The sequence below is a fragment of the Clostridium sp. CM041 genome (assembly GCF_055081035.1).
The window spans coordinates 1,384,112-1,499,454 of sequence record NZ_CM143648.1; the positions used below are offsets into that span (position 1 = coordinate 1,384,112).

Below are 115,343 nucleotides of genomic sequence, written 5' to 3' on the forward strand. Positions count from 1 at the left end.
TGATTTTCAATTTCTTCTAATATTTCATCAATTTTATTCTCTAATTCAGAATCGTCAATTACCAATGAAATTGAATCTATCCCTGATGGGATATGCTCAAAAGATACATTATTACTTTCTAGAATTGAAAGAATCCTGCGACGATATCCTATATCTTTGTTCATAAGTGTCTTTTCCATTGCTATTACTGTAAAATCTTTTTTTCCTGCTATCCCTGTAATGTTTCCAACTTTAATTTCTGATTTATTACTTAAAATAAAGGTTCCATTATCTGCTGGCTTATTAGTATTTTTTATGTTTATTGCGATTCCATGATTTTTAACTGGAAAAACTGCTTCTTCATGAAAAACATTTGCACCCATATATGAAAGTTCCCTAAGTTCTTTATATGTTACCTCTTCAATAAGTTTGGGATTATTAACAATACTAGGGTCCGCCATTAAGAGACCTGACACATCTGTCCAGTTTTCATATAGCTTCGCACCTACACCTCTAGCAATTATTGCCCCGGTAATGTCTGACCCACCTCTTGAAAAGGTTCTTATTTCACCGTCTTTGGAAGAACCATAAAATCCTGGAATTACCGCTTTTTCTACTTTTGATAACCTAGTCTTTACGGCGTCGTAGGTTGCCTTTTCATCCAATCGTCCACTTTTCTTTAAAAAAATAATCTCAGCAGCATCAATAAATTCGTACCCCAAATATTCAGCTAATATTAAAGCATTAAAATACTCTCCCCTACTTGCTATAAATTCTTCTGAAGCTCCATTAATTATTTTTTCTTTAAGTTCTCTTAAATTTTTTGACATATCAATAGAAATCTTTAATTCACTACATAAAACAGTATATCTTTCTTCAATTAATTTAAATAATTCATCAAATGGTAATGATTTTTTTACATGCTCATGGCACAAATATAAAAGATCTGTAATCTTATAATCACCTTTATTTCTTTTCCCAGGAGCTGATGGCACAACATAACGCCGCCTAACATCCGACAAGACAATATCTTTTACTTTTTGAAATTGTTTACTATCGCATACTGAACTCCCACCAAACTTTGCAACTATAACCTCCATAATTTTTACCCCCTAAATGTCTTAACTTTAAAAAACCTATGAATTCCAACTTACAGAAGGCACGTATATATTACCTCTTATAAAAAAATTCATTAACCCATCTCCTGCAGAGCTGAAATGTACTTATATTCCTTTCAGAAAATGTCGCCCTGTTTCCTGTACTATGAATTAATGGTAATTTAGTGTTGAATTAATTATACTCGTTTTTTACAAAATGTCACCTGATTTTCGACATATTTATGCCACATAATCTATTTTTTTTAAATAATAAAAGCTGTGAAGTTATAACTTCACAGCTTTTATTATTATTTTGATTATAAAACTACATACAATTACTGGATATGGAATTCTTCAAATCCATTCCTCCTTGGGTTAGTACTCTTTATTTCTAATATATTTAAGACTTATACTTGGATTGCTAGTTTTTGTTGATCTAATCTCAAAATATTTTAAAGAGGCTACAAAAGGTGTAAGCTTTGCATAGCCATAGTTTCTAGTGTCAAAATCAGGATACCTCTTATTAAGGGTGCTACCTAGTTCTCCTAAAAATGCCCAACCATCTTCATCTGAAATCTCAGTTATAATAGTCTTTATAGCCTCTACTAGTTTACCGGGACTTATCATCCCACCTTTTGATTCTTCTTGTATCTGTGCTCCTTTAATAGTCGCTATTTCAGTATGTCTTGGCGCCATTGAAGCTAATACTTCAAGATATTTAAATTTCTCACAAGCTGAAATGAAAGGTTTTGGAGTTTTCTTTTCTCCCATACCAATAACATACATACCGGCTTCGCGAAGTCGAGCTGCTAGTTTAGTAAAATCACTATCACTCGATACAATGCAAAATCCATCAACATTGCTTGAATAGAGTATATCCATAGCATCTATTATTAGGGCTGCATCAGTAGAATTTTTACCTGTGGTATAACTATATTGTTGTATTGGACTAATAGAATAATTAAGCAATACATTCTTCCATGAAGCAAGTTGAGGCTTGGTCCAATCTCCATAAATTCTTTTATATGTAGGTGTTCCATGATTTGAAATTTCGTCAATTATATACCTTATATATTTATCAGACACATTGTCAGCATCAATCAAAACTGCAATTTTCATATCCTTTTCCATCTTTATCTCCTTTACACCTTAATGTCTTTTAATTATTTTATAATAACTCTATTAACTCATTACTTTAAAATAACATACTAATTATAACATTCTACAAAATTCCAAATATTCCTTCTATATTTTAATAATTAACTATTATCTGGTTTTAAACTTGGCTACTCGTTTCATCTGTTCGCTTTCTTATAATTTTTATTAAAAATAGTTTAATTATGCCGGTAATAGGTACAGATAAAAGCAAAAATAAAGAATTGATTGTACTAGTAATATTGCTAAAAACCTCTTTGAAATTTAATACTACATTATAGCTTATAAAAATCAGGGTTGCGGTGAGGGCGACATATAGTACATACTTAAGATACATTTGTCTAATCTGTTTTTCATGATTATATCCCCTTAGTAATTAATTATCTTTGCATTTGTCATATTTATTGATACAAATAAAAAAACCCGTAGAACAATAAACTGCCCCACAGGTGTATAATTTTAATCCTATTGCCATTTAGGCCCAACTTCACGAACTTTTTTACAAGTTCATCACCTGATCAGTTTGTACTGTTATTTATATACAATACAGAGATTCCCTTAAATTTATCATACAAGGCTATTATATGTCAATATTTTTATTTTTTGTACATGGCTTATATTAAAACCTTTGATATACCTGAATATCCACTTAAACACATCATTGGAGGGTAGTACATTTGAAAATCAAGTATGTCCCCTAATTTAATTTCACTATCACACTCTTCAATATCTACAATTAAGTGATCTGAGCTACTTCCTATAATTTTAACACCTTGTTTTTGCGGGATCAGCTTGTCGTGTAACCCAAAATCCTGTTTTCCCACTGCAAGTAACGCCTTTTTTCTTATTCCTTTATCCTCATAGGTTGGTTTATTTCCAAAAGCATCAATAAACACTTTCCCAACAGGATGTGTAGGCTTATCTTTTATTTCCACAACCTGCGCTTTTAGCACAAAAGTATCCTTATGCATATGTCTCATATCATATCCCCAGTACTCATCTAAATCTTGTGCTAATAGTACTCCCTCGCCTATTCTTAAATTATTTACTCTTCTAGGCATTTTCCCATCTATTACTAAAGGCAGTGAACTTGTAGCTCCCCCTGAAATCATTTCTAGTTTCCTGTTTATTTTACCCTCAATTATTTCAGCAATATTACAAAGTCTTCCTAAATTATCTTCTGTAGGCATTATTGCTCCATAACAACCTAAATTTGTTCCTACTCCATATAACTCTATATTTTCAAGATCATTTTCCACATATTCCGCTAAATCTATGAATTCGTTTTCATAGAAGACGCCTTCCCTTAAATCTCCAAGATCAAGCATTAAAATCACCTTATGTTTTTTACCTTGTAATTCACATTCTTTTTCAATCATATTCAATGTTTCAATTTCAGAATTTAGACTAAAATCAGCATATTGTACCAATTCTTTTATTTCACTAAACATTGGAATTCTAATCATCATAAAAGGTTTCTCTATTCCATATTCCTTTAGTTTAATTATTTGGTCCATTCTTGAACTTGCTATATATGTACATCCTGCATGTGAAAATTGTTCTACGACCTCTGGTATTGCATTAAACCCCTTAACTACTCCAGCAATGCTTATCCCCTGAGATTTACATAAATCTACCATGTAATCAATATTTTCGCGTACATTTTTTAAGTTTATTTCTAATATAGGATATTTAATACTTGGATAAGTTTTTTGTTTCATGCCAATTCCCCCTAAAATATTTTATATTTGGAATATGTTTACTAGGTTTTAAATAAGTTTTTTAATGATCTTATTTATTTTAACTGTAACTAGTATAAACCATAATAGGAATAATTTAAATAAGCCAGTCAAAATGAATATACATCATCTCAACTGGGCAATTATTTTAAAAATGGATTAACTCATCACAAGCATACGCAAATCCATTCTCATCGTTTGATTTTGTTATAAAACTAGCATACTTTTTCAACTCCTCATGAGCATTTTCTACTGCTACACCAAATCCAGAGTTCTTTATCATATCCAAATCATTTAGGTTATCCCCTATTGCCATTACATTGGATATATCTATGTCCTTTAATTTACAAAGTTTTACTAGAGCATTGCCCTTCGAAACGCCTGTTTTAACAATTTCCAAAAAATAATCATGGCTTTTAAAAAAATTAAATTTTATAGAGTCGATTTCTGCTAACTTACTATGTATATCATCTACTATGCATTTTTCTCCAATTATCATTAGCTTTGCATATTTTTTATTTATTGCTCTACTAAAATCGCTTATCTCACTTACACCATATCCATTTACTTCACATTCGATATCTGTATAAGTAGTTTTTTTATTACAAATCAAACAATTACCCTCATGGACTGCAAATGAGACATCATAATCTTTATAAGCATTATAAACTTCATTAATAATTTCCTCATCTACATACCCGAAATCGTAGGTTTCCCTAGATTTAGTATCGAAAATACTTACTCCATTCATGCTTATAATATAATCCACTTCATCTATCAATTGATATTTTCCTAGAAATTTACACAGAGAGCTTCTTGACCTTCCAGTAGCAACAGCAAACTTAATATTATTTCTTTTAAGTTTTTTAATAAAGGACAGGTTCTTTCCTGATATTTTGCTATCATTATCTAATAATGTTTTATCCATATCTGTAATTACTAATGAAATATTTTTACTCTTCATCATTTTCATTATCCCCCTTGATGTATAAATTAGCTTTAGCAAACTCTAATGGTGAAGCTTTTATATATTTTTTAAATACAGTAGAATAGTGTTTATAATCAGTAAAACCTACCATAGAAGATATCTCATAAACCCTATACTCCCCCCTCATAAGTAATTCAATTGACTTTTGTACTCTATATCTATTTAAAAAGTCATGAAATGTTTGATTTGTCTGTTCCTTTAAATTTCTACTGAGGTAGCTTGAGCTTACTGCTAACTTTTCTGCAATATCCTCAATACTAATCTTTTTTGCGTAATTGTCTTTTACATAGTTAATTACTGATTCAGTATATTGAGATTTTTTTTTATCAGATTTTAAATAGTACTCCAAATTTAGAACATCAATATTTTTGTAACCCTTAATACTATTTTTAAATTCATTATATATTTTTTTCTCATCAATTTTATTCTTAACCTTTCCGATTATCTCTTTAAATTTATCTTCATCAATTGGTTTTAGTACATAATCAAAGACTTTCAGATCTATAGCTCTTTTTGCATATGGAAATTCTCCGTAGCTAGTTAAGATAATCTTTTCAAAATCATAAATTTCACTAGCTTTCTCCAACATATCCACGCCGTTCATTATTGGCATTTTAATATCTGTAATGACTAAATCGGGCTTGATTTCTATAATCGTTTTTAGTCCTTCTTCGCCGTTCGCAGCTTCCCCTGAAATAATACAATCCATACTCAGCCAGTCGATAGTGTTGATTAATCCTTTTCTTATAAAATTTTCATCTTCTACAATAAGCACTTTAATCATAATCTACTCCTCACTTTTATGTACTGGAAGGTTAATAACTATTTTAGTACCTTCATATAGTTTACTATATATATTTATACCGTATTCCATACCATACATAAGATTGATTCTCTTTTGAACATTATAAAGTCCTATATGGTTTGTATCGTTTTTACTTTTGTTAATGAGTTTTAATATCCCAGATAATTTTTCATAACTCATTCCTTCTCCGTTATCCACAATTGATATTACTAAATTATCATTTTCAACCCTACAGTCTATATTTATTTTTAAATATTGTTTTGTTTCAAATCCATATTTTATACTATTTTCAATAATAGGTTGTATTATAAGTTTTGGTATCAAGCATTCTCCTACTTCTTTATTTAAATTAAAAATGTAATCAAAATTATCATCAAATCTAAATTTTTGTATTATTAGATAATCCTCTATGTATTTAACGTCATCATTAAGCTTTACCTTATTAAAATTTTTATTTATGCTGTATCTTAACAAGTTCGCCATTGAAACAATGATCTTTGAGGCACTCTTCTCATCTGTTTTTATCATGTATTTAAGCATTTCAAGTGTATTAAATAAGAAGTGAGGGTTAAATTGTGCTTCTAGCTGCTTAAGCTCTGATAATGCATTTCTTCTTGCCTCTTCTTTGTTTCTTTCTACAAGCTCGTTTATTCTTATTATCATTTTATTGCAATACTGACCTATAACTTCAAACTCATCATTAGAGTTTATACTGACAACAGTGTTCAAATTGCCCTCTTGAACACTGTTAATAGCAGACAATAATTTATCAATTGACTTTGTCTTACTTATAGATATTTTCTTAGCAATGAATAACATAGAAAACACTAAAATTAAAAACACTAAGATTAAAAATATTTCACCTATTAAATAGATGTTTTTTATAAAGCCCACATATGTAATTGTATGAATATAAACATTACCTTCTATTATAGAATTATTAAATACATAGTTATTCTCTTTATCCAAAAATGGCTTCAATTTACCTATACCATCTAGAAGTGCATTATTAGTTGAAACTATATTATTGTTATATCTATCAGTTATTACAGCATGATGATTGCTACTACTGTAAACTATTTTGTTCATCTCATTTTCTAAAATATCGAAAACAATAAACCCTGCAACGTGGTTATTGTCGTCAGTAATAGCTTCTCCTATAGAGTATACAGTTCTTGTATTCACATCGAGTTGAGCCCTATTAAGCATCATAACAGATTTATTAGGATTGTCTTTCATTTTCTTAAAAACTCCACCCATAAATAAATCATCACTTTTAGCGTATTGAGGGTCCCCTTTAGCATTTGTTATTATAGACTCTCCTTTTTCATTGAAAACATAAAAAACACTTCTTATATTATGATTATTAACGGTATTATAAAGCCTTTCATATACCATTGCTTCGTCATGTTGATTATAAAAAGCCTTTTTTATTTCATCCCATTTTACTAAATGCTCTACTTCCACCTTGTAACTTACAAACTCATTACTTATAATATTTGATATACTATTGTTATATTTTTTATTACTTCTCTCGACGGATTTACTGCTATACAAAAATAATAAATTATAAAAAATAAAGGACAAAATTATAATAGGAGTCAGTGCATATAATATAAAAGTTTTTCTTATTTCTTCCTTGAAAAATTTTCTTTTTATATTTTTCATACGCAAATCCTCCTATTAGGTTTTTATAAACTTATTTCTTTCTTACCTGTGAATTTAAAGAAAACTATTAGTGATATGATAGTTGTAGCCGTTAATATAGATGATAAAGCAGCTGCTGTACCATAACTTGCCCTTATAACGTCTGTGTATATTGCAACTGATAATGTTCTTGTAGTTCCTGTATATAGAATAATTGAAGAACTTAATTCATTTATTACTGTTATCCAGCTTAATATTGCTCCTGCAAATACCCCTGGTATCATCATAATTGCAGTAACCTTAAAGAATGTTTTCATTTCAGAATAACCTAAACTAATTGATGCTTCTTCAAGACTTGGACTAAGTTGCAATAGTATTGCTGCACTGGATCTAATGGTATAAGGTAGTTTTCTTATAACAAATGCAATTATCATTATAATGAAAGTACCACTTAGCACCATTGGTTTCTTGTTGAATGCTAATAATAATGTAATACCTAAAACAGATCCTGGAATAATATATGGGAACATAGTTAATGTATCTAGGAAGGAGGTTAAGGCACTTTTTCTTCGTACAGATACGTAAGATATAAGCATTCCCAATAATATTATTATTATTATAGCTATTATACCATATACATAGGTATTCAGAATTGAATTACCCAGTTTTGAAAGCACTATTTTATAGCTATTTAGTGAAAACCCTTTAACAAACATTGAGCCACTTGTTTTTAAGAACGAGGTATATATTACCGTTACCTGAGGAATTGCAGCTAGTGCTACAACAATATAAACATATAAATGTGCTAAAAGGTTCTTGTATCCCTTAACCTTTTTAGCAGATATAGGCTTTAATGAGTTCATAACATATGACTTTCTATTAACTACATATTTTTGTCCTAAAAAAATAACCGCTGTTATAATTACCATTATTGTACTTAGTGCAGCGGCAAAATTTGCTTGACCGCCTACCTCAGATACAAACTCTGAGTAAATTAAAACTGGCATAACTCTAAACCCTTCACCTATAAGCATTGGAGTTCCAAAATCAGCAAGACAATTCATGAATACCAATAATGACGCTGCCATTATTGTAGGAAGCATCAGTGGTAATATAATAGTAAATACTTTTTTAACTCCACTACAGCCTAAACTTTCTGCTGCTTCACTTAGTGAAACGTCTATTTTCTTTAGTGCTCCTGAAACATACAAATATATAAACGGAAATAATTTCAAGGTAAACACTAGTAAAATCCCTTTAAACCCATAAATACTAGGAAGATGTATTCCTAAGGTCTTCAAGAAGAAATTTGTAATAACTCCGTTTCTTCCAAGTAGTAATATCCATGAATATGCTCCTATAAAAGGTGGAGATAATACAGATATTATAATAAGTACCTCTACGATTGATTTAAATTTAATTTTTACTGTGGTCATAATATAAGCTAAGGGAGCACCAATTAAAATAGCTAGTAATGTTACTATAATACTTACAGTAAAACTATTTATAAGTGTTCCATAATAATACTTTTTAGTGAAAAACTTAGCGAAATTATCTAGAGTGTATTTCCCGGTCTCCACATCTTGAAAGCTAGTTAAAAACAATGAACCTAGTGGATAAATTAGAAATACTGAGAATATTAAAAATGAAATAAGAATTATTATTGTCCAAAAATCAAATTTTATCTTTTTAATTTTTTTATTCTTCATATTTTTCCACTCCAGTAATAAGACTTATATCCCCCTCTTTGTTAAAAACATTGATTTTTTTATTGTATACTTGTAGATATAGCTCTTGTCCAATTTCATGAAAAGTATCATTAGTACTAGTATCTTTTGTTAGTTCAATTATTTCCCCATTATCAAGTTTTACTTCATAATTTATATATTTCCCGAGGAATGTATTAAAGTGAACTACACCTCTAATCCCATAATTGTTATTGCTTATTATAAATTCCTCTGGCCTTACGGATATTTTAATTTCTTTTCCGTTTTCCGCTCCGCTATTCAAATTATTCATAGACACTTTATATCCATTCTCAAATACAACGTATTGCTTTTCCTCTTCTACTAATATTTTTCCATTAAATATATTAGAGTGACCAATAAATGTAGCAACAAAGACATTTGAAGGTCTTAAATAAATTCTTTGTGGTGTATCTATTTGCTGAATAACACCTTTGTTCATAATTGCAATTCTATCTGATATAGCAAGTGCTTCTTCTTGATCATGAGTTACATATACTGTGGTTATTCCTACTTTCTTTTGTATTTCTCTTATAGCACTTCTCATTTCTATTCTAAGTTTTGCATCTAAATTTGAAAGAGGCTCATCCATAAGTAATACTGTTGGATGAATTACAATAGCCCTTGCAAGTGCAACGCGTTGCTGCTGTCCTCCTGAAAGTTTGTCTGGTGATCTATCCTTATACTCATATATCTTTACAACTTTTAAAATTTCCTCAAGTTTTTTATTTGATTCTTCTTTGCTAAATTTTCTTAGCTTTAACCCATATTCAACATTTTGTGATACTGTCATATGAGGGAATATAGCATAATTCTGAAACACCATACCTATATTTCTTTTATGTGCGGGAATATCATTAATTACCTTTGAGTTAAACTTAATCTCTCCTTCTTCAATTGTATTAAATCCTGCTACCATTCTTAAAAGAGTTGTTTTACCACAACCTGAAGGTCCTAGCAATGTGAAAAATTCACCCTCCTTAATTTTAAGTGAAAGCTTTGGAATTACTGTATTATCACCATATCTTTTTACTATATTTGTGAATTCAATGGATGTACTCATATTTTAATTTCCTTTCTAATACAAATTTTTTTATAAAAAAACCCTAGGGCTTTTTAATAATATAATATTTAAAAGTCCTAGGGGCCCATCTTTTTTAGTTGCTTGTAAATATATCTTTATATTTATCTAAAATCATCTGTTTGTTTTCTTTAAGCCATGCTTCGTCATCCTTTATTACCTTAATTTTATCTAATGGTTTAAGCCCTTCAGCCGCTGGAGCATCTTTTCTAACTGAACGTCTATTTAATTTATTAGCTACTAAAGTCTGTCCTTCCTTACTAGTTACATAATCAATGAATTTCTTAGCATTTCCCATGTTTTTAGCACCTTTTATAATAACGACACCATCTGCTTTAGCAATAGTACCCTCTTTAGGGTAAACTATTTCAACTGGCGCTCCATCTTTTACATACTTTGCAGCAGCTTCTTCAAATGTTAATCCTACAGTATATTCTCCATCACCTACACCTTTATAAACGGCTGAAGAACCACTTAATAGTTTACCATCTAAATTTTTTGTTAATGCTTTTTCATAATCCCAACCCTTTTCTGGATCTCCATTTCCCATAGCATATAAATGATTTATTACCTGTTCAAAAGCTGAAGAAGATTTCGATGGATCTGCATTAGCTATTTTTCCTTTTAACTCAGGATTTAATAGATCTTGGAAGCCTTCTACCTTTATCTTTCCTATAAGGTTTTTATTGATCATAATTACACTTGGTATAGCAGTAAATCTTGTTATTTGACCATCTTTATTTTTATAATCATCATAAACATCTTTTTCATTTATAGATTGATATTTTTCAAATAAATCCTTCTTTGGTTCTAGAGTAGACAATGAGCCTCCCCATAGAATATCTCCTAATGGGTTTTCTCCTTCTGCTTCAACTCTCTTTAAGAGTTCTCCTGTTCCTGCTGCTACAACCTCAACCTTAATTCCTGTCCGGTTTTCAAATTCATTAACTACTGGGTCGATAAATTCTATTGGATGTGGTGAATAAACAGTTAATTTATCCGATGCTTTTGGGGCTGTTGTCTCATTTTTTGATCCACATGCGCTTAAAGATAACATCATAAAAGATGCCAATAAAATTGATACTGCTTTTTTCATTAATTAACCCCCCATTTCTTCATGTAAACGTTTTGTTATTGATTAAATGTTATCATAACATCTACTTGTCAACAATACCTAAAAACAGGAATAATATACTTAAAAATGAACACGTAATTTTATATATTCATTTCAATATAATATATAAAATGATTTTATTTGACTAAATTAGAAATATAATATAGACTTAATTAGAAATATAATATAGACTTAATATGCAAGACGAATCTTGCATCTTTATTTAGAAGAATAATTTTTTATAGTAAAAATTTATTTTTAAAATTTAATAACTATTAAAATTAAACCACGAAGGTTTCGACTCTTTTCTTTTTTGAAGAAGGAGCTGAATTTTCGTGGTTCTTATGTTATTTATGTTATTTAGGAAAGGATCGAATGTTATGAATAATGTGATTTACATAGAAAAAAAAATAGTACAGTTCATCTTTGTTATATTTCTGCTGTCTATCATTGTCTTTTATATGGCAAGGTTATCACCTGGAGATCCTTTAATGTCTTATTATGGCGAAGGCGTTGAGAGGATGAATACTACACAAAAACTGGATGCAATGAAAAAGCTCGGATTAAACGACCCTATATATAGGCAATATATTAGCTGGTTAGCAAATGCGGCTCATGGTGAATATGGTATATCTTACAAATATAAACAAAGCGTTACGACAGTAATTAAAGATGTTTATATAAATACAATTATACTAGGGGGGCTTGCTTATATATTAACCTTTTTATTTGCTCTACTTTTAGGAATTTTTTGCACCTTACATGAGGACAAGCTCATAGATAAAGTTATTTGCAAAATAGGTGTTATAACCACTTGTATTCCATCGTTTTGGGTATCTCTTATACTGATTTTAATTTTTAGTATTAATTTAGAGATATTACCTTCAAGTGGTGCCTATGGGCTGGGGCAATCCAGCAACATTGGAAGTCGAGTAGAGCATCTTCTACTTCCTTTAATTGTTCTGATATTGAGTCACCTTTGGTATTACACATACATGATTAGAAATAAATTAGTAGAAGAAACCAGACAAGATTATGTGTTATTATGCAAAGTTAAGGGTTTAAGTAAAAAGAAAATTGTATATAAACATTGTTTAAAAAATATTATGCCATCTTGTATTAGTATTATGTCAATATCCGTTTCTCATATTTTAGGAGGAACTTATGTGGTAGAAAAAGTTTTTTCTTATCCTGGACTTGGCTCTTTATCCTTTGAGAGCGCTAAATATCATGATTATAATATGCTGATGGTACTTTGCTTAATAACAGGGATATTGGTGGTTTTCGTAAATATGTTAGCACAAGTAATTAATGATAAAATAGATCCAAGAATGAAACATGATCGGGGTGAGAATTGTTGGAAAGACAATATAGGGACTTTATAATAGTTGGAGAAAATTATATTCCAGAAACGATAAAAGTAGCTAAAAGAAAAAGCTTTAAAAAACACATAAACGAAAGACCTTATATCTCAATAGGAATGTTACTTACAATCATCCTTGGATGTATTTTTTACGGGATAATAACGAAAGTTGATCCTTCTTATATGGACCTAGGTAATATTAATGTAGCTCCTAACAGCAACTTTTATTTCGGCACAGATTCTTTAGGAAGAAATATTTTTACTATGATTTGGTATGGTGGTAGAATCTCTTTGTTTATCGGGGTATTAGCTACGATCATATCAACTACAATCGCAATTGTAGTTGGAAGCCTCAGTGGTGTTGCATCTGAATTAGTAGATGATATTATGATGCGTTTTACTGAAATCGCACTTAGTATACCATCGATTTTGGCCATGATTTTCATTCAAGCAATGATAGGACAAGCAAATCCAGTATCCCTCTCCATTGTAATTGGGCTTACTAGTTGGATGAACATTTCTAAGATTGTACGAAGTGAAGTAAGGCAAATTAGAAATAGTGGTTATATTTTAGCAGCGAAATGTGCTGGAGGTAAATTCTTTTATATTTTAAAAAAGCATCTGCTACCAAATTTCATTTCATCAATAATGTTTATGGTGGTTATTAATATTGGAAGTGCCATTGCAATAGAATCAACTTTGAGTTTTTTAGGGATTGGACTTCCACTTGAAATTATTTCATGGGGTAGTATGCTCTCCCTTTCGGAAAAAGCATTGTTATCAAATTATTGGTGGATTATCTTGATTCCGGGTATATTTTTAGTGGTTACATTGGTTTGCATAACGAATATAGGCAACTATGTAAGGAAGAAAAACAATAAAGAATTTAGTAATTTATAAAGATATAAAGCAATAAATATTAAGGAGAAAAATTATGCAATTAAAAAAACAGATAATTTTAGGAGTGGCGCTGATTATGAGCATGGTTTTATTGGTAGGCTGTGGCGGTGATAGTAGTACTGATAAGAAAACAGCGTCGAATGAAAAGGTTTTAGTTTATGGAAGTGGGGATTATTCAAGTATTAATCCCGCATTATATGAACATGGAGAAATTAATTCCCTGATTTTTAGTGGACTTACGACTCATGACAAAAACAATAAGATTGTTCCAGGCCTTGCAAAAAGTTGGGAATATGATAAAGCTACAAAAACATACACTTTTACATTAAGAAATGATGTTAAATGGCATGACAATGAACCTTTTTCGGCAGAGGATGTGAAATTTACTTTAGATACAATTATGGATCCTAAAAATGCTTCAGAAATAGCCTCCAACTATGAAGATATTACCAATATTAAAGTGGTAGACAAGACTACGGTAAAAATAACTTTAAAGGCACCAAATATTGCGATGCTGGATTATTTGACAATTGGTATTTTACCTAAGCACCTCTTAGAAGGAAAAGATATTGCAACAGATAAATTTAATCAATTTCCAATCGGAACTGGTCCATTTAAAATGGAGAGCTGGGATAAAGGACAAAGTATTACTCTTGTAAAAAATAAAGATTTCTATGTAAACGAACCACAAATTGATAAAGTGGTCTTTAAAATTATAGAGGATACAAAGGCAAGAGCCCTGCAATTAAAATCCGGAGAATTGGATTTAGCGCAGGTTACACCGCATGATGCGGGTCAATTTCAAAGTAATAAGGATCTTGTTGTTTATGATATGAAAACATCAGACTACAGAGGACTTATGTATAATTTTAATAGTCCCTTATTTAAGTTAAATCCAGAACTGCCCAATGCCTTAAGTTACGCTATTGATCGGTTAGCTATTTTGGACAGTGTTCTATTAGGACAGGGTAAAGTAGCATATTCACCACTTCAGGCCGGAGAATATAACAACCCTGATATGGAAAAATTTAATTATAATCCTAAAAAAGCGAAGCAAGAACTTGAAAAAGCAGGCTGGAAGCTCGGCAAGGACAAAATATATGAAAAGAACAATAAGAAAATATCATTTACTGTCAACTGCAATGAAGGAGACCAGGTTAGAGTTGATATGGCGAACGTTTGCGCTCAACAGTTTAAAGCAATTGGGGTTGATATGAAGGTTGCGCTGCAGCCAAAAATCGATTGGGAGAATCAAGACGCATTCCTGATTGGCTGGGGAAGTCCATTTGACCCGGACGATCACACTTATAAAGTGTTTGTAACAGGTAAAGGTAGTAATTTTAACAGCTATTCAAATGCCAAAGTTGATGAGTTATTACAGAAAGCAAGAGAAACTGATGTCGAAGCTGAAAGATTAAGAAATTACAAAGAATTCCAAATTGAATTAGCTAAAGATATGCCATATACATTTATCACATATATCGATGCCTTATATGTTGCAAAACCCAATATAAAAGGGATTACCCCGGAAACAGTATTAGGCCACCATGGCGTCGGAATATTCCGGAATATTACAGACTGGACAATTCAGTAGAAAATTAAAAATAAAGAGAAACTACAAGGGCCCATAATGTTGTTTTGTGGTTTTTAATGAATAGGAGCGAATATGGACAATTTGTTAGAAGTAAATAATTTAGTCGTAAGCTTTTTAACTAAAGCGGGTGAAGTGAAGGTGGTTAGAGATGTTTCTTTTTCTCTGAAAAAAGGAGAAGTTTTAGCGATACTTGGAGAATCAGGATCTGGAAAATCAGTATTATGTAAAAGCATTTTACGCATACTTCCCGAAAATGGCTGTATAAAAAGTGGAGAAGTTATTCTTAATGGAGAGAACATAACAAATTTATCGGAAAAATCTATGAATAAGGTGAGAGGCAAGGACATATCTATGGTATTTCAAGATTCTACGACTTCTTTAAATCCCACTATGTCTATTGGCAAACAGATCATGGAAGCGGTACTCATTCATCAAAAAATTAGCAAAAGGGAAGCTAAAAGGAAAAGCATAGAATTGATGGAACTTGTTGGGATAGATCATGCAGAAAAAAGATTTAATCAGTATCCGTATCATTTCTCTGGGGGAATGATACAACGAAGTGTTATTGCAATAGCACTGGCCTGTAGCCCTGAAGTATTAATTGCTGATGAACCAACCACTGCTTTAGATGTAACTATCCAAGCACAAATATTAGATCTTATTCAAGAGTTACAAGTAAAAACTGGTATATCAATCATATTTATCACGCATGATTTAGGCGTTGTTGCAAATATTGCCCAAAGAATTGCAATTATGTATGCAGGTAAATTTGTTGAGATTGGCACAGCTAAAGATATTTTTTATGATCCAAGGCATCCCTATACTTGGGGATTAATGTCCTCTTTACCTAAAATTGATTCTGATGAGGAATTTTTGAATTTCATACCAGGAATGCCACCTAATTTACTGAACCTGCCAAAGGGTGATGCTTTTGCGGTGAGAAACAAATATGCTTTGAAGATGGATTATCTAGCTGAATCACCAATGTTTAAAATCAGTGATACACATAGTGCTGCAACTTGGCTTTTACACAAAGATGCGCCAAAAATAAATCCCCCATTAAATTTGAGAAATGTGAAGTGATATGAAATGAAAACCGAAAAAATATTGGAAGTGAGAAATTTAAAGCAATATTTCAAATTAGATAGAAATACTTTAATTAAAGCAGTTGATGATATATCTTTTGGAATTTATAAAGGAGAAATATTTGGCTTGGTGGGTGAATCCGGTTCCGGTAAATCAACTACTGGCAGAAGCATTATTAATATCCATAAGCCAACAGAGGGAGAAATCTATTATAGGGGAAATCTTATATCAGATCCTAAAATTTACAGAGCTCAAAAGAGACTTATAAATAGAAATATGCAAATTATATTTCAAGATTCAACATCATCTCTAAATTCACGGATGACTATAAAAGAAATTATTGAGGAACCTCTTATAATACAAAAAGTGTATAAGGAGAAAGAAGAACGCATGGATAAAGTTTATAAGCTTATGAACTTGGTAGGCCTTGATAAAATCTATAAAGACTATTATCCATTTGAATGCTCAGGCGGACAGAGACAACGTGTAGGAATTGCACGAGCGCTTAGTCTTGATCCGAAATTCATCATTGCTGATGAACCAATTGCATCTTTAGATGTTTCAATTCAAGCTCAAATTATCAATTTATTTAAAAAGCTTCAAAGAGAAAATGGTATGACGTGTTTATTTATTTCACATGACTTATCAATGGTAAGGTATGTCTGCAACCGAGTAGGGGTTATGTATCATGGAAAAATTGTTGAACTCGCTGAAACTTGCGAATTATATCGCAATCCAATTCATCCTTATACTAAGGCACTGTTTTCATCAATGCTTGTCCCTGATCCAGCTTGTGCAGAAAATAGAGCCCGTATCAAGTATAATCCGATTGTAGATGTTCATTTAGAAGAAAAAGGTCAGTTGGTAGAAGTATCAGAAGGTCACTTTGTATATTGTTGCATTTAATTTTATCCAGTGATATTCTTAATTGATAAACTTGTTATCGAATTTGTATATCTATTTTAGATATTATTTTTTTGGAGGTCATTTTAAATGAATGAATTATTATTTCAAGCAAGTAATCTTATTTACAAATCCAATTTAACTTATAATGACGTAAAAGTTCAAAAGGGAATGATTAATTTTATCGTTGGGGAAAGTGGATGTGGCAAAAGCACTTTTTTAAAACTGTTAAACCAATCTATAACTCCACTATCTGGTGAATTATTATATAAAGGTACACCAATTGGTGCATATGACCCTATTGCTCTAAGACGTGAAGTAAGCCTAGTTTCTCAGGATGTTTTCCTATTTGATGAAAGCATAATAGACAATTTTAAAACCTTTTATTCACTAAGACAAAAAACTATGCCTAGCTTAGAATATATTACCTACATTACCGATCTTTGCTGCGTAAATGTTCCACTTGACCAAAATACATCTACCCTTTCTGGTGGAGAACGTCAAAGGGTTTATATATCAATTTTTTTATCATTATGTCCTGAGATTATATTACTCGACGAGCCAACTTCAGCATTAGATGAAAAAAACAGTCATGAAATGATGATAAATATAATAAATTTCTGCAAGGCAAAAAACATTGAAATTGTAATTGTAAGCCACAATAAAACTATTGTTGATAAGTTTTGTGAAAATAAAGTTGAAATAGTTAAGGAGGCATAAATATGAAAGGAGCAGTACAGCTAAGTATTTTCCAATTTTCACTTATTTATTTACTTCTAATTATAGTGCTCATAATTATGAAAAAATCAAAGGTTAATCAAACAAAACTTCTTATAGTTGCAAGTTTAAGAATGACAGTTCAACTTGTAATTGTGGGTTATATACTTCAATATGTCTTTAGTAATCCAAAGCCTATATTTACTATAATTTTTTTAGTAATTATGATAGTATTTTCTATTGATAGAGTAATTAAAAGTAAAAAAGACTTAAATCAAAATTTCAAAATTGCAATAGGAGCTTCTTTAACATTTTCGGGACTTTTTATTCTAGTCTTTTTTGTAACTGTAGTTGTTGGTAAATCCATATTCAACCCTCAATACACTATACCTTTAGCTGGTATGATTATTGGTAACTCTATGACGGGAGTAAACATTGCAATAAAAACCTTTATGGATGATATAAGCAAAGAAAAAAATAAAATTAATACTTTACTCAATTTAGGAGTGGAGCCTAGAGATATTTTAAAGCCTTTTGCTAATAATGCTTTAGAAACCGCCTTAATTCCTACAATGAATTCCATGCTAGGAATGGGAATAATTTTTTTACCGGGAATGATGACAGGACAGATGTTGTCAGGTACACTACCTACCACAGCGATTATGTACCAAATAGCCATTATGATTGCAGTTTGTACTTCTGTTTGTATAACAGTTTTTTTATCCCTAAACTTAGGTTATAAGTCTTTATACAATAATAGGAAACAGTTCTTATAGAATGACATTTCAGAAGATGATTATATAATAAAAGCTGTGAAATTAATTTCACAGCTTTTATTATATAATTTTTGAAGAATCACCGCTCTGTTTGAATCTATCATCAACTGTGTAATTTTGTATCGTATTTTCGCAGGATGGAGCAGATTTGCCAAACAAATTCTTTTATTCGATACAATTCACTCTCGCGGCTGACAGTCCTCCACTCCGTACAGTAATCCATCAGCCAATATTCTAGCTTACTAGCCAATTCATAAGGAGTATCCAGTGGCTGTACATCCTGAGCATACTCACGCTTTTTAATTATCAGCGTCAACTCCTGCATAAGTGCTACACCACGAGCAGCAAGATAATACTCTAGCATTTCTTCTTGGCGTTCTGCATATGAACCACTATCATTTTGTTTAAGGAAATTTATGATTTCGCTGCATTTGGTAACTGCACCCTTAAGTTGATTCTCTGAAACCAACATCATTTCATTTTTAGCTTTTTCATATAGCGAGGTTCCACGATCATTGTATGTCTGATTGTACACCTTATAATCCCTGAAAAATGCCATATCGTTAAAAGTAATTATATCTTGACGAGAAAGTTCACGTAACAGCCCTACCAGCTTTTTCCCGCGATCTTCATATTCAACCAGTGAAATAGCCTTGTCTATGGTGCTAAAATCCCTGTCGTCCTCAACGTTCCAACCCTGTGCTGCGCCATAAATCATGCAGGGAATGGCAAGCGCCGGCATATTAATATGTCCACAATCTCCCCAGTCTGTATTCAAAAATCCCACCGCATGATACTGATTACCTAACTTTGCCATCTCTCTTATATTAGTAAAACTCATGTCATATGCATTCACCAACCTACTGTAACCTGATACACTAGGACATACATATTGCTTCAAACCGATATCTGCAAAAATTTTAACAACTTCTTCCTTAGCACCATAATTGTAATACCAGTTAAGGCAAGTAACTTGCGAATTAAGTTTACCCATCTGTTCGTGATGATTCTGCAGAATATCACCCCAAATCATTACCTTTTTTCCCTTACTTTGAAGATATTCCACTAACCTATTCACATAAGAAAGATACATCTCTCCGTAAACCATTCCCTTTGCCATAGGAGCACTCTTCCCCTTACCCAAATCAAATGTTTCATCGCAACAAATGTTTATTTTATCACTGCGAAACAATGGCATGTATTGGTCAAGAATTCCTGTGATAAGAGCAAAACTATCGGGGTCAGACACATTAATGATATGGTATCTCATACGGTTATACCAAGTAAATGCCTCACCCTGACCGGTATTCATTTCTCTGTATTTACCAAAGCTCTCTGAACGGAGTAAATCATACAAATGTCCAAATGATGCTATGCAAGGTACCAGTTCAATGCCTCTTTTATTGCAGTAAGAATCTAGTTCCAAAATTTCTTCCGGAGTAAAAGGATCAGTCTGCGACCAAATTTCCTCAAATCCATCTAGTCGTAAACAGTTTTCCATATACAGTTGAAGTTGATTGATTTTATACAATGACAACCGATCAACCAGCACTTTCAGACTGTTCATAGTAGGCACCCTTCCGCGGCTAACATCAAGCATATATCCTCTGTTTGAATAAGATGGTTCATCTTCAATATCTGTGCATCCAATTTCCGCACGTGATATCTTACATAGCTGAATTAGCGTAGCTACTCCATACAGGAATCCGCGGCTTGAACAGGCGGTAATTGTAATTTTATTTGATCTCACACTCAGCATATAAGCTTCTTTTCTTGTATCTATATTGTCATATTGAAAGCAAATGCAGTTTTCATAAAGATCCCCTGCACTCCGTAACACTTTTTTAATAGGAAGCGTAATTGCGATAACCTTTTTAATTTCCTGCTGTAACATCTTCGCCGTTTCCAAATCGTTATCATCCAATGCCACATCTAACACAATGGCAGTATTGTGACCTATCAAAAATATTCCTTCGCGTTCTATGACTTTACGTGGCAATGGGATCAAATACATGCCGATTCCCCCTTCTTATATTATAATCTTTTGTATTCAAATTATTAAAATATAAAAAAAAATATATATATACTATTATATACATATATAACTTTAATGTGATAATTGCGAACATGTATTATATTTGTGAACCTCTCCCCTAAATCAAAGATTATAGAGGGATTTTGTGTCTATTTACCATTTGATACAGTATAGTTTAATGCATCAGATACTGTAGCACCTGCATCATTAACAAGTTCTGCCTTATACACATAGGTTCCTCCTGCTTTTCCTTTAAATAATACGGAATCCGTTTGGGCATTTGAACCATTTACTACTAATGGTTTCGTTGAAATTAGTACTCCATTCTCATATAGCCTCCAAGAAGTACCATTTTCTCCCCACCACATGTTCATAATTATTTTATAATCTGAACTACTATCCCAGTTATCTTGAGTTAAGCTTGGTTTAGCTGGCAATTTGCCCACTACTTTTGGAACGGTTACTGATACTTTATTTGATATAAGTGATGATGTTCCATCGGTTACTACTACTGTATAACCATAAGTACCTGGTGCCTTATCTGTACTATCATATACTATTGTTTGTATTGTAGCTTGTCCTGCTACTAATTTACCCGTTGTTAACTGCTTCGTACCTTCCATTACAGCATATGAAGTTGCGGTATTATTAGTTGGAACTATTGCTGTTAGTTTATATGCTCCATCGCTTACCGCTCCAGCTGTTAAAGTTGCTGCTTGTAGTTTATTTACTACTTCCGGCAGCACTATTACAGTTACTTGATTTGATGTAATTGTTTTTGTTCCATCAGAAAGTTCTATTGTGTAATCATACGTTCCGGGTTTTTTATTAGCAACTTGCTGAGTTAATGTTACTTCTGAAGTTTGAGGCGTTATTTTACCACTTGTAATTACTCCTATATTATCTATAAATTTATAAGAACTAGCAGTATTATATCCTGGTACTTCAGCCATCAATGTAAAGCTACCATTAGCTACTGCACTTGATGAAATAATTGCTTCCTTTAATGAATAAACTGGGTTAACTATTTCGTCAAAATATGCACGATAATTAGTTGAAAACTCATAATTACTTTTAGCATCCCAATTGACTGACCAAGACATTAAACCTCGAAATCCTGGATAGCCCTTTGCGTTTGAAATTTTATATTTACCCCCAAAAGGAATTCCTTTCATTATATAATCTAATGCCTTTTTCATTTCTGTAGGATTTATGTATCCACCGCTCGGAGCTGCTAATGAGCATGCTGGCAATCCTATCATCACTTGTTCTTCTCTTAATGCTGGAAATACATTACTAGAATTCCCGCCTATTGGAAATCCGTGAAGTAACATATCTGCCATAGCTACTTCATAGTCAGCTGTACCTTGATTATAATTTAAACCATCCATTCCAGCTCCACTACCAGCATTGTAATGTTGCACATGAATATAAGTTAATTTATCTTTTACACCATAAATAATTGGCAAGTAAGCACCCCATATGTTTCCATAAGAACTATAACCACCTTGAACGTATGCAGTTTCAGGCGCCATACTTAATATAAAATTAGGACCATAATAATCTGAAATAGTTCTTAATCCCGTAATAAGATTTACAATTTGTGGTGTGCTTGGATTTTTAAAGTCAGTATCTCCAGCATTCATCGAAATGTCTGACTCTAGATCAACATCAACTCCATCAAAACCATATTTATCTATTACGGCCTCCACAGAATTAATAAATTTTTGTTTTGCAGTAGCATCTGGTACTAGCACTACGCCATTTTGTCCACCTATTGAAAGTACAACTTTCTTTCCCTTGCTTTGCAAATATGCGATGTCAGACTTAAACTCCGCCTCTGTGCCATAGCAAGGCGAAAACTCAACTACAGCCCGATCTATATTTGTTTCACCAAAAGATATATTTAAAACATCCCATTTAGTTGAAACATCTCTAAGTTTAACAATCCCTGTTCCATTATCAAAGTTATGCCAATACCCTACAAGTAGTTTTGAACCAGAGATTGGTTTTACTACAGGCACTATTACTGACTTAATTTCTTTAATCGTTTTAGCCTCTACATTTGACGTTATCCCTATAGCTATGACCACCATTAGTGCCGCTATAGTTATACATGAAATAATTTTAGTTCCTTTCATTAATAACCCTCCTAACATATTTTGTAATTAGTTGTCTTAGTGGGATTCAAGTGGACCCGATTATTAATAGAAAAGAGACTGCCTTTTTTATTGTTTTTAAGACAGTCCCATTAATAATCATACTGTTTTTGTTGTCATAAATCCGCTACTGTACTTTATGATATAGCTGCTAATCTTAAGTAATATCCTAGATTGACTACTTACTATTTTACAGTATAGTTGAATTCATCAGATACTGTAGCACCTGCATCATTAACAAGCTCTGCCTTATACACATAGGTTCCTCTTGCTTTCCCTTTAAATGATACGGAATCTGTTTGGGCGTTTAAGACACTTGCTACTAATGGTTTCGTTGAAATTAGTACTCCATTCTCATATAGCCTCCAAGAAGTACCATTCTCTCCCCACCACATGTTCATAATTATTTTATACTCAGCACTACCATCCCAGTTATCTTGAGTTAAGCTTGGTTTAGCTGGCAATTTGCCAACTACTTTTGGAACGGTTACTGATACTTTATTTGATATAAGTGATGATGTTCCATTGGTTACTACTACTGTATAATCATAAGTACCTGGTACCTTATCTGTACTATCATATACTATTGTTTGTGTTGTAGTTTGTCCTGCTACTAATTTACCCGTTGTTAACTGCTTCGTACCTTCCATTACAGCATATGAAGTTGCGGTATTATTAGCTGGGACTATTGCTGTTAGTTTATATGCCCCATCGCTTACTGCTCCCGCTGTTAAAGTTGCTCCTTGTAGTTTATTTACTACTGGTGGTAGCACTATTACAGTTACTTGATTTGATGTAATGCTTTTGGTTCCGTCGGAAAGTTCTACTGTGTAATCATACGTTCCTGGTCCCTTACCTGTACTATCATATACTATTGTTTGTGTTGTAGTTTGTCCTGCTACTAATGTACCATTTGTTATAGTCTTCGCACCTTCCATTATTGTATATGAAGTTGCTGTATTGTTAGTTGGGACTATTGCTGTTAGTTTATATGCTCCATTGCTTACCGCTCCTGATGTTAAAGTTGCTGCTTGTAGTTTATTTACTACAGGGGTACTCATTTTATTCCATGCTATGGTTGTCATTGGAGATCCTTTTGATAAATCATCATCAGAAGCATCCCAAATAAATACTCCACCATAGCCATTGGCATTTACATAATCACATCTATCATTTAATGTCTTTTCATCTTCATAAGTTAGAAATTCACCCTTTGATGCATTATATAAATATACTGCATTTGCTTTCGTATCATAGTATTTATTCCAACCTGGGGTAGTTTCTAGTTGCTTTAATATAAACCATGGCTCTTGTCCACCTGGTGAGGATGGATTATCCAAAGATCCCACAGAAGCTCCAGTTGCACTTTGATATAACCCATCTCCATTTGGTCCTGGTTTAACACCTTTCCAACCTCTTGAATATAATGGTGATCCCATATTAAGCTTTGATGGAGAAATTTTATAAATATCTCTATAAGCCTTCATTGCATAATCTGAATTATATTTATTCTTCAAATCTGTTGGGGTTGTACCTGATGGATCCTCAGGGTTAACATATAATGCTGCCTGATGATTCGTAGTTAGTTCCCATGCACCATGAATGTCATAAGTCATAACATTCATGTAATCAAGATATTGTTCATATTTAGATGGTTCTACTAATGCCATCTTATCATAGCCTGCTCCAGCTGCTACAGTTAACATTTTACCTGATAATCCATTTGCATTGTATGCATCCCTTATATCTTTCAATAGTAATGTATAGTTGACTTTATCCTCTGGCCCACCTGGACATCCTTTATCGTATTGATCATTTGGTTCTGCCTTTCTATCTACACCTGGATATTCCCAATCTATATCGATACCATCTATAAATGGATACTGCTTTAAAAATTCAACAACACTATCTGTAAATACTTTTCTAGTTTCTGACGTCATAGCCATTGCATGAAAATTTTCTCCTCGTGTCCAACCACCAACAGAAATAAGTATCTTCTTATCTGGATATATGCCTTTATAATACTTATACTCTCCTAAACATCCTTTTAGTGGAGAATCCCACCCTCCTGAATGCTCCATCGTCTTCTCATAGTCCGCATAAGTATCTATTGAAGTGATTTTAAAATCTTTATTTATTGAGAAAAATGAATGATTAATTACATTAACTTTTGTCCATGGTATATCCTTCGGTTCCATTGATTGATGAGCAGAGTTGTACATTGCCCAATTAGGGAAATATGTAACTACATTCTTGTGAGCCATTTCTGTTACCGGCTTAATTTCTTTAATCGTTTCAGCTTTCACATTTGTTGTTATCCCTACAGCTATGACCATCAGTGCTGCCATAGTTATACATGAAATAATTTTAGTTCCTTTCATTAATAATCCCCCTTATATAATTAGATTGCCATACCAAAATAAAATAACCATAAAAGTTAAACTAACTAATTGTGCTAAAAAATTGCAATACTTTTTTCGACATTTTTATCCTTCATATGCTTATTTTGTAAACTTCCATATTCATTTTTACATATTTGGATAGCTTTGTCAATATAATTACTTTAAATCCCTATTCCAGAGTGTTATGTTGAGAATTTAGTTGAAAACTCTTGTAAAATGTAATATACTAGCATGCGAAATATTTTTAAACATATTCATTATATCTTTTTAACAACAAAAACCTGCAGTCTAAAATATAAACTACAGGTTTTGATATTTATTATTTAGTTTCACTTACCCATTCATGATGGAATGTCCCTTCTTTATCAACTCTTTCAAATGTATGGGCACCAAAATAATCTCTTTGTGCCTGAAGTAAATTTGCTGGGAGATTTGCACTTCTATAACTATCATAATACATTAGTGCACTAGAAAATCCTGGAACTGGCACACCTAAATTTACAGCTGTGGATACTACGAATCGCCAATCCTTTTGATAACTACTAATAATATTATTGAAATAAGAATCTAACATTAGATTTTTAATATTAGCATCATTTTCATAGGCAACGTTAATCTTGTTAAGGAACTGAGCGCGAATAATACACCCACCTCTAAATATTTTAGCAATTTCGCCATATTTAAGGTCCCAGTTATATTCTACTGCTGCAGCTTTCATAAGCGCGAATCCCTGTGCATATGAACATATTTTACTTGTATAAAGAGCTCTTCTTACTGATTCTATAAACTCATTTATATCCCCTTCAAATAATTCATCTGGCCCTTTTAGTATATCACTTGCCAACACTCGTTCATCTTTTACTTTCGAAACGCAACGTGCAAAAACAGCCTCTGTTATTGTAGGTATTGGCAGTGCTAGATCTAGAGCACTTTGACTAGTCCATTTCCCGGTTCCCTTTTGACCTGCTTTATCTAGAATAATATCAACCATGTGCTTTCCGGACTCATTATCCTTTTGTGCAAATATTTCACTAGTTATCTCCATTAAATAACTATTGAGCTCACCTTTATTCCACTGCGCAAACACATCATGAATTTTATCATTAGAAAGTCCAAGAACTCCTTTTAAAAGCGCATAAGCTTCACAAATAAGCTGCATATCTGCATACTCTATGCCATTATGAACCATCTTTACATAATGGCCTGCCCCATTTGCTCCAATGTAAGTACAACACGATTCTCCATCTACTTTTGCAGATATAGCTGTTAAAATTGGTTCTACTATTTTATAAGCATCAATCTGACCTCCTGGCATAATTGCTGGGCCTTTTAAAGCCCCTTTTTCTCCTCCTGAAACTCCTGCCCCTATAAATTTAAAACCCAAATCTTCAAGTTTCTTACTTCTACGTATTGTATCCATAAAAAATGAATTGCCGCCATCAATTATTATGTCACCCTTTGATATATATGGTATTAATTCTTCTATTGCTTCATCCACAGGCTTTCCTGCTTTAATCATAATTAATATTTTTCTCGGAATTTCAATAGAGTTCACAAACTCTTCTATAGAGTATGTTCCAACAATATTTTTTTCTTTCACCTCTATTAATAACTTATCTGTGGCAATTTTACTTCGATCATAAACCGAAACAGATATTCCCCTGCTTTCAACGTTTATTGCTAAATTTTTACCCATAACACCAACGCCTATAACTCCAAATTGTTGTTTATTCATAAGATAAATTCCCCCTTAAAAAAAGTTTCTCTCGTTGAATAATATATAGTTTATATTATACTATATATTATTCAATTGCATAAGCAAAAACGCTATTGTACATTTTGAGGCATAATGCGTTTATTTATACTAGTCATGACTACCCTTAAACGTCACAATCTATCGCAACAAGCTTATACTCCCTAATTTATCCCCTCAATTCATTCATGATTTTAAATACTTCTTCATCTATAACTTGCTTAAAATCCTTATAATATGAACCTACTGCATAAAATTCATCTGGTATATATAGGCATATTACCTCATCTACAAGTTCTTTGAATTCTTCAATAACTTCCATAGGACCTACAGGAATAGCTAGAATGATTTTTTTAGCTCCTTGCTTTTTAACAGATTTTATTACAGCCAGGATAGTAAATCCCGTAGCAATCCCATCATCAATAATTATAACTGTTTTATCTTTAACCTCAGGAAATGTATCCTTTCCACGGTACTCTTTCATCCTTCTTTTAATTTCTTTTGTTTGCTCTAAAACTTCCTTCTCGATATACTCTTGTGATATACCAATCATTTTCACGTAATGATTATTTATAAAATAACTACCATCCACAGACACTGCACCTATTGCAAACTCCTTGTTATGTGGTGCCCCTATTTTTCTTGGAATAATCAAATCCCATTTAAACCCAAATCTTTTTACTGTATCATAAGCTATTTCGAGTCCACCTCTTGGCACCGCAAGTACAATTACATCTTCATCTTTAAATTTTTCAAGACTATCAGTTAGCTTTTCCCCTGCATCTTTTCTGTCTAAAAACATCATTCTAATGCACCACACCTTTTAACTTAATTTTTATTTATAAGTCTCTACCGTTTTTTTTAGGTTTTCCTATATATACTTCCAAACATTGAGATAAATTATCCCTGCTGCAGATCAAGCTTTTTTAAATTGAAGATAACTCAAAATATAATTTAACGCAAAGAAAAAAAGCCCGTGGAAAATCACAAATTATTTCCCGGGCATATTTTTATGTTTTTATAAGCAACATTATTCTGCACTTTTAAGTGATTCTATCATATCTATATTACCAAATTCTCTGTACATAACTAAATTTACAATTATAGAAAATGAAATTGTAAGTAACACTGAATATAGAAAATAAATAGGGTCAATTTTCCTCATAAACATCATTACATTAGTCTCTGAAGTGTTAATTACAAACCCACATAGGAGTATTCCCACAGCTATTCCAGTTAGGCTTCCTATTACCGTTAATATAATATTTTCACGGTATATATATAGTGCAAGTTCACTATCATAAAATCCTAAAAGTTTTATTGTAGACAACTCTCTTTTTCTTTCATTTACATTTATATTTGTAAGGTTATATATTACAACAAAAGCAAGGACTCCTGCGGATACTATTAGAAGGAGTACCACTGAATTTATGCTCTTCGTGGTTTTATTAAAATCAAAATGTGATTTGTTTTTGTAATTTACAGATCCTACATTCTGGGTCCGTGTTAGTACCTTTGTAGTATTATCTTCTGCACTATCTGATGTGGATTTTAAAAGTCCATAAAACCCGTTAAATTTAAGATTTTCCCCAGTTATTTTTTTATAATAATCAGAGCTTATATAAATATAATGTTGCAGATAATGCTCTGTTATGCCTGAGATTCTAGCTTTTACCACTTTATCATTTATGGTTATCTCAAATATGTCTCCATTTTTTTTATTCATAAGTTTCGATAATTTTTCAGTAATAATTACACCATCTTCTTTAAAGCTTAGATCTGTACCTTTCATTGTAAGATTAATATACTTATTAAGTTCTTTCGTATCTTCTGTAACCACTAAATATGCATCTTCTCTACCAGATTTATAAAGATCCACTGTTCCATTTTTTGTATATGAAAATAAAACTGATTTTACGTTATCATCTTTCATTATTTTATTTTGTGTGATATCTTTTTGCTTATCGTCTATGTCTTTCCTAAGTGTTGACTGCATATCATATCTATATATATTTGTAAACTGACTTTCCACAGCACCCATTATTCCTGATTTAAGTCCAAATCCTGTTATCATAAGTCCTGTACACACCGCGATGCCTATTACGGTCATGAAAAACCTTTGTTTATATCTAAATATATTTCTTGCAGTAACTTTACTTGTAAAACTCAACTTTTTCCATATAAAAGTTATTTTTTCGAGTAATATAGTCTTTCCAGCCTTTGGCGGTTTTGGTCTCATCAAAGATGCTGGTGCTTCTCTTAATTCCTCAAGTGTCGCCGCTCCCGCTGCAAGAGTTGTAAATAGTATAGCGATTAATGAAGATTGAAGCGCTAAACTAGGGTTAAAAGGAGTTAAAGAACTTGGAATAGAATAAAGCGAGCTATAAGCATTCATTATAAGTGGAGGAAAAAGTCTAAATCCGAAAGACACACCTACTATGCTACCTGTTATACTAGCTAAAAGTGCATATATTAAATAGTGAGTAGTTATGGCCATTCTTGAATATCCTAAAGCTTTTAAAGTTCCTATTTCAATTCTATTTTCTTGAACCATTCTCGTCATAGTTGTAAGGCTAACTAAAGCTGCCACTAAGAAAAATATAAGTGGGAAGGCCTTGCCTATGTTATCTATTCTTTCACTATCTTGTCTATATGTTTCATATCCCAGATTAGCATCTCTTCCAAGAACATACCATTCTGGTTTTTTAATATCATTATTTTCTGCTATGTTTATTTTACCTTGCGTAGCTTTCAATATTTGCGAATACCTTACTTTACTTCTTATAACTCCAATGTCCTTAAGATCTTGCTTCATATTGTTAGAAGTTTTTTTATAATCTTCACTTAATATAAGACTATCTTTTGATTCTTCACTATCATCTTTTACATATATTTCTGTATAAACATCGCTTTTAAATACATCAGGTAGTATATAAATAAATCCCCGAACAGTTCCATTACCAACTGAACTTAGCTGTCTTTGAGCTGATAAGTATAAAGGTGACAGCGCTGTTCCTACTATTTTAAATCTGCTATTTTTTAGGTCATTATCTATTAAAGCATCTTTTCCTGATTTAAGTTCTATAACATCCCCTATTTTAAGTTTATTTTCTTTTAAAAATCCTTCTTCAACTACAACTTCATTATTAGCTTTTGCTATTCTTCCTGTGACGATCTTAATCTTATTTATGCCACTTTCAGGAGGAATTGAATTAACATTAAGCACCATCGAATGTTTATCTTTTTCAACTACTGCGTCTATTGAAAATGAACCCTCAGCCTTTTTTACACCTTTTAGTTTTTGGACCTCAGCTAAGTCATCCTTTGTAAGTCCAAGTGTAGATATAAGTTTAAAATCCATAAACTCAGTTTGATTAAAATAAAAATCTGCTGATTTTTTCATATCTGGACTAGTAGCTCGAACTCCAGCATAAAAAGCTACTCCCATTGCAATGATTATTACTATAGATAAAAACCTTGAAAGTGTCTTTTTTATATCTCTAAATAAATTTTTAAAAAATGTTTTCTTCACTTCTACCACTCCAAGCTTTCGATAGACATTGGATTATCATTTTTCATTACGCTTTCAACTTTACCACTTTTAACTGTTATTATCTTGTCAGCAATAGGGGTTATAGCGGAATTATGTGTAATGACTATGACAGTCATGCCATGTTTTTTTGAAGTATCAGATAGTAACTTAAGTATCGACTTACCAGTATTATAATCCAGCGCTCCTGTAGGCTCATCACAAAGAAGTAACTTAGGATTTTTTGCAAGGGCCCTCGCTATGGAAACTCTTTGCTGTTCTCCTCCCGAAAGCTGCGACGGGAAATTCCGCATTCTATTTTCAAGGCCTACATTTTTAAGTACTTCTTCAGGATTCATTGGGTTTTTACAAATTTCAACTGCAAGCTCTACATTCTCAATTGCATTTAAATTTTGTACTAAATTATAGAACTGAAATACAAATCCTATTTCGTCACGCCTATATTTTGTGAGCATTTTTTTATTGTATTCACTTATATCATTGCCATCCACAATAATATTTCCAGTAGTAACCTGGTCCATACCTCCCAAAAGGTTAAGTATTGTTGTTTTACCTGCACCACTAGCACCAATAACCACAACAAATTCACCCTTTTCTATAGAAAATGAAACATCATCTACTGCTTTGATGATAACTTCTCCCATGGTATAAGTTTTTTTCACATTTTTTAGTTCTATAAAATTCTTCATTTTTTATCTCCTAACTTATATTTTCACAATCTAACTTGCTCATAATATTTTTATAAAATATATCTATTATATCAATAATAAGTTTTCTTACCTGAGCTCCGTCGTCTTTCTCTCTTAAAATGATAGAAATACTCTCCACAAGGTTATATGATATAAGATAAATAATAAAATTATTTTTAAGTCTTTTCCCCTGGAGTGAAAGCTCATATTTCATTTTCTCTGAAACTATTCTAGTTACGAACTCAACGAAGGTCTTTTTACAATTTTCATATTTCGATCCTTCGCTTTTATTAAGTAATATTGTAATTTCTATGCTATTTTCTTTAAATATCTCCATTATCTCTTCCATTAATTTATAAAAAATAACATCTGCTTCTTCGTTTATTTCTACTTTATTAAACTGATTAATGTAATCCATTAGTCTATCATATACAGGTCCAATTAATTTTTCATACAAATCATCTTTACTATGAAAATATTTATAAAAATTCCCCACTGATGTTTCAGAGTTCTTAGCTATCCCCCTTATTGATGTGCCTTTGTATCCCCTTTGTTTAAATTCCTTTAGAGATTCTTCTACTATATTATTTCTTACCTCTTCCTTCAAATATTGCATTAGAAAACCTCCGTTCTCTTTTATAGTATACTCTATTTTTAAAAAAACTCAACTGTTGTATTATTCAAAGGTGTCGCATCTTTCTTATACAGTGAATCAAAAATTATAAACAAATAACTAAGAAGAAAAAAGGTAACAACAATGAATTTAATCATTGTTGTTACCTTTTTCTCTTGAATTTTTATGGTTATATTTTCATTTAAATACATCCTACACTATCATTCCCCATACACATTGCCTCTCTTCTTTATGTTTTCCAATATAGCTGCAAAACAGTGCTTTCATTTCATTATATTTTTATTAATGATATTAGTAAACTTACAATGTAAGTTATACTTGAAAAAATCAATGATACTATGAGAAATCCTATTAATACAATGTTATATTTCAATATATCTTCAGCCATAACAAATCTCGAAATGCCAAGGGTATTGAGACCTAATATTATTAGGAATATTATAAATAATCCCTTAGAGGCCCCTTTAATATCCGCAGAGCTTAACGATATATGAGATGAAATACATATAGCTAAAAATAAAAACAATATAAAATAGGGATTAGTAAAATTCTTAATTGAAAAGATTATTTTTATTAAATTAACATAAGAAGTCATTATTCCATTCAGAGCTATACCGTTTAATTTAGTTACATTTAAATTATTAATAGATATAGTTATAAATTCATTATATGTCTTAGGAATTATGACGTACATTAAAGCTATTATAGACGCAATTCCTCCGAATATAGGTGCAGTGCCTATGAAAAAATTACCTATCTGTTGATATACACTATTAGGATTATAGGCATGCTTTACATACCCAAGTACACCATTTTCGTCTCTCTTTTGTATTAGTACCACTTTTGTAATTTTGTGCCCAAAGAGAAAACAAAAAATAGCATGAGAAATTTCATGTATGGGAACACCTACAATAGCGGTAATAGCAACTGCCTTCCATCCAAAACTCCTTTGCAAATTTTCTATTGAATGCTCCCTTAAAAAGCCAAGGATGAATCCTACAAGAATTATCATCCCTGTCAAATATAATGTATCTACCGATGTCTTTATTATTAAGTTTACTAAGAAATTCATTTAATCACCCTCACAAATCTTGGCTCAATCTACACCATACAAATCAGCTTCTTTAGTTATATTATATCACTAACTAAACTTTCAATGCTAGATGTTATCACCGCCACTTGTTAGCGATGACACCTAATATTTAGTGATTTCATATAAAAATAATAATAAAAGCACCTACCTAAGTAAGTGCTTTTATTATTATCTTTTAGATTATCTTGCTTTTACCGTTATCTGTCAAAATCCACCTCAATGAAAAGTGACTTTTAATAGCTCTATTAAGTTAAATTTTTTCTATTATAATTTGATTATCCTTTGCATCTACACCGATGATAGAACCATCATTTATATCTCCCCTAATAATTTTCTTTGCAATAGATGTTTCTAAAACATTTTCAATATATCTCTTTAACGGACGTGCACCGTAGATCGGATCGTAGCCTTCTTCTGCCATAAGTTCTTTAGCATCCGTAGTTACTTTCATTGATATGTTTTTATCTTTAAGCCTATTTTGAATATCTGCTAAGAATATATCAACTATTCCTTCTATTTCTTTTGTTTCTAATGGTTTAAATAATATTATATCATCTAATCTATTTAAAAATTCCGGTTTAAATTTGGATTTTAGCTCGCCCATAACTCTATCACGGATATGCTGTTCTATGCCTCCACTTTCTTTGTTTTCCAAGAGGTAGTTGCTTCCGATATTTGAAGTCATAATTATTATGCAGTTTTTGAAATTCACAATCTTGCCCTGATTATCAGTTAGGCGTCCATCGTCTAGTATTTGAAGAAATATGTTAAACACATCCTCGTGAGCTTTTTCTATTTCATCAAATAATACTACGCTATAAGGTTTCCGCCTAACAGCTTCTGTAAGCTGGCCGCCCTCTTCATAACCTACATATCCTGGTGGTGCCCCTATAAGTCTTGACACAGAATATTTCTCCATATATTCCGACATATCTATCCTTATTATGTTTTCACCACTCTCAAATAAAATTTTAGCTAAAGTTTTAGCAAGTTCAGTTTTTCCGACACCAGTAGGTCCAAGGAATATAAATGAACCAATAGGTCTTCTTGGATCCTTCATACCGGCCCTCGCCCTTATTACTGCATTTGACACTGCAGTTACGGCTTCTTTTTGACCAATTACCCGCTCAGATAATTCATCTTCAAGTCTTAGGAGCTTCTTCCTCTCGCTTTCTTGGATATTTGTTACAGGTATACCAGTCCACTTTGATACTATCTGTGAAATTTCTTTTTCGGTTACTTCTTCTTTAAGCATGGCTGTTTCATTATTTTTATGAATTTCTTTTTCTTTTTCTTTTATCTGAGCTTCTAGCTTTGGAATTACTCCATATTTAAGCTCTGCCACTTTATTTAAATCATATTCTCTTTCTGATTTTTCTATGTCCCCCCTTGAAGCATCGAGCTCTGCTTTCAAATTTCTAATTTCAACTATCTTAGACTTTTCTTTCTCATATTTTGCTGTCATCTCATTATCTTTATCTTTTAAATTACTTAGCTCTTTTTCGAGTATTATGAGCCTTTTCTTTGAAGCCTCATCCTTTTCTTTGGATAAAGCCTTCTTTTCAATTTCTAACTGAAATATCTTACGTTTAGCCATGTCCATATCTGTAGGCATACTATCTATATCAGTCCTTATCATAGCACAAGCTTCATCTATAAGATCTATTGCCTTATCTGGAAGAAATCTCGCCGTTATATATCTATTCGAAAGCCTTGCTGCAGCAATAATGGCTGAATCATGAATCCTTATACCATGATATATTTCAAACTTTTCTTTAAGACCTCTAAGTATTGACACAGAATCTTCAACTGTAGGTTCTTCGACAGTTACTGGTTGGAACCTTCGCTCTAGGGCTTTATCCTTCTCCAAATATTTCCTATATTCATCAAAAGTGGTAGCCCCAATGCAATGAAGGCTTCCTCTGGCTAGCAGTGGCTTTATCATGTTTCCAGCATCCATAGAACCCTCTGATTTCCCTGCTCCCACAATATTATGAATTTCATCTATAAATAAAATTATTCTACCTTCACTATTTTCTACTTCTTTAAGCACTGCTTTAAGTCTTTCTTCAAACTCACCTTTAAATTTGGCCCCCGCAATAAGTGCTCCCATATCTAAAGAAAATATTATTTTATTTTTAAGCCCTTCTGGTACGTCTCCCTTTACAATTCTTTGTGCTAGCCCTTCTACTATAGCAGTTTTACCTACTCCAGGTTCTCCTATAAGCACTGGATTATTTTTAGTTCTTCTAGAAAGTATTCTTATAACTCGCCTAATTTCCTCATCTCTTCCTATCACTGGATCTAATTTATGTTTTTTAGCTTGCTCCACAAGGTTTATTCCATATTTCACCAACGCCTCATAAGTGCCCTCTGGATCAGCATTTTCCACTCTCTGATTTCCCCTAACGGTCGATAACACATTTAAAAAAGCTTCTTTAGTTATATTAAATTTCTTTAAAATATCTCGAATGTCTTTAGAATTCACATCTATAAGTCCAAGCATTACATGTTCTACACTTATAAAAGAATCTTTAAACTTTTTAGCTTCATCTTCAGCCCGTGCAAAAACTTCTTCAAACCTTCTAGTAGCATAAACTGATCCACTATCTGCACCACTTCCTGTAACTTTTGGCATACTATTTATTACTTTGTTAATCTCCTCATTAAGCTTTGCTATATTCACTCCCATTTTACTAAATATATTAGGAATAAGACCGTCCTCTTGAGCTATAAGTGCTGCAAATAAATGCACAGTATCTACCTGTTGATGATTATTTTTTACAGCTAATAATTGAGCCTCATTTAAGGATTGTTGAACCTTTACCGTTAATTTTTCTACATCCATGTAAATAACCCTCCCTTTAGTTTTTTAAATTATTACCCACTATTTAATTATAACTAAAAAACACCCATAACTCTTTAAATAAATTACTTTTATTTAACAAATTTGTTTTGTAATTTTATTTGAGTACTGCCTGTGCTATTCTAACAAGTTGCTCTTTACTTAAAGCTTCAAGATACCTTTGACGTTCCATAAAAGTACACTCTTCTAAAAGTTTTCTTACTCTATGAGTTTCTATATAAATACCTGAAAGCATTAAATCTTTACTACTCGAATCCATGTAATGCCTCCTCCAAATGTTATAATATATTGTTGCAGACCCTTCGCTGTAGCCCTTATCTATTAATTTAACAATACATGCTTTTCTATCTTGCTTTTCAAAACATTCACAAAGATTATATATTTTCTGAAGCATTATCATCTTTCTTTTCCTTCCTTCTTAATCATCCAGGAAACATACAAAATACAAGTTTTTCGTATGTTTTTTCATCCGCGCTTAATTTCCAACCACTTTATATTATACCATATTTTATATAAAAAAACAGCAATCCGTATACAAATCGCTGTTTTTTTTTGGAAAACCACTAACAAAGCACCAATTTATTGTAAATCAGTGCTTTGTTAGTAATGATATATAATTAACCACATCCTTCATGATTTATTTCCTTCCATTTCAACATTTATTCCCTCTATTCTTCAATAATTACGGAACCTATGAGAACCGAAATGCATGATATTGTTGCTTTTAGGTTACAATTATGTTATACTTACAATATATTATTTTAATGGAGGTATTATCGTGAGCGATATTGGGAAATTTATTTTTGAACATAGAACTTCAAGAAATTTATCTAGTCGTAAGCTAGCTTCACTTGCAGACATAAGTCATACGGAGATACATCGACTTGAAAATGGAGAAAGAAAGAATCCATCACCACTGGTATTAAAATGCATAGCAAGAGCTCTTGAGATGCCCTACGATGATATTATGAAAGCGGCAGGATATATAGATAGTACCCAATCTCCTATTACCACTGTACACCTTATCGGTACTGATGATCTAACGGACCAAGAAGTCGAGCAAGTAAACAATTTCATTGAATTTTTACATATTAAACGTAAGTAATTAATAATATATATCCTAATTTTCAAACTTTAAATGGAGGTGTCTTATATTTGAATATCATTATTAAAAAATTTAAAGAAGTTTTATTTTCTGTACTCCCAATTACCTTAATAGTATTACTACTGAACTTTACAATCATTCCTCTTGAAACACACCTAATACTTAGATTTTTAATAGGCGCAATTTTCATAATATTTGGACTGTCTATATTTTTACTTGGTGTGGACACTGGTGTTACCCCTATCGGTACTTTAATGGGAGGTTCTCTTGCTAAAAACAGTAAAGTATTGGTCTTAGTTTTTTCGGGATTAATACTCGGTTTTTTTATTACAATTGCTGAACCAGATTTGCAAATTCTTGCTTCTCAAGTTAGTACTGTAACATCAGGGTCAATAACTAAACTTTCGATTTTAGTTGTTGTATCTATTGGTATTGCAATTATGCTATCTATAGGTTTATTAAGAATAATTTATAATAAATCATTAAAGAAAATGTTAACTGCAATATATTTGGTTATTTTTGTTCTATCTTTATTTACATCTTCTGAATTTTTAGCAATATCATTTGATGCTTCTGGTGCTACTACGGGCGCAATGACCGTTCCATTTATATTAGCACTTGCGTTAGGAGTGTCTTCAATAAAAAAAGATGGAATATCCTCGGAAGAAGATAGTTTCGGACTAGTAGCAGTAGCATCCACAGGCGCTATTTTATCCGTTATTATTATGAGTCTTATATCAAAGTCTGATAAAATTGTTGGCGACCTAAGCACTAGCACTGTCAGCTCAACCTCAATTATAAATCCATTTATTGAGAAATTGCCAACTATGATAAGTGAAGTTTTTTTCACCTTGCTTCCATTATTATTATTATTTTTTATATTCAATAAAATATCATTTAAGCTTTCAAAAAAGGAATTTTCAAAGATATTAAGAGGTATTCTATATTCTTTTATTGGACTGATATTATTTTTAACAGGAGTAAATGCTGGTTTTATAGAGATTGGAACTGTAGTCGGACACAGTATTGCTTCCCTACATAGTAGTTGGATTCTTGTCATTGTTGGGTTCATACTTGGATTAGTGGTAATATTAGCTGAACCGGCTGTGCATGTACTTACAGATCAGATAGAAATTGTTACTCATGGATATATAAAAAAGAAGGCAGTAATTTTTACTCTTTCTATCGGAGTTGCCTTTGCAGTAGCATTATCAATGTTAAGAATAGTTGTACCCGGGATTCAGTTGTGGCATTTTCTTTTACCAGGATACGCAATTTCAATTATTATGTCATATTTTGTGCCGAAACTATTCGTAGGAATAGCATTTGACTCTGGCGGTGTAGCTTCTGGTCCTATGGCAGCAACTTTTATTTTAGCCTTTGCACAAGGTGCCGCTGAGGCCATCGAAGGGGCTAATGTATTAATTGATGGGTTTGGCGTAATTGCCATGGTTGCTTTAACTCCATTAATTGCTTTGCAAATTTTAGGTTTAATCTTTCAACATAAGGCTAAAAAAGAAGGAATAAAAATAAATGCAAAATAATTCTAACACCTGTGAATGTTAATTAATATTCAAGACTTATTCAAAAAACAAAATCAGATTTCATCCCTAATATGGGATGAGATCTGCTCTTTATTTTTATTTAGTATCAATTTGTATCACTCACATTTTCCGTAGACATGTTAAGTATTCTAAACAACCCTGAAAATAACTTACGTGCTGCCGGTACTGCTGTCTGGGCAGCATAATATTTTTCCGGGTTTGGCTCTTCTATTGTAACTATCAATGTCACCTCTGGATTATTAGCAGGAGCCATACCTGCAAAGGATGCTACATATTTACCAGAATCGTAACCCCCTGCAGTACTGTTAACCTTATTTGCAGTTCCTGTCTTTCCAGCTATGCGGTACCCCTCCATATAGGTATCCTTTCCAGTTCCCTCCTTAACAGCTCTTTCCAAATACAATCTTAATTCAGCTGCTTTTTCTTTGCTGGTTATAACCTTTTCACCAAGATTATCATATTTTTTATCCACAATTTTTTTATCTTCCACCATATGTGATATTTCCTTCATAACATGGGGTCTTATCCATGTACCTCCATTAGCTATCGCATTGAAGGCAGCGATATACTGCACTTGGCTAACCGCTACACCTTGCCCATAGGCCATTGTAGCAAGATCAATAGGCTTAATACTATTTAAATCCTTTATTAACCCAGTACTTTCACCTGGCAGATCTATACCAGTTTTCTGTCCAAAGTTAGCCTCCTTTAAAAATTTATAAAAATTTTCCTCTCCAATTTTTTGTCCCAGCTTAACAAATCCAACATTATCGGAATTTTTAATTATATCTGAAAAGGTCTCAACCCCATGATTTTCTTTATTATCATTATACAATGTTGTATTTCCAACCTTAATGCTTCCATTACTTATAAATCGGTCCTGGTCCGTCACCACGTTATTTTCAAGTGCAGCAGCCGCTGTTATAACCTTGAAAATTGATCCTGGCTCAAACACATTACTGATAGCTCTATTCTTCCATATTTCCTGTACTTCACTATCTGTTTTCCCTTCTACATAAGGCTTATTTAGATTATATCCCGGTGTATTAACCATAGCCAAAATTTCACCATTTTGCGGATTCATAATTATTATGCTTACAGACTTTGCACTATTTTCATCCAATGTTTCTTTTGCTACTTTTTCAGCTAAATTTTGAATTTGTTCATCTATAGTTAATGTTAAATCCTTTCCATTTACAGGTTGAACCGTGGTTGCTTCTTTATAGGGCAATTCATTATTATTCCTATCCACTTCTGTCACTTTTACCCCGGGAATACCTGCTAATTCATTATTATAACTCTGTTCTACTCCGCTTATTCCATTCCCTTCCAAATTGGTATGTCCGATAACCTGAGATAAAACGCTATCATTTGGATACATTCTCTCTACATCGTTTGAAATTATTATGCCATTATATTTTAAATCTTTAACCGCATCTGCACCCTTCTTATTAACCTTTCTCTTCAATGATACAAATTTAAGTAGCTTGCCATTGCCATCTTTGCTATCTAATATTTTTTCAAATTCGCTCTTTTTAACATCCAGTTTCTGCGACAATTGTTCAATGGCTTGTTCTTCTGGTATTTTTTTAACTTCTAAGTATCTTTTAAATACATTTAAATCAACATCAACCCTGTAAACATCTGCACTTAATGCCAATTTTGAACCGTTTCTGCTCAGAATCTCCCCCCTTTGGGGAGCTATTTTTATAGTTTTTGTCCAATTGTTTAATGCCAGCTGTTTATAATCTGACCCATTAATAACCATTAAATAAACCATTCTACCCACAAGACCCATAAATGCTATGGAAAATAACATACCTGCAAAAAAAATCCTTTTACTTCTCACCCTTTTTCTTTTCAATTTGCTCACCAACCTATTTAAATAATTTCTTCCGACGTTTACGCACTTCCCTCCTCTTTGTAAGTTACCAATATATTAGAATTTATTCTAACATTTATTCGCGTGAATTTTAGTTTAACATAAGTATATAGAAAATACCCAAGTATTATATTTTGTATAATATACAATTAAGGGATAAAAATAAATGCAAAATAATTCTAACACGTGTGAAAGTTAATTAATATTCGAAACTTATTTAAAAACAAAGAGTAGATTTCATCCCTAAATATGGGATGAAATCTGCTCTTTATTAAAAAACTTAATTTGTAATCTAGTCTTCTATTTCGCTCATTTCTTTTTTTAATAAATCTATAGGATTGACATATCCTAGTGTTCCACACATCAAATTGCCCGCCCATATATTAAGTTCTACTAAATTTAGATTATCACTTGGTATGTATTTAACCTTATTTAAATAATATTATTCTACCAAATTTTTGATTAATATACTAGGGTATTAATCACTTAGATATATTTCCTTAACCATTCCTTTGTTTCTAAATCAGCAAATGCTGCATCAACACTATTAAGATAAATTTGTTTATATTCCTCAAACGTAATGTTAAATTCTCTTAATAATACATCACATTCCTTAGTCATATTTGTGTCAGATACAGTTCTATTATCAGTATTGACGCTCACCCTTATTCCATCATTAAAAAAATCATGAATTGGGTGTTTTTCAAAAGTATCAATTGCTTTAGTCTGGATGTTACTTGTTGGGCACATTTCAAGGGTAATTCCTTTATCTTTTACAATGTTATAGGCTTCAATGCAGTCTTTAATAAATACTCCATGACCTATCCTTTCTGCCCCCAAAAGTTCCACTGCTTCAAGGACATTTTTTCCTATTCCTGTTTCACCTGCATGGATAGTTACTCTATATCCATATTCTTTAGCTAATGATATAGGTTCTATAAATTTTTCACAAAAGCCTTCTCCTTCAGATCCACATAAATCTATTGCAACTACACCTTTCAAGAGGTACTTTCTGCCAGCTTTTACAACCTCAAAGGCTTTATCAATAGACATAAATCTCATGCAGCAAAGTATTACATTTCCTTTTATATCATATTTCTCTTCTGCATATTTAATCCCAGATATTACACTCTCTATTACGTCTTCTACACTTAAACCCTTTGTTATATGAAGTAGTGGTGCAAATCTAACTTCAATATATTTTACATTTTCTTTTGCACAATCGCAAAGAAGTTCAAATGTAATTCTTCTTAAACTCTCCTTTGATTGCATTACTAAATTCGGGATTTCAAACCTTTTTAAATACTCATCAAGCGATTTACATTCTGCTGGGGCTGTAACTTCTTTTCTAATATTTTCAATATCATAGTAGGGAATACTTATACCCTCTTCTTTTGCTATATCAATTATTGTTCCCGGTCTTACACTTCCATCCAAATGACAATGTAAATCAATTTTAGGTAAATTTTCAAATTCCATATTGTCCTCCTTTTAATTTTAATTACATTTCAGCTCTGCAGGAGATGATTTAATTATCAAAAAATAAAAAATCCTGACTACAAAGAAGATAAACATAATTGTATCTTCTTCGTAATCAGGAATTATAGGTTCCTGGTAGAAACCCCCAAACCATATTATTGAGGTTATACGATTTAAAATTTGTATTTTTTATATTTTATCATAAAGAAAAAAATTGTCAAGCTGTAAATTCCCCGGTACTCATCTTCGCAGAAGATGCTTTAATACCTTAGAACAACCAGCACAGTCATAGAAATAAAATATATAACTAATGGAATATATTGTTTTTTATCTATATCTATAATTTCTTCTTTTCTTTCTATATATTTTCCTTCAATGTCCTTTTCTTCTTCAATGAGTTCTGATTCATATTTTCCCTCTTTATATTCTTTTAATTTTCTTAAGTTTATAAATAATATAGATCCTCCGATTAGTAAAAATATTGAAGCTCTAAGTAAAATTACAGTTAAACTAGCATCCATTGCATCAGTTGTCGCAACTGCTTGTACCTGTGTTTGATCTATCACACCATTCTTTATTCCATTATTCGCAAGCTTCATATAATTCATTACGACTTTACTTAAAATAAAAGATATTGCATTATTTACTGCATGAAGTGTCATACTCCCTACAATCGATCCTGTATATTCCCTTACCTTTAATAGAACAAGTCCTAAAAACATTACGTAAATAATTTGCATTACATTACCATGAAAGGTTGCAAAGATTGCAGTTATTATAAAAAATTTAATTTTTTTATTTATCCCCTCATAAGCATCTAAGAAAATTCCTCTAAAAAATATTTCCTCAAAAAATGCTGGCACCAAAACTATCACCACTAACCCTAATAATGTTGAACTACTGTTTAGTAATTTAGATATTGCCATACTATCCTTTATTGCAATGGGAAATAACTTCATGCTTATCATATTAACGCCTATTGCAAAAATATAAGTACCGACTGATATAGACATAATTAAAAAAACTTGCTTTAGAGATATCTTCTTTATTACCATTACCTTATTAAAGCTTCTTTTAGTAATCCTGCAATATAATAAAGCAATTCCACCAAGTGCTATAACACTTGACCCTCCAGAAAGTAGAAGTGAGGTATCCCCGCTTATAGAACCCTGTAATCTAAATACCTTTATTGCTATTAAGGGTATTGAAATAAATAACAATAACGCTCCTAATAATAAACTATTCGCTAGTAGTATTCTTTTATCTTTCATAAATTTTCTCCTTAAAACATAAGATTTTCTTCGAATTAATACTTTTTTAAGCACGGCATTAATTTCACTAAATACTAATACCCCAATATATATAATAAGCTAATCACCTAAAATAATCAAATTCTTAAATTCCACTATCTGTTACAGGATTTTCACTTAAAAAACCTACCTTGCCGGGTGGCTTATAAAAAAAACCATGCTATTTATAGCACGGTTTCCTGTATAACCCTAAGGTAGTAGACATTAATATATATCTGAAAACTCAATCTTAATCTTTTCAATATTACTATTAACACTCAAATTATTATCAACAAAAACTTCCTCAATATCTAGTAACTTTTTTATAGGAAGTTCAAAACTAAATTTACTTCCTATATTAATCTCGCTTTCTAAAAACATTTTACCTCCATGCATTTCTACTAACGACTTAACTAAAGATAATCCTATGCCACTCCCTTCTCTATTTCTCGTAAGTGACTTATCAACTTGAATAAATCTTTCGAAAATACATTGTTGCTTTTCTTTTTCTATTCCAATCCCTGTATCCTTAACAGAGATAACAACACTATCTTTTTTTTCAAAAATATATACTAAAATATTTCCACCTGAATTTGTGAATTTTATTGCATTTGAAATGAGATTCAACATTATTCTTTCTATTTTATCTTTATCACAAGCTATTATTTTTTCTTCCATTTCTGTATCAAATAAAAGTGATATTCCTTTATTTGATACATACTCAGCTACAGACAAAGTTATTTCCTCTATAATACTAACAATATTACAATTACTTAAATGAATTTCAAAATATCCCGCATCTATTTTTGTTACATCTATTAAGTTGTCAGTCAATCTTATTAATCTATAACAGTTTTGTTTCATAGTTTTTAAATATTCCTTGCTTTTACCCTCATTTCCATTAAAGAGTTCCTTGAATTTAAGTTCCATAAGCTGGATCGTACCCGAAATAACATTGATCGGTGTTCTTAATTCATGAGATATATTCGCAAAAAAATCCGTCCTAAATCTATCATATTTTATTGCTTGATTTAAAAATCTTGTCTTTTCCTCATTTTCTTTCATTATCCCTTCGTTTTCAAGTCGCTTAGTAATATCTCTTGATGACAATATTAAGGCTTTAACTTTATTATTATCATCTAATAATTTACTACCACAAATCTCTAACCATACAATATCTCCATTTGCATGCAAGCATCTACATTTGAATTTTTCATTTGTAGTTGAAGTAATTAGTTTTCTAATTTCCCTTAATACATTTTTCTTATCATCCCCGTAAACAAAATCAAAAACGTGCCTTTCAATGACATTATCTGTAGCATACCCAAGTATCGCCTTTTGAGCAGCTGTAATATATTTAATTCTACCATCAGTATCTGTTTTTATAATCATATCAGAAGTATTTTCAGTTATCTCCCTTAATAGGGTTTCACTCTCCCTTAGATTTCTCTCCATCTTTTTTCTTTTGTCAATATTGCGAGTCACTATTAAAACTGCTAGCTCCCCCTTATACTTAAAAGCAGCTGTGCCTAACTCAACATCAATAACAGACCCACCACTTGTAAGAAATTTCTCTTCAATAAATGGTGTCGTCATTCCGCCTTCATATATTATATTTATTCTACTCCTAGCAATATCAATGTAATCAAGATGAACAAACTCCATAATACTTCTTCCAATTATATCCTTAGAGTCCTTCACATCGAATAATCCTTCAGTCGCAGGATTAGCTAATACTATTTTCCCACCGCTGTGCACACATATAGCATCAGGAGATAATTCAAATAACTTTTTATATTCTTCTTCACTTTCAATTTTCTGAACTTTAGCCTCTTCTATACTTATTCTTTCCATAACAGCCGCAACCTGAAAGCAAATTAGCTCAAGCATTTTTAAATCCATATGACTATATTCAACATTTTTCTCTATGTATATAATTTCTAATAACTCTTCCTTGTAAATCAATGGGTAAAAAACTTCAAAACCTTCACTACCTTTATTAATTACTTTTTCTTTTTTGCAATCACAGACTTCTTCTATAATGCCTCTAAATATATTAGAGGTGCCTCTAAATATATTAGAGGTGTCTTTAATATTTCTTTCATTATAAAAAATTGCTTCACCACACTGCTCTTTCCATTCTATTACTACTTCAAAATTTCTATTTACACGTTCTAAAATTAATACCCTTTTAACTTTAAAATAACTATTTATTATATTAATTAACTTGCTATGCAAAGCATTTCTATCATTTTCAAATAACAAAACCTTTGATAACTCAATAACTTTATCAATATCTGTTTCTTGTAATACATTATCATTAACATATTCACTCATTTTAATTTCCCCTTTAAAAATCCATTGAAATGTCGTTAACTTTATAACTGAATTGACTTATTTTTAGAACATTCTCAAAATATTATATTCTACAAAATATAGTGTAAACCTTTTTTTTTCTGATTTTTCTTTGTATAATTTAGAATTTATTACTAATTTATGACAAAATCAAAGTAAAAACCCGGTATTATTTTGTAGCATAATATTTTTATGGTACAATTAGATTAAAAACACATCATGTATTCTATTGAAGCCTAGCTCGCAAAAGGAGATGCAAAACTTTGGAAAAGTTATATTACGAAAATCCATATCAAGCAGAATTTACAGCTGAAGTCATAAACGTAATCCAAAAAGAAAACAAGTATCACGTTGAACTTGACAAAACCTATTTTTACCCTGAAGGTGGTGGTCAACCAAGTGATACTGGATATATAAATGGTGCCGCTGTAACCTATGTGTATGAAGAAGATGAAAAAATTTATCATGTAGTTGCCGTGAACCCTTTAAAAATTCATAGGGTTAAATGCATCATAGACTTTGATAAACGGTTTGACTATATGCAACAGCATCTAGGGCAGCATATACTTTCTGCTGCTATTTCTGATCTATTTAATGCAACTACTATTGGGTTTCACCTCGGCACGGATTCTACAACTATTGATATTGATAAAGTTATTGGCAATAATGAAATTAAAATTGCCGAAAAAAAAGCTAACAAAATTGTATTAGACAATATTAAAGTAGAAGTACTATATCCAACTAACTCTGAACTAAAAAAATTATCGCTAAAAAAGCTCCCAATAAATGCTGGTGAAAAAGTAAGAATAGTTAAGATAGGTGATATTGATATAAACCCATGTTGTGGTATACATCCTAGTTCAACTATTGAGGTTCAATTAATTAAGGTTACAAAATTTGAAAAGTATAAGACTGGAATAAGAATTGAATTTATATGTGGACAAAGGGCTGTTTCTGATTATGCCTTAAAACATGAATCCATGGAAAAAATGTCTAAACTTTTTTCCTGCAATAATGCTACAGTTTTGTCCGTTGTAGAACGACTTTCAGATGAACTTAATAAAGCACTTACTGAAAAAAGGGCCCTAAAGTCAGAGGTTGCGCAGTACGAAGTTCAAAATATGTTAGAGGCAGCCCCAAAAATAGAAGATATCAGGATGCTTAAATGCATTTATGATAATGGGGATTTAAAATATACTAATATCTTAGCAACAAAATTAGTATCCTCTCCAAAGGTTATAGTCTTATTTGGAGTAAAATCTCAAGATAAAGCAAATCTTTTATTTATGTGCTCGAAGGATTTGAATATAATTAGCATGAGCTCCATTTTAAAAGATGCCATAACTCTAATAGACGGCAAAGGTGGTGGAAGTGCCTTTTCTGCACAAGGTGGTGGTAAGAATAATAATAATTTAGATTCTGCGCTAGATTATGCATGGAGTAAAATCCACGCTGATATAATTTCTAGGAACAAATAATAGTGCAATCCTATGAAGTTTCTCCTACGTGACTTGAAATAAGAGATTGAAACGTGGAATTTCAATGTTTCTGCTCTTCTTATTTCAAAACACTATGGATAAACTTCATACTATATCGTATATCTATATTTATTGGAGGAGCTCTTGCTTTTCGCTGGACCGAAATTGTCAGGCTAATTAATCCACATTAACAAAATCTCTAGCTCCGTATAATCCTTCAATATATGTTTTACCATCCTCTGATAATACTATACACAATGGAGAAACCATCACTTCGCGTACCTTATAATATTTTAAGCTCCCATCCTGCTGTGGTTTATAAAAGCCTGAAAAATCATGAATAGCATAATATTGACCTTTTTCTTTACCTATATAAATCATCGCATGCCCATTCATAAATACTGGCGTTCCAGGCTTCAATTTATTCAGTAACTTTTCTCTGTCTCCCATAGTCATATTTTCCGGCATTTCATAGAAATTGCCCACTGCGAGTTTTCCCTGATCCTCGGAATTCCTAGGAAGCTTAATACCCATAGTTCTATAAACATCCATTATAAAACTTGCACAATCTCTAGAATTGAACATTCCACCCCATCCGTATCTTTCGCCTAAAAATTTAAAGGCATTAACTATGATATTTTTTCTGGTATAAGATAAGTACCCTAATGCGATATCTTCATTTTTTGCAATCAGAGCTTTTTTGAATTCTACCTTTCCCTTATTATCTCTGGTTGGAAGCTTAACCACATAATTACCTGCGGAATTTTGACCATAAATATCCCCTTCTATTTCCTTAATATCTGCAAGTGGTATTTTAATTCCCATGTCAAATTTCACTTCTGATAATTGCTCATTTAATGGGTTATAATTTGTAAATACTCTTTTCCCTGTAGTTACTAAGAAATTTTCTGTTTTAAGATAATCAAAAATTTCTTCTTTACTAGATATTGCCACATCTTTTTCGGGTATCCATGCTAAATAATTATACATCTGTGCAAAATACCACTTTTTATCCACACTTGATAGCAGAATTACAATTGGTTCAACAGGATAAACAGCGGTCTCCTGAAATCTGTCAAATTCATAGTTATCTCCAGTTTTAAATATTTTATCATAGGTTGGGAATGTCCTCATCACAGTCTTTCTAATGGTTATTGCATATTTGATATCCAATAAGTCCATTAATTTTTCAATATTGCAATTCTTTATTAACTTATTATAATATTCTTGAACTACTAATTTCCCATCCTCATGGAATCTTTCAGATTTTGGCATAGAACTAATAGTATTTATCTTGTTTATTAATTCTTGCATGCTAAAGGATTCTTCGTAATTTTCTAAGTCCACAATTGATCCAACAGTTGTTAAACTACTCTTGTTGTATGCTTCAATCTCCTGTACATTCATAATATCTTTATTCATGCCACTCAATTTTGTCCAATAGTTCATGCAAAGCATTTCTTCCTTTAATCCTGGAATATTTGAATAGATTACCTTATCTACCTCGTTTCCAGATAGGTTCTTTTCGAATCCAGTCGGCTTGATAAACATTATAAATCCCCCCCACTATTATTTCTGCTTTATGGAAGAACATAGCTTTTGTGCTGATGACCTTACAGATTTTTTCCCGAGAATATCTGAAACAACAGCTATTCCATCAATATTTGCTATCTTTAATAAATTTACATTTTTTTCATTAATTCCACCAATAGCAACTACAGGGATAGAAATTTTTTCTTTTATTTCTTTTAAACTTAATACAGAAACTGCACTTGCATCATCTTTAGTAGTTGTAGGAAACATCGCTCCAACACCCACATAATCTGCTCCTTGTTTTTCTGCCCTTTGTGCTTCCTTAAGTGTTGCAGTAGAAACCCCTAGCATCTTATTATCTCCTATTATACTTCTCGCAATAGTCGCTGGCATATCACTTTGACCTATGTGTACCCCCGCTGCATCTATGGCCTGTGCAATATCAATTCTATCGTTTATTATTAGGGGAATCTTATATTTATCTGTAATAATTTTTATTTTCACTGCAATATTATAAAACTCTAAAGTACTTAATCTCTTTTCTCTAAGCTGGACTAATGTAACCCCGCCTTTTATTGCTTCCTCCACTGCTGCAAATATATCTAAATCCACCAATACATCTCTATCTGTAACGAGATAAAGGCTATAATTCACATTATTCTTCATTTATTTTGCTCCTTTCCATTATTAGATCTTCAGATAAATTGTAAATAGCATCTAGCATTTTAACTTTAAATGTTCCTGATCCTTCGCTATTTTTATCTAATCTTTCATAAGCTGTTTCTCCTGCAATACCCATTGAAACAATTCCTGCGAGTGCTGCTATTAAATTATTATCTCCAGCGCCTAAATAACAACCAATAACGGAAGTACACATACATCCTGTACCTGTAACCCTAGACATTATTTTATGACCGTTTGATGCGGTGTAAAGAGTCTTACCATCCGATATAATGTCTACAGCACCTGTTATAACTACTACCGTATTAAATTTAACAGCAAAATTCCTTGCCATTTCTTTCTCTCTTGTAAACTCATCACTGTCTACAGAAAAACTCTCACTAGCATCTACACCTCTTGTTATAGTTTTAATTCCGTAAATTGTTTTTATTTCGGATAAATTCCCTCTAATAACTGCTAATTTCACTTCATTTATAATTCTTTTGCAAGTTTCTGTTCTATAAGTTGTTGCACCTACTCCGACAGGATCTAAGATAACAGGTATGTTTAATTCATTTGCCATCTTTCCTGCCTCAATCATAGCCTCTATAATTACACTATTTAATGTTCCTATATTTATAACAAGTGAAGATGCAAGTGATACCATCTCGCGAACTTCATGAATATCCTCCGCCATAACCGGTGACCCACCTATTGCTAGTGTAATATTGGCACAATCATTAACGGTAACATAATTTGTTATTTGGTGCACCAATGGGGTTTTTTCTCTTAAATTGTTTAGTAATTTAATTATTTTCTTATTAATTTCCATTTTGACATCATCCTCCAAATTATTGTTTATATAAATCCTGTAATAATCATAACGGGCATTGTAGCTCCAAGTAATAAATCACGTTTTATAAAGTAATATCTACTGCTAAAATATGATACATACTAATACATTATTGAATCCCCTTAAACTTTGTGTTATTAACTTTGCATAACTCGCTGCTAAAAACCCAGTTTTTCACTATCCTTAATCATTTGCCATCCCTGCTTTTTTATATAATTCATAGAAATGATTTGTAGGTCCCACCCCATGCCCAATATCTAAAGAATGCTTTATAGCCGTTGTTATATACTGCTTTGAATTTTTTATTGAATCCTTCATGCTATAGCCAAGCGCCAAATTTGCAGCTATAGCTGAAGACAAAGTACATCCAGTTCCATGAGTATTTTTTGTATTTATTCTCTCAGAAGTAAAATGTATAATTTCACTTCCATCATAAAATACATCTACGGCCTCCCCCTTCATATGTCCTCCCTTTAAAAGCACATTTTTGCATCCTAGCTTGTACATTTCTTTTGCTGCATTTTCCATATCTACTACTGTTTCAATGCTCGTAATATCTGAATTTACTTCTTTTAAAATTTCTTCAGCCTCTGGAACATTAGGTGTAATAATTGACGCTAGTGGAATTAATTTTTTAACCAAAGCCGTTTTTGACTCTGGCTTTAACAGTGAATAACCGCTTTTTGAGATCATTACGGGATCGAGTACTACGTTTTTAGGCTTGTATTGTTTTAATTTCTCACTTATCACATCAATAGTTGAGATTACAGAAACCATACCAATTTTAACCGCATCTACAACTATGTCTGTAAAAATAGCATCAATTTGTGCCTTGATGATTTCTTCGCCCAAGTCTTGCACTGCAAAAACTCCCATAGTATTTTGTGCTGTTACCGCTGTAATTACACTCATCCCATATACGCCACTCGCACTTAAGCTTTTTAAATCTGCCTGTACACCTGCTCCTCCTGAGCTGTCAGAACCTGCTATAGTTAAAACTTTTTTCATATCAATTCCCTCCTAAAATAATTATTTTTTAAATGTTGAATCATCACCTGCGGCGCTATTCATCCATTTTATTTATAAAACAAAAAAACACAAACCCATAGGATTCGTGTTTAAATCATCTTGATATATAAAAATATATACATATATAATACACCAATAAACAACTTCCTACGCTGGCATTATCCAGATCAGGTTATAGGGTCAAAGAATTAAAGTTCTTTTTCTCAGTTGGCCTATCCAACTCCCCTGTGTTAGGTTATTCTTTTATATTTCATGTGTTAATAATAGCATAACTAATTATTATTAACAATTAATATTTCGTTACTACTATTCAAGTTTTATGCCTGATCTTTTAACAGCTATATGCCATCCATGAAGTAATTCTTTTCTTTTTTCCTCGGTCATAATAGGTTTGAAACTTCTTGATATTGACCAATGCTTTGATACTTCATCTTTGCTCTTCCAATATCCTACTGCTAGCCCTGCAAGATAAGCCGCACCGAGTGCTGTAGTTTCAGTAACCTCTGGTCTGTCTACTTGAACGTTTAAAATATCAGATTGAAACTGCATTAAGAAATTGTTATTGCAAGCTCCTCCATCTACTTTAAGTTCTGTAAGTATAATTCCAGAATCTTCTTGCATTGCTTTTAAAACATCATGCGTTTGGTAAGCAAGTGCTTCGAGGGTTGCTCTTATTAAATGTTCTTTCTTTGCTCCCCTTGTAAGACCTACAATTGTTCCTCTTGCATAAGGATCCCAATATGGTGCTCCAAGTCCAACAAAAGCCGGAACTACATATACTCCATTTGTATCTTCTACCGCATTAGCATATTCTTCGCAATCAGCAGCATTGTCAATCATACGTAGCTCATCTCTTAACCATTGTATAGCAGCTCCAGCTATAAATACACTACCCTCAAGAGCATACTCTACTTTTCCATCTATTCCCCAAGCAATCGTTGTAAGTAATCCCTGTTTAGATTGAATTGCTTTGTCTCCCGTATTCATAAGCATGAAGCAGCCTGTCCCATATGTATTTTTAGCTGTTCCTGGTGAATAGCAAGTTTGTCCAAATAATGCGGCTTGTTGGTCTCCAGCCGCTCCAGCAATTGGAATTTCCCCTCCAAACAATGAAATATCAGTGTTTCCATATACACAACTTGAAGGTTTAACTTCTGGAAGCATTGATTTTGGTATGTTCAATGTTTTTAAAATTTCGTCATCCCATGTAAGTTCATGAATATTAAATAGCATTGTTCTTGAAGCATTAGAATAGTCTGTTACATATGTTTTTCCTTTTGTTAAATTCCAAATTAACCAAGTATCTATATTACCAAACAATAAATTTCCTGCTTCAGCTTCCGCTCTAGCGCCTTCTACATTGTCCAATATCCATTTTATTTTTGTTCCAGAAAAATAAGCGTCTAAAATCAATCCAGTTTTAGCTCTAACAATTTTATCAAATCCTTTTTGTGTTAATTCATCACAAGTCTCAGCAGTTCTTCTACATTGCCATACAATTGCATTGTATACTGGAACTCCCGTTCGTCTATCCCAAACTACAGTAGTTTCTCTTTGATTTGTAATACCTATTGCTGCTATATCAGACGCCGTAGCCTTAACTTCAGCCATCGCTTCTGTTGCAACGCTAATTTGACTTGACCATATCTCCATTGGGTCATGTTCTACCCACCCTCCTTTTGGGAAAATCTGAGTAAATTCTTTTTGAGCGGACGTTACAATAAGTCCCTTTTCATTGAATAGAATACACCTTGAACTGGTTGTACCTTGATCAAGTGCCATTATATATTTAGCCATTTTAGCAAAACTCCTTTTTGAAATTAGTCTTATTGAATCGTTTACACATTAATAAATAAAAAAATACGTTAAAATATCATTATATTTAGTATAACTGATTATTATATTTATTGCAATATAACTTATAAACTTCACTATTTAGATTTATTTTTTAAATATCACATCGCCGCTGCTACAATATATAATAAGATCTTGAATTTTTTATAATCTTAAAATTTTCAAGTAAAAATTCTCAATATTTTCATCTATATTTTAAGATAAAATGGGTAAACTATATACTGTGCTGGATAACAGTGTAATTTTTATATTAGAAGGGAGAGATACTTATGAATAACAATTTAGAAGAAACAAAAAAATTAAATAAACAATCAGCTGCTAATGGAGGTTCAAGCTCTTACTCAAATGCTGGTATGTCAAGTAGCACTAGTGATTCTACTCTACAAGAAACAATTCAATTGAATAATGAATCAGCTTCAAATAAAGGTACTAGTGGTGTTTCAAATTCTACTATGTCAAATATGTCTATCAGCACTAGTGACTCTACTTTAGAAGAAACAAAACAATTAAATAATCTATCAAGTGCTGGTATGTCTAATATGAGTAGTAGCAATAGTGATGCTGCTTTAGAAGAGACAAAAAAGCTAAATAATCAATCCTATGCAAATAAAGGTACTAGTTCAAAATAAACTTTTATTTATATGTTCTTTAGATTCCATTTAATAATTTTTCGATGATATGAACTTTTTAAAGGAAGCCATTTAATTAAATGGCTTCCTTTAATATTTATTTTATTGTTATAATAACCTATTCTTCTATATAAGTAATATTACCATCAAAAATGTAATTCAAAGAAGTTTTTGTACCTTCTAGTGCATACATCATTTTTTCAATTACCACTTGTTCTTCTTTGCTAGTTGTTATAGAAAGTTTATCTACTTCATTAACTTCAGACTTTAGTTCAAATTCATATATAAAATCGTTTATTAGTCTTATCCACTCGGATGTGTCATTAGAACCTATATTTTCTCTCTTTCCGAAATCTTTTAATGTTCTATCTAATTGTTTTTTTGAATATCTCAATATATTTGCCATTCTTTAGCCTCCTAATTTTACTCACAATAATAAGTATCTATTTACTTATATTCTTTTTCTTACCTCATCATCAAAACATTTTAAATTTTATCCATAATAGATAAAAGGATGAACTTTTCATGTTCATCCTTTTATTATTATATAATTACTATTTTATTATTTAGCTTCAGTTTCAGCAACAACTGCTTCAGCTGTAACTTCTTCAGTCACTTCTTCTTTCATTTGTGCTATAGCTGCGTAAATTTGATTTTCATCATCAGTAACTTTTATTTGATTATTTAAATCAAAGTCCTTTATTGTAATTGTATCTCCAAGTATTTTTTGTGATATATCAATACTTATTCCATCAGGTAATATACCCATGCTTCCAACAACATCTATCTCAGCTTTATAAATCTTCAACTCAAGTAGATTGGCTGCTACATTCTCTTCTCCCTTGAAAGAAATAGGTAATTGCATTTTTATTTCACGATCTTTAGAAACAAGTTGTACGTCTACGTGATTAATCTTTGCTGTTACAGGATGTCTTTGAACTTCTTTTATAAATCCAAATTTCTTATCTTCTCCGTATTTAATCCATATTTTAGCATTAGGACCATGTTTTCTTAGAACTTTTATTAGGTCTACGTCTTGAACCTTCATAGAAGTTGCTTCCTTAACGCCATCGCCATACATAACACCTGCAATAAAACCTTCCTCTACAAATTTTTTATTTGTCGGAATTCTTTCAAATGCATCTAAAATCATTTCTTCCATAATAATTCGCTCCTCTTGGCTTATAAAGCCTTTCTGTTTATTATTTTATGTACATATGTTACCACTACTAATTTTCACTAAAATTTGTGTTGAACTTTAAAATGATATGATCTTTTTAATTACAAGTATCTGAAAATTCAATGTATATAATTACAAACATTAAAAGACAACATGAATTACCCTGCTGTCTTTCATGTTTTCATAAATACATTTATTGAATTTCCATGTTATATCCATTATTTATACAAATAAATAAAAAAAATCAGCATCACTACCTAAAAGATAACATTAGTATTAAATATAACTATATTATAGCACATTATCGCACATGTTTGCAAACAGAAATTGTAAGGCGTGTTACCTGTTTCTGTAACCTACTATTATTACGCAATATGTCGTTATTTTTTTAAAATGAATATTAATAAATTGTTTTAAGAATGATATAATTAAATAAGCTACAATCATCTTCTTCTAATCTACAATATTACAATTACATAATACTACATTAATTTTATAATAAGCGCGCTAAATATTGATCGGAGGAATTGCATTGATTAAATATAAAAAGATACCATATATACAACTTGTCCCTATTATTATAATTACTCTTGTACTTTATAGAATAGTAAATAACGTTGAAAATATAGGTTCAGTATTAAATAATTTTTTTTCTTTGCTTACTTATTTTATTTGGGGTTTCGTTATAGCTTATTTACTTAACCCACTTATGGTGTTTATTGAAAATAGAACAAAAATGAAAAGAATTTATAGCATATGCATAATTTACACAATATTTATAGGCATAATAATTTTTATAATCACTTTAGTTACTCCTAATATTATTAAAAGCTCCGTTGATTTATTTAATAATATCCCTCACTTTGCAAATAAAGCGTATAAATGGTCTACCAATTTTTTATCTAAAAATGAACTACTAAACAAATTTGATGCTACTTCTTACTTAGATAGTTACCTTAGTACTTTTAACAAGGATGTATCTGCATATTTTAGCCCCGGTTTTCAACTTATAATTGATTACCTAATGGGTTTAGGTTCTTTTTTTATGAAATTAATGTCTGGAATCGTAATTTCAATTTACTTCTTGATTGATAAAGAATCTATTATTTTTAATCTTAAAAAATTTATTTATTCTGTTTTAAATGAAATTGTTGCTATTAAAATAATTAATTTTTTTAAAATAGTTAATACTACTTTTAAGAAATATTTTGTTGGGAAAATGATTGACTCTATTATTTTTGGTATTATTACTTTTATAGGATTTACGATATTAAAAATACCTTACGCTTTACCTTTTAGTTTAGTAATAGGGGTAACAAATATGATTCCCTATTTTGGAAATATTATAGGAATGGTTCCCGCTGTTATAATAACAATATTCTTTAGCCCAATGAAATGTGTTCAGTTGGTACTATTTATTACAACCTTAAGTAATATTGATGGGTGGTTCATATCTCCAAAGATTATTGGAGATAAGGTTGGAATTAGTCCACTACTTATAATACTAGGAATTGTTCTTGGTGGAGGTTTTTTTGGTGTTTTAGGAATGTTACTTGGAGTTCCCACTATAGCCTTAATAAAGACCCTACTAGAAAATTTTATGAATAAAAAAATTAAAGATAAACAAATTGAAAACAAATTAATTAAATAACTTATTGTTCACATGAATTATTTTTTAATTTTGAGTCGAATATAAAAGAAAGTATCAATGATACTAAAGCAATTATGATAAATATTATAAATACTTCATGAAGTCCTGAATTTAAAGCTTGCTTTATCTGGTGCAAACTTACTCCACTACTCAAAGTTGCCTTGGAATACAAATTGTTAGGTTCTATTCCCTTTCTTCCTATATTATTGAAATATTTAATTATATTCATATTTAATATAATTCCAAAAACACTTACTCCTATAGTTTGACCTAGTGTACGCACTAGGGAATTCGAAGCTGTTGCTGCTCCTCTTTTGTTATATCCCACTGACTCTTGTACCATTATTGTTAATGTAGTAAAAGCTCCTCCAAATCCAAAGCCCATAATGAACCCATAAACTATAACTGATACTAATAGAGATTCACTACTTAAAGTAGACAAAAACACACAACTAATAAGCAAAATTAGAGTAGATACGCCAATCACTATTCTTCCACCATATTTAGGGATAGCTTTAGACAAAACAAATGAAGATAAGAACCAAGCAATAGACATAGGTGCCATAGACACTCCAGCAACTGTAGGACTAAATCCTAAAACATTTTGCATATATATAGGTAAATAAACCTCTATTCCTATTAAAATCCCTGCGGCTAAAAATGTTATTATATTTACAATGGTGCTGCTTTTTGTGAAAATTTCAAAAGGTATAATAGGCTCATCCGCTCTTTTTTCCACATAATAAAACACAATCAACACTACACTTGTAATTACTAAAGCTATTATAATATTATTTCTTCCACCGGCTAAGCTACCCAGTAAAAACGTTATAATTGCAACTGAAAATAATAAAGCACCTACATAATCTATCTTATGTTTCTTTTTCTCAAAAGTTTCAATTAGGTTTTTTTGTAAAATCACTATAGATATTATTCCAAAAGGTAGGTTTATAAAGAAAATCCAATGCCATGAGAAATTGTCTATTAAAAATCCCCCTAAAAAAGGACCAGCTAAACTTGCTATCCCCCATACTGTACTTAACCATCCTTGGATCTTTGGTCTTTCGTAAACAGTAAAAATGTCACCCAATATAGTATAAGTAACTGTAAATATTGCTCCTGCTCCCATTCCTTGAACTGCACGAAAAGCTATAAGCTGATACATGTTTTGTGATAACCCACAAAGACAGCTCCCAATTAAAAAAATTATTATTCCAATAGAAAGAATGTTTTTTCTTCCATATAAATCAGCTAATTTCCCGTATATTGGTGTAGAAATAGCTGTTGTCAATAAATAAGCAGAGAAAACCCAACTTATAAGTTCAAACCCATTTAGCTCTTTAACTATTGTTGGTATTGCAGTAGTCACAACTGTTCCCTCTACAGCTGCAAGGAACATTGACACCATTAATGCAATGACTATACTTCTTTTTTTTGATTTCATCCTTTGTTACACTTCCTTTAATGTGATGATTATCATCTATATTTAACCTAAAGTACAAATAAACGACAAATATCATTTTACCATTAATTATAAATATTTGTACAGTAAATTAAAAACTGCCAATTAGTTAAATCATCACCTGCGTTGCCGCACTGCTATCCCTATCCCTGCTTTATTTTTACCTAAATATACACATGATAAAATTTTTTAGTTGATCAACTCTTCTTAAATCTCCATTGCACCGCTCGTTTAACCACATCAAAAAAACTTAACGAATTAAGCATATGATTTGGCTCAATATATTTTCGAACAGCACGAAGTACTTTTTTTGCTTCTTTTGAAGAAAAAGTGTAGGTAACATTTTTCTTCGTTTGGATCGCATATCGTGGAATCCACTTTCCTTTTAGCAATACGGACGCAATGACATATTCGACCTCTTCCCAAGGAATTTGAATATATTTGCGAGAATCACGAGAACTATAAAACTCAAAACCTTTGTCTCCGATCATAATTTTCCCATAATCTGCAAAACCCGTAAAAGCTGTTGCATCAATTACTAGATCTACCTTTGTATTGAGTGATTGAACCATACGATCTACCTCTTTTCTATTTATACACACATTTGTTTCTATTAATTAATAGCTATCTTTTAAATCTTCGTGGGAATTTTTGAATACCTTTAAAATTTCTTTCATTATATTCTAAAAATTGTTTTTTTCACTTTACTTTAACTGCTTTATGTTTAAACAAAAGCCCAGGCTAAAAAGCCCAGGCCGAGTAAAAAATATTACATTAAACCGATTAAGTGGAAAACAATCCCGACTGCGAACAGTCCAAAAATAATTGTAATTGGAGATACTTTCTTCTTAAGCAACCACATACAAAGTAATGTCAATCCTAATCCTGCAATTCCAGGAATCAATGAATCTAAGTTATTTTGCAATGTTGTAACCTTAACATCAGTTAATGACAAACCACCTGATTGTTGCAACATAGCTTGTTTAATACCTTCCGCTCCAGCAGGAAGGCTGCTCCAATCAATAAAGGCACCCTTAGCTAACTTAACGGCTGATACAGTCGGTGCAAATACAACAGATACCCATCGGTTAACTAATGATCCCAAAATGAACATACCAAGGATGGATGCTCCTTTTGTAACATCTTGTAGTAAATTACCTGATAAATCATCGGTAATACGAGAGCCTGCTTTGTAACCAAACTCTTGTGTATACCACATAAATGACATACGGATGATATTCCAAGCGAAGAAAAAGATAATTGGTCCAAGGATGTTACCACTCATAGCAAGAGAAGCGGCTAATGCCCCTAAAATTGGCCTAACAGTAAACCAGAAAACTGGATCTCCGATACCAGCTAAAGGCCCCATCATACCAACTTTAACACCTTGAATAGTTATGTCATCTATTGGTAAACCATTTGCACGATCTTCTTCTAAGGCTAATGTTACCCCAATGACTGGTGAAGCTACATATGGGTGAGTGTTAAAGAACTCCAAGTGACGTTTCAATGCAGCTGCACGATCTTCTTTAGTCTTATATAATTTTTTAATTGCGGGAATCAATGCGTATGCCCAACCACCGTTTTGCATTCTTTCATAGTTCCAAGAACCTTGAAGGAAAAATGAACGGAACCAAACAGAAATACGATCTTTTTTTGTTAATTTTACTTTATTTGCCATTTCCATGTTCTCTCCCTTCTTAGTAAGTGTCAATAATATCACCTAATGGATCACCAGCATTTGAGTTTCCACCATTACCTGAGCCGCCTTGTTTAGTAAGCTTTAAGTAAATAAGAGCCACACATACACCGATTGTACCTAGTCCGATAAGTGTAATTTGTGAAATAGTTGCTAATACAAAACCTATTGCAAAGAATGGCCATACTTCTTTTGTAGCCATCATGTTGATTACCATTGCATAACCAACAGCTACGACCATTCCCCCACCGATTGCGAGTCCACCTGTTAACCAAGTAGGCATAGCTTCAAGTACTGTACGAATTGGACCAGCACCAACTGCTAAGATCAAGACTGCTGGAATTGCAATACGTACACCCTGCATACAAATAGCAATGATATGCCACATTTCAACTTTTCTAATATCTCCTTGTTTAGCCGCAGCATCCATGAAATGTACAAACACTGTAGCAATTGTACGACAAACAATTGTTAATAATAGCCCTGCAACTGCTAGCGGAACAGCAATAGCGTAAGCTGCTGGAACCCCTGCTGTACCTTGGCCACCAAGAACTAGAATAATTGCTGATGCAACAGATGCAAGCGCTGTATCCGGTGCTACAGCAGCACCTATATTTGCCCAACCTAAAGCAATCATTTGAAGAGTACCACCTAAGATTAGGCATGGTACTAAGTTACCTGTAACTAAGCCGATTAACGTACAAGCAATTACTGGTTGGTGGAATTGAAATTCATCCAATATACCTTCCATACCAGCTATAAATGCCACGATAACGACTAATATCATTTGGACAATATTTATATCCATGATTATTAATCCCCCTTTTTCATTTAAATAGTTAAATTATAAATTATTTCAGTTTATTTAATTCCACTTGTGCTTTTTTGAGGATTTCGTCCATATTTCCTTTTGAATCATTTGGAACTTTACGAACATCAAAAGTAAGTCCAGCTTCTTTAAGCTTATTGAAGGTATCAATATCTTCTTGATTAAAAGCAAGTACTTTGTTTGGTTGAACTTTACCCAGAGAGTGAGCCATAGAGCCAACATTGATTGTCTTAAGTGGTACTCCACCTTCTACCGCTCTAAGTACATCTTTTGAATTTTCAAAAAGAAGCAATGCACGTTGTCCGCCAAAATGTTGATCATTTTTTGCAAGTTTAATCATTTGATTAATTGGAACAACATGAGCTTTAACACCCGGTGGAGCAGCCTGTTGGATCAGTTTCCTACGAAGCTCATCTTTGGCTACTTCATCTGATACGACAATAATCCGGGTTGGTTGCACAGTTTTTGTCCAAGCAGTCGCTACTTGTCCATGAAGTAAACGAGAGTCTATACGAGCTAAAACATATTTGAATGATCCAGGTGCACCTACACTCGATTGATCCGAAGAAGTTGCAGAAGATTTACCATTATCTTCTGGTTCTAATTCTTCAGGCTTAACTTTAACTCCTTCTTTAGCAGCTTTTAAGATATAAGCCGCCATTTCCTGTGCGGATTCCATTGAAGAACGTGAAGCATAAGCTTCAATCACCATTGGTAGATTCAGACCAGATACGATTGCCCATTTATCTTTGTGTTCTTCAAATAGACTATTCGCTTGGTTGAATGGTGTACCGCCCCAAAGATCAACTAAGAATAAAACCTCATCTTGGTTGTCAAAGGATGCGATTGCGTCTTTCATTTTTGCTTTAACATCATCTGGGCCTTCACTAGACATCAACGTAACAGCTTGTACATTTTCTTGTTCTCCGAAAATCATCGCACCAGATTGCAAGATGCCTTTAGCAAATTCTCCGTGACTAGCAAGAATAATTCCTACCATCTTTTATACCTCCAATTTTTTATTTATTACAGTAAAATTTATATAAAAGTTTTGAAAAACCTGTAACCAAAATTAATAATTATGATATATTTCAATTAATTTACGAATTGTAATGACATTTGATTTCATTCCAGGTGTAGATTCTTGAGTAAAGTTTTTGGAGTTCATAACAAACAATCATAACGTTTACAACTAGAACCCATTAAATCTTACTTTCTTTGGCCCGTACGATACACTAATACAATGGTACTTTAGTAGAAGTTAATATGGTGAATCTTATAGTCTTGACATTAAATCTACTTTTGAATCTGAAGAAATTTTTCTTATCTCTAGTTCAATGCCTTTTTCATTTAATTTGTTGAAAGCTTCAATATCCGTATCATCTACCGATATTACACTAGTTATTTGTTTCTTTCCTTCTTTAAATGACATACCACCAATATTTACACTCTTTATGGCTACTCCACCTTCAACCATTCTTACAACATCAGTTGGATTAGTGAATAGAAATAGCACTCTATCATCTTGGTATTTTGGATTATTATAAACTCTTATTCCCTCATTAATTCCTACAACACTTGATTTAATTCCTGGAGGTGCAACTTGTTCCAAAAGTGTCTTTCTAATTGAGTCCTTTGTTACATCATCATTACATACAATTATTCTTTGACATTTTGTGTCTTTTGACCAAATTATCGCTACTTGACCATGTATTAATCTGTCATCAATTCTTGCTAACACTATATTCATTATTAATCATTCTCCTCATCAGCACCTTCACCTAAGTTGTCACACTATTATATATAGCAATTGTCGCGCCAGAATAGTGTATTATTTTTTATGTTTGTGTTAAATCTTTTCCTGCGGAGCTGCAACATCTTCGCAGAAGATGCATTGACGACTTCAGAAGGATACTTATACTCCCACTTATAGAAGTGGGGGACTTTCCTTCTGAAATGTCGTTAAATCTTTTAAAATAGCCATTTTTAATTTTAATATTTTTTATTTTTTTATTTTGATACACTTCTTCTATAGTTCCAATACTAATTTTAATTTTCGGCTGATAAAAAGTGTATCAAAAGAGAAGTGTATCAGTATATTATCTTCTATTCTATCATTTCTGCTAAAAATAATATTTCATCTTGATTTAAACTTATGTTTATTGCGTCTTTAAATACTTTATTTGCCCCTGTAATAATCTCTACCAAGTGTGAATTTATCTTAGCTTTTTCCCTCTTGTACTTTAACCCATCCTTTATTATCATTCTCTCTAGTGCACAACCTACATGCACCATTATTCTTATTTTGGTTGCATTGTTAAAGCTTATTTTTGTATTTTCTTCTAAAACACTTACAAATTGATACAATACACTTATTATTTTAGAAGGATTTAAATAAGTTAAAAATTGATTTAAGCTTTCTTTACATAGATCCTTAACTACTGTATTTTCATGGCCTTTTTCAATTGTAAAGTCTTTTCTCTGTATTATACTCATTAAAATATTTTCACCATAACCACTAATCAACTCTTCAAGGGAGATAAACGGAGCTTCAATTTTAGGATTTAAAATACCAACAGAGGCTATAATACTATAGTCATTTTCTATTTTTATTATTTTCCTTTTTATGTCTTTTATGCTTATTGGTAAAATTTCAATTTCTTTTTCATCTGTACTTCTAACAATGTTCTCCACAAGTTCTTTTAGCTTTACTGCAGTCCCCTCACCTGTGGAGCATATTGTTATTATTGCCCTTTTCTTATTTGCATCATCTTCATTAATAACTTTCTCTTCTTCCTCAAACTTTGAAGACCCTCCAAATTGCTTTAGAGAATTATATAAGGCATTTAAATCCATATCTAAAATAGTTGATTTCCTTATGGCTTCTAATACTAATGAGGTGGTAACCATATCTAGTGTCTTAACCTTTATATCTGTTTTTTCCATTATTATAGACTCAAAGTTAACAAGTGACCCCATATCCACAAGTAATAGAACTCCCTTACCCATGTCTATTTCCCTAACCTTTTCAATAATTTCATCTAAAGTTTGAGTAGGACTAACTTCTAATGGCATATCTATTGCTTCGATTACACCCTCCCCTAGAAGCTGCTTTGCCACATTAACCATACTACTTGCTGTGCTGCTTCCATGTGCCGCTACAATTATTGCCACATGCTGATTTGTTTGTTCCTCTGTAATTGAACTGATTAACAATGTAAGGTATATAACTTCAATCTTTGGAACAACCACATTATATTTTTTTTCAACCATTTCCTTTACGTCTACTGCAATATTGAATTCTGTGCGTTTATCATCTATTATACCTTCTATATTTTTATACTTAAGATTTTGATGCTTACTAAATCTGTTTAAAAATGAACTTAAATGTAGACTTAATGCATATAAAAATCTATCCGTTAGTGTTTTATCAAGCTTTTTTTCAATCATGTCCATTATTTCTTCTGAAAATTCAAGAATATCTTCATCTACTATTTTTAATATTTTACTTCTACCATCCTCATCATTTTTAACCTTGTTATAAAAGGATTTAATATGCACATTAATATCAGTTGTAATAAAATTGTTTATATACTCCTCATCTACACCTCCTTTTTTCAAAATTGCTGCCTTATCTTCTATTATCTTATATAAATTAAAAGGTGGATCATAAGGATCTTTTTCAATTAATACACTGTGACCTTCTGGAGTAACTATTAGTTGCGAATCTAAATAGCCAGATATTTCTTCTATTTCTTTACGTTTACCACTTAGATAAAATAATCCACTTTTAATATCTGAAGGCAACGAATTAAAATCTATTTCTATAAAATCCTTATTATTGATACTATTTAAAAAACCCTTAGCGCAAATAAGTTGAATATTTGATTTCATCTTACCAATATTCCCATAAGATACGCTTCCAATAATTGCCTTTACTGCTTCATCTTCAATTTTTATTACCTTATTTACTCTATGTGCCTCATTGGCTAATAAAAATTTGATAAAATCAACTTTATCTTTGGCTGTCCTTTTATCAAAATTAGGAATAGTTATAATTATTGGTATTCTTCTTACAAATGTCTTAAGTAGTGATGAATTGGGATCCTCCGTAGTGGCTCCAATTATTAAAACGCAGGATTTTCTGTTCCTTTCAGTCTCCCCTAATCTATTAAACATACCTGTATCCATAAAATAAAACAACATTTCCTGTCCTTCTGGTGGTAATCTGTGTATTTCATCTAGAAATAATATACCTGTATCTGCTTTTTCAACAATTCCAGCCTTTTCGCTATCAGCACCGGTGTATGCTCCTTTAATATGTCCAAACAGATGCGAGGTTAAAAGTTGAGGGTTGTTATAATAATCAGCACAATTAAATACTATAAATGGTGATTTTTCATCCAATTTTTTCGAATGCTTTGCTTGTTTGTACATCATATTTGCAAACAAGGTTTTGCCAACTCCTGTTTCACCAACAATTAATGTGTGCAACCCATTTGGAGGATAAAGTATTGCAGCCTTTGCCTGTTCAATTTGATTTTTAAGACTAGTTTGTGCTCCAATAAGTTTATCAAAAGGACAGCCTTCCTGGCTAATTTCATTATGTCCCAAGAATAACTCATTTAAATTTTTTATTTCCATTGGCCCAACTGGCAACTTTTTATTCAAAATCCTTTCTAAACAAGCATTATCAACGTATAATACAGGTCTAGATTTTATTTTAATTATTCTATCCTGCCTAAGCAATTCATTTAATTCCATACTTACGTTATTTCTTAAAATATCTAAACTCTGAGATATTTCAGCTGTGCTAAAACCGATTTTTTCCTCTAAGTTTTCACGATTAAATTTTTCTGTTTTTTTAGCAATATACTCATAGATTTTTTCGCTTCTCTTCAAATTATCACTCCCAATATTAATACACTTAATACACTTCCTTTATTATAAACTCTATTGAAATAAATGTTCAAGTTTTAAGTGTAAAAAAAAGCTTCTTAGCATAAATATTTTAATTTGAATGCTAAGAAGTATTAATTTAAATTATTAAGTTTATATTAAATTCACATTGATTTTAGCTATTTAAATACCAAATTGCAAAATTAAGAATGCCTGCAAAAGAAACCCATACGATATAAGGTAGCATTAGATATCCTGCTGTCCTGTCAATTCTAAAAAATTCAAAAGTTGTAAGCAAAATAAAAATTAAAAGTACCAATAACTCCACAAAAGCAAGTCCATATAATCTGAATTTGAAAAATATTATAGGCCATAAAAAATTCAGAAATAATTGCAGTGCATATAAAACCAGAGCTCTTTTAACATCTTGACCTTGTTTACCTTGTTCCCATATCCTATATGCTGCAAGTCCCATTAGTATATATAGAATTGTCCATACAATTGGAAACACCCACCCTGGCGGTGAAAACACCGGTTTTGTAAATCCCTCATAATCTTTCATATTATCCATGCTTAAAAATCCACTGAGACTACCAACCCCAAGTGCTATAATAATACTTATAATAGTAGCACCTATTTTAGTTTTATTCCCACCCTTCAAAATATTCAATTTACCACACTCCCCGTTATTCAGTGACAATTTAAAGTGACAAATTAATGAAGCTTTTCTGCTGACGCAGAAGAAAGACAATCAAAGAAAATACTTATTTTATTTTGCTCTAATGCAAAATTAACCTTAACTCGCAACTTGTCACTTTCGCTTATACAGTATTATATACACATCCCAGCTGAACTATGCCTATATAACCCTGTTCTTTTCTCCAGTGTAAAAAAAACGCATCTTATAACTTAGGACTGAAATATCAAAATTAGTTCTAAAAATAGTAATGAAAAGGAGGCGCCTCTTGAAATGATTTTTCAATCATTTTGAGCCCCCCCTATTTATATATTATATTTACTTTTCCTTTGAGGGCCTCTTCCCACTCAGGTCTCAGTATTCCATACAAATACATATCAAACCGTCTACCATCTCTGTGAATAAATTCCCTATAGACCCCTTCTCTTTTAAACCCTAATTTCTCATATAGCTTTATTGCAGGTTCATTGTATTCGAGCACAGTAAGATATATTCTATGGAAATTTAGTTCCTCAAATCCAAACTCTATAGTTAATCTAAGAGCTTCTTTTCCGTACCCTTGTCCCCTATATTTTTCTTCCCCTATTCCTATATATATTAATGCAGTTCCATTATTCCAAGATATATTTTCAAATCCTGTAATACCAATAATTTCTTCCTGTACATTGTCTTTAACAGCAAAAATGTAAGCTCTATTACATTCTTTTGCCTCTCTTATTATCTCCTTTACCTCTTCCATGTTTTTAGGAATTGCGCTTACTACATCATAATTACGCATAAAGGACACATCATTATGCCATTTTTTAAGCTCTAAAATATCTTCTTCGTTTATAGAAGTAAGTTTTATTTTTTTTCCCACTAAAAGATTTTTCATTCTATCACCTTTCCTCAGCTTTAATTTGAAATTGATTATATGTAATATTCAAAAATAGACTAGCTGTACGCTAGTCTACTTTATTAAACCATCACCTGCGATGCTGAAATATCCTTAAGCATTGCTAAAATTAAAAATATATTTTTTTTCTAATTTAAAAGGATGATAGGATAATTTAGATTTTCTAAGGCCTACGATTCCTAGGTCCTGTTCCCTATTGATTATCTTAACATCACTAAAACTCGTATCAACAAACGTTTTGTTAATAAAGCTATAGACTCCACTATACTTTGTATCTGCCTTTTCTATATGAATTACTGCCAAATCATTATTTAATTTTTCTCCCAAACTAAACGCTACAATTTTCTCATCTACATAAACAGCTATCCCTTTATTATTTAAAATTTCCATATCTTTTACAATATCTTTTATACCCTGTAATTCGTAATAAAGTACATCATCATCATTATTACCTGCATACCATTTTTCTGCAGCTACTATTACGTCATTTATTACTTCTTCTCCTTTAATGTCTTTAACTTCATAGTTATACTTCTTTATAAAGGAATTATAATGATTTTTTTTCCCATGAAGCTTCTTACCCGAAAGCTTTATGAGCTTTTCTGCTTCATATAAGTAATCAAAGTTATCTCTATCTTCCTTGATACAAATACCATGAGCATCATCATATATAGCCCTTATCTCCTCCATAACACCCTCATCAAGATCTTTAAATAAATATTCCATATTGTTTTCTGTTTTATATTCTATTAATGCATCTATTATTTCTTTAAGATTTTCTTTACTATATCCCATAGGTTGCATAAAATAATATCTTCCTTCGAAATCCTTCTTTTTTATTATTAGAGCACCTTTATAAATAGTAAAACAAATATCACAAGCTTCTCTCCATATATATAAAGTTGTAAAAGAATATTCACAACTTAAAAATTTATATGGATATATAAATTTTTCAAATACATTCTTATCTTCAATCATAAGTCTTTTAAAAATCATCATCTCAACCTTTCCCCTTAGGATATACCATAAATATCATCATATTTTTATTTTCTTCTATCATTTTAGACCGTTTACTCATTTTTTGCAAGTAGATACTTTTATGAACTCTAGTTACCATATAGATACTAATTAATTATAACATAAATACGTATTTTTTTATAATTCTATTAACTACATTTCTTAGCAATATAATAACATTGTATTTATAGTATTACCGAATAATATAATATTATTATATTAACAACCAGAAACAGCTACGCAGGTAATGATTTAACTATTTATATATATCAGAGAATTCTATTGATAGATTTTGTTCATAGTTTGTTTCAAATACCTCTTTATTATTAAGATTGTTTTCTTCATCTTCCCTGTCAACTGTTCTAACTGGTAGATTTATAACAAATTCGCTTCCTTTTCCCCCTTCACTATTTACACTAATGCTACCCTCATGCATTTCTACAAGAGACTTTACTAATGCTAGTCCTATTCCACTACCTTCATTATGCCTTGATGTAGATTTATCGATTTGCGCAAAACGCTCAAAAACAAACTCTAACTTACCTTTTGGAATTCCTATACCTGTGTCCTTTACAGATATTTCAATAAAACCACCTTTATCATAAATATTAACTAGAATACTTCCCTTTTTATCTGTAAACTTAACTGCATTGGATAGTAAATTCAACATAATTCTTTCAATTTTTTCTTCATCAAATGCAATTATTTTTTCTTCTACATCAGTATCAAATATGAGTGTTATTTCATGACTTTTTATATACTCAGCTACAGATTGCGATATTTCCTCTACAACATAAACTATGTCACCATTTTTCAAGTTAAGACTTATGTAATCTGCCTCTATTTTATTTGTGTCTATTATATTATTTATAAGTCTAAGTAACCTTAGAGAATTCTGATTCATTATATTAATATAATATTTAATCTTTTCATCACCTAAGTTTTTTGCTCCATCAAGTGACTTTAATAACTGTATTGTACTACAAATTACATTTAGAGGAGTTCTAAGTTCATGTGACATATTAGTTAAAAAATCCGTTTTCACCTTGTCATACGCTATAAGTTCTTCAACTTGTCTACTAGCTTCTGCATTTTGCACGCTAAGGGCTTCAACTTGGTTTTTAGCTACTCCAAGCTCATTTACTAATGATAAGGCTTTCTTTACTGAATCCTTTAATATTATCAAAGTGTTTATTCTACAGAGTAGCTCATGCATATTAAAAGGTTTGCTTAAATAATCATTTGCACCACACTCAAAGGATATAACTAAGTGCTCTACATTGCTATCTGCAGTCATAATTAGCACAGGGAGTTCAAAAATCGATTGTTTTTCCCTAATAATCGCACATACTTCATTACCTGAAATATCTGGCATCATCATATCGAGAATTACTAAATCTAAATCTACATTTTCGTCGATTATCCTCAATGCTTCCTTACCACTTGATGCTTCTAAAACTTCAAAAGTGTCATTTGACAGATAATTTTTTAATACTTTAAGATTTACATACTCGTCATCAACTATTAAAACCTTATACCTATCTTTCTTACTTGAATTTATATTATCATTAATAATTTTTCTAACATTATCTATAGATACACTTACTATATCAGGTTTTAGTTCTAGATTATTTGAATACTGCGCTAATAGTTCTGCAGTCTCTTCATTTTCTTTATTATAAAGATTTTCATGAAGATTACTCTTCAGCTCTTCCTCAGTGCATAATGGGAGAGTAAAAATAAATTTACTGCCTTCTCCTATAACAGAAGAAACCTTTATAGTTCCACCCTGTATTTGAATAAGTTCTTTGGTTACATAAAGCCCTACTCCAGTACCGCCATACTTTTCCGCAATTCCATCCACTTGCTCATATCGACAGAAAATTTTCTGAAGCTTCTGCTCTGGAATTCCTATTCCTGTGTCTGCAACACAAATCTCAACAAAAGAATTTTTTACGACATAGGATAATATTATCTCCCCTTCATGTGTGAATTTTATAGCATTACTAAGTAAATTATATAAAATTTGTTGTATCCTATCTTCATCCCCAAATACATAAGGTGTGTCTTTGTCTATTAAATTTTTAAAAGTAACATTTTTATTATTTATAGATATTTCACTAAATTTTATTACCATTTCTACCACATTGCTTATATTAACAAATTTCGTACGTAACACAATTTGATTGTTTTTAAGCTTAGAAAATATCATCATATCATTAACCAAGTTAGATAATCTTTTAGCACTAGAATTCACCAAAAATAGGTCCTCTCTGAGCTCTACATCTAAATCAGCATATTTATTATTTACTATTCCTTCAGTTAATCCAACAATTCCGTTCAATGGAGTTTTTAGTTCATGTGAAGTTACCGCAAGAAAATCGTCTTTTAATTCATTTAAAGATTTAAGTTTAGCACTACTACTTTCTATATTAGAAAGTTCATTGGCTTGCCTCTTTGCTAAAACATAGTAATTTACGACAATAAATATTAATATGCCTTGCGATGCAAATGAGTCCGTAATTATTATACTGTATTCATACAAAATATCATTGATTCTTGTAATAAATAAAGCAAACAGTCCTACAACAACTATATGATCAGTTTGTTTGTTATTTATGCATATTTTATAAATCTTACACATCATATAAAATAGCAATGCAAGTGCAGATAATTCAAAAGGTGCTATAAAGTATAAATAATATTTAACTGGAGTAAAAATCACACTTAAAGTATATACCACGCCTAAATAATTGGATACTTTAACTACTTTACGTGATATTATTTTTTCGTAAGATTTATCTATAAACAAAATAATAAAGGGAATGTATGCATAAAAGGTCCATATTTTCATTTTTGTAGAAAAAATATAATTAAGGTGAGGGAATAGTGAAAAAAAGAACCCTTGGCCAATAAATAGTGTTCTAATTGCGATGATTAAGCAAATGATTGAAAAATACAATTGAGCCTTTTCTTTTCTTCTATTAATAAATAGTCCAAAACTATATATAGCTGCCATAATGGTACATCCAATAATAAACAAGCTCAATGCTAGCTTCTGCTCTCTTATAGCTGTAATTCCCTTTGATTCCCCAAGTACTAATGTATCTACATATCCATATTTATTATAAAAATTACTAACCCGAAGGACTAAATAGGTTTCGTCATTTTCTACATAGAATGAGCCGCTAGCTGGCTCATTTTCAGGAATCATTTCGTTTTTAGATTTGCCCACCCGTCCAGCCGATGTTATTAGTTTATTGTTAGCCCAAAGTTCATATGCATTTTGGATAAAATTTATTTTTACTGAATAAAGCTCCATTTTATTGTCTATAAGCAGCTTTAATCTATATGTACAATAGCCTTCTTGTCCAAACGTACCTGGTAACTTCTCATACCTAATAGTATTTTGAGGAATACTTTGGAAATCCTGTGGCATGTGTAACTCATTGTCATAAAACTCCCATTCTCCATTAAGTTTTATCATACCATCCTTTTTAAAATCCCAATTTCTTAGGTCTAACACCCCCTTCGTTGCCAAGGGTATATTCTTTTTTGTATGGCTAATTCCACTACTTCCTTTTATTATTGTAATAAACATAATTAAAGTTATTGATAGTGACATAAATATTTTTATTTTGTGTGACTTTACTTCTTCCATGAATTATCTCCTCTATTAATTGTATTTATAGTAACATCTTAAAATATACTCTTATAGTATATAATAACATATTAAATGTCATATATATGATAAATATCAACAAAATACTACTCATTGTTCTATATATTTTGTATTTTTTAAAAAATTATCTCAAGAAAACAGTTACTGGATAGTAACTGTTCATTGCAAATAAAGATATGTACTCAAATAAATTAATACATGTATATCATTTACATATTTGTGCAATCATTTAAAACATTAATGATAATTCCATTTAAATATCTCTTATCTTATGATATAATTTTCTTAGGTTATATCTTAAGGAGCGTGAAATATATTATGGACCCCGATGGTACGTGGCAAATTATATCTTTAGTAATTTTATTACTGTTTTCAGCCTTTTTCTCTGCTTCTGAAACTGCTTTGATGACTTTAAGCAAAATAAGGCTAAGGCATATGGTAGATTCAAAAGTTTGTGGTGCTGAGCGAATTAGTAAATTACTTGAAAATCCAAGTAAACTTTTAGGCGTTATTTTAGTAGGGAATAACATTTCCAATATAGGTGCTTCTGCACTAGCAACTTCCCTAGCCATTCACTATTATAAAGCCTCTGGGGTAGCTATTGCGACCGCTATTATGACAATTCTTGTATTGATTTTTGCGGAAATAACACCAAAATCATTAGCAGCACAAAATTCCGAAAAAATTGCTTTAAAAGTTGCTCGCCCATTAAGTCTAATTACCTTCATTTTAAATCCCCTTATTACAGTATTAATTTATATAACAAATACAATAATAAAAGTACTTGGTGGGGAAGTCACTAAGGTAAAACCTTTTATTACTGAAGAAGAGTTAAAAACAATGGTTAGTGTAAGTCATGAGGAAGGTGTTTTAGAAGGCGAGGAAAAGCAAATGATTTATAATGTATTTGAATTTGGAGATTCGCAAGCAAAGGATGTTATGACTCCAAGAACTGATATGATTGTAGCAAATGTAACCTCTACTTACGAAGATCTCATAAAACTCTTCAGGGAAGAGCAATTTTCTAGATTACCTATATATGAAGAGACTGTTGATAATATTATTGGCGTTTTATACATTAAAGATTTAATCTTCTTCGAAGATGGAAAAGAAGAATTCAGTATAGAGAAACATATGCGTGTCCCTTACTTTACGTATGAGTATAAAAGCACCGTAGATTTATTTGCAGATATGCGTGCAAAACGAGTTCCTATAGCCATTTTATTAGATGAATACGGTGGAACTTCTGGAATTGTTACAATTGAAGATTTAGTAGAAGAAATTGTGGGAGATATAGATGATGAATACGACGATGATACAGATAAAATTGAAGTTATCAAAGAGGATGAATATATTGTTGACGGTGACACTAAAATAAGCATGGTTAATGAAATGATAGGGCTCAATATAGAATCAGAGGATTTTGATTCCATAGGCGGTTTCGTTACCGGCATACTAGGACGACTTCCAAAGACAGGCGAGACAATAAATTATAATGACACAAAATTTATTATACAAAACACCAGTAAAAATCGTATAGTAAAACTAAAAATTATAACTTAATATAAATAAAAATACTTAAAGTTAATTTAAATTAGCTTTAAGTATTTTATCGTTTAAATTAACTACAAAATTTTTCTAGGAATTTTACCTTTTATTTTCTTTTCTATAGCATCTAAAAGAACTTTATCCTTTGGAGCTGAAAATAAATATGTATATCCTTCTTCGCCAGCTCTTCCTGTTCTTCCAATTCGATGGATATAGCCTTCTGCACTTTCAGGCATATCGTAGTTATAAACATGACTAACTCCATTTATATCAAGGCCTCTTGCTGCTACATCTGTGGCAATTAAATACTGAATATCACACTTCTTAAACTCTTTCATTATTTTTTCTCTTTTTGATTGAGTTACATCAGAATGTAGTTTTTTACAATTATAACCTTTTTTATAAAGAGCCATCTCAAGATCATCAACTCTCCTTTTAGTTCTACAAAAAATGATGGCCATAAATGGATTATCTTCGTCCATTACTTTACATAAATCTTCTTGTTTGCGTCTATCCGTAGTTTCTATTAAAAATTGTTTTATAGTTTTAAGTGTTGTCTCTTCTTTTTTGATAATTACTTCTTTAGGATCGTTCATATACTTATAAGCCATTTTTTTCACATCAGAGCTCATAGTTGCTGAAAAACATAGCGTCTGCCTGTTTTTTGGTGTTTTTTCTAAGATAGACTCCACATCATTTTTAAATCCCATAAGAAGCATTTGATCCGCCTCATCTAATACTATGGTTTTAAGGTTATCAAGCCTTACCGTACCTCGACTAAGATGGTCTAGTAATCTTCCTGGTGTTGCTATTACTAAATGAATATTTCCTTTTAATTTTTTCAGCTGTGCACCTATGTCCTTGCCACCATACGCTGCCAAAATATTTAAATTTTTACCTTCTGCAAGCTTTTTAGCTTCACTAGTTATCTGTATTGCAAGTTCTCTTGTAGGAGTCACTATTAACCCTTGAATCGTATTTATATCATTTGACATATTATCAAACATTGGCAGTAGAAACGCAAGTGTTTTTCCGGTGCCTGTTTGTGCCTCTGCTATAACATCCTTACCACCTTTTATTAGCCTAATACTTTGCTCTTGTATAGGCGTTGGCTCAGTAATTCCTTGAATTTTAATCGTATTTAGTATATCGTCGCTAAGTCCTAGCTCTTTAAACTTTATCATTTTTATTTACCTTTCTATTTAAACATATTTTTGTTAACTTTTTATACAAACCAATTAATTATAGCAGACATTAATTATAATAAGAAGAGTTTTATAAATATTCTAAAATAAAGTGTAGATTGTATTAAAAAAAAGCAGATGCCCATTAGTTTTACTAATGGATATCTGCTTTCAATTTGAGTACTTTTAAAAGTACAAGTTATACTTTATACTTTATTTTTTTAATTCTTGAACTCCAGTTACTTTACTTTTATCATCCATTTTAAATGTAGATTTAGCTTCATCTGTAGTAAAATATACATTTCCGTCTACTGTAGCATCTTTTAACTGAAAGTTGCTTGCTGTTACATAAAGGTCACCTTTGAAAGTTCCATGTTCTATGCTTCCTGCAGGACTACTAAAAGTTAATTTTGGAGCAGTTAAAGTGAATCTAGCTGTTACTACATGTTTATCATCTTGTGTGTATAAACCTATTTTACGTTGTGCAACTGCTGGATCTTTAGTGTTTTTAAAATCACCTTCAACTACAAGCTCTTTATCAACAGTTAAATCCTTAAGCGTTGCAATAATCCATGTACCTTTACTGCTTATTGCATTTTCAAATGCTGCCTGAGTATCTACTATTGAAGCTGTTGTTACTACATCAGTTTTTGCTGGTTCTTTTGTTGCTACCTCAGTTGATGCTGGTTCTTTTTTTGCTTCTTCTTTAGCGCCACATCCTACTAATAAAGTAGCACCTACAGCTAGTGATAGTATTATTGCTTTAATTTTCATACGAATCTCCCCCTTATTTTTTAATTAGCATGTTACATTACTTAACAAACTCAGTATATCACACGTGATAAAAATATAACAAGATGAAATATGGGTATTATGTCGTAATTAGTAATTACAAAATGAACAAAATTAATAATTCCTAATTTAACCTTAATTCTTTCTATAAACCCGTTTATTTCTGACATTTAAAATTGATATACTAAAAATAACACCTAGTTTTTTTAGAGAATTTAAATTACCACTAAACTTTTCCATAGAGCCGTATTCATTTAAATGATATTTATATATCAGCATATTTTTATAATATTTTTACATTATCCCAAAGCTACATCCAATATCATCATAATTACAAACCCTACCATAGCACCTATAGTTGAAATATCTGTTTTTGAATCCTGTTGTGATTCAGGTATTAGCTCCTCAACAACTACAAAAATCATAGCACCTGCTGCAAAGGATAGTGCATAGGGAAGAATAGGTTTCATAGCTATTACTGCAAATGCACCTATCACTCCTGCTATAGGTTCAACTATCCCTGACGCCTGGCCATACATAAAGCTTTTAAACCTAGAGAAACCCTCTCGTCTTAATGGTATAGAAACGGCAGCCCCTTCTGGAAAGTTTTGAATACCAATACCAACTGCCAGTGCAACAGCTCCTGCTAATGAAGCTGAAGGAATATTAGCTGCTACTGCTCCAAATGCAACCCCAACTGCAAGACCTTCTGGTATGTTATGTAGCGTTATTGCGAGCACCAATAAAATACTTCTTTGCCAACTAGTTTTAATCCCTTCCGCCTGTTCTATTGGTTGATTAAGATGTAGATGTGGTAAAATTTTATCCACTGCCAAAAGGAAAGTTCCACCTGCGAGGAACCCCACTGCTGCAGGAATCCACGATGGTGTACTTGTTTGTTCTGCCATCTCTATAGCAGGAGCTAGCAATGACCAAAAACTGGCAGCAATCATAACTCCTGCTGCAAAACCAAGCATACCATTTAGCACCTTTCTGCTTATATTTTTAAAGAAAAATACTAAAGACGCTCCTAAAGCAGTTACACCCCAAGTAAATAATGTTGCAAAAAGAGCCTGAACTACGGGATCAAAGCCTTTAAGCCAGTCTATTATCATAAAAAATCCTCCATTCTAATACTTCTTGTATTTTTTCAACAGTACCTTTGTTTACAGAATACTATAACCGTTTATGCTTGTAAATATTATCATTTAAATAAAAACATTTATTTCATGCCAGTCACATGTATACCGTTTTATTTTATGTCAATAATTTTAATGTGTGATTGTGATTGCAATTGAAAGGGGCATGTTAATGAAAACTAGAATCCGTTTAAGCGATGATGAAACCCTAATTAAAGAATATATAGAAAGAGGCAAGGGACTTTTCAATGATGGTAAAATTGAAAAAGCATTCAAAGATTTTAATAAAGCCATTTTCCTCAACAATGAATATGCCCAGGCTTATTTTGTCAAAGCTCAAGCTTATATTGAAATGTACGAAGCTTACGAAGCTGAAAAATGCATAAATAAATATTTACAGTTAGTCCCTGGTGACCCAAAAGGCTACTGGACGTTAATTGATATAAACGATTTAACTGGTGACTTTAATAAATGTATTTACTATTGTGAAAAACTTCTTGAGGCCGATAAACAAAATACAAACATATATTTAAAAAAAGCAGAATTTTTAGCTATTATTAACGATTTTGAAAGAGCTATAGAATGTTTTGATGAATCTTTAAAACTAAGTCCTAATTTTTATGATGCACTATGTGGTAAAGGAAGTGCACTACTCTCTCTACATAAGGGTAAAGAGGCTCTTGTAATATATAATAAAGCCATTGAAGTTGATATCACTAGAAGTGTTGCATATTTTGGAAAATCAAAAGTATGTATGGCTATGGAAAATCGAATAATAGCCTTAAAATATGCAGCAAAAGCATATGAACTGGAACCTGAAAATGAATGGTATAAATGCCATTATACCGTATTAAAAAATATGTACATAGGTATTAAATCATATCCTTCGCTGTTGTAATGTCGCTTAATAATAAAATGCTCCCACCTTATATGGAGGCCGCTGAAAAAAGCACTCTTTATTTAGTAGAGTTTTCAAGCTTGAATAGAAAAAGCATGAGATATTCATATTTTGGATATCTCATGCTTTTTATTTTATAATTAAGTTTTAAAAGCCCTATTTCATGCTTTTCAACTTAATTATTCTCTTTAGATTCACAGTGAAGATTGATAATGCACCTTGCATTTGCATACTAATTAAGCCTGACGATATTGCTACATCATAGCTATGTTGGTGCTTAAGTTCACTGTTTTTAGCCTCTATCATATAACGTTCCCTAGCTCGTTTTTTAAAATATTCACTTTTTTCGAACTCTATTTGATCTTTGTGAGTATTTGACTTTATTGAAACTGAATAAGTTTTAGATTTAGCGCCTTCTTTATAACACCCATCTTTATGAACACAATTTTTACACTTTTCTACATTAAAATAGTAGGTTAGCACTTGATTTTTACCAACATTCTTCTTTCCCTGTTTTGCTTTTTTAATAGCCATATGACCTGCCGGACATACAAATAAACCAGCATCTTTATTAAACTCAAATTCATCTTCTTTTTTTCGCATTCCTTGTGAAATTACAGGATTTAGTCTTGAAATTAATGCAATTTTATTTTCTTTTGTATATTCTAGGTTTTTCTTTTCAGAATAAGCTGTATCTCCAATTACTTCATTTACATCTATACCAGCCTCACGGCTTTTTTCTATTAAGGTTATGAGCTCCTTTCCATCACTTTTTTCGCCAGTTGTAATAACAGCTGCTGTAATTAAACGTTCTTCACTCATAGCAAGGTGTGATTTATATCCAAAAAAAGAACTATCCTCAGTTTTATGCCCCACTTTTGCATCCTCATCTTTTGATATTTTTAGATTTTCTAAGTCATCATTAATAGCTTCAATTAAGTAGTTTAATTTAGTTTTCACAGCTGGATTTGCTGCAGTTTCTGGCTTCTCGTTTATGGTATCAATTAATAATTTGCAGTACTCAAGAATATCTTCAAGTACTCCAGTTGTAACTTTATTAGGTAACTCTTCTTTAATACCAGGATGTACTCCGTACAATGTTTTTCTTAAGTTTTTTGCACGTTTCAATAATTCCTCGCTTGCTGACTTTTGGTTATAACGTGACTTGGTATGCGTAGCATCAACTATTATTGCTTTACTTTTTAAAACTCCCTCTTTTATAGCAAGTTCTACAGTCTTGTTTATTAATAAATCCAATAAATTCATGTCTTTAAGGCGAAGCTTTCTAAATTTAGTTAGTGTACTTGAGTTTATTAAATTTGTTTCTTCTGGGGCTAAATTTAGAAAATATTTAAAGGACATGTCATAAAGAGTTCTTTCAACAACATCTTCATCAGACAATTCATATATTACTTTCAAAAGTAAATATTTAAATAGCATTATGGGGTTAATAGCACCTCTACCCATAGATGAACTATAGTTAATCATCAATTCGTCATAAACAAATGAAAAGTCAACAAGGTCATTAATTTGCTTTAAAATGTTATCTTTCGGAATAATTAACGAATATAAGCCATGGTATGTATTTATTTTTATTTCCAATTGTCCTTTTAGCATAATAGTTTAGCCCCTTTTATTTTATTCTACTATACTAATTCGACATATCTTTTAAAATTCCTTTTTGTTTTTTAATCTTTTATATAAAAAATCGCCATCTTTAATTAGATGACGATTTTTCATATAGTTTTTCAGTGGCCTACTTATATGTGAGAGCACTTTACTATTTACATATTCTCATTGCTTCTTGTATTTTTCTTAAATGATTGTCATAGTCGGCTACAACAGCTTTTACTTCGCTCATTAGACTAGCATCCAAATCCTTATTCTGCTCTATAAACTTTTGACCTTGCTTTATCCCCATTTCCATAGCATCTATTGCATGCTCACACACTTCCAAATCAGTGTTTACGGGTATAAGTTTAATTTTCTCAAAAAAATCAGCCATAGTGCCCATTACCCCAAGAGTATCGGAAGCATTACCACCTAACTTTTCTATCCTATTGGTAATTGCCTCTTCATGTCTTTTAAATGATTCTATAATTTTAACTAATTCAGTTTTAAGCTCTACGCCTTTAGCTTTACGGAGATAATCCTTAAAAGTAGTTCCTCCCATATGTATGCCCTTTAAAAATTTGTTCATTTCTTTTACATCATTATTTAAAGCCATAATCTCACCTCTATTTATTATGAGCATTAGTTAATTACATTATTCATAATTTTATTATACATTTTTTTCTGTATTAGCCTCCAATTACATCAATTGGGTCGGTTTTTCGAAGTTCCTTAATAGGTGCAATTAAACTTAAAAACGATACAATTATTGGTATAAACAGCGCTACCTTTGCACCAGAAATACTCCATAAAGGAATAAATTTACCAGTTGGATAAAGTACAGTTAAATTCAAAATAAAAGTTATAAATGTAGTTAATAGTATTCCACATATATATCCCAGTAAACATACCGTAAAATTTTCCTTCCAAAGTTTAAAATAAAGTGTACTTTTTTTATAACCTATAGCTAATAATACTCCAAATTCATATTTTCGATTAAGGAAGTTAATGTAATTCAAATTTCCAAGTGATATAAATAGCACTACTATTATTATCATATTAAGCATAAATGATAAACTATTCATAGGCCTTAGAATTTCATCCAGCTGCGTTGAAATACTGTAATAATCCCTAATCAAAATACTTTTAGGTGTGTTTTTAGATAAATAGTTGATTAATTTTTTATCTTTTATATTTTTAACATGAAACACTATAGAGTGCTTCATTACTACACTTCTGGGAATATTATCCTTATTATCGCTGACTACTGCAAGCATTACTGGACCATCTGTAATTCCTGACACTTTAAATTTGCCTTCTATTCCGTAGCTATCGGATACCTCTGAACCAATATAATCTCCTGTTTTTAATTTGTTTTGCAGAGCGTATTTTTTAGGGATAATGATTTCATTCTTATTGGGCCGTGGAAGTCTACCTTGAATTAGTTTCATATCAAGGGTAGTAATAATCCTTGATATATCTTTTTCATAAAAATTCATCACATCAATAGACATTCCACCCAAAAATCCACTATATCGAAGAAAACCATACTCACCAATTAGAGGTACAATATAATCTACATTATTATCATTAGTTATTTTTTCTAGGTAATCTTTGGAAATAGGCTCTTCGCTATTGCTAGCTACTGTTGTGTATTTACTGAAAATATTGGTAGCTGTTATCTTTGTTAGCTCAGTAGCACTTTTATTTATTAGTGAATAAAAATAAATTAGTAAGACACCTACCATTATAGACATTAGTATTGGCAATATTTTAGAATTATTATTTTTAATATACTTAAATGGTGATAGCGGATTCATTATATCCCTCCATTCCTCTTTTTTTAATTGAGGTAACAGCGCCATCCCATATATTAATTATATCGTCTGCATTTTCAAGTATGGAAGCATCATGTGTTACAACTATAACTAAGGCATTATTTTTATATTCGTCCAATATCTTCATTACTTCCATTGCACTGGCATGGTCTAAGGATGCAGTAATCTCATCACCAAAAATTACTTTAGGGTCATTTATAAGTGCTCTAGCAATTGCAGCCTTTTGTCTTTGCCCACCGGATAATTGATGAGGCCTTTTATTGGCCAAATGCTCAATGCCAAGCTTTTTTAATAAACCCAACGCCTTTTCTTTTGCAGGAGTACTATTATCATTTATTGGTGTTAATACGTTATCTACTATTGTCATATAATCTATAAGAAAATGTCTTTGAAAAATGAACCCAAAATCTTTACGCCTAAGCCCTGTACTTTTAGAAATAGATAATTCATTAAATTTCACATTATTGTAACTTATGGTTCCCGATGATGGGATTTTTAGTCCGGCTAAGGAATATAGCAATGAACTTTTACCACTACCAGATGGTCCCATTATGCCTATTAATCTATTTCCTTCCAATGAAAGATTAATATTTCTTAAAGCATATGTCTGAACCTCTTTTCCAATATCATATATCAAATTTAAATTTTCTACTTTAAATAACATAATAATTCACTCCTTTTTTATATTCCTTCTATCATTACTATAGGATCTAGCTTACTTATCATTCTGTTTACAGGTATTAATGTAAATAATGTTGTAAATAGTGGTATATAAAGTGCCATAAATAAAGCTTTTGAAGAATAGTGTACTGAAACCCCTCCAATAGCTCCAAATGCTCCATCATTTATTAAGATAGAAGACAACCATCCTAAAATTAGCCCTAGAGTAAATCCTAGTAGATTTACAATAAACACTTCCCAAAATACCTTCTTCATTAGTTCCACCTTGGTATACCCCATGGCGTTTAAAATACCAAGTTCCTGTTTTCTACTAAAAAACTCTACATATTTAGAGCTTCCAGTGGAAATAACCATTACAATAATCGCAAGTATACAAATCATATCTAATGTACGCATTATAGATGCTCCTTTATTATAAAGTTTAATCATTCCACTTAAAGTCATCACTGCTACCCCTTTTTTAGGGAAACTTAGTAGTAGTTTATCCACCTCTTTTATTTTGTTATTCTTTGGAAAAACTAATATGGATTTTTCCGCTGTAATTGCATCCTTTGTATTTATTGTTGCTACATCAGTGTTATAAGGCATAAATGATAAAAACCCGTCGCCTTTAACTATTCCTACCACTGTATACTCACCATTTAAGGCATCATTTTTTTCAATAGAATTTCCAATTTTATCTCCAATCACAACATTTTTATTTTTTGATACTCTATAATCTAGTGCCACTTCTTTATGATTTTCTAGTGGTAGCCTTCCCTCCTTTAATGTAATGTTGTTTTTTTTCATAACATACTCTATATTTTCAGGTCTTATACCTAAAATAAAAGCACTAGTGCTAGCTCCAGGTATAGTATAGACTGTTTCATATGAAACAAATGAAATTATGTTTTCTACATTAGAGTTGTCTTTAAGGATACTCATGATACTTTTTGGTATTGGTTTGTCCTTTCCAATACTTTGCACCGTCATATGATTTTTATATGGGTTTACTTTTAGATCTTGCAGTGAGTCCCCTATAGATTTTACAAATGTCTGAAAAATATATAAAAATGAAACAGCCACTAATATTGATATGGTAGAAGTAATAAGTTTTTTCTTGTTATTTTTGCAATAACTTAAAGCTGATAAAGGTTTCATTTTACTAACTCCTTTCAAAACTAAAATTTATAATTTCTTTAATAAAATACTACCAATTTTAGGAGTAATATAAAAGTAACCCTGGTCACAAAATAAAGTGACCAGGGTTACTTTTTTAATGTATATCTATTCCACAAGTAAATCCTTAATATATATTGCCGCTGATGTTCTATCAGAAATGCCTATTTTACTATATAGATTACTTACATAGTTTTTTACTGTTCCACCAGATATGTATAGTGAAGATGCAATTTGCTTATTGGTAAAACCCTGAGCTAGCATTTTTGCAATTTCAGTTTCCTTTTCTGAAAGCCCAAAAGAATTTAATAATTTAGCTTCACTATTTTCATTATTTTTTTGATTGTCATTACTGTACTGTTTGACTATTTTACCAGCAAGCACTATAGCAATTTTAGAAGGCAATATGAAAGCACCCTTGTAAGCATCCTTCACTGATTTTATAAGTCCATCGCCCTCTATGTCCTTCAAAATATAACCAGCGGCACCATCGCTTAAAGCTTTAACTATGAATTCTTCATCATCAAAGGTGGTAAGAATGAGTATCACTATATTAGGGAATTTTTCCTTTATTAATTTGGTGCATTGTACTCCATCCATATTTGGCATTCTTATATCCATTAGCACCACCTGAGGTTTAGTTTCAGAGCATAATTCTAATGCCTCCACCCCATCCTTTGCAAGGGCCACTACTTCTATATTTTCCTCTAGTTCAAGTATTGTCTTAAGTCCATCCCTCATAAGGGTTTGATCATCTGCAATTAACACCCTTATCTTGTCCATAAAAGCCTCCCTCGAAAATAAAGCATTCAATATTATTATATTTTCCTAAAAGTTATTGCACGCAGGCTTTAGAATAAGGAAGCGTAATGAGAAGTTCTAATCCCTCTTGCACATCAGAGTTAATGTCAAAGTTTCCTTCTAAGTCATAAACTCTATCTCTCATAGCCCGAAGCCCGAATCCGTAGTTTAATATACCTGCACCTTCTCCATTATCTTCAAGAGAAAAACATACTTTATCCTCCTTTTTTATAAGTTTAAACAAAAAAGCAGTACTTTTACCATGACGAATCCCATTTGTCAGCCCCTCTAGTAGAGAAGATAAAATTACATTTTTCGCTTCTTTAGTTAAATTTAATGAAGGGTCTATTTCAGTTTTAATTACCACTCCTGAATGTAGCTGGGTATCCTTTATTATCGTATCTAAAGAAGGATAAAACTCCAGTAATTCGTCACCTTTTTCAAGCACCCGCACAGAGGCACGAATATCATTAAGACCCTTTCTCACTTGACTTTGTGCTAGGCAAAGTTTTTCTAGTGATAAATTCGAATTCACCTTCATCAGTCTTTTGCTAGCCTCTATTTCGACTAGTACAGTTGTTAATGTATGTCCCACTGTATCATGAATTTCCCGTGCGATCTTATTTCTCTCTTTAATAACAGTCATCATCTCTAACTTTTCATATGCATACTTTAAATTCATATATATGTATTCTTTTTCTAATTTCTCCATAGTTATTTTATTTAAAGAGACTTCAATTATTTCTGCTTGCTTTAATAAATATCTCACAAGGAAAAACATTAAATAAATCATAGAAAAAACTGATAGACTTAAAAGTATTTTCACGATGATTCTTGTAAATTCAAAATTCACCATAATACTTAAAGTTACGCAGTAAAGTACAAAGGAAAAAATTGAAACAACTATACCAACTGCTACTTTGAAATTTAGAACAATATCTTCCAACATAAAATAATATAAGCATAAAGATAGATGAGAGCTATCATATATATTAAGTATAAATATGAATATATAATCTATTGCTAAAGAAAAACAACTTAGATTTTTATGATTTTCACTATCATATATGAAAAATACTCTAATTGTGTAAGATGTTAAAAATAAAAAAGTTAAAGTAATAATTAACAATTGATTTTGAGCGTTATAAAGTGCAGTTATTAAAAAAATTGCGGTAAATAGTATATACTTGATAATAAGCAAAATGTCCTTAATCTTATTTTTCATAAAATACCTCATAAATTTTATATAGTATTATTACTCAACTTTACAATAAAAAGGATTTCCATGCAAGTTTTATTCCTTCATTTCAAATAATCCAAATATATCTTCCTCGCTCATTGCTGCAAAGCCTTTGCCGCCGGATAGTTCATCCCCCATAAGCTCTGATATAAGCTTTTTCTTCTCTTCTTGGAGTGACAGAATTTTTTCCTCAATGGTGCCCTTAGCTATAATTTTTATAACACTCACCACATTCTTTTGCCCTATTCTATGGGCTCTGTCTGTGGCCTGCTCTTCTACTGCTGGATTCCACCAAGGATCAAAGTGAATTACTACATCTGCTGAAGTTAAATTTAGTCCTGTGCCTCCAGCCTTTAAGCTTATTAAAAACACAGAGTTTTCGCCATCATTGAAATCTTTTACCAAATTCATTCTCTTCTCTGAAGGCACCGCTCCATCTAAGTAACTAAAAGATATTGCCTCCACTATAAGTCTTTTTTGTATATTCTTAAGAACAGAAGTAAATTGGGAGAAAACAATTACTCTATGTCCCTCATCTATACTCTTATGAAGTTGTTCCACTAAAGCTTCTATTTTTGCGCTACCACCACTATAATCATTCATGAGTACTGTGGGATCTAAACATATTTGTCTTAACTTTGTAATATACGAAAGTATCTCTATTTTACTATTTTTAAACTCATCATTTTTTACCTTCTTTTCAATAAGTTCCATTGCATGGTTTGCATAGGTTTTATAAACCTTCTTTTGTTCCTGCTCTAAATTTACCAAAAGCGTTTTTTCTATTTTATCAGGTAATTCCTTTAAAACATCTTTTTTTCGACGCCTTAAAATAAAAGGTTTTATAAGCCTATTTAAATCTTCTAACACCTCCGGACTTTCCTTAAGCTTTTTATGATATCTCACACTAAATCTCTTTTGATCATATAGGTATCCTGGCATTATGAAATCAAATATAGACCACAAATCCATAAGAGAATTTTCTATCGGCGTGCCTGATAGTGCAAATCTTGTCTTCGCCCCTATCTCCTTCACAGCTATTGCATTTTGAGAGTTTGGATTTTTAATGTTCTGAGCTTCATCTAGTATGCAACAATCAAACTCTAATGGTTTGTAGCTTTCCAAGTCCCTCTTTAATAGATTATAGGTAGTTATAATCACATCATAATTTGCTATACTATTTATTATTTCTTCTCTCGCATCCTTTAACCCATTAACCGCAGCAACCTTTAACCTAGGTGCAAACTTTTCAAGTTCACTTATCCAGTTATATATTAGGGATGTAGGCGCTACAATTAAAGTCTTACTCCCCTTACTCGCTAATATAAAAGTAATAGCTTGAATGGTTTTACCAAGACCCATTTCGTCTCCTAAAATTCCACCAAACCCTAAATAATCTAAGGTTTTAAACCAATTATATCCGATTTTTTGATACTCTCTTAATTTCCCCTTGAAACCAACTGGTTCTTTAAAATTCAATTTCTCAATGTCCTTAATCTTATCTCTTACTTCTTTTAATTCTTTTTTTCCTTTTATATATCTAATGTTATTTTCCTTTAAATAACCATCTAGGAAAATGCCTTTACTATTAGATATTTCAATATGATTATTGTAACTATCAGATGATGTAATCACATCCAAAAGCTTTAAGAATTTATTAAGCTCTAATTCCTCCAAATCGAGATACTCACCATTTTTCAGCTTATAATACTTAAGATTATTTCTAAAAGCTCTTAGTATATTTGTAGTTTCTCGTGGCTCAATATCCCCTATTTTGAAATCCATTTCAAAATAATTATACTTTCCGCTTTTAATATCTCCACTAATACCCTTAGCACCTAATGATTTTATACCTTTAAAGTTTTCGGAGTAATATACTTCCCCTATTTCTTGAAGTCTCGCAATATCACTTTTAAAAAATTTGAATATATAGTCCTCTCCCTTTGAAAAATAAAACTTATTTTTTATTTCCTGAAAACCTAAGACTTTTAAAACCGAAGTAACTTGGGCTTCCTTTTTAGAATCCCTATATATTATTTTTTCTGCGCAATCCTCAAAGATATTAAACTCAAAATTTCCATACTTCACCTTTAATGTTAGAGTAATATCTTTCCCCTCCTGATTAAAGTAGAAATTAAACTGACTTTTACACATTACTATTTTATCTTTTATAGTCTTAGATAAGACAACATTCGGTGACAATAAATTAAGATCTGGAATTAGCCGCCTTAATATGTTTTCCTCCTCGAGGTTTGTCATAGTTACGACCTTTGCCTCATTAAAAACTTGAAGGTACGGACTTATCTTATAACAAAACTCATAATCTGGAAGATATATATTGGTACCATACAAAAAAACATCATTATTAGATCCTAAAGATGCTGGCATTCCACTTGAAGATTTGAGCACATAATTATCCTTTATTATTTTCAAATCAAAATCTAGGGGTGGAGCCTCATATAAAATTTCTGTATCCACAGGTCTATAAAAAAAGCCATCATTTAAATAGACTCTATGCTTAATTATAATTTCGAAAAATTCCCTGGTTAGATATTTAGGAATATTTATGTTTTTTCCATCTACATACCGGTCTTCACGTCTGTTAACGTGCCTCCGAGTTCCCTCGATTGTCTTTAACATTTCAATAAAATCAATAATTCTTTTATCCTTTGTAGACATTTTTTGATTTTCCATATTAAAAGTGAAATTTTTGCTATAGTTTATAGGAATATTATTATAATACCCTAATAAAAAGTGATTGATATCCTTTAAAACATAAAGATTACTTGCACTCATAGAACTTAACCCTATTTTAAACTCAGCTGTAAGGTCGCTAGTCCACTGATTTTTATTTATGTACACCTCTATTTTAATTTCTTCTTTATGTCTTTCATCGCCCAAAAGCATAGATAGTACATTACTACTATTTTTAAATGTACTTGGATTCATAACATCATCTTCCCTTAAAAGTGGGTGACTTGATAAATCCTCTAATGCTTTATAAAATGTTGCTACTAAATGTTTGCAACAATAATTTTCTTTTTTAAACTCATTGCTTTCAAAATTAGAACAGCTACAGAATGTAGTAAAAATACTTCTCCGAACTGCATCCATCTCAATTTTCGTGTGATATTCATTAAAAAGTTTCTCTGAAATCACATTTCCATCTATACATATTAATTTATCTTCATTTGTAATATTTATAGAAGAAACCAAATCATTATTAAGGACCCTTTGCCCACTGGCATGATTTTTACCACTGGTTCCTTCATTAAATATTTGTAATATCATATCTTCTTTCAACATATTTTCTCCCTAGTTCTTAAGTTTTATAATCTTTTAATTATACCATAAACACAGAAAGAACATAAAACTTGCGCTTTATGTTCTTTTCTAAATGTATACTGCAATTTAAAGCATATTTAATCATCTCCTGCGGAGCTGAAATATTAATGTTTAGCCTTCTTAATAGGTACTATAATCCTATCGAATAAATCTTTATTTTGATTTACTTTAGTTTCACTACCGACAACGCAGTGTAATTTCTGTTTTTTTATAGTATCCAACAGATCCGCGAAGTTTCTTATATCACCCGCGGTAGTCGCTAACACTTCATTACGTAGCTTTTGAATATCAGCTTGAGTAGTTCCTGTAAAATACATATTGTCCCCCATTAGACCTTTAGAAGATGGCCCTGCTAAAGAATCCATACTTCCTATCGTTCCTATTATATAATTAGTCATATCCTTTTCACTTGCTTTAAAGTTTTTTAAAAATTTTACAGCATCATCAAATGTATTTAATGTCTCCTTTAAATTTGGATCGCGGTAAGAATAGAACAATACCTCGTCCTTTGTAAAACTCATAGCCCCACCGTATGCACCGCCTTTCACTCTAACTTCCTGCCATAAATAATCACTATTTAAAATATTTTCAAGAACCTTCATATGTCCATTATAATTGTACCCTGCTTTTTTAAAACAACCAGCCTTAACCACATATTGAACTTGAGATGGAATTACAAAAGCCTCATTCTTTTTCGAAAAATCAAACTCATATTTCTGCTTAGGAAATTTTTTATCCTTAATTCTTTCTCCTAATTTATTAAGACTAATAACAAATTCATCATAATTTTTTTCATCTCCAGTGTAACTTACAACCAAATCCTCTTTGTTAAATACAATATCTTTAACATCATTTAAATTTTTTACCGTTTCTTCAAATTTCACATCAAAGTTATCATCCAAATCACAAATAAAATCATAGTAAGGCAAATAATCCAAATCAGTATACTTACCACTATATGATAAATAGGACAATGCACGTTTTATTGCAATTCGGTTACCTTCATTAACAAACATAGATTCATAATTTACTCTTATTTTTTTAATTAAATCTTTCATCCGTTCCTTATCATCAAACTTACTATGATTCATTATTTCATCTAATAGTTCCAAAGAATTTGGTAATGCATTATTAATAGAATTTACTGAAACACTCATTTTAGGAGAGTATTTATTACTATCAGTATTATTTTTAAATGATGTTGAATTAAAGGCAATTCCCCCGGTATACTTCATCATTTTATTTGAAAGTTGCATAATATTATATTTTTCAGTACTAACATTTCCTAAAACACTGGCAAGTAATTTCAAATATAATACTTTATTTTGAGGAACCTTTGAACTGTCAAAATATAAATTAGAATAAGTAATTCCATCAGTGAACATAGGATGACTTAATACTTTTATACCTCCTTCTAGTTTTTCTATTGTTGGAATTTCTTCCGATTTTAAATTTAAATCCTTAAGAGTAAGTGTTGGTATTTTCGATAATTTTTCTTTTGAATCTGATGTTCCCTGCCATTTTTTTAATTCTTCTGCGTCTTTTTTAATTGTAGCTAATTCAATTTGCGATAGTGATTTTTTATACTCTGAAAGCTTCTTTTTTACCATTTCTTCTTTTATTTCATTTAATCCACTAGAAGGTTTTAAAACAACTAATGAATTATTTTTATTATCTAATAAATATTTTTGTACTAACTTTTCAAAATACCCATCGGATATTTTAGATTTTATTTTATTAAGTGCTGGGGTAATCTCTAGATATTCTGTAGGACTCACATCATAATTCCAGCAATTTAAAGCTGAAGACATATAATTCATACCTCTGTTAGCATCCGAATTTTGAGTACGCAAACTTAGTTCTACAGCACTGAATACTGAATTTACTAATTCTTTATCAAACCCCTCTTTTACCACTTGTTTTAGGGAATCATCAACAAGACTTTTAAATTTATATTTCTCTGATTCATTTGCATTGGTAGCAATTATACTGAAAGTTGGTTGCTTAGTTGAGGGGTTAAAACTTGCATAGACATCCCCTCCAATCCCATTATTTAATAATGATTTCCTTAGAGGTGAAGTTTTAGTATTCAAAAGAATCTCTTGCAATATTTGAAAACCTAAAATATTTTCTACATCTGTTACCTTGTCGATCATATAATTAGATGATAAGTAGGTCATATCTGCTGTACCTACACCTTTAGCCACAGGATATAAAGCTGTTTTTTCAACTTTTTTTTCATTTTCATAAGGTTTCTGTAATTTAATTTTACTATCCACTGTTGTTTTTTTAAGTTTACTCAGATAATTATCATTCATAAATTTCAATGTATGTTCAATATCCAATTTTCCATATAAATATATAGAGCTATTTGATGGAACATAATATTTTTTATATGTTTCGATAAATTTGTCGTAGGTTAGGTCAGGAATATTATCTGGCTTACCTCCCGATTCAAAACTGTATGAATTTTCATTAAAAAGCGATTGATTAATAGTATTAGATAATATTACCTCTGGAGAAGAGTTATTCCCTTTCATTTCATTGTATACTATTCCATTATAATGTAACTCTCCTGTCTTACTATTAACCTCGTAATGCCACCCTTCTTGTTTAAGTATTTTAGGATTTTTAGATATATTTGGATAAAACACTGCATCCATGTATACACTCATCAAATTATCAAAATCCTTTTCATTCTTACTTGCTACCGGATACATTGTAAAATCTGGTCCTGTAAACGCATTTATAAATGTACTTAGTGATTGCTTAGTCATAATTAAAAACGGGTCTTTAACAGGATACTTCTTTGACCCGCATAAAACTGAATGCTCAATAATGTGGTTAACACCAGTATTATCATTCACTGGAGTACGGAAACTTATTGAAAATACTTTATTTTCATCCTCATTCTGTAAATAAATCAGTTTGGCCCCACTTTTAATATGCTTAAATATCATGGCAGTTGAGTGTACATCGGGAAGCCATTTTTTAGATTCTAACTTAAAGCCTGATATACTTTTTCCTACTGACAATGAATTATTTAATTGTACCTGCTTCGTTTGCGCACCTAGTGCGACATTACTGAAGCTATTAAATAATAATCCAATTGCTACCAATATAGAAGTTATTTTCGTAAACCTCTTCATTTGATTCCCCCTTAACTATAAAAATTATAATAATATTATAATTTTTTATGTTATAAGTAGTATGTTTTATTTACAATATTCAATGCATCAATTATTGTATATCCTAAATTTAACTTAGAAATAATCAAAAAATAACTATAAGATTAAAATTTTACAATAAAAAAGAAGCTCACTTTTCAGTGAGCTTTTTATAAAGATATGTTTATTTACTTTTATGCAGAAAGTTCTTCTTTTACTTCCTCTTCTACATTTTTCTTTAATCTGACATCAGGTTCCTTTGGCAATTTGAAATGGGGTATAAATCTATCCCAACCTGTTATTGTAAGAACTAATAATGAAATTACTGCTACCATAGCCATAAAGTTATATTTTATTATATCAATTGGAGCAAATTTGTATAATGGATAAACTGCAGAGGCTATCCCTACATAAAATCCGATATATACGTGCCATGGAATAAGCTGAGATCCAAATACTCCAAGAGAACTTCCAAAGGTAGCATTTCTAAGCCGTAGCGTATATAGGTCTTCTTCACTACCTTCCACGTTGTCTTCAAGAAGATTTTTAATTATTGGTCCAACTGTTACGATTTGAGCCATTTCATCTGCTAATGCTGCATTCCCAAGAATTGAAAGCATACCGTTCCAAAACATAAGTTGTTTTACGTTGCATGACATTTTCGAAACCAATCTTGACAATGGTGCAAATGCATTTATTTTACCCATTATACCAGCAAAAGCTCCAATCCACATCATCATTACTATAACCCATGAACCCGCATCTGCGAATCCTTTTTTCATTAATTCTAAAAATTGAGGTATGTCTGTTATTGTTCCAGCTGTTAATCCAAGGATTAACGATGTTATTATTCCAAGTCCTAAACAAGCAAGTGTTGGCATTCCCTTTACCGCAACTACAAGTACTACCAATAGTGGAATAATCATGTAAACCGGAACTCCGGTTTTAACTTGATTTAATAATATTACTGCTGATGGTTTAGCTGCTTCAAGGGATTTCCACACACTTTCTGGGATTTGATCTATTGCCTGGGATGAACTTCCAACTATAGTTGGAAGGTTCATTGCCACACTTACAAAGTAGAAAATACCTGCCGTTATTACTAACGTTATAAGAGCCCATACACCTTGATGCTTTATTCTATCAGTGACATCAACACTTTGAATACCCGAACTTACAACAGTTGTATCTGAAATAAGTCCTATATTATCTCCAAAGCAAGCTCCACCTGCAATAGCAGCTGTAGTAAGCATTATATTTCCACCTGTTATATGATTTAGCCATAGGAAAATTGGAGCACAAGCTGCAAATGTTCCCCATGAAGATCCTGTTGCAATTGACAGAACAGCTGTTACTGAAAGGCCTGTAAGCGCTACTGTTCTACCCGTTATTCCAAGCGTAAGTGCTAAATTAATTATCGCAGCTCCAACACCTGTTGACATAAACGCTTCTGCTAGTGCATATGCTAGCATTAGTATAAAAAAAACTAATTGCATTTCTTTTACGTTCTCCACAGCAGAATCAACAATATCATTAAATTTGAACTTACAAGTTATTGCCGCTATTATAGCTGCATAAATTACTGAAATTGGAGCTGCAATTAATGCATCCATTTTGGACATCATCAATCCCGCCATTAAAAATACTGGTGATAGTTTTAATAAATTCATTAAACATATATGCTACTCAAAATATGGTCAAATATATTCACTAATAAATTCATTTACGCAGTTTTTTTAATATATATACAATTATAAATTAAATTTTCGTACGTTAATAATTACTGTTGAATAATTTGAGAGTAGCTCCCCCTTTCGATATTTTTTAAAACTTCAACAAAAGTTCAAAACAAAAATTATGTCTCAAATTTTGATAAAGAGTTAATTTTTTCTTATGTGATTTTTAATCATACACATTAGTGTGTCATTTTAAACTTCCATATTTCCTTGAAAGTTTTCTTTTATTATATGTATAACGATTACATTGTAAGTTATAAAAAATAAATGTATAACGATTACATTGTAAGTTATAAAAAATAAATAATCTAAATATAAGCTTTAACTTGATTCATTTAATATTATCACAAAAACAAGCATAAAAGTATATATTATTTCATCATATACGATTTATTTACATTTTTTTTATCTCCACTACAACCAGTATATAATAATATTTAATATAAATCAATCGAATTATTTAAATTGAATATTTAGCTATTAATTGTAGCTTCTCTGTTGATAAAAAAATAAACACTATCAATAAATATTGATAGTGTTTATTTTTTTATCATTTACCATTCTACAACTTAAATTCTCCTACTATTAAATCAAGTATTTCTGAAACACCTTTTAATTTTTCTGATGCTTGTGCTACATTTTCCATCCCTGTAACTTGCTCTTGAACACTTGCACTAACCTGCTGTGTGGCTGCAGCTGCTGATTCTGATACAATAGAAATATCATGTACAGCCTCTAAAACTATATTTTTATTTTCATTTACCGTTTTAATATTATTACTTAGCTCATCTATTTGTAATACTGTATCCTTAATGGAAGACTTAATATAGGTAAATGCATTTTCTGCTACCTCCATAGCCTTATTGGCTTCAATGTTTATATCTGATGCATTATCCATATTAGTTTTAGTTCCACTTATTTCTTTTTGAATTTCTTCCACTAAACTACTTATTTCATTAGTTGAATTAGCCGTCTGTTCAGCTAATTTTCTAACTTCATCGGCTACTACCGCAAATCCTTTTCCACTTTCACCCGCTCTTGCAGCCTCTATAGCAGCATTTAGTGCAAGTAAGTTAGTCTGTTTTGCTATAGCTTGTATAGTATTTATAATTTGTCCAATAAAGCTTGATTTATTGGAGAGAAGATTTATATTAGTTTCCAGTTCCCCTATGGCTTCATCACTTTCCTTAAACTTGCGTGAAAGTAATTCCATAGATTTTATGCCCTTACTATTTATATCATCTGTTTTATTAAAGTATTCTTTAACTAAATTAGCACTGACTACAGCATTATCAATTTCCAATGCAAAACTTGCAAGCTTTTCAGTTGCAATCATGGAATTTCTAGCCTGCGTAGAAGCCCCCTCGGCTAAATTATCTATCGTTTGTGAAATTTCATTTATAGTTTGAGCGCTTTCATTTGTTGCCTCTGATAAATTATTAGAAGATTCAATAACTTCTCCTGAACTCTCTTTAATTGCTAAGCTTATTTGCCTTAGAGAATTTCTGAGCTCAACAACAGATTTTGTCATAACTCCTATTTCATCCTTTTGTTTTATCATACTTTCATTTTTCTCATCATAGATTAAATCAAGTTTTGTAGTCTTTTTAACGATTTCTGAAATATTCAATATAGGCTCAGACAGCTTTTTGCCTATTATATATGCTAGTCCAAATGATACTATTACTGAAATTAAAATTACAACTCCAAAAGAGATTATTAACAGTCTTAATGGTTTTCTAATATCACTAACCGGAACGGCTACCCCTATTTTCCATTTAGCTGTTGGAATATCAGTAATAGCAAAATATTTATTTTTTCCATCATAATCCTTTAAATTATTAACTTCAGTAATTTTGTCTTTTTTATTAACAACAATTTTATTAAGACTTCCGTTCATAATTGTCGCTAAATTTTTAATTTCTTCCTTAGTTGCTTGAAAATCCTTATTGCGATGAACAATAATATTATTTTCATTATCTAAGAGAAAAGCATAACTATTATCAATAGGTTTTGCTTTTCCAACTATATCTGTAATATATGCTACACTTATATCTGATGCAGCTACTCCTACAACTTTCCCATCTTTCTTTATGCTTTTAGCTATAGTTACAACCATCTTATTTGAGTCTTTATCAACATATGGTTTTGTATAAATTGCTTTGTCACTGTCTGTCGCTGACTTGTACCAATCTGTTTGTGTACAATCATATCCTTCTGTAGACACCCATTCACTAGCAGATAATATTACTTTATTTGTATATCCTACATATACATCTATACTATTTTCTAAATTTACCGCCTGTCTATTTTTTAAATAATCTACTATTTGTTTGTTGTTGTAATTACTATTAAATTCTATAGCACCTGCAGTATCTTCCAACAAATTCCCTTGAAGCGCTAACCATCCGTTAATTATGCTTGAATAATTCTCACTAGTTACTCTTAAGTTACTTGTTGCTTCCTTTAATATTAATTTATTAGAAATTAAATATGTTGCAAATGTAGAAAAACATAGTACCCCTATCACTATTAAACATATAAATGTTGTAATCCTAGTTTTTATACTTTTCACTCTTCAAGTCCCCCCTCTTTATTGCTAATTAAATTATCTTCTTCGAAGCCGTTCATCACCTGCCGCGATGTAATGTTAACGACTTCATACAAGACTTTATACTTACACTAAAATTTTGTCTTTGTTACAGTATGGGCACCACTTATAGAATCGTGATACTTTCCTTTTGAAATGTCGTTAAACAGATTCTCCATTTAACATATCAATCATATCTTGCTTTTCCTTCGTAAATCTATTGTATACACTTTTTTTTATCGCCTGTGAACTATCTCTAAAGTAAACGTTAACTTTTTGACGTTCATTATACAAATCATTTATGATATTGCAATCACTATTATTTAAATTAATTTTAGAGAACACAGATAAAGTTCCTCCCACACCATGTTGAACCGTTGTAGACAATAAACTTTCCTTTAAAGCATTACTTTTTGTACTTATATCAAACCCATATTTTGATTTTAAATCTTGTGCCGCCGTATCATAATAATTTTGTTTTATACATTCTTGTTGAAGTTTCAAAAATTTTCCTTTATTATTTAGGGCAATACTAGCCCATGCAGCATCAAAATTTTCACCAAAATTATTACCATCTTTAGCTTTTGCCTCTGATAGCTTTAAATAAAACTCCTTATCTTTTGCACTAAGTGAATTGATAAAGGAATCCAAAGAACCTGTTTTTGATGAAAATTGCCATGCACCATAGGACTTCCCACCATAATCTCCTGAATTATTACTTATTGTTCCTGGATTAACATTAGATTCATATTTAGCAGATGTAGACCCGAGTCCTGTGAATTTATTACATGTATCTTCGCTGGAATCATTTGATAATGCTTGTGTCGCATCTCTCATATTGGAACTAAAATTACTTATGTCACCTAATGAATCATTTAAACTAAAAAAATCTTGCTTTGCTAAAGCAGTAGCCATAAGCTCTGCCATCATTGAATTACCTGAGCTATCCATCATTTGGATAAGCATTGTTTGAAAAGCTGATTCCTGCATTTCTTTTTCATGTTCAACATCATTATCGCTTTTATCAGAAGTCATATTATCATTTTTAATTTTAGACATATATTGCTTTAACAATGTATTATTAATCATATCTGTAGATAATGCCATCAATATCACCCATTTTGTATAAATTTTTTATATACACTATTATCGTACACTTTTAAAAATACTTTATCATTATAATTAAATTATTATACTTCCTTTATTTGTTTTTATTCATTCAAAGTGCTACTATTAATTTATATATATTAATTGAGGAGGAATTAAAATGAACACAATAAAAGAATTTACTTTTGAGCCTCGTTATTTGAGTTTAGCTGTCATAAATGATGTCAATGTAGGAAATAGAATATTGAATGAGCTTATTATAGATGACGAAAGCTGTTTAGGGCATAGACAGGTAGGTAGCAGAAGCTATCACATTTTCTATTTCAAAAATGATCGCTTTTCCGTTTATTATCATAAAGGCGGAGTAGATGCAATGTACTCCTCTAAATCACTAGATATCGTTTTAGATTATGTGAATAATTTAAAATCAGAGGATTTTGAGTAACCTAATATAGATAGCATAAAATGAAGTATTACTGGAGATGAAATAATGAGTATAAAAAACATTACAACACTAGCAGATACAAAGTATTTAAAACTTTATAATGCAGAGTATACCAATAAAAGTGGAGAACCTAGAAATTGGTCCATAGCTTCTAGAAAAGATTTAGCTACATTAAAAAATAACTATTTTAATGGCGCAGAGGACAATATAGACGCTGTTATAATTGTAGCTACTCATGTAGCTCAAAATAAATTAGTGGTTATAAAGCAATTTAGGGTTCCTCTTAATAATTATGTTTATGAAATCCCAGCTGGACTTATCGATTGTGGAGAGGATTTTAAAACTACTGTAAGCCGCGAACTAAAAGAAGAAACCGGCCTTGATTTGATTCAAATTGATTATGATAAGACCAAATCTAAGGCGTATATATCTACAGGTATGACGGACGAGTCTGCTGCCTTAGTGTATTGTACTTGCTCAGGCGAAATATCAAAAGATTATTTAGAACCAGATGAAGATATTGAAGTTATGTTATTATCCAAGGAAGAAGCAAATATTTTAATCAGTTCTAATGAGAAGATAGATATTAAGGCTTTTCTTGCAATACAAAACTTTATAGGTTAGATATTGTTAAATAAAAAACCATCAGAATAAATTAATTTATTCTGATGTTTTTTTTACATTAGTTTCTTTATTGTTTTATTACTTCTTTAGCATTTACATTATCTATACCTTTAGGCATCACTACACTTTTATCACTTGCCATATTTGCAAGCACCATACTCATTATACCTTCCATTGCATTAGGTGTATTCCCATCAGCTCCACCCATTATTACGGTTTGTGGTACTAGTGGAGATTTACTTATTTTTAACGCCTCTGCAAATGCTATCATAACGCTTTGCCTAACTTGTAAATCTGGGCCGCCATATGCCTCAACTAAAGCCCTCGCCGCTGCCCCCTTTGCGATACCCACCTTTGTTTCTTGCTCAGCAGTTGCATCTGCAACTGCCTTAATATTTAGTGCTGTTGCCTTACCTACCGTTTCAAGTTTGAATGATTCTGCTCTTGCCGCAAGTTCCACTTGTTTAGCATTAGCACCCGCAGTTAATTCAATAGTTTTGGCTTGTGCCGCTGCTTGGGCTTCTCTAGTATATCTTTCAGCATCAGCTTCTTGAGTTCTCTTATATTTGTCCGCTTCGGAAAGTTTCTGCGTTTTTAGTGCTAACTGTTCTGCCAATCTCAATTCAGATTTACCCTTATTATCCGCTACCTCTATGTCAATACTTGATTGTGTAAGAGCTGACTGTGCTGTTGCTTTTGCCTGAGCTTCATTTAATTCTCTTTGCTTTTCAGCAGATTTTTGTTTAGCTTCATTGGTCTTAATCTCTTCCATAGCTACTTGTCTATCTCTTAGCTGTGCAAGAATTTTTTCAATTCTTGTATCACTAGCAGAAGCCGCCGGTGTTCCAATTAATACTTCCTGTAGCTCTAAATCATATAGTTTAAACTTCTCTTTCATTTCATCTGATGCCTGCTTCTGGATTTCACTTCTATCTTGAACTAATTGTATAAGAGTCTTAGTTTGCCCAATATTCTTGAAGTAACCAGCTATCATTGGGTCAAGCGATTGTTCAATAAGCATTTTAATATCCCCAAACCTTTGTATAACTGATGATGCTTTTCTATAATCGATGTTAAATACTACGGTTAGTGGTAGATTAGGCTCGAAGGCATCCTTAGTTATTAAACTAATCTCTTTTAAATTATCATCTAACTTGTGCACTCCACTTTGACCAGTAATCCATTTTAATATTACATTAGTAGTAGGAACTGGTACAACTTTACCTGCATAAGTATTAAATGCATACTTTCCTGGCATCATGGAATCTCTCCAAATGCCTTTTTTACCTTGCTCTACAAGTTCTCCATGAGAATAACCTGTACCTGAAACATCTTCACCTTTATCACCAAAATAACTTACCACAACTCCTACATAACCAATATCTATTATACTTTTAGGCACTATATCAACACTTGCAAACATTCTATTAATGAAGTAAACTCCATCCGTAAGTACTTGCATCTGCTTACCTTTTCTGCCATCTGCAGCTAAAAACTTTTCTGGCTCTTGGAAGTTATTGTGATAGAACTCATTATTTATACTCTCACCAACAATAGGTGCTATAATTGCTCCATTGTCCGGTGTAGGCCCCTCATTGATAGTTACAATACCTATAGTATCCAGGTTACCGTCCTTATTCCTTCCTTTATTATATGAGGCTTCCATTTCACTACCATCATTCTGCTGAGTGTATTGCTCCGTAGTTTTTGAACTTGATATAATTACAGGATTAAACCCACCTTCTCTAGCTAAGTCACTTCGCATTGTTTCTATTTGTGCCGTCTCATCTTTTGACGTAAATATAGAGTGTACCTTGTCTTTCGTGATTATAATAAATTGTGCCAAGTTAAATGCATAAGTACCCTCACGAAGAATATGTCTCTGTGGACCTTTTTGTCCACCATTATTCAAAAATGCCACAACATCTTGAAATGACTTACTTTGTGGTATAACCTTACCTAAAGTTTGACCATCCCCTAAACTTTCCCCTGACCTTGAAAATACATAAGCTATTTGACCTTGTGGTATAGTTACGAGCCTTACCTTCTTAACCTTATACTTGAAAGGCGTTTTAAAATGAACACCAGCCCTTAGTACTTCTGGTTGATAACCCGCTTCTCCCTTTAGTGCTATAAGACTATCGGCCGGCACTGAGCCGCTTAAACTCCACCACTTCTCGACAATCCCTACCTCATCTGTTCCTATGCTTGTAAATCCTATGCCATAAGCAATTAAAATTAATGATACTACAATTATACCTACTGTAATTAACACTGTGTATGAACCCATAATTTCCCCCTTGTATAATTTATATTTTATTGTATTATATGTTAATATTTCAAAATTAGTCTATATAAAAAGAAACATCAAGATCACAAGATCTTGATGTTTCTTTATGGTGCTCCATCAGGGAATCGAACCCTGGACACCCTGATTAAGAGTCAGGTACTCTAACCAGCTGAGCTAATGAAGCATGTCCGACAACATCTTTATTATATATTGTTTTTACGCATTTGTAAAGACTTATTTTATAAAACTAATAGATAACTAGTTATTTATTAGTTTTATAAGAATAGTAAATCCTATATATCCCCTACTATATTATCTATATTAACACTAAAATTTATAATTTTTACTTATAATCATGTGATTTCCTGTTTCCTATGCAAAAATTCATCAGAATTAATTTAGTCTGATGAATTTTTTGAAGGTGCCTTATATCATTATTTTATATAATTTACTGTATTTTCTTTTCTTACTGGCGCATTAGTTATCTCAATTTTTTTATATCCAAGGCAAAATGCATGTATTTGTCTAAATCCTTCTGGTATTTCAAGCTCCTTAACAAACTCTGCACCTTCTTCGCTATTTAATAGATGTGCAATAAGACCAATCCAACAAGAACCAATTTCTAAGGCTTCTGCTGCTATAAGCATATTTTCTACTGCCACTGCGCAATCAACTGGGGCAGACTGTATACTTTTGTCTCCTGAAACTAATACTACAGTTGGTGCATTGTAAAACACATGAAATTTTTCATTCTCACCAAATCTTCTAATATATTCATTATCTGATTTTTTTGCAATTTCTTTAAAAGCATCACTTAATCTGTCTATAATATCTTTTCTTTGTATTATCGTAAAATGCCATGGCTGCGTATTATTAGCACTCGGTGCATAAATACCTGCATCTATTATATCTGTCACATGTGCTCCATTAACTTGTTCTGGTAAAAACGCCCTTGTGCTTCTTCTATTTCTTATGTTTTTTAAAGTTTCATTCATTTTAAAATCCTCCGTTTACTTATTTTTTTTGAATACACCGCATTGTAAAGCCTTTTAATAACAGTATAATGCCCTATTTGCCCTACATAAAACAAACATTTATTTTTATTGTCATTAGTTATAATAATACTACTATATTAGTTTAATGTAAGTACGCACTTTTACAACATATAGTCACTAAAAGAATACCATCATTATATTTAAGCTAACCCTACAGATAATATCTTATATTATCAATCACAATTCCAGAAACCAGAATCATGATATTTACAATAAGTAATACATTAACAAAGTTTATAACCTGAAATCTTTCTTTCCACTGCTTATCATTTCTAAGCGATCTTCTTGCGTTTCTCTTTAATATAAAGCCAGAATAAACAATTAAGCCAAGGCCTCCTACAATGAATAATGTACTACGTACAATTTCTAGTGTGACTTTAGTTCCACCGTGTTTTACTAAAATAGCTCCTAATATAGATATTAATATTAATATTAGAGATATTATTAATCCCAATATTATTGATTTAATAATATCCTTAATAAAAATTAAAATTTTGTCCATATGGTTATCCTCCCCTATACATTTATATTAAAATAACAAATCATTTTAATATAAATGGCAAGCTACAAAATGATTTGGAGCTACTTCTTTAAGAAGTGGTGTTTGCTCACTACATAAGGAAGTAGCATAGCTACATCTTGTCTTAAATCTACATCCAATTGGAGGATTTATTGGGCTTGGAACCTCACCTTTAAGCATTATCTTTTCCCTTGTTCTTTCAAGTCTTGGGTCAGGAATTGGAATTGCTGATAAAAGAGCTTTAGTATATGGATGAAGAGGATTTTTATAAAGCTCTCCACTCTCTGTAATTTCAGCTATAACACCTAGATACATAACAGCTACTCTGTCAGACATATGTTTAACCATTGAAAGATCATGGGCAATAAATAAATAAGTAAGTCCCATTTCTCTCTGAAGTTTAATAAGAAGATTTACAACCTGCGCCTGTATGGAAACATCAAGGGCTGATATAGGTTCATCGCACATTATAAATTTAGGTTCAACAGCTAATGCTCTTGCTATCCCTATTCTTTGTCTTTGTCCACCTGAGAACTCATGAACAAATCTATTACTATGTTCTTTATTAAGCCCAACTAGTTGTAAAAGATTCTGAATTCTATCTGTTCTATCTTTACCATTAGCCGCAATCTTATGGATATCAATTCCCTCAGCTATTATGTCTCCAACTGTCATTCTTGGATCTAATGATGCATATGGATCTTGAAAAATTGTTTGTACTTCTTTGTAAAATGCTTTCTTTTCAACCCCCTGTATTTTATGAACATCCCTTCCCTTATATAGGACACTACCGGAAGTTTTATTGTACATTCCTATACAAGTTCTACCACAAGTAGTCTTCCCGCAGCCAGATTCCCCAACAAGGCCTAAAGTTTCACCTTCTCTTATTACAAAACTCACATCATCAACTGCTTTTAAAACTGCATTTTTTCCTACATCAAAATATTTCTTTAAATTCTTAACTTCTAATACTACATCTTTTTTGTTTTCTGTCATTGTAACTCACCCCCACCAACTTCAAAAGGTAGATTTAACTTTGGAGCCATTTCATGATGAAGCCAACAAGATGCCCTATGTTCTCCTCCAAATTTGTATGTAGGAGGTTCCTTTGTTAAACATATCTTCATACAATATATACATCTTTGTGCAAATCCACAGCCCTTTGGAGGACAAACCATGTCAGGTGGTGTGCCTTTAATAGCTACTAATCTTTCCTTATTTTCAAGATCTAATCTTGGCACTGCTTTAAGTAATGCCCAAGTATAAGGATGCTTAGGGTTGTAGAATATTTCCTCAGAATTCCCTCCTTCAACTACCTTGCCAGCGTACATAACAAATATCCTGTTAGCTAGGTCAGCAACCACTCCAAGGTCATGAGTAATTAGTATAACCGATGTTCCTAGCTTTTGTTGAAGACTTTTAATTATATCTATAATCTGTGCTTGTATTGTAACGTCTAATGCTGTGGTTGGCTCGTCAGCTATTATCATGCTTGGATTACATGCAAGGGCTATAGCAATCATAACTCTTTGCCTCATACCACCTGAAAATTCATGTGGATATTGATTAAGTCTTCTATCTGCATTCGGAATTCCAACAAGTTCTAACATTTTTAAAGCCTCTTTTAAAGCCTCACTCTTATTCATTCCTCTGTGAATTATTAAATTTTCTGCGATTTGGTTGCCAACTTTCATAGTTGGATTTAAGGCTGTTAAAGCATCTTGAAAAATCATACTACATTGCTCACCCCTAAAATCTTGCCACTGCTTCTCAGTAAATTTTAATATATTTTCACCTTTATATATAATTTCACTACCTTCTTTAACAACTCCTTGTGGTGATTGTATTAATCCCATTATTGCCTTAGAAGTAACAGTTTTACCACATCCTGATTCTCCAACTATTGCTATACATTCTCCTTTATCTATGTCAAAGGACATTCCTCTTACCGCTTGTACTTCACCGGCATAAGTATTATATGATACTTTTAAATTTTTAACTTCTATTAGCTTTTCCATAGCTTTCCTCCTACTATTGACGAAGTTTTGGATCAAGTGCATCTCTTAAGCCATCACCAAACAAATTAAATACTAACACCGTTAAACAAATTGCAAATGTTGGCAAAAATAATTGATATGGATAAAAAGCCATTGCACTTTGTCCATAGGATATAAGTACACCCCAGCTTGTATTTGGAGCCTGAAGTCCGAGTCCTAAAAAGCTTAGTCCTGCTTCTGCAAATATATATCCCGGTATGCTAGTTGCAATAGTTAATATCAATACTCCTATTGTATTTGGAATTAAATGTTTTATTATAACTCTTACCGGCGAAGCGCCTAATGCCTCAGCTGCAAGTATATATTCATTTTCCCTAAGTTGCATCAACTGCCCTCTTATCATTCTTGATGTACCACACCATGATGTAATGGTCAATGCAATAATTAAAGTTGTAATACTATTACCTAAAACTACCATTATTAGTATTGTTAAAAGTAATGATGGGATACTAGTTAATACCTCTATAATTCTCATCATAACCTCATCTATCCATCCGCCAAAGTAAGCCATTACACCGCCGTATAAGCATCCAACAATTATTTGTATGCCTGTTGCAATCAACCCTATTGCAATGGATACTCTACCACCATACCAAATTCTTGCGAATAAATCTCTTCCTAATGCATCAGTTCCAAACCAATATTCACTACAGGGTGATATATTTTTTTTGCTTCCATTAACCGTCTTGAAATCCTTTCCATTTATATACGGACCAAAAATAACCATTAATATTAATACTATTAATATCACTAACGATATCATTGCAATAGGATTTTTTTTAAGTCTTCTCCAAGCATCCTGCCAGTATGTTATATTGGGTCTTGTTATCATATCAGCATTTTGCTGTTCACAATCAATTAATTCAAACTCTTCTTTTTTAAATTTTGTCATTGATAACTCCCCCCTTTATTTTTTACCACCTGTAAGTCTTATTCTTGGATCAACAACTGTATACAATATATCAGACATAAATATACACAATATATACATAGCCGTAGTTAATATTGTTTGTCCCATAATTATCGGAAGATCTAGTCCTTGAACTGCTCCTATATAATAAAGCCCCAGTCCCGGAATAGAAAATACTCTTTCAATAAAAAATGATCCCGTTATACACATTACAATAGTCATAGGAAGAAATGTAACTATTGGTATCATTGAGTTTCTCATTATATGCTTAGATATTAATCTTTTAGTTGATAATCCTTTAGATTTTGCAGTTAATACATAATCTTGATTAATAACATCAAGCATAGAAGTTTTTAAAAGTCTTGAATAATGTGCAATATAGCCAAAACATCCTGCTAATGTAGGTAGAACTGTATACTCCCATCCACCCAGCCACAAATCTTTACCTTTAGGCCATCCTATTACTGGAAACCACCCAAGATCTCCTGCAAACCATTTTTGAAGTAGTAATGCAAATACAAAGGATGGTATAGAAATAAGAAAAACAGCACTGGTTATTACGGTGTAGTCAACCCATGTACCTCTTTTCATAGCTGCAAGAATCCCCAGCATAATTCCAATAACCATTCCCAGTACCATTTGTTGTATTCCAAGCCTTGCAGATGCTGGTAGCTTGTCTTTTATTATACTTCCCATAGTTTGTCCAGGATAAACTATGGATTCACCAAAGTCGCCTCTTAACATACCCGTAATACACTTAACATATCTTTCACCAACCGGTTTATCATATCCGTATTTTATATAAATTTGTTCTTTTATATTTGTTGGTAATTTTTCAACTTTTGAAATTAGTGGATCACCAGGCACCGCTTGCAATAAAAAGAATGTAGCTGTTGCTATTATAAAAAGCGTGAGTAACATTTCCCCAAATCTTCTAATAGTATAATGAATCATGAAACTCTCTCCTTTTTTATAACGCACAGGGCTCACAATGAGCTCCTGTGCATATTATTATGATTACTATTTTCTACCAGAAGTGTATGCCCATCTCCATTCATACATACCTCCAAAATGAGGGCTCATGAAATCTTTAACATAATTTTGTGAGAATCTCCTTGTATCTTGATAATAAATTGGAGCTAAAGCAACATCATCCTTAACTAACATTTCTTCAAGTTTTTGGTATTTTTTTAATCTATTTGCAGGGTTTATCTCAGTTTCAAGCTCTTTAATTTTCTTATTATATTCTGGATTATTATACTTAATTATATTATTGTCACCTTTACTAGAAAACATTTCGAAAAAACTTATTGGATCATCGAAATCTGCTCCCCATCCACCGTAGCAAGCATCCCATTTTCTATCTTTTCTAGCTTGCTGTAAAAGCGGAGTAGTTCCAAATACTTCTACAGATAATTCTATTCCTAAATTCGTTTTAAATTGTTGCTGCCACCATTCATTAGTTTGTTTTTTAGCTGAGGTATCTCCCATAGCAATATATTTAAGTTTTATCTTGCTTAAATCTGTATCCTTTCCAAGCTCTTTAAGTCCTTCTTTAAATAATGCTTGAAGTTTTTCAGGCTTGTTTACATACTCAGTTGCTAAATCTTTTAATGGTTCTTTAACTTGCTCTCTATATACATCTTTACCTGATTGTAATGACTTTGGAATCCACCCATAAGCTGGAGAGTATCTACTCAGAAGTGTTTTTACATAGTCTTCTCTATCAAATGCTAATGACATTGCAAGTCTTATCTTTTTATTTGACATTAATCCACTTGGTCCACCATCATTGTTGAAGGCTAAATACCCGGTAGTTGGATCCTCCCCTTCATTATATTGAAATTTTCCTGCCTTTGCTTCGTCTTGCCACTTCTTAACATACTCTTGACTACATCCAGTAACATCTAGTTGTGAACTCTCAAATAATTGAGCTTGAGTTGAGAATTCTGGAATGGCATTCATATCTACAGTTTTAATGAATACGTTTTCCGCGTCCCAATAGCTAGGATTCTTTTCAAAGGTCATGCTGTTATTCTTTACCCATTCCTTTATTTTATAAGGCCCACAATAAACTTGTTTTGAACTGTCTGTTTTCCATTTCTCCCCACCTTTTTTTATAACATCAAGTCTTATTGGCCCAAAATTAACAAATGATAATTTCTTTTCAAAATATGGTGTAGGTCTAACTAAATTTATAGCTAATGTCTTATCATCTTTTGCTACTACCCCAACATCTTCAGACTTTCCAGTACCATTATTGAAATCTTCAGCACCTTTTATTTCATAGGCATAGTATGCATATGAAAAGGCATTATCCTTTTTCAACAATCTTTGGAATGAATCCACATATTGCTGAGCTGTAACTGGCACACCATCGCTCCATTTATAATCTCTTAAGTGAAAGGTCCAAGTTAATCCATCCTTAGATGTTTCCCAGCTTTCAGCTCCTCCTGGTTCAATTTTGTCTTTCCCATCTACAACCTTTATTCTTGTTAAACCTTCTTGTATTTCATTTATTACTGTGAAAGAGAATCCATCCGATGCTTCATTGGAATCTAAGGTCAAAGGTTCAACTAAGGGTACCTTTAAATGTTGATCATCATCTTTTTTAGTACTAGTATTCGTTGAAACTGTTGCTTTGTCTTTTTTGCATCCCACTAGGCCCGTTGCAACCGTTAACATCATTGTTGATGTCAGCAGCAAACTAAGTATCCTTTTTGTTTTCACTAAATAATCCCCCCTAAATATTAATAATTTCTATATAGACCTTATACTAAGTATAAGGGAATATATCCTTAACATTTTGGTGTTTTAATTCTTGTTTTATCCAATAAATCTTTATTGTTGACATTAATAGTATATGTATGTATTTTATATTATATTAATCTATAATTTGGTAATTTGCAATATATTTAAATATTTAAAATTACCCATCACACTAAAAAAATAAATGTATGATATAATTGTATTTAATAGATTAATTATAATTTAATAAATTTAAGCATAAGAGGTGTAACAAATGATAGAAAATACTGATAAGATATCAAGTTTAATAGAAAATCTAAAAACTTCAGATGATAAGCAAAGATCTGCGATAATAAATAAACTTTCCCTAGATTATAATAATGCAATCCCCATGTTATGGTCAAAAATAATAACTGAGGATGATCCAAGAGGAATACTTTCCGTTTTAAGGGATATTTTAAAAAAGGAAAAGCCCAAAGGAATGTTCAAAAGAACTATTGGTAATTCAAAAGAAAAACTTAGCGCTCTTCTTTCTCATTCAGATCCAAAGGTACGAAAGAATGTATGTGGCGTTATTGGAGAACTCGCAGACCCTGTGTATTTAGAAGCTTTATATAATGCCTATAACGCTGAGGATAAATTATTTGTAAGATACTCCTACGTACTTGCAATCGGGAACTGCGGCAGTGCAAATGACGCAGAAAAGTTAAAGAGAATGTTTGAAGATGTAGTAACAAATGAAAAAGCTTGTCAAGAAAATGACTCACTAGTAACAACTAATAAGCATATTAATGAGGAAAAGCTTGCACTAACAAGAGCCATAGATAAATTGTCTCCTACAGCGCGCCATGAGTTTAAAGGATTTGAAAGTCCTGTACCTATGCTGCTCACTGTTATGAATTATCAGTATCAGCTTACTTTAAAGGAACTAGATGATAAATGGATTGATGGTAGACTTGTAGATGACGGTATACTTATCTGCGAGAAGGATTTAGATAAGATTTACACCTGCAGGACATTTTATGAACTTTTGTATCCTTTAGCTGAGTGTGAAGATTTAGACTTTGATTATAAGGCAATAGCTGATGCAATTATAAATGCAAATTTTGTAGATTTTTTAAATCAGTGTCATGATAATGATTCTAATGATCCTTTTGGGTATAGAGTTGAATTTAAAACAATGGATTCTAATAGAGAAAGGTCAGAGTTTGTAAAAAACCTATCTAGAGAATTAGATGAACTTTCTTGTGGAAACTTAAGAAACAGCCCTTCCTCATATGAAGTTGAAATTCGAATACTTGAAAGAAATAACCTCTGCAGTGTATTTGTCAAACTGTATTCTGTAAAGGATAATAGATTTGACTATAGAAAAAACGACTTAGCTACATCCATAAATCCTGTAACTGCGGCTATTGCAATAAAATCAATAGAAAAATGGCTAGACCCTAGTGCTAAAGTTATAGATCCCTTTTGTGGCGCTGGAACAATGCTTATTGAAAGAGCTAAATTAGAAGAATTTGGATCCTTAACAGGAGTTGATATATTTAGAACAGCTATAAACGCTGCAACAATAAATTCCAAATTAGCTAATGTGGATATAGACCTTATAGCTGAAGATATATTAGAATTTGTGCCTTACGGCCAATTTGATGAGATGATAACAAATATGCCTTTTGACAATAAGTCCACCACCCATAATAAGTACGCGGATTTGTATAGTGCATTTGTAAATAAAATCCCTGATTTTATAAGACCGGGAGGAATGGCATTTGTTTATACAATAGAAAAGCAATTATTTAGGGAAGTTCTGCTGGATAATGATAAGCTTGAATTACTTCAAGAGATAAAAATTGAAAGTGGTAGGCTTACACCTCATGTATTTGTGCTAAAAGTAAAATAATGCACATGAAATACATAATGAGTCTAATGTACTTATAAAAGAAATAGATACACCTATACATTAGGTGCATCTATTTTTTTACAAATTTATTCAAGCCACCAAGTGTCTTTTGGAGAAACTGGTGAATGTCTTTTGTGTTTAGAAACTGTATATAATTTTAATATTTTCTCCTCGTATTCTTCTTCGATGTCTTCACCTCTTAAATACATACAAACTTGATGATTTAGCTGTGTTACTTCTTCTAGGTTGGATTTATTATCCCACATACCAGTAGTAGAAACTTTATCAAGTATAGATTTAGGTGCATTAAATATTTTTGCCATTTCGTAAATTATGCCTTTCGTTATACCCGCAAGTGGTTTTACATCTGCTGCATTGTCACCATATTTAGTCACCATTCCTAAAGTTAGCTCTGCCACATTTGAAACGCCAGCAACTAAAACATCGTAAACTTCAGCTATTCTATATATTACAGTCATTCTTATTCTAGATTTTGTATTCCCTATATCTACTTTTGAAGAAGGTAAATTACGGAGAAGGTCAATGCATTCATTTACAGGACCCATTACATCATAGGTTCGAAATACATCTGGTTTTATAATACGTATTGCAAGTTCTACATCTTCTCTATCTGATTTAATTCCAAAAGGAAGAGATAGATTAATTAGCTGTAGCCCTGATTTTTTAATAAGCATACTTGTAACAAAGCTTTCTAATCCACCTGACAGATTACAAACATAACCTTTCTTGCCAGTGTGCTCAGCATACTTTTTTAGAAAAGTACAAGTTTCTTCTATCATTCTATATGCATACTTTTTATCCGATTCATTTTCAAGAGGAGAAGGTATAGCAAATTCATTAATTATTTCTTGTTGTTTAATTTTATTCATATGGAACCCCCTTAAACTTATTTATACGTTTATTATAACATATATTATGTGGTCTTAGTTAAAATATTAACAATATTGCCACTTTGTGATTAGAAAATAAAAAGATACACCTAGCCATTAAGTGCACCTATTTATTTTACAAATTTATTCAAACCACCAAGAATCTTTTGGTGAAACTGGTGAATGTCTTTTGTGTTTAGATATTGTATATAAATACAATATTTTCTTCTCGTATTCTCTGAGATGTCTTTACCCCTTAAATACATACAAACCTGATGATTTAGTTCTGTTACTTCTTTTTGATTGGATCTATTGTCCCATACACCACTTGTAGAAATTTTATTAATTATAGATTTAGGAGCATTAAATATTTTTGCCATTTCGTAAACTATGCTTTTTGTTATTCCCTCAAGTAGTTGTATATCTGCTGCATCGTCACCATGTTTCGTCACCATTCCTAGGGTTAGCTCAGCTACATTTGTGTATCCAGCAACTCTATATAACATGAACTATCACCTGGGCATGCACCGCAATTTTTACATTCGTTATGCCTACCTACCTTGACTTTCGCCATGTTATCCTCAAATATTTCTATTATAATTCCCTCTTCCTCTTTTATCACCTTTACAGCCCCTCTCCTTGACTGCAATATTAATTTTATTGTAAGGCTACGATAAAGTTTTTATATATTCCACATGTAAAATTATACACCGCCTGTTAAATTATATATTAATTTCAATTTCCACAACTTAAGATAGTTTTTTTTAGAGTAAAAGTCAATGATAATTATTTTTTTAACAAATTAATCTTATATTTATATTGCTATTGTTGCACCCTTTAAATACTCTAGGTCCTCTCCTTGTAAATATGGAGAAAGTTTCTCAAATACGGTTCTATGATAATTATTTAGCCACGCCTTTTCATCATATGTTAATAAAAGCGCATCTATAGCTTCTAAATCTATAGGGCAAAAAGTTAAAGTCTCAAACTTCATAAATTGTCCACCATATTGAGTTTTTTCATCTTCCTTAACAGTAACTAAGTTTTCTATTCTTATACCATGTTTTCCATCCTTATAAACCCCTGGTTCATTGGACACTATCATTCCTTTTTCAAGCTTAATAGTACTGGCAGCCATAGATATTCGATGTGGCCCCTCATGAACATTTAAAAAGAAGCCTACTCCATGCCCTGTTCCATGTTTAAAATTCATACCTGCATTCCAAAGTGGAATTCTAGCTATAATATCCAAGTTTGAACCAGTGGTTCCATATAAAAATCTCTGCATACTTAAATCAATCATTCCTCTTAAAACTAGAGTGAAATCTGTTTTCTCTTCCTCCGTTAATGGGCCTACTGCTAGGGTCCTCGTAATATCTGTTGTTCCATCTAAGTACTGAGCACCAGAATCTAATAAATAAAGGCCTTCTTTCTTTATTGTAGCCTGATTTTTTTCTGTAGCAGTATAGTGAGGCATAGATGCATTTGCTCCGTAAGCTGAAATAGATGCGAAACTTAAATCATAAAAATTTTCTCCTGCTTTTCTTATTTCGCAAATTTTATCTGATGCTTCTATTTCAGTAATATTACGCGTTTTTATAGTTTTTTTCATCCAGTTTATAAATTTAACCATAGCCACGCCATCACGCACCATTGCCTTTCTAACATTTTGAATCTCAACATCATTTTTTATACCCTTAAATTTTGTAGTTATATCCATAGCTTCTACCGTTTTAATCTTTATGGCACTATATATCCAAGTACTGTTTTTCGCTGGATCAAATAATATTGTTCCGGCTTTAATATTTTTTAAAAATTCCACTATGCTATCGTACGGCATTATTTCTACATTGGCCTTTTCAAGCTCAGATCTAACTTTTGAATTAATCTTTATATCGTCTATAAATAAATAACATTTTTCCTCTGAGATAACTGTATAAGCTATTGTTAAGGGATTACATTTTACATCTCTTCCTCTAATGTTTAATAGCCATGCTATATCATCGAGTCCTGATATAACATAGTAATTTGCTCCCATATTCTTCATTTCCTGGACTACTTGCGCAAGTTTTGCTCCTCTTGACTTTCCTGCATACACTATATCGTGCAAAATCACCTCACTTGAGGGTCTTGCTGGTCTATCCTTCCATATTTTATCTATTAAATCTTCATTAACTTCAAATGAAAACTTCTTACTTTCTAACGCTTTCTCTAACCCTCTAAAATACTCTACTGAAATAACCTTGCCATCAAAAGCAATCTTTGCTCCTTCGCTAAGAGATTCCTTCAAAAATTCCTCAACAGTTGGAACATCACTCTCTCCCATTTTAAATAAAGTTACACCTGTACCTTGTAATTCACTTTCTGCTTGAATGAAATATCTTCCATCTGTCCAAAGATAAGCATCCGTAAGTGTTATAATTGCAGTACCAGCAGAACCTGTAAATCCTGTTATAAACGTTCTAGCAGTATAATGTTCTGCTACATATTCACTTTGATGTGGATCTGAACTAGGTACTATATATGCTTCTATGCCTCTTTCTCTCATACCATTTCTTAACTCTTCAATTCTTTCTTTTACATTCATCATATTCACCCCATTAATTTGCAAGCGTTTACTTACAATTTTTAAATTACTTGTTTAATTATACCATAAATAAGATGGGATTATTAAAACAAAAACTGTAATTTCATATAATTCTCAAGTTTTGAACTATAAGTACTTATATTAAGTCTTTTATTAAAACTATCCTAGCAGGAGCACCATCTACTCCCTTAATTTTAAGTGGCATTGCACACATGAAGTATTCATCTTCTTTTATTTCTTTTAGTCTAACACCTTCTATTATAGTTATTCCCTTGCTAAAAAGGATTTTATGGGTTTCATGTTCTGGCTGAGACCTTTCTATTCCAAGTGAATCTATTGCTACTCCAATTATTTCTCTTTCTGCTAGATACTCTGCTCCACTTTTTTCAAGAAAAACAAAATCAAATTCAAACTCATCTGTGAATGAGTTGCGAGTTTTAAGCAATAAGAATTCATCTGGCCTTATGTTTTTATCCATAAGATCTTCTTTTGTTATTCCATTTACTATTTTTGTTAAATCCAAAACTCTACACTTTGTAATCAATTTATTTAAATCAATAGCATCAATAGTGGCACCCATATCATCTACATGATACGGTGCATCAATATGGGTTCCTGTATGTAAGTTCATACATATACTAGATTCATTAATGCTATCCTTTGGGATTTTCCTTTCAAATTTAATCACCGGTCTTTTTCCCTCTATATTCTTGTATACTCCCATACTTTTTTCTATAGTCATAGATATATCATATATAATCATGTTACGCCTCCTTAATTTTGTGCTGTATTCCACCACTGTCCGCCATCCCGCTCAGCTAAATGCATTGCTTCCTCTGGGCCTGAGGTCCCTGCTGAGTAATTAGGATAATTAGGTATATTATTTTCAAATCCTTTTTCAATACTTTCAATAAATTTCCACGAGTATTCAAGTTCATCCCATCTAGTAAACAAAGATGAGTTATTTCTAATTGCTTCAAGTAATAGCCGCTCATAAGCCTCGGGTGAATCATTTAAATACTTACAGCTTTGACAATAATCTAATTCAACTTTTTCCATTTTAAATTCACTACCTGGCTTTTTAGCATTTATCTGAAAGAAAAAGCCCTCTTCTGGCTGAATTTTTAAGACTAAAAGATTATGACTAATCTGATTAAACTCCTTATAATAATTAATTCCAGGAAGTTTTTTAAACTGAATAACTATCTCTGTGCTTTTAGTATCCATTCTTTTTCCTGCTCTTATATATATGGGTACTCCTCCCCACCGAAAATTGTCAATATAAGTCTTAAGGGCTATAAAAGTATCTGTGTTTGACACTTTTGATACCCTATCTTCGTCTCTATACGCCACCTCTTTTATACCATTGACAAAGCCAGAGCCATATTGACCCCGAACAATATTTTCCGTGCAAGTCTCAGCGGTAAAAGGTCTGAGTGATCGTAACACCTTGACTTTTTCATCTCTTATAGATTCTGGTTGAAAGTCTACTGGAGGTTCCATCGCAATCATAGTCAATATTTGTAACAAATGATTTTGAAGCATATCTTTTAAAATACCAGCATTTTCATAATATCCGCCTCTGTTCTCTACGCCTAAAAGTTCATAGGACGTAATTTGAATATTATCAATATAATTTGCATTCCATAGTGGTTCAAATAATGAGTTACCAAATCTTATTGCTAATATGTTTTGGATCATTTCCTTTCCCAGATAGTGATCTATTCTAAATATATCCTCTTCAGGTATAAGCTTTGATATATTATCATTTAAAATCCTAGCCGTTTTCAAACTTGATCCAAAAGGCTTTTCGATCATTATCCTCTGCCAGCCAGTGTCTTTGCAAACCATAGCATTATTCTTTAAATTTCTAATTATCCCTTCAAAAAACTCTGGTGCAACTGCTAAATAATATAATCTTTTGCCTCCAGTTAAATATTTAGTCTCCATTGTTTCCAAAAATGAATCTAATTCCTTGTACGCTTCATTATCTGAAGTAAAATCAAAATTCTTATAAAAAATTTTCTTACTAAATTTATCCCATAGTTCTTCATTTAAAGTAAACCTAGAGAATTTTTTCACTGATTCATACATTTCTTCTCTATATTGCTGATTTGTTTTTTCCCGTCTTCCTATAGACACAATTGTAAAATTTTCAGGTAATTTCTCCTCGTACATCAAACTAAAAATAGCTGGAATAAGCTTTCTTTTTGTTAAATCACCAGTTCCACCAAAAATTATAAATATACTAGAAAGTTCTTCATCCATACTTTTCTCCATTAAAAGTGCTCCTTCCTGCAATTCTTTTCATACGCACTATTTCTTATTTTTTTGTTCTGATCATAGCATATTAATTAATAACTACATCTACGGGTTTACTTAAATGAAATAGCTATCATATTACAATTTCAATTAATAATAATATACCACAAACTCATGAAATGCGTAAAAGTATATTTGCAAGTACCTTTGTTGAATTTCTATATATTGCATATAAAGAGATATTTATTTAAAACGGCCTAAATTGTATAATATAATTTAGGCTATTTTTTATTCCAGTTTGTTTCATAGAAATCAGGAAATGCTATCTATAAAAAGATAGATTGTCTGATATACGATAGCAAATTGAAGTTATCCCCTTTCTATGGATGATTTTTATATAATATAAAATTTATTAACTTTCATTTATGATAAATAAAGTTCAAAAAGGCTCTAGCAAAATTGCTAAAGCCCTTTATTTAATAGCGAGAAAAATATATATTAAAAATAAATAGACCTTTTGAATCTTTATAGATTAATTACTCCATTTAATGTTGGTTTGTTTTCATCTCTTGAATTTAGCTCTATTATATCTGGTAATTTCCAATTTCTTATTCCTCTATTAAATCTC

The 115,343-nt window shown here is 31.6% G+C and carries 88 protein-coding genes, 1 tRNA gene and 3 riboswitches (2 of these 92 running past the window's edge); of the genes, 17 read left to right on the forward strand and 72 right to left on the reverse strand.

The features are described 5' to 3' along the window. The 9 genes from ACWJJT_RS06585 to ACWJJT_RS06625 form a co-directional block, all read right to left on the reverse strand. Positions 1-1,079: the 5' portion of an aspartate kinase gene (locus ACWJJT_RS06585; RefSeq protein ID WP_462956416.1), read on the reverse strand. Its footprint begins 235 nt before the window's first position; the window shows 1,079 of its 1,314 coding nt (coding positions 1-1,079); its start codon is at positions 1,077-1,079; its stop codon lies beyond the left edge, outside the window. Between the two features lie 372 nt (positions 1,080-1,451). After that, positions 1,452-2,207, reverse strand: coding sequence for an NYN domain-containing protein (locus tag ACWJJT_RS06590; protein WP_462956417.1), 756 nt, complete (start codon positions 2,205-2,207; stop codon positions 1,452-1,454). A gap of 460 nt (positions 2,208-2,667) precedes the next feature. After that, positions 2,668-2,763: riboswitch (NiCo riboswitch) on the reverse strand. Positions 2,764-2,845: 82 nt separating this feature from the next. After that, positions 2,846-3,952, reverse strand: coding sequence for an alanine racemase (locus ACWJJT_RS06595; protein ID WP_462956418.1), 1,107 nt, complete (start codon positions 3,950-3,952; stop codon positions 2,846-2,848). 166 nt (positions 3,953-4,118) lie between these two features. Beyond that, a complete protein-coding gene (locus ACWJJT_RS06600) occupies positions 4,119-4,937 on the reverse strand; it encodes a Cof-type HAD-IIB family hydrolase (RefSeq protein WP_462956419.1) in 819 nt (272 codons plus the stop codon). Next, entirely contained in the window at positions 4,924-5,742 is an 819-nt protein-coding gene (locus ACWJJT_RS06605; protein WP_216302877.1) for a response regulator transcription factor, read from the reverse strand. The genes ACWJJT_RS06600 and ACWJJT_RS06605 overlap by 14 nt, the downstream gene beginning before the upstream one ends. Before the next feature lie 3 nt (positions 5,743-5,745). Beyond that, the gene (locus ACWJJT_RS06610) at positions 5,746-7,431 is read right to left on the reverse strand and encodes a sensor histidine kinase (protein ID WP_462956420.1); all 1,686 of its coding nucleotides are present in this window, start codon (positions 7,429-7,431) and stop codon (positions 5,746-5,748) included. Positions 7,432-7,454: 23 nt separating this feature from the next. After that, positions 7,455-9,119 carry an ABC transporter permease gene (locus ACWJJT_RS06615; RefSeq protein WP_462956421.1) on the reverse strand — a complete coding sequence of 555 codons (1,665 nt, stop codon included), beginning with the start codon at positions 9,117-9,119 and terminating at the stop codon, positions 7,455-7,457. Then, positions 9,109-10,218 carry an ABC transporter ATP-binding protein gene (locus tag ACWJJT_RS06620; RefSeq protein WP_462956422.1) on the reverse strand — a complete coding sequence of 370 codons (1,110 nt, stop codon included), beginning with the start codon at positions 10,216-10,218 and terminating at the stop codon, positions 9,109-9,111. Before ACWJJT_RS06620 ends, ACWJJT_RS06615 begins: the two co-directional genes overlap by 11 nt. A gap of 94 nt (positions 10,219-10,312) precedes the next feature. Beyond that, on the reverse strand, positions 10,313-11,332 hold the full coding sequence (locus tag ACWJJT_RS06625; RefSeq protein WP_216302881.1) for an ABC transporter substrate-binding protein: 1,020 nt from the start codon (positions 11,330-11,332) through the stop codon (positions 10,313-10,315). Positions 11,333-11,730: 398 nt separating this feature from the next. Here ACWJJT_RS06625 and ACWJJT_RS06630 point away from each other — a divergent pair, with 398 nt between their 5' ends. The 7 genes from ACWJJT_RS06630 (at position 11,731) to ACWJJT_RS06660 (ending at position 18,689) form a co-directional block, all read left to right on the forward strand. After that, the gene (locus ACWJJT_RS06630) at positions 11,731-12,735 is read left to right on the forward strand and encodes an ABC transporter permease (protein WP_462956423.1); all 1,005 of its coding nucleotides are present in this window, start codon (positions 11,731-11,733) and stop codon (positions 12,733-12,735) included. After that, a complete protein-coding gene (locus tag ACWJJT_RS06635; protein WP_462956424.1) occupies positions 12,708-13,613 on the forward strand; it encodes an ABC transporter permease in 906 nt (301 codons plus the stop codon). The genes ACWJJT_RS06630 and ACWJJT_RS06635 overlap by 28 nt, the downstream gene beginning before the upstream one ends. Positions 13,614-13,647: 34 nt before the next feature. Continuing rightward, the gene (locus tag ACWJJT_RS06640; RefSeq protein WP_462956425.1) at positions 13,648-15,207 is read left to right on the forward strand and encodes an ABC transporter substrate-binding protein; all 1,560 of its coding nucleotides are present in this window, start codon (positions 13,648-13,650) and stop codon (positions 15,205-15,207) included. 72 nt (positions 15,208-15,279) lie between these two features. Further along, a complete protein-coding gene (locus ACWJJT_RS06645) occupies positions 15,280-16,290 on the forward strand; it encodes an ABC transporter ATP-binding protein (protein WP_462956426.1) in 1,011 nt (336 codons plus the stop codon). A 6-nt stretch (positions 16,291-16,296) separates the two neighbouring features. Continuing rightward, positions 16,297-17,199, forward strand: a complete 903-nt coding sequence (locus tag ACWJJT_RS06650) for an ATP-binding cassette domain-containing protein (RefSeq protein ID WP_462956427.1) — start codon at positions 16,297-16,299, stop codon at positions 17,197-17,199. Positions 17,200-17,286: 87 nt separating this feature from the next. Further along, entirely contained in the window at positions 17,287-17,916 is a 630-nt protein-coding gene (locus tag ACWJJT_RS06655; RefSeq protein ID WP_462956428.1) for an ABC transporter ATP-binding protein, read from the forward strand. A gap of 2 nt (positions 17,917-17,918) precedes the next feature. Then, the gene (locus ACWJJT_RS06660; RefSeq protein ID WP_220320006.1) at positions 17,919-18,689 is read left to right on the forward strand and encodes an ABC transporter permease; all 771 of its coding nucleotides are present in this window, start codon (positions 17,919-17,921) and stop codon (positions 18,687-18,689) included. A gap of 103 nt (positions 18,690-18,792) precedes the next feature. On the opposite strand, the gene ACWJJT_RS06665 is transcribed toward ACWJJT_RS06660, so the two are convergent. The 11 genes from ACWJJT_RS06665 to ACWJJT_RS06715 all read right to left on the reverse strand — a co-directional run bounded on the left by ACWJJT_RS06665 (position 18,793) and on the right by ACWJJT_RS06715 (position 36,270). Next, positions 18,793-20,703, reverse strand: coding sequence for a family 20 glycosylhydrolase (locus tag ACWJJT_RS06665; RefSeq protein ID WP_462956429.1), 1,911 nt, complete (start codon positions 20,701-20,703; stop codon positions 18,793-18,795). A 170-nt stretch (positions 20,704-20,873) separates the two neighbouring features. Further along, positions 20,874-22,865, reverse strand: coding sequence for a glycosyl hydrolase family 18 protein (locus tag ACWJJT_RS06670; protein ID WP_462956430.1), 1,992 nt, complete (start codon positions 22,863-22,865; stop codon positions 20,874-20,876). Between the two features lie 203 nt (positions 22,866-23,068). Further along, complete coding sequence (locus ACWJJT_RS06675; RefSeq protein ID WP_258280744.1) at positions 23,069-25,264, reverse strand: glycosyl hydrolase family 18 protein; 2,196 nt, start codon at positions 25,262-25,264, stop codon at positions 23,069-23,071. Positions 25,265-25,604: 340 nt separating this feature from the next. Continuing rightward, entirely contained in the window at positions 25,605-27,020 is a 1,416-nt protein-coding gene (gene gndA / locus ACWJJT_RS06680) for an NADP-dependent phosphogluconate dehydrogenase (RefSeq protein ID WP_462956431.1), read from the reverse strand. A 187-nt stretch (positions 27,021-27,207) separates the two neighbouring features. Beyond that, a complete protein-coding gene (locus ACWJJT_RS06685) occupies positions 27,208-27,843 on the reverse strand; it encodes a phosphoribosyltransferase (protein WP_258876423.1) in 636 nt (211 codons plus the stop codon). A 225-nt stretch (positions 27,844-28,068) separates the two neighbouring features. Then, a complete protein-coding gene (locus tag ACWJJT_RS06690) occupies positions 28,069-30,570 on the reverse strand; it encodes an ABC transporter permease (protein ID WP_462956432.1) in 2,502 nt (833 codons plus the stop codon). A gap of 2 nt (positions 30,571-30,572) precedes the next feature. Next, positions 30,573-31,277: an ABC transporter ATP-binding protein gene (locus tag ACWJJT_RS06695; protein ID WP_216302897.1), complete on the reverse strand. Its 705-nt coding sequence runs from the start codon at positions 31,275-31,277 to the stop codon at positions 30,573-30,575. 10 nt (positions 31,278-31,287) lie between these two features. Further along, the gene (locus ACWJJT_RS06700; RefSeq protein WP_462956433.1) at positions 31,288-31,893 is read right to left on the reverse strand and encodes a TetR/AcrR family transcriptional regulator; all 606 of its coding nucleotides are present in this window, start codon (positions 31,891-31,893) and stop codon (positions 31,288-31,290) included. A gap of 289 nt (positions 31,894-32,182) precedes the next feature. Beyond that, complete coding sequence (locus ACWJJT_RS06705) at positions 32,183-32,983, reverse strand: hypothetical protein (RefSeq protein ID WP_220286494.1); 801 nt, start codon at positions 32,981-32,983, stop codon at positions 32,183-32,185. A 271-nt stretch (positions 32,984-33,254) separates the two neighbouring features. After that, positions 33,255-35,852, reverse strand: a complete 2,598-nt coding sequence (clpB, locus tag ACWJJT_RS06710) for an ATP-dependent chaperone ClpB (RefSeq protein WP_462956434.1) — start codon at positions 35,850-35,852, stop codon at positions 33,255-33,257. A gap of 115 nt (positions 35,853-35,967) precedes the next feature. Then, on the reverse strand, positions 35,968-36,270 hold the full coding sequence (locus tag ACWJJT_RS06715) for a hypothetical protein (protein ID WP_462953129.1): 303 nt from the start codon (positions 36,268-36,270) through the stop codon (positions 35,968-35,970). A 378-nt stretch (positions 36,271-36,648) separates the two neighbouring features. On the opposite strand from ACWJJT_RS06715, the gene ACWJJT_RS06720 reads away from it, so the two are divergent. Further along, a complete protein-coding gene (locus ACWJJT_RS06720; protein WP_462956435.1) occupies positions 36,649-36,975 on the forward strand; it encodes a helix-turn-helix domain-containing protein in 327 nt (108 codons plus the stop codon). Positions 36,976-37,025: 50 nt separating this feature from the next. Further along, the gene (locus ACWJJT_RS06725) at positions 37,026-38,519 is read left to right on the forward strand and encodes a DUF1538 domain-containing protein (protein ID WP_462956436.1); all 1,494 of its coding nucleotides are present in this window, start codon (positions 37,026-37,028) and stop codon (positions 38,517-38,519) included. A 106-nt stretch (positions 38,520-38,625) separates the two neighbouring features. Here ACWJJT_RS06725 and ACWJJT_RS06730 read toward each other — a convergent pair whose 3' ends face one another. The 4 genes from ACWJJT_RS06730 to ACWJJT_RS06745 form a co-directional block, all read right to left on the reverse strand. After that, positions 38,626-40,404: a peptidoglycan D,D-transpeptidase FtsI family protein gene (locus ACWJJT_RS06730; RefSeq protein ID WP_462956437.1), complete on the reverse strand. Its 1,779-nt coding sequence runs from the start codon at positions 40,402-40,404 to the stop codon at positions 38,626-38,628. A gap of 504 nt (positions 40,405-40,908) precedes the next feature. Then, entirely contained in the window at positions 40,909-41,901 is a 993-nt protein-coding gene (gene add / locus ACWJJT_RS06735; RefSeq protein WP_462956438.1) for an adenosine deaminase, read from the reverse strand. A gap of 92 nt (positions 41,902-41,993) precedes the next feature. Further along, positions 41,994-42,093: riboswitch (purine riboswitch) on the reverse strand. 68 nt (positions 42,094-42,161) lie between these two features. Continuing rightward, positions 42,162-43,172, reverse strand: a complete 1,011-nt coding sequence (locus ACWJJT_RS06740; protein WP_462956439.1) for a lysostaphin resistance A-like protein — start codon at positions 43,170-43,172, stop codon at positions 42,162-42,164. Between the two features lie 243 nt (positions 43,173-43,415). Then, on the reverse strand, positions 43,416-45,527 hold the full coding sequence (locus ACWJJT_RS06745) for a PAS domain S-box protein (protein WP_462956440.1): 2,112 nt from the start codon (positions 45,525-45,527) through the stop codon (positions 43,416-43,418). Between the two features lie 281 nt (positions 45,528-45,808). On the opposite strand from ACWJJT_RS06745, the gene ACWJJT_RS06750 reads away from it, so the two are divergent. Further along, positions 45,809-47,023 carry an alanyl-tRNA editing protein gene (locus tag ACWJJT_RS06750; RefSeq protein WP_462956441.1) on the forward strand — a complete coding sequence of 405 codons (1,215 nt, stop codon included), beginning with the start codon at positions 45,809-45,811 and terminating at the stop codon, positions 47,021-47,023. A 177-nt stretch (positions 47,024-47,200) separates the two neighbouring features. On the opposite strand, the gene ACWJJT_RS06755 is transcribed toward ACWJJT_RS06750, so the two are convergent. The 5 genes from ACWJJT_RS06755 to glpK all read right to left on the reverse strand — a co-directional run bounded on the left by ACWJJT_RS06755 (position 47,201) and on the right by glpK (position 52,895). After that, positions 47,201-48,574, reverse strand: a complete 1,374-nt coding sequence (locus ACWJJT_RS06755) for a C40 family peptidase (RefSeq protein ID WP_462956442.1) — start codon at positions 48,572-48,574, stop codon at positions 47,201-47,203. Positions 48,575-48,592: 18 nt separating this feature from the next. Continuing rightward, positions 48,593-49,222, reverse strand: a complete 630-nt coding sequence (gene thiE / locus ACWJJT_RS06760; RefSeq protein ID WP_462956443.1) for a thiamine phosphate synthase — start codon at positions 49,220-49,222, stop codon at positions 48,593-48,595. Next, positions 49,212-50,048 (reverse strand): hydroxyethylthiazole kinase, encoded by an 837-nt coding sequence (gene thiM / locus ACWJJT_RS06765; protein WP_462956444.1) that lies wholly within the window; start codon positions 50,046-50,048, stop codon positions 49,212-49,214. Before thiM ends, thiE begins: the two co-directional genes overlap by 11 nt. Positions 50,049-50,252: 204 nt before the next feature. Beyond that, a complete protein-coding gene (thiD, locus tag ACWJJT_RS06770) occupies positions 50,253-51,077 on the reverse strand; it encodes a bifunctional hydroxymethylpyrimidine kinase/phosphomethylpyrimidine kinase (protein ID WP_462956445.1) in 825 nt (274 codons plus the stop codon). Positions 51,078-51,224: 147 nt separating this feature from the next. Then, a riboswitch (TPP riboswitch) is annotated at positions 51,225-51,335 on the reverse strand. A gap of 69 nt (positions 51,336-51,404) precedes the next feature. Further along, a complete protein-coding gene (gene glpK / locus ACWJJT_RS06775) occupies positions 51,405-52,895 on the reverse strand; it encodes a glycerol kinase GlpK (protein WP_462956446.1) in 1,491 nt (496 codons plus the stop codon). A gap of 326 nt (positions 52,896-53,221) precedes the next feature. Between glpK and ACWJJT_RS06780 the strand changes: the two genes are divergently transcribed. Then, entirely contained in the window at positions 53,222-53,581 is a 360-nt protein-coding gene (locus tag ACWJJT_RS06780) for a hypothetical protein (RefSeq protein ID WP_462956447.1), read from the forward strand. A gap of 118 nt (positions 53,582-53,699) precedes the next feature. Here ACWJJT_RS06780 and ACWJJT_RS06785 read toward each other — a convergent pair whose 3' ends face one another. Both ACWJJT_RS06785 and ACWJJT_RS06790 read right to left on the reverse strand, forming a co-directional pair. Continuing rightward, a complete protein-coding gene (locus tag ACWJJT_RS06785; RefSeq protein WP_216302914.1) occupies positions 53,700-53,987 on the reverse strand; it encodes a hypothetical protein in 288 nt (95 codons plus the stop codon). Positions 53,988-54,143: 156 nt separating this feature from the next. Further along, the gene (locus tag ACWJJT_RS06790) at positions 54,144-54,743 is read right to left on the reverse strand and encodes a 50S ribosomal protein L25 (protein WP_462956448.1); all 600 of its coding nucleotides are present in this window, start codon (positions 54,741-54,743) and stop codon (positions 54,144-54,146) included. A gap of 550 nt (positions 54,744-55,293) precedes the next feature. Here ACWJJT_RS06790 and ACWJJT_RS06795 point away from each other — a divergent pair. Then, positions 55,294-56,412, forward strand: a complete 1,119-nt coding sequence (locus ACWJJT_RS06795; protein WP_462956449.1) for an AI-2E family transporter — start codon at positions 55,294-55,296, stop codon at positions 56,410-56,412. A gap of 1 nt (position 56,413) precedes the next feature. Here the strand turns inward: ACWJJT_RS06795 and ACWJJT_RS06800 are convergent, their stop codons facing one another. From ACWJJT_RS06800 to ACWJJT_RS06850, 11 genes are all read right to left on the reverse strand, one after another. Beyond that, entirely contained in the window at positions 56,414-57,856 is a 1,443-nt protein-coding gene (locus ACWJJT_RS06800; RefSeq protein ID WP_462956450.1) for an MDR family MFS transporter, read from the reverse strand. Between the two features lie 215 nt (positions 57,857-58,071). Further along, positions 58,072-58,446: a DUF956 family protein gene (locus ACWJJT_RS06805; RefSeq protein ID WP_462956451.1), complete on the reverse strand. Its 375-nt coding sequence runs from the start codon at positions 58,444-58,446 to the stop codon at positions 58,072-58,074. A gap of 197 nt (positions 58,447-58,643) precedes the next feature. Continuing rightward, positions 58,644-59,555, reverse strand: a complete 912-nt coding sequence (locus ACWJJT_RS06810) for a PTS system mannose/fructose/sorbose family transporter subunit IID (RefSeq protein WP_462956452.1) — start codon at positions 59,553-59,555, stop codon at positions 58,644-58,646. A 19-nt stretch (positions 59,556-59,574) separates the two neighbouring features. Beyond that, complete coding sequence (locus ACWJJT_RS06815) at positions 59,575-60,381, reverse strand: PTS mannose/fructose/sorbose transporter subunit IIC (RefSeq protein ID WP_462956453.1); 807 nt, start codon at positions 60,379-60,381, stop codon at positions 59,575-59,577. A 43-nt stretch (positions 60,382-60,424) separates the two neighbouring features. Next, positions 60,425-61,402 (reverse strand): mannose/fructose/sorbose PTS transporter subunit IIA, encoded by a 978-nt coding sequence (locus ACWJJT_RS06820; protein WP_462956454.1) that lies wholly within the window; start codon positions 61,400-61,402, stop codon positions 60,425-60,427. A gap of 276 nt (positions 61,403-61,678) precedes the next feature. Next, positions 61,679-62,152 (reverse strand): mannose/fructose/sorbose PTS transporter subunit IIB, encoded by a 474-nt coding sequence (locus ACWJJT_RS06825; protein WP_462956455.1) that lies wholly within the window; start codon positions 62,150-62,152, stop codon positions 61,679-61,681. A gap of 356 nt (positions 62,153-62,508) precedes the next feature. Beyond that, a complete protein-coding gene (locus ACWJJT_RS06830) occupies positions 62,509-65,304 on the reverse strand; it encodes a sigma-54-dependent transcriptional regulator (protein ID WP_462956456.1) in 2,796 nt (931 codons plus the stop codon). Between the two features lie 172 nt (positions 65,305-65,476). Beyond that, the gene (locus tag ACWJJT_RS06835) at positions 65,477-65,971 is read right to left on the reverse strand and encodes a TspO/MBR family protein (protein ID WP_462956457.1); all 495 of its coding nucleotides are present in this window, start codon (positions 65,969-65,971) and stop codon (positions 65,477-65,479) included. A gap of 328 nt (positions 65,972-66,299) precedes the next feature. Next, complete coding sequence (locus ACWJJT_RS06840; RefSeq protein WP_462956458.1) at positions 66,300-66,872, reverse strand: GNAT family N-acetyltransferase; 573 nt, start codon at positions 66,870-66,872, stop codon at positions 66,300-66,302. Between the two features lie 114 nt (positions 66,873-66,986). Then, positions 66,987-67,892: a DUF2156 domain-containing protein gene (locus tag ACWJJT_RS06845; protein WP_462956459.1), complete on the reverse strand. Its 906-nt coding sequence runs from the start codon at positions 67,890-67,892 to the stop codon at positions 66,987-66,989. 274 nt (positions 67,893-68,166) lie between these two features. Beyond that, positions 68,167-71,571: an ATP-binding protein gene (locus ACWJJT_RS06850; RefSeq protein ID WP_462956460.1), complete on the reverse strand. Its 3,405-nt coding sequence runs from the start codon at positions 71,569-71,571 to the stop codon at positions 68,167-68,169. 339 nt (positions 71,572-71,910) lie between these two features. Here ACWJJT_RS06850 and ACWJJT_RS06855 point away from each other — a divergent pair, with 339 nt between their 5' ends. Next, entirely contained in the window at positions 71,911-73,155 is a 1,245-nt protein-coding gene (locus tag ACWJJT_RS06855) for an HlyC/CorC family transporter (protein ID WP_462956461.1), read from the forward strand. Positions 73,156-73,217: 62 nt separating this feature from the next. Here ACWJJT_RS06855 and ACWJJT_RS06860 read toward each other — a convergent pair whose 3' ends face one another. From ACWJJT_RS06860 to ACWJJT_RS06870, 3 genes are all read right to left on the reverse strand, one after another. Further along, a complete protein-coding gene (locus ACWJJT_RS06860; protein WP_165413157.1) occupies positions 73,218-74,324 on the reverse strand; it encodes a DEAD/DEAH box helicase in 1,107 nt (368 codons plus the stop codon). A 213-nt stretch (positions 74,325-74,537) separates the two neighbouring features. Further along, entirely contained in the window at positions 74,538-75,098 is a 561-nt protein-coding gene (locus ACWJJT_RS06865) for a hypothetical protein (RefSeq protein ID WP_462956462.1), read from the reverse strand. A gap of 317 nt (positions 75,099-75,415) precedes the next feature. Next, positions 75,416-76,231: a ZIP family metal transporter gene (locus tag ACWJJT_RS06870; RefSeq protein WP_462956463.1), complete on the reverse strand. Its 816-nt coding sequence runs from the start codon at positions 76,229-76,231 to the stop codon at positions 75,416-75,418. A gap of 169 nt (positions 76,232-76,400) precedes the next feature. Between ACWJJT_RS06870 and ACWJJT_RS06875 the strand changes: the two genes are divergently transcribed. Beyond that, entirely contained in the window at positions 76,401-77,153 is a 753-nt protein-coding gene (locus ACWJJT_RS06875) for a tetratricopeptide repeat protein (RefSeq protein WP_462956464.1), read from the forward strand. A 156-nt stretch (positions 77,154-77,309) separates the two neighbouring features. Here the strand turns inward: ACWJJT_RS06875 and ACWJJT_RS06880 are convergent, their stop codons facing one another. The 12 genes from ACWJJT_RS06880 to ACWJJT_RS06935 all read right to left on the reverse strand — a co-directional run bounded on the left by ACWJJT_RS06880 (position 77,310) and on the right by ACWJJT_RS06935 (position 96,427). Then, on the reverse strand, positions 77,310-78,770 hold the full coding sequence (locus tag ACWJJT_RS06880; protein ID WP_462956465.1) for an IS1182 family transposase: 1,461 nt from the start codon (positions 78,768-78,770) through the stop codon (positions 77,310-77,312). 163 nt (positions 78,771-78,933) lie between these two features. Next, positions 78,934-79,380, reverse strand: coding sequence for a DUF2383 domain-containing protein (locus ACWJJT_RS06885; RefSeq protein ID WP_462956466.1), 447 nt, complete (start codon positions 79,378-79,380; stop codon positions 78,934-78,936). 73 nt (positions 79,381-79,453) lie between these two features. Continuing rightward, on the reverse strand, positions 79,454-80,584 hold the full coding sequence (locus ACWJJT_RS06890; RefSeq protein WP_462956467.1) for an ABC transporter permease: 1,131 nt from the start codon (positions 80,582-80,584) through the stop codon (positions 79,454-79,456). Then, complete coding sequence (locus ACWJJT_RS06895; protein WP_462956468.1) at positions 80,562-81,266, reverse strand: ABC transporter ATP-binding protein; 705 nt, start codon at positions 81,264-81,266, stop codon at positions 80,562-80,564. Before ACWJJT_RS06895 ends, ACWJJT_RS06890 begins: the two co-directional genes overlap by 23 nt. Before the next feature lie 17 nt (positions 81,267-81,283). Continuing rightward, on the reverse strand, positions 81,284-82,423 hold the full coding sequence (locus ACWJJT_RS06900; RefSeq protein ID WP_462956469.1) for an ABC transporter permease: 1,140 nt from the start codon (positions 82,421-82,423) through the stop codon (positions 81,284-81,286). A 126-nt stretch (positions 82,424-82,549) separates the two neighbouring features. After that, positions 82,550-83,224, reverse strand: coding sequence for a response regulator transcription factor (locus ACWJJT_RS06905; RefSeq protein WP_462956470.1), 675 nt, complete (start codon positions 83,222-83,224; stop codon positions 82,550-82,552). 52 nt (positions 83,225-83,276) lie between these two features. Further along, complete coding sequence (locus ACWJJT_RS06910) at positions 83,277-84,467, reverse strand: sensor histidine kinase (RefSeq protein WP_462956471.1); 1,191 nt, start codon at positions 84,465-84,467, stop codon at positions 83,277-83,279. Positions 84,468-84,536: 69 nt separating this feature from the next. Further along, complete coding sequence (locus ACWJJT_RS06915; protein WP_462956472.1) at positions 84,537-87,788, reverse strand: DEAD/DEAH box helicase; 3,252 nt, start codon at positions 87,786-87,788, stop codon at positions 84,537-84,539. Positions 87,789-87,931: 143 nt separating this feature from the next. Then, positions 87,932-90,976, reverse strand: coding sequence for an insulinase family protein (locus ACWJJT_RS06920; protein WP_462956473.1), 3,045 nt, complete (start codon positions 90,974-90,976; stop codon positions 87,932-87,934). Between the two features lie 212 nt (positions 90,977-91,188). Beyond that, on the reverse strand, positions 91,189-92,664 hold the full coding sequence (locus tag ACWJJT_RS06925; RefSeq protein WP_462956474.1) for a Na+/H+ antiporter NhaC family protein: 1,476 nt from the start codon (positions 92,662-92,664) through the stop codon (positions 91,189-91,191). A gap of 628 nt (positions 92,665-93,292) precedes the next feature. Next, entirely contained in the window at positions 93,293-95,305 is a 2,013-nt protein-coding gene (locus ACWJJT_RS06930) for a methyl-accepting chemotaxis protein (RefSeq protein WP_462956475.1), read from the reverse strand. A 177-nt stretch (positions 95,306-95,482) separates the two neighbouring features. Further along, the gene (locus ACWJJT_RS06935; RefSeq protein WP_462956476.1) at positions 95,483-96,427 is read right to left on the reverse strand and encodes a VgrG-related protein; all 945 of its coding nucleotides are present in this window, start codon (positions 96,425-96,427) and stop codon (positions 95,483-95,485) included. A gap of 160 nt (positions 96,428-96,587) precedes the next feature. On the opposite strand from ACWJJT_RS06935, the gene ACWJJT_RS06940 reads away from it, so the two are divergent. After that, on the forward strand, positions 96,588-96,872 hold the full coding sequence (locus ACWJJT_RS06940) for a hypothetical protein (RefSeq protein ID WP_462956477.1): 285 nt from the start codon (positions 96,588-96,590) through the stop codon (positions 96,870-96,872). A gap of 45 nt (positions 96,873-96,917) precedes the next feature. After that, entirely contained in the window at positions 96,918-97,496 is a 579-nt protein-coding gene (locus ACWJJT_RS06945; RefSeq protein WP_462956478.1) for an NUDIX hydrolase, read from the forward strand. Between the two features lie 67 nt (positions 97,497-97,563). Here ACWJJT_RS06945 and ACWJJT_RS06950 read toward each other — a convergent pair whose 3' ends face one another. The 9 genes from ACWJJT_RS06950 to ACWJJT_RS06990 all read right to left on the reverse strand — a co-directional run bounded on the left by ACWJJT_RS06950 (position 97,564) and on the right by ACWJJT_RS06990 (position 107,058). Beyond that, positions 97,564-99,786 carry an SPFH domain-containing protein gene (locus ACWJJT_RS06950; RefSeq protein WP_462956479.1) on the reverse strand — a complete coding sequence of 741 codons (2,223 nt, stop codon included), beginning with the start codon at positions 99,784-99,786 and terminating at the stop codon, positions 97,564-97,566. 107 nt (positions 99,787-99,893) lie between these two features. Then, positions 99,894-99,970, reverse strand: a tRNA-Lys gene (locus ACWJJT_RS06955). Positions 99,971-100,220: 250 nt separating this feature from the next. After that, a complete protein-coding gene (locus ACWJJT_RS06960; protein WP_462956480.1) occupies positions 100,221-100,781 on the reverse strand; it encodes a nitroreductase family protein in 561 nt (186 codons plus the stop codon). A 211-nt stretch (positions 100,782-100,992) separates the two neighbouring features. After that, the gene (locus ACWJJT_RS06965; protein WP_462956481.1) at positions 100,993-101,343 is read right to left on the reverse strand and encodes a hypothetical protein; all 351 of its coding nucleotides are present in this window, start codon (positions 101,341-101,343) and stop codon (positions 100,993-100,995) included. 45 nt (positions 101,344-101,388) lie between these two features. Further along, a complete protein-coding gene (locus ACWJJT_RS06970; protein ID WP_216303128.1) occupies positions 101,389-102,357 on the reverse strand; it encodes an ABC transporter ATP-binding protein in 969 nt (322 codons plus the stop codon). Beyond that, positions 102,354-103,379, reverse strand: coding sequence for an ABC transporter ATP-binding protein (locus ACWJJT_RS06975; protein ID WP_216303129.1), 1,026 nt, complete (start codon positions 103,377-103,379; stop codon positions 102,354-102,356). The genes ACWJJT_RS06970 and ACWJJT_RS06975 overlap by 4 nt, the downstream gene beginning before the upstream one ends. 13 nt (positions 103,380-103,392) lie before the next feature. After that, positions 103,393-104,310, reverse strand: coding sequence for an ABC transporter permease (locus tag ACWJJT_RS06980; protein WP_462956482.1), 918 nt, complete (start codon positions 104,308-104,310; stop codon positions 103,393-103,395). A gap of 15 nt (positions 104,311-104,325) precedes the next feature. After that, positions 104,326-105,282: an ABC transporter permease gene (locus ACWJJT_RS06985; protein ID WP_220286516.1), complete on the reverse strand. Its 957-nt coding sequence runs from the start codon at positions 105,280-105,282 to the stop codon at positions 104,326-104,328. Between the two features lie 66 nt (positions 105,283-105,348). Further along, on the reverse strand, positions 105,349-107,058 hold the full coding sequence (locus ACWJJT_RS06990; protein ID WP_462956483.1) for a peptide ABC transporter substrate-binding protein: 1,710 nt from the start codon (positions 107,056-107,058) through the stop codon (positions 105,349-105,351). A gap of 292 nt (positions 107,059-107,350) precedes the next feature. Here ACWJJT_RS06990 and ACWJJT_RS06995 point away from each other — a divergent pair, with 292 nt between their 5' ends. After that, the gene (locus ACWJJT_RS06995) at positions 107,351-108,976 is read left to right on the forward strand and encodes a methyltransferase (protein ID WP_216303132.1); all 1,626 of its coding nucleotides are present in this window, start codon (positions 107,351-107,353) and stop codon (positions 108,974-108,976) included. An 86-nt stretch (positions 108,977-109,062) separates the two neighbouring features. Here ACWJJT_RS06995 and nadE read toward each other — a convergent pair whose 3' ends face one another. From nadE to ACWJJT_RS07025, 6 genes are all read right to left on the reverse strand, one after another. Next, positions 109,063-109,866, reverse strand: a complete 804-nt coding sequence (gene nadE, locus ACWJJT_RS07000; RefSeq protein WP_462956484.1) for an NAD(+) synthase — start codon at positions 109,864-109,866, stop codon at positions 109,063-109,065. Positions 109,867-109,997: 131 nt separating this feature from the next. After that, positions 109,998-110,372: a hypothetical protein gene (locus ACWJJT_RS07005; RefSeq protein ID WP_462956485.1), complete on the reverse strand. Its 375-nt coding sequence runs from the start codon at positions 110,370-110,372 to the stop codon at positions 109,998-110,000. A 308-nt stretch (positions 110,373-110,680) separates the two neighbouring features. After that, positions 110,681-112,453, reverse strand: a complete 1,773-nt coding sequence (locus tag ACWJJT_RS07010) for an aminopeptidase P family protein (RefSeq protein WP_462956753.1) — start codon at positions 112,451-112,453, stop codon at positions 110,681-110,683. A 136-nt stretch (positions 112,454-112,589) separates the two neighbouring features. Next, positions 112,590-113,216 (reverse strand): cyclase family protein, encoded by a 627-nt coding sequence (locus ACWJJT_RS07015; RefSeq protein ID WP_462956486.1) that lies wholly within the window; start codon positions 113,214-113,216, stop codon positions 112,590-112,592. An 11-nt stretch (positions 113,217-113,227) separates the two neighbouring features. Then, positions 113,228-114,733: a glucose-6-phosphate dehydrogenase gene (gene zwf, locus ACWJJT_RS07020; RefSeq protein ID WP_462956487.1), complete on the reverse strand. Its 1,506-nt coding sequence runs from the start codon at positions 114,731-114,733 to the stop codon at positions 113,228-113,230. A gap of 507 nt (positions 114,734-115,240) precedes the next feature. Beyond that, positions 115,241-115,343, reverse strand: the end of a protein-coding gene (locus ACWJJT_RS07025) for a hypothetical protein (RefSeq protein ID WP_165413093.1). It continues 356 nt past the right edge of the window; the window shows 103 of its 459 coding nt (coding positions 357-459); its start codon lies off the right edge, out of view — the gene reads right to left on this strand; the stop codon is at positions 115,241-115,243.

Coding starts and splice junctions, on each gene's coding strand:
- ACWJJT_RS06825 (WP_462956455.1), bottom strand. CDS start 62,152: ATGAATATAGTGTTAGCAAGAATTGATGACAGATTAATACATGGTCAA.
- ACWJJT_RS06800 (WP_462956450.1), bottom strand. CDS start 57,856: ATGAAATCAAAAAAAAGAAGTATAGTCATTGCATTAATGGTGTCAATG.
- ACWJJT_RS06980 (WP_462956482.1), bottom strand. CDS start 104,310: ATGACAAAATTTAAAAAAGAAGAGTTTGAATTAATTGATTGTGAACAG.
- ACWJJT_RS07015 (WP_462956486.1), bottom strand. CDS start 113,216: ATGATTATATATGATATATCTATGACTATAGAAAAAAGTATGGGAGTA.
- ACWJJT_RS06600 (WP_462956419.1), bottom strand. CDS start 4,937: ATGATGAAGAGTAAAAATATTTCATTAGTAATTACAGATATGGATAAA.
- ACWJJT_RS06900 (WP_462956469.1), bottom strand. CDS start 82,423: ATGAAACCTTTATCAGCTTTAAGTTATTGCAAAAATAACAAGAAAAAA.
- ACWJJT_RS06605 (WP_216302877.1), bottom strand. CDS start 5,742: ATGATTAAAGTGCTTATTGTAGAAGATGAAAATTTTATAAGAAAAGGA.
- ACWJJT_RS06645 (WP_462956426.1), top strand. CDS start 15,280: ATGGACAATTTGTTAGAAGTAAATAATTTAGTCGTAAGCTTTTTAACT.
- ACWJJT_RS06995 (WP_216303132.1), top strand. CDS start 107,351: ATGATAGAAAATACTGATAAGATATCAAGTTTAATAGAAAATCTAAAA.
- ACWJJT_RS06940 (WP_462956477.1), top strand. CDS start 96,588: ATGAACACAATAAAAGAATTTACTTTTGAGCCTCGTTATTTGAGTTTA.
- ACWJJT_RS06985 (WP_220286516.1), bottom strand. CDS start 105,282: ATGATTCATTATACTATTAGAAGATTTGGGGAAATGTTACTCACGCTT.
- ACWJJT_RS06745 (WP_462956440.1), bottom strand. CDS start 45,527: ATGAGTGAATATGTTAATGATAATGTATTACAAGAAACAGATATTGAT.
- zwf (WP_462956487.1), bottom strand. CDS start 114,733: ATGGAGAAAAGTATGGATGAAGAACTTTCTAGTATATTTATAATTTTT.
- thiM (WP_462956444.1), bottom strand. CDS start 50,048: ATGGAAATTAATAAGAAAATAATTAAATTACTAAACAATTTAAGAGAA.
- ACWJJT_RS06805 (WP_462956451.1), bottom strand. CDS start 58,446: ATGGTTCAATCACTCAATACAAAGGTAGATCTAGTAATTGATGCAACA.
- ACWJJT_RS06920 (WP_462956473.1), bottom strand. CDS start 90,976: ATGAAGAGGTTTACGAAAATAACTTCTATATTGGTAGCAATTGGATTA.
- ACWJJT_RS06845 (WP_462956459.1), bottom strand. CDS start 67,892: ATGATGATTTTTAAAAGACTTATGATTGAAGATAAGAATGTATTTGAA.
- ACWJJT_RS06675 (WP_258280744.1), bottom strand. CDS start 25,264: ATGAAAGGAACTAAAATTATTTCATGTATAACTATGGCAGCACTGATG.
- ACWJJT_RS06950 (WP_462956479.1), bottom strand. CDS start 99,786: ATGGGTTCATACACAGTGTTAATTACAGTAGGTATAATTGTAGTATCA.
- ACWJJT_RS07010 (WP_462956753.1), bottom strand. CDS start 112,453: ATGAATGTAAAAGAAAGAATTGAAGAGTTAAGAAATGGTATGAGAGAA.
- ACWJJT_RS06630 (WP_462956423.1), top strand. CDS start 11,731: ATGAATAATGTGATTTACATAGAAAAAAAAATAGTACAGTTCATCTTT.
- ACWJJT_RS06790 (WP_462956448.1), bottom strand. CDS start 54,743: ATGGAAGAAATGATTTTAGATGCATTTGAAAGAATTCCGACAAATAAA.
- ACWJJT_RS06860 (WP_165413157.1), bottom strand. CDS start 74,324: ATGATAAAGTTTAAAGAGCTAGGACTTAGCGACGATATACTAAATACG.
- ACWJJT_RS06905 (WP_462956470.1), bottom strand. CDS start 83,224: ATGGACAAGATAAGGGTGTTAATTGCAGATGATCAAACCCTTATGAGG.
- ACWJJT_RS07005 (WP_462956485.1), bottom strand. CDS start 110,372: ATGTTATATAGAGTTGCTGGATACACAAATGTAGCTGAGCTAACCCTA.
- ACWJJT_RS06965 (WP_462956481.1), bottom strand. CDS start 101,343: ATGGACAAAATTTTAATTTTTATTAAGGATATTATTAAATCAATAATA.
- gndA (WP_462956431.1), bottom strand. CDS start 27,020: ATGAATAAACAACAATTTGGAGTTATAGGCGTTGGTGTTATGGGTAAA.
- ACWJJT_RS06975 (WP_216303129.1), bottom strand. CDS start 103,379: ATGGAAAAGCTAATAGAAGTTAAAAATTTAAAAGTATCATATAATACT.
- ACWJJT_RS06620 (WP_462956422.1), bottom strand. CDS start 10,218: ATGAGTACATCCATTGAATTCACAAATATAGTAAAAAGATATGGTGAT.
- ACWJJT_RS06590 (WP_462956417.1), bottom strand. CDS start 2,207: ATGGAAAAGGATATGAAAATTGCAGTTTTGATTGATGCTGACAATGTG.
- add (WP_462956438.1), bottom strand. CDS start 41,901: ATGGAATTTGAAAATTTACCTAAAATTGATTTACATTGTCATTTGGAT.
- ACWJJT_RS06640 (WP_462956425.1), top strand. CDS start 13,648: ATGCAATTAAAAAAACAGATAATTTTAGGAGTGGCGCTGATTATGAGC.
- ACWJJT_RS06945 (WP_462956478.1), top strand. CDS start 96,918: ATGAGTATAAAAAACATTACAACACTAGCAGATACAAAGTATTTAAAA.
- ACWJJT_RS06915 (WP_462956472.1), bottom strand. CDS start 87,788: ATGTTGAAAGAAGATATGATATTACAAATATTTAATGAAGGAACCAGT.
- ACWJJT_RS06935 (WP_462956476.1), bottom strand. CDS start 96,427: ATGGCATTATCTACAGATATGATTAATAATACATTGTTAAAGCAATAT.
- ACWJJT_RS06665 (WP_462956429.1), bottom strand. CDS start 20,703: ATGTATTTGATCCCATTGCCACGTAAAGTCATAGAACGCGAAGGAATA.
- ACWJJT_RS06910 (WP_462956471.1), bottom strand. CDS start 84,467: ATGAAAAATAAGATTAAGGACATTTTGCTTATTATCAAGTATATACTA.
- ACWJJT_RS06650 (WP_462956427.1), top strand. CDS start 16,297: ATGAAAACCGAAAAAATATTGGAAGTGAGAAATTTAAAGCAATATTTC.
- thiD (WP_462956445.1), bottom strand. CDS start 51,077: ATGAAAAAAGTTTTAACTATAGCAGGTTCTGACAGCTCAGGAGGAGCA.
- ACWJJT_RS06655 (WP_462956428.1), top strand. CDS start 17,287: ATGAATGAATTATTATTTCAAGCAAGTAATCTTATTTACAAATCCAAT.
- ACWJJT_RS06700 (WP_462956433.1), bottom strand. CDS start 31,893: ATGCAATATTTGAAGGAAGAGGTAAGAAATAATATAGTAGAAGAATCT.
- ACWJJT_RS06705 (WP_220286494.1), bottom strand. CDS start 32,983: ATGAATTTCTTAGTAAACTTAATAATAAAGACATCGGTAGATACATTA.
- ACWJJT_RS06810 (WP_462956452.1), bottom strand. CDS start 59,555: ATGGCAAATAAAGTAAAATTAACAAAAAAAGATCGTATTTCTGTTTGG.
- nadE (WP_462956484.1), bottom strand. CDS start 109,866: ATGAATAAAATTAAACAACAAGAAATAATTAATGAATTTGCTATACCT.
- ACWJJT_RS06615 (WP_462956421.1), bottom strand. CDS start 9,119: ATGAAGAATAAAAAAATTAAAAAGATAAAATTTGATTTTTGGACAATA.
- ACWJJT_RS06870 (WP_462956463.1), bottom strand. CDS start 76,231: ATGATAATAGACTGGCTTAAAGGCTTTGATCCCGTAGTTCAGGCTCTT.
- ACWJJT_RS06685 (WP_258876423.1), bottom strand. CDS start 27,843: ATGATGTTTTTAGACAGAAAAGATGCAGGGGAAAAGCTAACTGATAGT.
- ACWJJT_RS06890 (WP_462956467.1), bottom strand. CDS start 80,584: ATGAATCCGCTATCACCATTTAAGTATATTAAAAATAATAATTCTAAA.
- ACWJJT_RS06895 (WP_462956468.1), bottom strand. CDS start 81,266: ATGTTATTTAAAGTAGAAAATTTAAATTTGATATATGATATTGGAAAA.
- ACWJJT_RS06780 (WP_462956447.1), top strand. CDS start 53,222: ATGAATAACAATTTAGAAGAAACAAAAAAATTAAATAAACAATCAGCT.
- ACWJJT_RS06925 (WP_462956474.1), bottom strand. CDS start 92,664: ATGAATTTATTAAAACTATCACCAGTATTTTTAATGGCGGGATTGATG.
- ACWJJT_RS06625 (WP_216302881.1), bottom strand. CDS start 11,332: ATGAAAAAAGCAGTATCAATTTTATTGGCATCTTTTATGATGTTATCT.
- ACWJJT_RS06695 (WP_216302897.1), bottom strand. CDS start 31,277: ATGAAGAATTTTATAGAACTAAAAAATGTGAAAAAAACTTATACCATG.
- ACWJJT_RS06755 (WP_462956442.1), bottom strand. CDS start 48,574: ATGTTTATCAAGCCGACTGGATTCGAAAAGAACCTATCTGGAAACGAG.
- ACWJJT_RS06855 (WP_462956461.1), top strand. CDS start 71,911: ATGGACCCCGATGGTACGTGGCAAATTATATCTTTAGTAATTTTATTA.
- ACWJJT_RS06970 (WP_216303128.1), bottom strand. CDS start 102,357: ATGACAGAAAACAAAAAAGATGTAGTATTAGAAGTTAAGAATTTAAAG.
- ACWJJT_RS06815 (WP_462956453.1), bottom strand. CDS start 60,381: ATGGATATAAATATTGTCCAAATGATATTAGTCGTTATCGTGGCATTT.
- ACWJJT_RS06850 (WP_462956460.1), bottom strand. CDS start 71,571: ATGGAAGAAGTAAAGTCACACAAAATAAAAATATTTATGTCACTATCA.
- ACWJJT_RS06670 (WP_462956430.1), bottom strand. CDS start 22,865: ATGAAAGGAACTAAAATTATTTCATGTATAACTATAGCGGCACTAATG.
- ACWJJT_RS06880 (WP_462956465.1), bottom strand. CDS start 78,770: ATGCTAAAAGGACAATTGGAAATAAAAATAAATACATACCATGGCTTA.
- ACWJJT_RS06740 (WP_462956439.1), bottom strand. CDS start 43,172: ATGAAAGATAAAAGAATACTACTAGCGAATAGTTTATTATTAGGAGCG.
- ACWJJT_RS06610 (WP_462956420.1), bottom strand. CDS start 7,431: ATGAAAAATATAAAAAGAAAATTTTTCAAGGAAGAAATAAGAAAAACT.
- ACWJJT_RS06660 (WP_220320006.1), top strand. CDS start 17,919: ATGAAAGGAGCAGTACAGCTAAGTATTTTCCAATTTTCACTTATTTAT.
- ACWJJT_RS06785 (WP_216302914.1), bottom strand. CDS start 53,987: ATGGCAAATATATTGAGATATTCAAAAAAACAATTAGATAGAACATTA.
- glpK (WP_462956446.1), bottom strand. CDS start 52,895: ATGGCTAAATATATAATGGCACTTGATCAAGGTACAACCAGTTCAAGG.
- clpB (WP_462956434.1), bottom strand. CDS start 35,852: ATGGATGTAGAAAAATTAACGGTAAAGGTTCAACAATCCTTAAATGAG.
- ACWJJT_RS06865 (WP_462956462.1), bottom strand. CDS start 75,098: ATGAAAATTAAAGCAATAATACTATCACTAGCTGTAGGTGCTACTTTA.
- ACWJJT_RS06840 (WP_462956458.1), bottom strand. CDS start 66,872: ATGAAAAATCTTTTAGTGGGAAAAAAAATAAAACTTACTTCTATAAAC.
- ACWJJT_RS06820 (WP_462956454.1), bottom strand. CDS start 61,402: ATGGTAGGAATTATTCTTGCTAGTCACGGAGAATTTGCTAAAGGCATC.
- ACWJJT_RS06715 (WP_462953129.1), bottom strand. CDS start 36,270: ATGATAATGCTTCAGAAAATATATAATCTTTGTGAATGTTTTGAAAAG.
- thiE (WP_462956443.1), bottom strand. CDS start 49,222: ATGAAGAATAATGTGAATTATAGCCTTTATCTCGTTACAGATAGAGAT.
- ACWJJT_RS06960 (WP_462956480.1), bottom strand. CDS start 100,781: ATGAATGAAACTTTAAAAAACATAAGAAATAGAAGAAGCACAAGGGCG.
- ACWJJT_RS06595 (WP_462956418.1), bottom strand. CDS start 3,952: ATGAAACAAAAAACTTATCCAAGTATTAAATATCCTATATTAGAAATA.
- ACWJJT_RS06885 (WP_462956466.1), bottom strand. CDS start 79,380: ATGGCTTTAAATAATGATGTAAAAGAAATGAACAAATTTTTAAAGGGC.